Below are 115,343 nucleotides of genomic sequence, written 5' to 3' on the forward strand. Positions count from 1 at the left end.
GCGTTCGTCTCGCAGACGCAGGAGAAACCGCATTAGGATATAACTGTCCTATGGATATTCTCTCTGTCATTGGGCTTCTCCGATATTCTCAATTTTCTTGAGTTTATCCAGAGAGATTTCCGCTCCCTTCACATTGGCATACTGGTTGCCTTCTTTGAACGAGATGGATTCAACAACGCCTGACTTTTCAACCGTTGCTCCTGAAGAGTCGATTTCATCCCAAGTGATCGATTTCCCGATCAAGCCTGAAACAAATCCAAGCGATTGCCGCATCAGCTTCATTTCACCGGCCATATTCGTCAACTGCTCTACGGAGGTGAATTGCGCCATCTGGGCGATAAACTCTTTATCTTGTAAAGGTTGTGTCGGATCTTGATTCTGAAGTTGGGTAATTAATATTTTCAGGAAATCGTCTTTCCCTAATGTATTGTTGTCTTTCTCTTTCGTTTTTGCAGTTTTCCCGGTATTTATTAAATCAGAAACGTTGCCTACAATCGGACTTGCAGCCATACTTTCACCTCCAACCGCTTCGCATAAACTGTTGTTAAGCTGTTACATCAAAGGAATTGCCATGGACAGCCGGTCTTGCTTGTGCTGCAGCAGTATCAACTTGCTGTTCGAAATCAAGCGCGTCCACATCATAACCGCCTGACTCGTTCTTGTTTTGACGTTGCGATTGACCAAATGCTTGCTGTTGGCGTTGTTCCTGGAACATACTGGATTGCATGTCTTGATTCTGAGTAACCTCCAGCTTCTCAACTTGCAAACCTTGTGTTTGAAGAGCTTGTCTCAGCTGCGGCAGCTGATTTTCTAACATTTGCTTTGCTGCTAAGGAATCGGCTGCAAACAGGGCAACCAATTGGCCGTCATGCATCGATATTTTCACATCAACATGCCCCAAATTTTTGGGAAACAGAGACAGCTTGGCTTCTGAGAAACCGTCGGCCAAAGTAATTTTCATGTTCTTCAGCACATGCTCTGTCATCTCTTCAGCAAAATTAGAAGCATTCATCGTCGGAATTGCCGTTTTATCAACGGCGGTCGGAGCTTGCTGTGCTCTCTGCAAATCAGCAATCGTCACAACCGTGTTCGCGGAAGATTCAGCTTCAGTCGGCAAATCGACTAGATTTGGCAATGAATCCGGCGATGCAGAAATGGAATCAACCTTCGGCGTTAGAAGAACATTCCTCATAGCAAGAAGCTCAAGCTTTGACTTGGCAGGTTGTAAAACAGTCACTGCGTTCACGTCAAAGTTCTGTTCAGACGTCTTTTTGCTGCCTGCCTTATGATGGCTCATCAACTTGTCGACCGAAACGGCTTCTTTTTTATTTCCTTTCAGCAGTCCCTCAGCGGCTTCAAGCGCACCAACAACCGTTGATCCTTCTTGAGCTTGATTCTTCAAGTTCGCCATCAATTCTGGCAGTAATGGCTGGATGACATTCTGTAAATCTTGATTTAAGAATTTCACGATCGGATTGTCTGGCTGCTGTTTGGACAAAGAAACGAGCGAAAGCAACGTATTCTGTGCTTGCAAATTCGTAACCTCGGTTGCTTGAAGCTTTAAAGCGTCCGGAAAGGAAGCAGCAGGATTCGATTGAGCTCCACCTAGCGTTTGCAGCAATTGCCCTGCGTCTTCAAACCACTTCTGAACTTTAGGATCTTGCAATAGCTGTTCAGCTAGTGCCGGATTACTGTTCATCGCGTCTAAAACAACTTCAGCGAGCGGTTGCTCCTCCGGTTGAACATCCTGTGCCGCAGTTGCCTGCACGGGTGCTACCAGGCTCTGAAGCATTTGGAGCAGCATGCTTAACGAAAGTGCCGGATCCGATGCGCTCATCCCATCTTTCGATGAATTCGTTGGAGACATCTGACCGTCCAAGACTTGGGTAAAGCCGTCTTTGGAAGTTCCCCCTGTCGCAGCCGCCTTATTGTTTGAAGATGAAGCGGAAACTGCCGCAGGTGCTGTTTGTATTTGTACATCCACCTTTATATTTCACCTCCCTTCGTGACAACCATCTACGTTACTGAACAAGTTTAGCTGAAATCGAAGCAGCTATTTCCTTATTCGCATCCGATAATGCCGACATCACTTTGGAACGGGAAGCATTATCCATGCCGCTTAGGATGGCTAACACTTTGTCAGGATTCGATTTGTTCATCTCGATCAGCACATTAGATGCACTCTTTGGAGTCATATTGGCAAAAGTTTGACCTAAATCGGATTTGCTGACAGCGGTCGTCTCTTTCGCTGTGCTTCCCCCATTCGTTGCTAATCTTTCTTGCAAAGCAGCGATTTCCTTATCCCGGACTGGAACAATATCTTTGAGCCCCATGGAAGCTTCCGCCGCTTTCGCAGCGTTCATTTTTTCAAGAATAGCTCCCCGGTTGTCCGGCTTCATCATGGAAAATATAAGCACCATTTCTTTCGGTGTAAGTGCTTCAATGATTGGAGCTGCTTTACTTGGGGTCATTTTGGCATACATATTGGCCAGCTGTGTAATCTGATTCGCATACTCTTCTTCTGTTTGCGTCTTGTCTTTCAGCTTGTCTTCAAGTTCCGTGATTTTCGCCCCTGCATCTTTGATCGATTGGTCCTTTTGTTCAGCAGACGATTCTGCTTTCTGCAAGGAGGCTTGAAGTTCCGCCACTTTGGCGTTAAGCTTCGTAATCTCATCATCTTTGGTTTTGATGCTTTGTTCAGGAGTCGTCTGCACACCTGAGCTGCTTACAACGCTTTTTTCCTTAGGTGCAGGAACGATTGCCCCGATTACCGGTGTGTTATGCAACGCTTTCTGAATGCTGCTCTTGATGTCATAATCAAAGATTGACAACAACACGAAGAGCAGGACAGCCGTAAACACAAAGGGGATGACAAACCATATCAGAAACCGTTCCAGCGCACTATAAGATGCACCTTCAATGCTTGTATCGGCCATCTCCTTGTTCCTCCTTTACCTTCTCAATACGAGAGTCGTTTGAAACGGTTTGTTGCCATCTCATCCAGAGCGTCTTGCTCTTTTTTTGCAACAAAGGATTGAAATTGGCTGTATGCCTTTTCTCTGGCTTTCGTCCAAACCTTTTCATCGATCATTTTTTCGGAAAGATGCTCCTGCTTTTTGAGCACGACATGTTTCGCTTGCTGCACATCCTGATGCTTGCGGGCGATCTGCCGCTCAACATGATTCATATAAGTCTGCAGCATTAACATCTTGGCAATGGAGACCGAATCTCTGGAGGCAGTCACCATTTCCTGGTGAAGGTTTTCTTTTTGCTCAAACAAGCCACGTAAACTCGTTTCTTCATTCCTTAATTGACCCATTGCCTCAGACAAAATCCATTCTGCCTGTGTTCGTTCATTGTTTTTCAAATCGACAATTTGCTGGAAAGAATAACGAAAATGCATTCAGGACCCTCATCCCTTATAAAATTCGTGAATCAATCGTTCTTGAGCTTCTTCATAGGTTAGCTTTTCACTTGTTTTTTGCTTCGTGAAATCCCAAATAGCATCAATATGATCCATGGCAACATCAATATTCGGATTAGAACCTTTTTGGTACGCCCCAATATTAATTAGATCTTCCGAATCTTTATATATAGAGAGAAGTCGCTTTAGATGATCAGCAGCTTCCATATGTTCAGTAGGAACAATTTCTTTCATAACACGGCTTACACTGGATAAAACATCGATGGCCGGATAATGACCTTTATTTGCGATACTGCGATTCAGGACAATATGTCCATCCAGAATCCCCCGTACCGCATCGGCAATCGGCTCATTCATGTCATCGCCGTCTACAAGCACGGTATAGAATGCCGTAATGGATCCTTTAGGCCCCGTGCCGGAACGCTCCAATAATCGCGGAAGCATGGCAAAAACCGATGGCGTGTAACCACGCGTTGCCGGAGGCTCCCCTACCGCAAGGCCGACTTCACGCTGTGCCATCGCGAACCGGGTGACGGAATCCATCATCATCATGACATTTAAGCCGCGATCTCGAAAATACTCAGCAATACTCGTTGCAATCATGGCACCTTTAATACGTATGAGCGCAGGTTGATCTGACGTGGCCACGATGACGACAGATCTTGCAAGTCCTTCAGGGCCCAGATCTCTTTCGATAAAGTCCAAGACCTCTCTGCCCCGCTCACCGATAAGGGCTATAACGTTAACATCCGCTGATGTATTGCGGGCGATCATTCCCATCAGGGTACTCTTTCCGACACCGGATCCGGCAAAAATGCCCACACGCTGACCTTTGCCAATCGTTAACAAACCATCGATACAGCGAACGCCTACGGAGATCGGATTCAGCACTCTAGGGCGCGTAAGCGGATTGCCCGGTACATTATTGGTTGAATATTGAGCCATCCTGGAAGGCAGGAACGAGCCATCCAACGGTTGTCCTAAACCGTCTAGCACTTTACCAAGCAGTTCGTGTCCAACTTGAACGGTGAGTGGCTTTCCGGTCCCAACAACATCACAGCCAGGTCCGATGGAATCCAAATCGCCAAGAGGCATCAAAATCACTTTATTGCTGCGAAAACCAACGACTTCGGCTTTCAATGGCTTATTGGATTTGTGCGGGTAGATATAACACAGATCGCCAATGCTTACATCCGGACCTTCTGACTCAACAGTCAAACCGATGACTTGCGTCACTTTGCCGTTAACTCGAATCGGGTCAATGGCATTCAAATGCTCTTTGTACTTATCGACTTTTGGCAGCGCACTGTTCATGTTCCTATTCCCTCGCTTTGAGTGGCCAACTGCTGCAGAGCGGATTTGATCTCTTTCAGCTGCGTATCAATTCTGGCATCAATGCTGCCAAAAGAAGAACGAATGACACATCCGCGGTCTTGTACCGTGGAATCCGGAATAATTTGCAGTTCAGCCTGTGAATCTATAGAGGTAAGCAATTCTTCACGAGCATCTTGTATGTATGCGAATTGTGACGGTGCCACGCACAGCGCAATGATTCCTTTTTCCCGTCTGCGTGATAGAACGTTCTGAATTAACTCTATAACCCATTCCGGGTTCAAGGTTAACTGTCTACCGATCACTTTCTCAGCGATTGATGTACTAAGCTCTATCAAGAAAGGCTCCGATTCATGAATGATTTGCTGCTTAAGCTTATAGGCTTGTTCTAAAACACTTTGGGCTTCCGTCAGCATTTCACTATATTCCTGTCTAAGCACCTCTTCAGCTTGAACGGTTCCTTGTTGGTAGCCTTCTTCAAAGCCAGACTGTCTTGATAAGGCGACATGCTCTTCATCTTCTGCACGGCGCGTTGCCCACCAGGCGTTGATTTCTTCATGCGTCTGTTCGCGAAGTGCCGAGCATTCCTGCATAGCCTGATGAATCTGCTCATTAGCAAAAGCTTCAGCGTCTTGAAGAATTTGATCCTTCATATTCGTTGCTTCCGTTAATTCCTGCTGCTGTTCAGGAGTAAGCTGATCACCGGACTCATACTCCTCATGAAGAAGATGAGCAGGCAAAGTCGATTCAACTAACTTCTTATCATCCAAGGCGTAATAAGCGAATGATTTAATGACATTAGACAATAATATCGTCTCCTCCACCACGTGCAATGATGATTTCACCTGATTCCTCTAGGCGGCGGATAGTAGCAACAATTCTGGTTTGAGCTTCCTCAACGTCACGCAAACGAACCGGACCCATAAATTCCATTTCTTCCTTGAACGTTTCTGCCATGCGTTTGGACATATTTTTGAATAGAACATCACGAACTTCCTCGCTCGCAACTTTAAGCGCAAGCTGCAGATCGGCATTCTCGATATCACGAATAATGCGCTGAATGGAGCGATTGTCAATATTGACAATATCCTCGAATACGAACATCCGTTTCTTGATTTCTTCCGCAAGTTCGGGATCTTGAATTTCCAACGAATCGAGAATCGTTCGCTCTGTCCCCCTGTCAACACCATTCAAGATTTGAACGATAGATGCAATACCGCCGGCATTTGTATAATCCTGAGTAACCGTAGACGATAGCTTCTGTTCAAGCACACGTTCCACTTGACTAATGACTTCCGGCGAAGTACTGTCCATCAGTGCGATTCGCTTGGCAACGTCCGCTTGTTTCTCTTGCGGCAATGAAGACAAAATGATTGAAGCCTGATCGGCTTGTAAGTAAGACAAGACGAGCGCAATGGTCTGCGAATTCTCATTTTGAATAAAGTTGAGAATTTGAGCAGGATCTGCTTTTCTCGCAAAGTCGAACGGCCGTACTTGCAGCGTAGCTGTCAAGCGATTTATTATATCGAGCGCTTTCTGTGAACCGAGCGCTTTCTCCAAAATATCTTTGGCGTAAGCAATACCGCCTTGAGAAATGAACTCTTGCGCTAAGCAGATTTGATGAAACTCAGACAGGATCGATTCTTTCTCGTAGGAATCTACTTTCCTTACATTCGCAATCTCTAGTGTTAACTGCTCAATTTCTTCTTCACGCAAGTGCTTGAATATTTGAGCGGACACCTCAGGGCCTAAACTGATCAAAAGAATGGCTGCCTTTTGTCGTCCGGTTAACCCGTTTAGAGCAGCTTTGGCCATACAAGCGCACCTCTATTCGTCTACTAACCAAGTGCGAAGCAGATTAACAAACTCCTCTGGTCGCTTTTTCGCAAGTGTTTCCAGCTGCTTACGTACTTGATTGTCATTTGTTACATTTTCAATATCGATCGTTGGAAGCTCCGCTTTGCTAGCAGCCATGTTCAGATCTTGATCCATCAATTTCTGCTGGGCAGCTTTTCTGCGTCTTCTAATTGCAAATCCTGCAATCGCGCCGATCGCTAACGCCGCAAGCGCCAAACCAGCGTAAGTCAAGTATGTAGTCGTCTTGGAAACGGACAAATCCGCAGGTCTTGCAAAAGAATGAGCAAGAACCGTAACTTTTTTCTGCAGTTCGTCGTCTGTATATGTAACCTTATTATCTGCAAGTGCTGTCCTTACGATATTGACTAAAGCATTTTGCACCGCAGTCTTTGTTTCGGCAGTCAATGAGGTCGGATCATCTTTAACCGGTGGTTCTATGCCAACGTTAATGCTTAAATCTTTCACAACGTATGGCGTAGAAACGATGTCGTTCGTAATCCGATTCACTTCGTAATTTACGGTTTTAGAGTTCTTCTCGGAGTTGGATTTCCCGGAATTGGATGATCCCGGATATCCAGGAACGTCTGTCGTGCCTGTACCAGGCACCCCGCCTGTATCCGCTCCGTTATTTTGATAAGATTCGCTGGCTTCCTGAAGTGAAATCTCCAAACCTTTTTGGTCTACTTGATTTGGCGCAGAGACAAGCTTTTCCTGGCTCTTCTTTTGATCGAAGTTCATGGTTGAGAATACACTCACATTAACTTTATCGCGGCCAAACATTGTACCCAGCATGTTCGTAATATTTTTCTGCAGATCCTTTTGAAACTTATCGTTAATGTCGGACTGGCTTGTCACTAGGCTTGAAGAAGATTGACCGCCCGCTTTGGAAGAAACCAAGCTTTGCCCGTACTGGTCTGAAATGGTGATGTTCTCAACCGGAAGATTCTTAATGCTGTGTGAAACCAAGTTATAGATCGTATCAATTTTCCCTTGATCCAAGCTGTAGCCCTGTTTCATTTGAAGAACAACGGATGCTGTTGCCTTCTCTGCCTGCTGCTGTAAGAAAGGTCCTTCTTCCGGAAGGGAGATCAGAACTTTTGAACCTGCAATCGCCTGATTTGAATTGATCAGTTGTTGCAGCTCACCTTGAATCGCGTTCAAGTACTTCACTTTAAATTCGTTATCCGTAATACCAAATGAACTGCTGCTGCTAAAAGCACCGAAACCAAGGGAACCATTTTTATTTAATCCTTGCGATTCCACGCCCAGTTTCACGTTTGCAACTTCACTTGTCGGTACTTCGATGCTTTTACCATCAGCACTAAGCTTATATGGAATCTTAGCTGTATCCAGATAACCCTTGATTGCTGCCGCATCGCTAGGCTGCAGTTCAGTAAATGCTAAGGAGTACTCCGTTTTAGATAAATTCACACTGATAATTGCTGCAGTAAGAATCAGAAGGACGACCGTTGCGATAAAAGTAATTTTTGTTGCTCTACTATATCGATTCCAATACTGCTTAACTTTTTCCCAGTACTGGAGGAGATTCTCGTTCACTCTGTCACCCCATCGAACCAAAGTTTTAGCAGCACCTAATTAATTACAGCTGCATTCTCATCATTTCTTGGTAAGCTTCAAGGACTTTATTTCTAACTTGTACAGTAAGTTCCAGTCCTAACGACGCTTTCTCCGAGGCAATTGTCAATTGATGGACATCGGAAAGCTCTCCTTTGATGAAACTCTGATTCAATTGATCAACTTGTTGTTGTTGGACATTTAAATTTGTAATGGCTTCATTGAGGAAAGAACCAAACCGTTTACCAAGGTCCGCAGCCCCTTCACCAGAGCTGTCTTTGGGCTGAACCGAACTCATGATATTCAGCGGACTATAACTAATTTTGTCAATCATGCTGCAACCTCCCGTACGGATTATCTACCAATCTCTAATGCTTTCGTTATCATCGCTTTGCTAGCATTCAGTGCAGTAACGTTCGCTTCATAAGATCTTGTCGCTGAAATCATATCAACCATCTCTTTGAGCACATCGACATTGGGCATGTAAACAAATCCATTTGCGTCTGCATCAGGATGCGATGGGTTATATACTTGTTTAAGCGGCGACTGATCCTCAAAAATTTTATTAACACGCACGCCCTCGCCGGTCCCATCCGCCATAGCCGATTGCAAGGACTGCGCAAAACTCGGTTGCGATTTCGTCTCAAAAGAAACTAGCTTTCTCGTATAAGGAACCCACTTGCCATCTACAAACTTAGCACGCGTAGTATCTGCATTCGCAATGTTAGAAGAGACGACATCCATTCTTAAGCGCTGTGCAGTGAGTGCCGATGAACTGATGTCAAAACCGTTTGTAAGCCTCATTAGTTATTACTTCCCTCCTAAGACTGTGCGCATTTTTTTGAATTCGCTGTTCATTTGTTGAATCATCGTATTGTATTTCAATTGATTTTTAGCCATTAGTGACATTTCATAGTCCATATCGACATTGTTCATATTATTGTTAATCGCTGTCGATTCGTCGGTTTTTATTTCTGAATTCGGCACAGTTGTCGATTTACCTATTAAGAAATGCCTAGGGTCTGTCCGATAACCTTCTATAGAGGGCGTTGACGAATTCATCTCTCCTTGCAAAAGCTCTTCAAACAAGACATCTGAACGCTTGAAGTAAGGTGTATCCACATTGGCGACGTTATTCGCTGTTACTTTTTGTCTAAGTGTCGAGGCATCGAGCGAGCGCTCCATCAAGTTCCAACTAGGCTTGTCTAACAAAGACACACACGTTACCCCCTTTCAATAGAGTATTCGAGACTTATACTTCCACATAGTAAGTAAGTATTCCTTCTTGTTTCGACAATATTTTCAAAAAATGATTCGAAATAGTTCCTTATTGTAGAATTTTGTAAACTCCACCCACTTCTAATCATCTAAGATATTGGCTTAAGTTACAATAAGAAAAAAGCCCTATCTTTTAATCAGATAGGACTTTCTAATCGGATCAGCTATAGTTTCGTCTTTTGCTGTTCGATGCTTTGGATCAATTGTTCATTTAAAATTCGGATATAAGTGCCTTTCATGCCAAGCGATCGCGTCTCAATAACTCCGGCACTTTCCAGCTTGCGAAGCGCATTCACAATAACGGAACGAGTGATGCCAACTCTGTCCGCAATTTTGCTCGCGACTAATAGACCTTCTTTGCCATCCAATTCCTCGAATATATGTTCCACTGCTTCCATTTCGCTAAATGACAAGGAACCAATGGCTACTTGAACGACTGCTTTGCTTCTTGCCTCTTCCTCTATTTCTTCAGCGCGCTCCCTTAATATTTCCATGGCGATTACTGTCGAACCGTATTCAGCCAAAATAAGATCGTCATCAATAAAGATGCCTTCATTGCGGCTTAAAATCAGAGTCCCTAACCGGTCGCCACCGCCAATAATCGGAACCAGCGTCGTATGGGTATAAGGGAACATATCTTTCATTTGCTCCGTGTAGTAAAAATACGGGCTGTTCGGTTCCGAAGTTGACGTTGTTTCCTCTATTTTAAGCAGAAGATTATTGGATTCCGATGGAAATCTTCGTTCAAGCAATATCGCCTGGTTCATTTCGGGGGAAATGGGATCGTTCGTTGTGGCATAGCCTAGAATTTTCCCTTTACGACTCACAACATAAATATTCGCAATCACAATATCGCGAAGCACTTCTGCCATATCCATAAAGCTAACCGCGTTTCCTGCTTCTTTTTGCAGCAAGCGATTTAGCCTTCTTGTTTTGTTTAGTAAACTCATTTAACTGCCTCCTACTTACATTACCATGCAATCGTTCGTTATAAAATATATTGACTTAGATCTCTATTTTGAACAATACCGCTCAACTTTTCGCGCACATACTCCGGATTAATAACAAAGTTTTCCAATGTAATTTCAGGTGCTTCAAAGGAAAGATCCTCAAGTAATTTCTCCAAGATGGTATGCAAACGGCGAGCTCCGATATTTTCCGTGTTTTGATTAACTTCAACCGCGATTCGGGCTATTTCATGAATAGCTTCCTCTGCGAACTCAACTGTTATACCTTCGGTTTGCAACAAAGCTGTGTATTGCTTGGTCAGCGCATTTTTGGGTTCTTGCAGGATGGAAACGAAATCTTCCAACGTTAAATCACTCAGCTCAACTCGAATCGGAAAACGTCCTTGAAGCTCTGGGATTAAATCTGACGGCTTAGCGATATGGAATGCCCCTGCACCGATGAATAAGACATAATCCGTCTTCACAGGCCCGTATTTCGTTACAACGGTAGAACCTTCAACGATCGGCAGAATGTCACGTTGTACACCTTCTCTGGAGACATCAGGGCCGCTTCCGCCGCGGGAACTGCTGGCAACTTTGTCGATTTCATCGATAAAAATAATACCGGACTGTTCTGCGCGATGAATGGACTCTTGAATGACATCATCCATATCAATCAATTTTTGCGCTTCTTCCTGTGTCAGAACTTTTCTGGCTTCTTTCACGGGCAGCTTGCGTTTCTTCATCTTCTTCGGCATGAGATTGCCGAACATTTCTTGCATATTCATGCCTGCTTGCTCGTTGCCTTGCCCTGCGAGCATATCCAGCATCGAAGGCGATGAATCTTCCACTTCGATTTCCACGATTTCATTTTCTAATTTACCACTAGTCAATTGATCTGCGATTTGTGTCCGTTTAGACGCGAGATTTGGGTCAGGCGTGCTTTCTTCTTGTTCGGTTTGATTCTGGCCACCAAACAACATTTCAAACGGATTACGCTGCGTTTTGGAGCGTGAAGGACTCGGCGCAAGCAAAGAAACAATTCGCTCGTTAGCCAACTTCTCTGCGCGATCCTTTACCGTTTCCATTCGCTCGGATTTCACCATGCGTATCGAAGTTTCGATTAAATCCCTGACCATCGACTCGACGTCGCGGCCGACATAGCCAACTTCAGTGAATTTGGTTGCTTCTACTTTGATAAACGGCGCTCCGACCAACTTCGCCAATCTGCGGGCAATTTCCGTTTTCCCTACGCCGGTTGGCCCAATCATCAAAATATTTTTGGGAACAATTTCATCCCTCATGGCTTCATCCACTAAATTTCTCCGATAACGATTCCGCAAAGCAATAGCGACTGATTTCTTTGCCTTCTTCTGACCTACAATGTATCGATCCAGTTCCTGGACAATTTGTTTAGGTGTAAGGGAGCTGTTTGCCATTCGGGTACCCTCCTAAAAAAGTGCGAAATGATATTCAACTTACTCAATCTCTTCGACAATAATGTTATGGTTCGTGAAGACGCAAATTTCAGCGGCCGTCGTAAGCGCAGCATGCGCAATTTCTTTGGCGCTTAACGTTGGCGCATGGCGATACAGCGCTCTTCCGGCTGCCAACGCAAAGCTGCCCCCAGAACCAATGGCTAGAATACCATCGTCCGGCTCAATAATTTCCCCATTGCCCGATAGCAGCAATAAACCGGTAGCGTCCATAACGATCATCATAGCTTCCAATCGTCGCAATACACGATCTTGACGCCAATCCTTCGTCAGCTCAACGGCAGCACGCTGTAAATTTCCATGGTGTTCTTCCAACTTGCCTTCAAATTTCTCAAAAAGGGTAATCGCGTCGGCTACGGAACCTGCGAAACCTGCGATGACTTTCCCTCTATGTAAACGCCTTACTTTTTTGGCACTATTTTTCATAATCATACTGTTTCCAAAGGTTACTTGCCCGTCTCCGGCAATTGCCCCTTTACCTTCATGACGAATGGCAAAAATCGTAGTCGCATGGAATTTAGCTTGACTAGCATCCATCTCTTCTCACCCCTCCAATGGAATCATACACCGTAAGAACTTATCTTTGTGTTGGTTTCGGTCTAATAAAAAGAGATAAACCTCTAGCGAGGTCAATATCGAAATAAAGACCGCATCTAGAGGTACATGTATGAGTAAACGATTGAGTAATAATTCAAAACATTATTATAGTAACACAGTGAACACTGTCTTTACAACTATTCTACATTCGTTTTCGAAAAATTCTGAATACTTTCCAACGCTCGGTTAGCCAGCTTCTCGTATTTTTCTTTTTTATTCCTGATTCTTTCCGGCAGTTGCGGAAGTAATCCGAAATTTGCATTCATCGGTTGAAAATGTTTAAAGTCAGCCGTCGTAATGTAATGAGCCATACTGCCTAGCGTCGTTTCTTCAGGAAGCACCAGGCAAGGCTGCCCCTTCGCTAACCGTCCGGCGTTAAGACCTGCAATTAATCCGGAGGCAGCCGATTCCACGTAGCCTTCCACGCCCGTCATTTGTCCTGCAAAAAACAGATTCTCACGGCGTTTGTACTGGTACGTTGGTTCAAGAAGCTTCGGCGAATTAATAAATGTGTTGCGATGCATGACCCCGTAACGGACGAATTCGGCTTGTTCCAATCCTGGAATCAAAGACAGAACCCGTTTTTGCTCGCCCCATTTCAAATGAGTTTGGAAACCAACCAAGTTATACAAGGTTCCCGCGGCATTATCTTGACGAAGCTGTACGACAGCGTGCGGCAGCTTTCCTGTGTGCGGGTTAATCAGTCCTACCGGCTTCATCGGCCCAAACAAGACAGTTTGCCTACCGCGCTTTGCCATTACCTCTAATGGCATACAGCCTTCGAAGTAAATCTCTTTTTCAAAATCCTTAAGTTCTGCCACTTCAGCAGTAATTAAGGCCTCATAGAAAACATTGAACTCCTCTTCCGTCATCGGACAGTTCAGGTAAGCCGCCTCGCCTTTGTCGTAACGGGAAGCCAAGTAAACTTTGTTCATATCGATGGAATCTTTCTCCACGATCGGGGCTGCCGCATCGTAGAAGTATAAGTATTCCTCGCCCATCAGTTCTTTCAATTGGGCGGATAAATCCGGGGAAGTTAACGGTCCTGAAGCGACAACGGTAATGCCTTCCGGCAATACTTGAACTTCCTCGTTAATAACCTCAATGAGCGGATGGTTCCGCAGCGTCTGGGTCACGGCTTGAGAGAAGCCATCCCGGTCAACGGCTAAAGCCCCTCCTGCCGGCACCGCATGCCGGTCAGCGCAGGAGAGAATTAACGAGTCCATGTGTCTCATTTCTTCTTTTAGTACGCCTACGGCATTGGTCAAACCATTTGAACGCAGCGAGTTGCTGCAAACAAGTTCCGCGAATTGATCCGTAATATGAGCAGGCGTTTTACGGACATTTCGCATTTCGTATAAAGTAACAGGCACACCTTGACGCGCAATCTGCCAGGCTGCTTCACTTCCAGCGAGTCCTGCACCGATGACTGTTACTCTTGGGTATTCTGGCAAAATCGGACACCTCTAATCTTTCATATCTTCGTTTTGATCTTCATTTACTTCTTCTTTATGATCGCATTTCGTACATTGCATGCTTAGGCCATTCTTGCTTCTTTTCTCTATCATCATCGAGCTGCAAACAGGACAAGGCTTGTTAACCGGCTTATCCCATGAGACGAAATCACAGGTTGGATATTGATCGCAACCATAGAATACCCTGCCCTTCTTACTTCTGCGCTCTACAATTTTGCCTGTATGGCAGCTTGGGCATGTGACACCGATATCTTTAATAATCGGTTTCGTATTGCGGCAATCCGGGAATCCAGAGCAGGCAAGGAACTTGCCGAAGCGTCCCATTTTATAGACAAGATGTTTCCCGCATTTCTCGCAGATCTCATCGGATACTTCATCCTGAATTTCGATCTCTTTCATTTCCTCTTCGGCGAATTCAAGCCGCTTTTCAAAGGATGTATAGAAAGTATCCAGGACTCTGACCCAATCCTCTTTCCCTTCTTCTACAAAATCAAGTTCCTCTTCCATATGGGCTGTAAACTCAATATCGAGAATTTCAGGGAAGAACTCTTCCATCAATTGGATGACAAGCTCGCCTAACTCGGTAGGGATGAACTTCTTCTCTTCGATTGCCACATAGCCACGCTTCTGAATCGTCTCCAGCGTCGGAGCATACGTACTTGGTCGACCAATACCCATTTCCTCAAGCGCCCTTACTAAACGGGCTTCTGTATACCGCGGAGGCGGTTGAGTAAAGTGCTGCTTAGGGTCAACGCTTTGTTTGTCCAAAGCATCTCCCTTGGACAATGGCGGAAGCAGCTTATCCTCTTCAGTCGTCCCGTCATCATTACTCTCCACATACACCTTCATAAAGCCCGGGAATTTCATCTTTGAGCCGTTTGCCCGGAAAACCGTCTCGCCTGCCGTCAAATCGATGGTCATCGTGTCCAAAACAGCGGAAGACATCTGACTGGCAACAAACCGTTCCCAAACTAGCTTGTAGAGTCGAAATTGATCTCTGCTGAGGAACTCTTTTAGTTGATCTGGCTCACGAAGTACAGATGAAGGCCTGATGCCCTCATGCGCGTCTTGAGCGTTAGCATTTTTCTTCGTGTAAACACGTGGCGTTTCCGGATAGAAAGCTGATCCATATTTCGTTAAAATATATTCTTTCGCTTCTTCTTGGGCAACCGGTGAGATTCGCGTGGAATCCGTACGCATATACGTGATTAGACCAACGGTTCCCTCTTTCCCCAAGTCTATTCCTTCATATAATTGTTGCGCCACAGACATCGTCTTGGATGCCCTGAAATTCAATTTACGGGCAGCTTCCTGCTGCATGGAGCTCGTAATGAAAGGAGGAGACGGGTTACGCCCCCGCTCTTTCTCTTTCACTTCTTTCACCGTAAATTTCCCACTGCCCATCGCGGCTAAAACCTGGTCAACATCATCCTTCGAATGCAGTTCCTTCTTCTCGCCGTTAATGCTGTGATATTTGGCTTCAAATACCGTTTTGCCTGCGTCCAACAGGACCGTTATGGACCAGTACTCTTCAGGCTCAAATGCTTTAATCTCATTTTCGCGGTCTTGAATCAGCTTAACTGCTACGGACTGCACACGGCCTGCCGATAAGCCTTTTTTTACTTTTTTCCAAAGCAGCGGGCTTATCTTATAACCAACAAGCCGATCCAATATCCGCCGAGCTTGCTGTGCGTTAACGAGATCCTGATTAATGCGGCGAGGCGTTTTGAAAGCGTCCTTCACGGCATCTTTCGTAATTTCATTAAATACAACGCGGCACAGCTCATCAGAGCCGACGTCCAAATAATGCGCCAAGTGCCAGGCAATGGCTTCCCCTTCACGATCCGGGTCAGCCGCCAGATATATTTTTTTAACTTTTTTACTCGCATCTTTTAACTCTTTTAATATAGAACCTTTGCCACGGATAGTTATGTATTTAGGCTCGAAGTTACGATCCACTTCTACGCCAATTTGGCTTTTCGGAAGGTCGCGAATATGACCCATCGAGGCTTTTACGATAAATTTGCTGCCTAAATACTTGCCGATGGTTTTGGCTTTTGCTGGTGACTCCACAATGACTAAAGAATCCGCCATGGATCGTCCTTCCTCCCCTCTTGATTTCAAGGTTAAGTCTATTGGCGAGAAGAAAAACTTCTTGAATAGCCTATGCTTGGATGTAGGTAGAACCTGGAAGCTGTTTAATCGCCTTTTTCATTAGTAAAGATAACAGAACTGCATGCAAATGTCCAAACGTAAATTGTCCGCCATCCAATAAGGCGTCAATCGAAACCGGTTCATTCGACAGTTTTCGGAAAATTTCGTCTTCCTCTTTGGTCAATGAAAAGGAGGGCAGAGGCTTCATGATGGCTCGTTTTTCATCTGAACTTACCATATAGTTATAGTCGTCTACAATCTCTTCAACGCGGGTTACCAACTTGGCGCCTTCTTTCAAAAGCTTATGAACTCCGCTGCTCAGACGGGAATCGATCGGTCCCGGAACAGCGAAAACATCCCGTGATTCCTCGAGGGCGAACTCAACTGTAATCAGCGATCCGCTGTCCTCAGCAGCTTCCACGACCGTGACACCCAGCGACAAGCCCGCAATTATGCGGTTTCGCTGCGGAAACATGCCCGGCTTCATCCCTGTACCAATCGGGTATTCCGAAATGATAGCCCCTTCTTGCTCAATATGTCGAAATAATAAAGCATTCTCACGCGGGTAAATTTGATTGATAGCGCAACCAAGCACGGCTACCGTCTTCGATTTCCCCTGCAATGCGCCGATATGGGCTTTGCTGTCAATGCCTCTGGCGAGGCCGCTGACAATACCGAATCCAGCTCTGGAAAGAGCGGCAGCCCATTCCTCCGCAATCTTTTTGCCATACATCGTCGGAGTTCGGGTTCCGACCATACCCAAAAGTCGTCCATTCAAATAAGCCGGGCTTCCCTTCACATACAGGACCCAAGGCGGCTGAGCAATTTCTTTCAATATCTGCGGGTACTCTTCATCCAAAATCGTTACAATTTGAATGGATTGCTTCATATATATTTGCAGCCTTTCCTCGATGAAAACACGTGTAAACCGCGAGGAAATCAGTTCAGCTACGGAGGCTCTTATCCCTTTGGAGGAAATCTCTGCTGCCGAGAGCTCCAACAAGACTTGCGGCTCAGGGAAACGGCTTACGAGCTGAAGTATCGTTTTCCAACCGATCCCTTCAAGCTCGTGGAGACCAAATAGAATGAATCGATTATCCATAAGTATATACACTCCTTACTCGAATGACAAATCTTTGCAGAGCTAGAAAAAGAAAAAACCTCCCAAATCCCTACATGAGGGAAATGGAAGGTTGCTTACCTTCAACAGAAAAGACTATTTTTTTGTGATCACTTTGTCGAGCATTCCTTTTTCTTCAAGGACGCTAACAAGCGTTGAACCCATTTCAGATGGCGTAGCCGCTACGCGGATTCCGCATCTTTCCATCGTTGCAACTTTCTCAGCCGCTGTACCTTTACCACCGGAAATAATCGCACCGGCATGGCCCATACGTTTTCCTGGAGGCGCAGTTTTACCGCCGATAAAGCCAACAACCGGCTTCGTCATGTTTGCAGCAACCCACTCAGCCGCTTCTTCTTCTGCTGTTCCACCGATCTCACCGATCATAATAACAGCATAAGTGTCAGGATCTTCATTGAAACGTTTGAGGATATCGATAAACTCGGAACCTTTAACAGGGTCTCCACCGATACCGACTGCGGAGGATTGTCCAATTCCGCGAGTTGTCAATTGGTGAACCGCTTCGTAAGTCAATGTTCCGGAACGGGAAACAACACCTACGTGACCTGGCGTGTGAATGTAACCAGGCATGATGCCGATTTTGCACTCGCCTGGCGTGATAACGCCCGGGCAGTTTGGTCCGATCAGAACGGTTCTTTTGCCTTCCATGTAACGTTTTACGTTAACCATGTCAAGAACAGGGATACCTTCTGTAATACAGATAACGAGATCAAGATCAGCGTCAACTGCTTCGATAATGGATTCTGCAGCAAATGCAGGTGGAACATAAATAACGGATGCCGTAGCACCAGTTGCATTTTTTGCTTCGATAACTGTGTTAAAAACCGGAAGTTGAACTAATTCGCCATTTTCCAGTGTGATGTCTACTTTCGTTCCGCCTTTACCTGGGGTTACGCCACCAACCATTTGTGTGCCGTATTCAAGACCGCCTTTGGTATGAAACAAACCCGTAGCGCCGGTAATCCCTTGAGTAATGACTTTTGTATGTTTATTGACCAAAATACTCATGATCTTTTGTTCACATCCCCTATATTATTTAAAACCGCACGGGTTTAATTATTTCACAAGTGCAACGATTTTTTGAGCGCCGTCTGCCATGGAATCAGCAGCAACAATGTTCAAGCCGGATTCGTTAAGAATCTTTTTGCCAAGTTCCACGTTTGTTCCTTCAAGACGAACAACAAGCGGACGGGATAGACCCAGTTCTCTAGCCGCGGCAACAACGCCGTCAGCAATAACGTCACAACGCATGATACCGCCGAAGATGTTAACGAAGATCCCTTTAACTTGATCATCGGACAGGATGATTTTGAATGCTTCTGTAACTTTCTCTTTCGTAGCACCGCCCCCTACGTCAAGGAAGTTAGCAGGGTCTCCGCCGTAGTGCTTGATGATGTCCATAGTAGCCATCGCAAGTCCTGCGCCGTTAACCATACAACCGATGTTGCCATCAAGAGCAATATAGCTCAGGTCATACTTGGAAGCTTGGATTTCTTTGGCATCTTCTTCTTCAAGGTCGCGAAGAGCAACGATATCCTTGTGGCGGAAAAGAGCGTTGGAATCAAAGTTCAGTTTGGCATCTAGAGCCATAACATCCCCAGAACCCGTAACAACCAATGGGTTGATTTCGGCAATGGAAGCGTCTTTCTCTACGAATGCTTTATAAAGAGCGAGCATGAACTTAACTGCTTTGTTAACCAGCTCGTTAGGAATGTTAATGGAGTAAGCCAGTCTGCGTGCTTGGAAAGCTTGAAGACCAATTGCAGGATCCACAACTTCTTTGAAAATTTTCTCAGGAGAATGTTCAGCTACTTCTTCAATCTCCGTACCGCCCTCTTCAGACGCCATCAAAACGACGCTGCCTGTTGCACGGTCAACAACAACACCAACATAATATTCTTTTTTAATGTCACAGCCTTCTTCGATCAAAAGACGTTTAACTTCTTTGCCTTCCGGACCTGTTTGGTGAGTGACAAGTACTTTGCCAAGAATTTCGCTAGCATATGTACGAACTTCATCGAGGTTTTTGGCTACCTTAACGCCGCCTGCTTTCCCGCGACCTCCGGCATGAATTTGCGCCTTTACAACAACGACGGATGTTCCAAGTTCTTTCGCTGCTTCAACAGCTTCATCAACGGTGAAAGCAACTTTCCCGTTAGGAACGCTGACTCCGTACTGTCTCAGGACTTCTTTGCCTTGGTACTCATGGATATTCATTTCCTAAAATCCTCCTATCAGTATGGACTTTCTATACGTGCTATACAGGGGAAAAGTGTAATTTCCTATTTGTGTTGTGCACGAAATAAATCTTGCTGCCGGAATTAGTATCACACTTCTTCACAAGCCCTAACCATTGTATCACTAATTTTCGACAGTTTCCTTATTTTTTTCGTTAATTCATTCAAAGTTTCCTTTCACGCTGAAAAACTTTAGCTATCACTTTCAAATCAAAAGCAACCTTAGATTCTTATCCGCACATAGAAACAGTCATTAAAAAAGACGCATTTTCCAAAAAAATGAAAAATACGTCCATCTTTTTACTTATCCATATTGCGGGGTTGTAGGTGTATTTATTCGCGGTTCGCGCTCCGCTTGCTTAATAAATCGCAGCTCATTGCCTGTGAAGCTGCACACCAGACATTGAATCATCGGTTCATCCTCAGGTATGGCGTCAGGATCATTGAACTCTGTAATGTTTCCGGACAGTGCATCCTTAAGAAATGACTGCGCATAGCTGGTTATTACGCTGAATTTAATGCGATTAGAACGGCAGTTTGGACAAAAATACGGCTTCTCCTGCATATCATCACCTCATCTTCCAGTATGTGCATGTTGACTTTTTTTAAAACATTTTTCGATGATTTACGCATTGCGTAAATTTTCCATTTTCTATACAATAGAGGGAAATATGCGGATCAATAAGGAAGCACCTTTTATCCTGATGCACAGCAACAGCATGCTGCTGCTCACGCCAAGGAGAGGAAGGTGTTTTTTCATGTACGGAAAAGTATGGAGTGCCTGCTTGCAGGGTATAGAAGGTCGAACGATTGAAGTTGAAGTCGATGTCTCCAACGGATTACCCCAAATGAATTTGGTCGGGCTGCCCGACTCCGCCATTCGCGAATCGGTGGAAAGAGTTCGCACCTCCATCAAAAATTGCGGATTCACTTTTCCGATGGATCGAATTACCGTGAATCTGGCACCGGCAGACTTGCGCAAAGAGGGCTCCTCTTTCGATTTAGCCATTGCAGTCGCCATTCTGATTACAACCGGTCAAGTAAGCAGCGAGCCCTTGCAAATGACCTTGTTTCTAGGCGAACTTGCGCTGGACGGCTCGCTTAGGCCCGTCCCGGGTGTGCTTTCTATGGCGCATGCGGCGAAACAGTTGGGCATCAAACGAGTATGCGTACCTCGCTTAAATGCCGCCGAAGCCGCACTGATTGATGGCATCGAAGTATGCGGACTAACCAATCTCTCCGATTTTAGAAATTGGAACCAGCAAACCCATCATGAATTTGTTGTGCATGCCGGCAACAATGAAGATTCGACAAATTTCTCGGCAGACCAACGCAATATCGAAGATTACGCTGATGTCAACGGGCAGCACCAAGTCAAACGGGCGATGATGATTGCGGCAGCCGGCATGCATAATATTATTTTAATCGGAGCTCCGGGAACCGGGAAAACGATGTTAGTCAAGCGCATGCCCTCCATTTTACCGCCTATGTCCGATCATGAAGCGCTGGAAGTCACCAAAATATTCAGTGCCTCAGGTAAGCTTGCAGACCGTACATCCCTGATGCGCACCCGATCATTCCGGGCTCCGCACCATACCATTTCTGCTGCCGGGCTGGTGGGAGGAGGCACCATCCCAAAACCTGGCGAGGTCAGCTTAGCGCATAGAGGAATTCTGTTTCTGGACGAGCTGCCGGAATTTACAAGGAATGCGCTCGAAGTGCTCCGACAACCGCTAGAAGATCGTTCCGTTACTATTGCCAGAGCGAGAGCAGTGTACACTTTCCCTTCACAGTTTATTTTAGCTGCTGCCATGAATCCGTGTCCTTGCGGCTTTTATGGAGCTGAAACCGAAGCCAATGCGTGTGTTTGCTCTCCCGCCAAAATCATGCAGTACCGCTCCAAAATATCCGGTCCTCTCCTCGATCGCATCGACCTGCATGTCGAGGTGCCGAAGCCCAGCTATGCTCAGCTAAACGAACATACACACGCTAATCCGCTCTCTTCCAAAGAAATGCTGGCTAAGGTGTTAATTGCCCATCAGCGCCAGCATGAACGATATGCAGGTACCGGCATTCACCATAATAATGAATTAAGCGGTAACCGCATGAGGCAGGTTTGCCAGTTAACCGCCGAAGGAGAGGAACTGCTGCGAGCTTCATTCGAAGCTCTAGGTCTTAGCGCCAGAGCCCATGATCGCATTCTCCGCTTAGCCTTGACGATTGCAGACTTAGAGCAATGCGATCATATTCTTCCTCACCATTTGGCTGAAGCCATTCAATACCGGAACCTCGATAAACGGCAAAAAGAATTCGACGGTTGACGCAAAAAAGAGCCTTTTGCCCAGACCGCCTACACGACGATGGCTCAAAAGGCTCCTTCTATATGTTCAATCTCAAGCGCTTGTCCGTCCGTGGATAGTTCCACCGCAATCACATCAAAACGAACGGGCAGCTCATATTTTTGAAAGCGGTGCAAGTAATATTGGGCGGTTTCTTTCACTTTCATTTGCTTACGAAGGTCTACGGATTCTTTGGCCAGCCCAAACCGGCCCGAAGAACGCCTTGATCTGACCTCAACGAATACGAGAGTGCCTGCTTGCTCTGCAATAATATCCAGCTCTCCCGTGCGGCAGCGCCAGTTCCGCTCCACAATCCGATAGCCCTGTTTGCTCAAGAATGCCTCAGCCGCCTCTTCTCCAAGCTTCCCGAGCTGCTTTTTGTTCTTTGGTCCCCGGTCGTTCATCCTCTGTTCCTCTGCTCACGCATTCGGTTATCCGATCGATAGATAAAGCTCAGCACTTCCGCCACCAACTGGTAAAGCTCAGAAGGTATCTCCTGATCCAGATCCAGCTTGGACAACACTTCTACCAACGAAGAATCCTCTTGAATGGGGATGCCGTTATCTTTCGCTTTCTGCAAAATAGCTTCAGCCATATGGCCCTTGCCTTTCGCGATGAGGGTTGGCGCTTTCTGCGTTTCAGGTGAATAGCGGAGTGCCACGGCCTTCTTGATCGGGGTAGGCTCAGGTGTCCCGGCTGAATTTCTCTGCGTAGTCATGCCCGGAAGTCTACCCCCTTGTACGTTTTGGGAAGAAAGAGCGAACGCAGATCTGCACGCCCGTCTGTAACGGCTTTCGCCTCGTTCTCATGGACGATTGGCTGTGGATATGGCGCACATTTCAATGAAATAAACTGATACCCGGCTTTATTCATCGCCGCCGTAATTTCTTCCTTGGACTCTTCCATCATCGGAGCCAATGCCGGATGATCATTATGAATCGTCAACGAGACGATCTTATTCACGACATGCACATCGACGAGCGTATTTCCCATCACTTTCATTTGCAAATCGAACAGTAACCGGCAGTTGCTCGCATCCACTTCCCCGCGTTTGCCTTTACGGGATTGAATATGGATGGCAGCAGACTGCTGACCGGTTCCATCCATAAAAGGAACAAACAAGGTCATATGGGCAAACATGGCGGATTTGTCCCCTGACAGCATCAGCTGCTGCCCCGTAATCTGCCCAATGGCCTGTTGCGCGGCTTCTTTGAGCGGCGCAGGCGTGTCATCAGAGGCTGTCAGCTGTAGCAGCAGACTCTTTAATGTTTCCGCAGCAGGGGGCTTCGCCGTATCGTCCTGCTGGGAAGGCGCGCCGATCAGACTAGGCATCTGATGATCGTCCGTCCGAGGCCGTCCGCGAAACGGCACCTCTCCGCGCTCATCCAGCTTCGCTGCCAGATGCGCCTCGTGCTCCACGCCAACGGCCTTGAGCATCCGGCTGATCCAGTTAGGCTCTGGATCAGCCTCGGGCGCCTGAGGCGCACTGCTGCGCGCCTCCAAGGGCTCGGCCGCCTTCTGCTTCGCAGGCGGCTGCTGCACCGGCGAACCCGCCACGGGCGGTTCGCCTTCAGGCGGAGGCTCAGCGCTTCGCGCCTGAGCCTCCGGCGCGGCCGCCCTAGCCTGACGGGCGGCCTGCGGTTCCGCCGCCGGCTGCGCCGGGGCGGCGGCGGGCTCAGCGCCCGCTGCAGCGGCAGCGGGCGGAGCCGTTACGGCAGCCGCCGCAGGGGCGCTGCCGGTTGCCGGAGGCGGCGGCCCTGCGGGAGCCGCCGCCGTGCTGGCGCCAGCCTGCGGAGCGGCTGGCGGAGCTGGTGCCGCGGCCGGCGCCTCCGGCGGCCGCGCAGGCCAGGCAGCTGCGGCGGAAGCGCGCAGCTCCTTCAGCAGCGCGACAACCTGCTTCGCGGTGTCCGCGGCCGGATGCTGCGGCTCCTGCTCCAATAGTGTCGCAGCCTGCTGTTCAAGCTGTTCCAGCACCTTCCCTACCGGAGGTCCGGAAGTAACCTGCCTTAAAGCCCCTACCGTTTCCTGCGTAAGGGGCAGTCCTTTTTTATGAGCAAGAACAGCCGCTTGAGCCCATTCTTCCTTATTTGCGCCTTCAGGCAAATTACTCATCAAAGCTTCAAAAGCCTTTACATTTTCCTTCGTTACTGGAACGCCTTCCTGCTGCATCTGCTGGACCATTTGCCGGTTACCCGCTGTATCCTTAACTGTGAAAGCCTTAAGTAGATCGCCAAGCGAATCTTCCGCGATTTGTACATCGGATGCCATCAGCGGCTTTAACAAAATTTGGCCGCCACTGGATTCCGGTTGAACCTGCAGGTACGTCACGTCTCCTTGCTTAAGAGGAGTTTCGAGTTTGGCCCTGACCTGTACGCCGCCAATGTTAAGCATGGCTTCTTGATCGCTAAGCAGCTGAAGAACGACGCCTTTGACAACTTGCCCTACTTTGAGTTCGAGCACCTTGCTGTCCGAAGCCGTTAGCTCGCCAACCAAGCTGCGAATTAATCCGCTTATGTTCATCCCGTTCACCTCAAGTCTTTCTTACGCTTATGTATATTATCGGCTACCTCCAGCCATTTCTTTATAAGATGAAGTCAGATGAAGTCCAGTTCCAATTGTTCCGACTGCGGCCGAGCTTCCTTTTCTTCCAGCTGCGCCATCACTTTGCGTATAAATAATTTACGATGAAGCGGCGTAGGACCATAGCGCAAAAGCATCTCCCTGTGGTGCTTAGTCGCATAACCTTTATGTACGGCAAGTCCATACTCGGGATATTGCTCGTCCCAATCTGCGCACATCCGGTCTCTTGTCACCTTCGCGATAATCGACGCGGCTGCAATCGATTGACTTAACGCATCCCCGTGTATTATGGCGGTTTGCGGAATATCCGTATCCACGCTCTCCGCGTCAACCAGCAAATAGTCAGGCACATGGCTTAGCTGCTGTACTGCCTGCTTCATGGCCAATCTTGCCGCTTGCTTGATATTAAGCGATTCAATCTGCTCCACATCAACGATGCCAACCCCGACCGCAAGTGCCTCATTCATGATCTGTTCATAGAGCGCATCGCGTTTCTTCTCAGAAAGCTTCTTTGAATCGTTTACTCCATCCAGCACAAAGCCTTTAGGAAGAATCACAGCAGCCGCAACGACATCGCCGAATAAACAGCCTCTTCCTACCTCGTCGATCCCGGCAACAAGGCTGAAACCTTGCTCCCATACTTCTTTTTCGTGCTCCAGCAATGATGCTCGCCCCTTTCCATTCCACCATTATAAGGGATTGCCCTTTCGTCAAGCCATACCCATTTTTTTCTTCAAAAAAATAAAACCATCTAGTCTACGACTAGATCCTTGTCTAAACTCGTACGTTGGAGCGTGGGGAAGGAACTCCGTTCCCTTATTTCGGCGAAAAGCGGAATTTCTAGCGCCCTAGGGGAACTACAGGGTCTTATTTCACCTCAATGATCCAAATATCTGCTCACATGTTGGAATAGCGGACCCTGGTTCCCTCCCCCTTGCCAAAAGGGCTGTTTCCAGCAAAATAGCACCCTGTAGTTCCCCTCCCTCTTCTTCCAGTGAGGCATGGAGGCTCGCCGTCCCTGCCTGAAAGCTTCGCTTACCCCAAACCCATAAAATAAAAAAAGCCACCTCCGGCCCGCGTTGTCAGCTGAGTTCGGAAAGTGGTTCTTTTGTTGCTTATGTGTTAAGGCTTTTCCAAAGAAATACGCCCCATTTTACCTGCACGAAGATCGCGTATGATGATTAAGGATGCTTTATCCAAATCGACTTTGCCTCCGCTCACAATAGCTCCGCGCTTACGGCCGATCGCTTCCATAACCTTGACCACTTCATGCACATTATCCATATCCTCCGGAAGCTCGGTAATTCCGAATCGCTCTTGGAGAGCTGCCCCGTAATGCTGAACCATGTAGCGGACAATAAAAAGCGCAATCTCATCCAAATGAAGCAATTCCTCTTTGATCGCTCCGGTAGCTGCAAGACGTTGACCAACCATCTGATCCTCGAATTTCGGCCATAAAATACCCGGCGTGTCCAGCAGGTCCATTTCCGTCCCGACTTTAATCCACTGCTGACCTTTCGTAACACCCGGCTTATCGCCGGTTGCTGCAATCTTCTTACCCGCCAGCTGATTAATGAGCGTGGATTTTCCAACGTTTGGAATACCTACGATGAGCGCTCTTACCGCACGGGGATTAATGCCTTTGCTGAGCTGACGTTCAATTTTGTGTGCCCACAGCTGCTTAACGCGTGGCAAAATTTCTTTGGTTGCGGTTCCGGTTGCCGCATCGATCGGCAAGGCCGGCAGACCCAGATCAGCAAAATACTTAACCCACTGCGACGTCACTTGAGGATCCGCCAAATCGTTTTTATTCAGAAGAACCAAGCGGGGCTTGCCCTTCAAAATTTCATCTACCATCGGGTTCCGGCTGGAGAGCGGTACGCGGGCATCCAAGAGCTCAATGACGACATCGATCAGCTTCAGCTTGTCTTCAATCTGCCTTCGAGCTTTGGTCATATGACCGGGAAACCATTGAATGGTCATTTCTTATTCACCTCAAAAATGTATAAAACTAATTTTGTTCAGCGGCCAAAAAATAACTTCCGCGCGGCCGACGACTTTATTGTACGGAACGAAGCCTACGCTTTTAGCGCGGCTGTCTTTGGAATTCGGACGGTTGTCTCCCATTGCGAAAAGCTCCCCATCCGGCACTTTCGTTTCCGGGAAGTCGGACAATGTGTTATAGGCATGCCCTTCTTTATTGGCTTGTTCAATCGCTTCTTTAATGAAAGACTGATCGATTTCTTGACCATTGATGAATACTTTATCGCCGGTTACTTTAACGGTTTCCCCTGGTAGAGCGATAACACGTTTGATGTAATCTTTCCCTTCCGGTGCGTGGAAAACGATAACTTCTCCGCGTTTCGGCGCGCGTATGTCATACACAATCTTGTTGACGATGAGTCGTTCGCCCGATAAAAAATTCGGACGCATGGAATCGCCGTCGACGATGAAAGGCGAGAACAAGAACCAGCGAATGATAATGACAAGCACTCCCGCGATAACAAGCGCTTTGATCCATTCCCATGTCTCACTTTTTGCTGTTTTTGCCGGTGCTGCTTCCTCGTTCGATATTGAGCTTACTCTAGGCTGATCTTGCTCATTCTGTTCCATCACTGATTGCCTCTTTTCCAGTTTTGGTTTTATGTATAGATTGCCCTACAAAAATGAAAAGGAGACTTGCCTAAACAAGCCCCCCGTTTTCTTATCGAATTTCTTTGATTCTTGCTGCTTTTCCACGAAGACCACGCAGATAATAAAGTTTCGCACGACGAACTTTACCACGGCGAGCCACTTCAATCTTCTCAATCTTCGGAGAATGGAATGGGAAAGTTCTTTCCACACCCACGCCGTAAGAAATTTTACGAACTGTAAACGTTTCGCTGATTCCACCGCCGTGGCGTTTAATAACAACACCTTCGAACAGCTGAATACGCTCACGTGTACCCTCGATAACTTTTACGTGTACTTTAAGTGTGTCTCCTGGACGGAAATTAGGAATATCCGTACGGAGTTGCTCTTTCGTAATCTCTTGAATAAGATTCATAGTTGACTCCCTCCTTCCACACAGGTGTTCATTCCGCTTATCTACTTCGTATGTCTTAGCTGTTACGCGTAGAGGACCACCAGACTCGAACTGTTGAAAAATTCACAACAGAATATATATTATCATAGACCGAGAAGAAATTCAATAGAGAAGTTTATGGGGGGTTACTTCGTCTGTTTCCTCTCTTGCCATTCCATGATCCAAACCTTTTCCTCTTTGGAAAACTCTCTGCCTTCAAGCAAATCAGGCCTGCGTTCTAACGTCCGGAATAAGGATTCCTTGCGGCGCCAACGCTTCACATTTTCATGATGACCTGACAAAAGCATTTCGGGAACTTCCCATTCTCTAAACTTGGCTGGCCTTGTATAGTGGGGATACTCCAGAAGGCCTGTAGAGAAAGAATCCGTCACCGCCGACATCTCATTGCCGAGGACACCGGGCAGCAGCCTCACTACGCTGTCTATAACAACCATAGCAGGCAATTCGCCGCCCGTTAATACATAATCGCCGATGGACAGCTCATCCGTCACCAGATACTGCCTGATACGCTCATCATAACCCTCATAATGACCGCAAATAAACACAAGATGCTCTTCCGAAGAGAGCTCTTCCGCCATCTTCTGTGAAAACGGTTTTCCTTGCGGACACATGAGAATGACCCGCGGTTTAACCGGATCTTGGTCAGCCTCTTGACGCTTAGGCAGATCCTCAACAGCGGCAAATATCGGCTCTGGCTTCAAGACCATTCCGCCTCCGCCGCCATAAGGGTAATCATCGACTGTGTTGTGTTTATTATTGGCGTACTGACGGAAATTTACCGTGTTAAGACTGACAATCCCCTTGTCACGAGCTTTCCCCAAAATGCTCGATGAGAATACGCCATCAAACATTTCTGGAAACAAGGTCAATACATCGATTCTCATTCCATTAATCCTTCCATCAGATGAACCCGTATTGTTTTATCAGCGATGTTGACATCCAGGATCACATCATCAATCACAGGGAGCAGCAGCTGTTTGCCCTTGGGCAAGTCCACAACCCAAACATCATTCGCTCCAGGTGTCAACACTTCAGAAACAAGCCCTAGTTCCTGGCCTTCTTCCGTTATAACCTTGCAGCCAATAATCTCGTGGTAATAATATTCTCCCTCATCCAGAGGCTGTTGATTCTTAGCTTCTATTTTAAGGAGCGAGCCTTTGAATTTCTCAACCTCATTGATGTTGCTGAATTGTGCAAATTGCACGATAAACATATTTTTATGTAAGCGGGAGGTTTGCACCGTCACCGGCGTTTGCTTATTTTGAGAATCCACGATAATTAACGAATTGCCTTTATCAAAACGTTCAGGAAAATCGGTTTCCGGAACGATTTTCAGTTCCCCGCGTATCCCGTGGGTATTTGCGATTTTGCCAACAGTTATTAGTTTTTCTGTCATTTGCGCTTGCCCAACCTCCATATTCATTTACCTACGAGAAAAAGGCTAGGAACTGAATCCTAACCTCGTTTCTTATGAAACGATTTCAACGGCTACCCGCTTCGTTTCTTTCACTGCTGCTGACGTGACAACCGTGCGGAGCGACTTCGCAATCTTGCCCTGCTTGCCGATCACTTTACCGACATCGTCGGGGTGAACAGACAGCCTGTACTCGATTTTGTCCTCTTTCTCCACAACAGCGACACGCACTTCTTCCGGATGATCAACAAGAGCCTTAGCAATAACGGTGATAAGATCCTTCATGAACCCACCCTCCGAAAGATAACAGATTACTTCTGCAATTTCAGCTCGTGAAACTTAGTCATCAAACCTGCTTTGGAGAACAGGCTGCGAACTGTATCGGACGGTTGAGCGCCAGTTTGAAGCCATTTCAGCGCTTTTTCCTCATCAAGGTTTACAGCTGCTGGTTCTGTAATCGGGTTATAAGTTCCGATTTCTTCGATAAAACGACCATCACGCGGGGAACGGGAATCCGATACCACCACACGGTAGAAAGGAGCTTTATGAGCGCCTACACGTTTAAGACGAATACGTACTGCCATGAAAAATCACCTCCTACTTAGAATAAAAAGCTTTATTTAAAAGGGAAATTTAAATCCCTTGCCTAACTTCTTCATACCCTTGGCGCCCTTCGGTCCCATCATGCCCGAAAACTGCTTCATCATTTTGCGCATATCATCGAACTGCTTAATGAAACGGTTGACCTCTTGCACCGAGTTACCGCTGCCGAGCGCAATCCGCTTCCGGCGGCTTGCATTCAAGAGCTCCGGTTTGCGCTTCTCTTCTTTCGTCATCGACTTCACAATCGCCTCAACACGGGCCATCTGCTTGTCGTCCACTTTCATATCTTTCATGCCTTTGATCTTGTTTGCGCCTGGCAGCATCTCCAGAATTTGATCAAGAGGCCCCATCTTCTTCACTTGCTCCATTTGATCAAGGAAATCCTCAAACGTGAACTCGGCGTTGCGCATTTTGCGCTCCATTTCTTTCGCCTTGTCCATATCGATACCGGCTTGCGCCTTCTCAATCAAAGTAAGCATATCGCCCATGCCAAGAATTCTTGACGCCATGCGATCCGGGAAGAACGGTTCTAACGCATCCATCTTCTCGCCGCTTGCTACGAACTTGATCGGACAGCCTGTAACCGCCTTGACTGACAACGCCGCGCCACCGCGCGTATCGCCATCCAGCTTGGTAAGTACCACGCCCGTAAGTTCCAACTGCTGATGGAAACTCTCTGCGACATTAACGGCATCTTGTCCTGTCATCGCATCGACTACAAGCAAGATTTCGTCGGGCTCAACTGCGGAACGAACATTTTTCAGTTCATCCATCAGGTTCTCATCAATATGCAGGCGACCCGCGGTATCAATGATGACATAATCATTGCCGTTATCTTTCGCATGTTGAAGACCGGCTTTGGCAATGTCAACAGGGTTCACTTTATCCCCTAGTGCAAAAACGGGAACTTTCAACTGCTCGCCAAGCACCTCTAACTGTTTAATTGCCGCAGGACGATAAATGTCGCACGCAACCAGCAGCGGTCTATGGTTTTGTTTCTGGAGCATTTTTGCCAGCTTGCCGGACGTCGTTGTCTTACCTGCCCCTTGCAAGCCTGCCATCATAATGACGGTCGGCGGTCGATTGGAACGGGCCAGCTTGCTTTGCGTGCCGCCCATAAGCGCAGTTAGCTCTTTGTTAACGATATCGATAACGACCATGCCCGGCGTAAAGGACTTCAGCACATCTTGTCCAACAGCTTGCTCCTTCACTTTGGCAATAAAGTCTTTCACCACTTTAAAGTTAACGTCCGCTTCAAGCAGAGCGAGCCTGACCTCGCGAAGCGCTTCGCCTACATCTTCTTCCGTCAGCTTACCTTTGCTTCTCAGCTTGCCGAACACGTTCTGTAACCGGTTTGCTAATCCTTCAAATGCCATGCGCTTCACCTCCTGCTTGGACTTTTTAATCGATCCCTACTATTGTATCAAAAAGCTCTGCGGTTTTCCTCTTTAGCTCCGGGTCGCAGCTTTCCAGCATGTGATCCAGCTCTGTGCGAAGCTTCATACGTTGTTCGTGCTTATGTAACAAGTGCAGTTTAGCTTCATATTCCTGTAAAGTTACTTCTGCGCGTTTTATATGTTCATATACCGCTTGGCGGCTTATTTCGAAATTCTCGGCAATCTCTCCGAGCGAGTAATCGTCATGAAAATACAATTGAAGAAATGTTCTCTGCTTCTCGGTTAAAAGCGGTTCATAGAAGTCAAATAGCAGATTGATGCGATTCGTTTTCGCAAGCATTTGATCGACAGTCATGAATCCACCTCCGTAAAGGTTGCACCCTTGACAGCAGCACAACAGAACCTATCATACTGAATTCCGCGATGAATGTCAAGCGTTTTACCTTGTCAGTTCGCAAACAAAAAATTCTCCTCTTACCGACACTCGGCAGAGGAGAATTTCTACAGAATTATCCTTCTTTTTGCTCGCCTATCCATTTGCCGAATAGGGCATGGACGAACTGCTCGGAATCGAATGGCTGAAGATCGTCCATTTTTTCGCCGAGGCCGACGAATTTCACCGGCAGCGATAATTCTTGACGAATCGCCACGACGATTCCGCCCTTTGCTGTTCCGTCAAGCTTGGAGAGCACCAGCCCGGTCAGACCGGTTTTGTCACCGAAAAGCTTCGCCTGGCTGAGCGCGTTTTGCCCTGTCGTTGCGTCAAGAACAAGAATGACCTCATGGGGAGCGTCCGGCACTTCACGCTGAATGACGCGGTAAATTTTATTCAGCTCTTCCATGAGATTGACTTTGTTTTGCAAACGGCCAGCCGTATCGCACAGCAAAATATCGACACCGCGGGTTTTGGCCGCCTGCACAGCATCGAACATGACCGCGGCAGGGTCTGCCCCTGACTGCTGCTTAATCACGTCAACGCCTACGCGTTCTCCCCAAGTTTCCAACTGTTCGATCGCACCGGCACGGAACGTATCCCCAGCGGCCATGAGAACCTTTTTGCCCTGCGATTTGAACATATGGGCCATTTTACCGATGGTTGTCGTTTTCCCTACGCCATTGACACCAACGAACAAAATAACCGTCAAACCATTCGGATTCATATTTAAGCCCGCATCTGCGTCACCTTTGAGCAGTTCAATCAACTTTTCAGAAAGAATGGGCTGCAGCTCTGCAGGATCTTCGATTTTACGTTTCTTCACTTCCGCACGAAGCTGATCAATGAGCTTAAGAACCGTATTGACGCCTACGTCGGCGCCAATCAGAATTTCTTCCAATTCCTCATAGAAATCTTCGTCAATCTTTTTGCGGCGGCTAAATAGGTCATCGACCCGTTCAACGAACACGTCTCTTGTTTTCGTTAGTCCCTCTTTAAACTTATTCGTTACCGCTTCAGCCTTACTGGAAATGCTCTCTTTTAACCGTTTAAAAAAACTCATAGTTCCTCCTAAAAATAACTTGAACTTATTAGGATGCGGACATTGCCGCTTCCTCATCTTCCAATCGAACAGAAACGAGCTTGGAAACGCCGCCTTCCTGCATCGTTACGCCATATAGCACATCGGCTTCTTCCATCGTTCCTTTACGGTGCGTAACGACGATAAATTGCGTCATTTCCGAGAACTCGCGCAAATATTCCGCAAAACGGGATACGTTCGCCTCGTCCAAAGCAGCCTCAACTTCATCCAGTACGCAGAAAGGTACCGGTTTAACTCGAATGATCGAGAATAGCAGCGCGATGGCTGTAAGCGCACGTTCTCCCCCGGATAGAAGCTGTAGATTTTGCAGTTTTTTGCCTGGGGGCTGGGCCACGATCTCAATTCCGGTATCCAGCATATTGTCTGGTTCCGATAAAATCAAATCCGCACGGCCGCCGCCGAATAATTTGGAGAAAACAACGCCGAAATGCGATCGGATGGCGTCAAACGTTGTCTTAAAACGCTTGGACATCTCCTGATCCATTTCCCGAATGACTTGATAAAGCGTCGTTTTGGCTTCGATCAAATCATTTTTCTGCGCATCCAAAAACTCATAACGCTCCGAAACCCTTGCATACTCCTCGATAGCGCCAAGATTGACGTCGCCGAGCGAAGCAATTTCGCGTTTAAGCTCCCGCACTCTGCTTTGCGTACCTTGGATATCCTCCGGAACCGGATAACGTTCTTTGGCCAGCTCATAGCTGAGCTCATATTCTTCGCCGAGCTTTTTCAGCATGTTTTCCAGCTCAACATCGAGCCTTGTTACACGCACTTCGGTTTGGTGCAAGCTCTCTTCTACCTGCTTTAACTGAAGCCGCTGCGTACGCGTCTCATTCTCTCCCTGTTCAAGCTTTTGCAACCATTCGGTTCGCTCCGCACGCTTGAAATCGATGCTCTCTGTGCACTCCTGCTTCTTCAGTTTGAGATCATTAAGCAGCTCGACTTGCAGGACGGTTTCCTGCTCAAGCGTACTCATATCCTGTTCCAGCTGCTGCAGGAGCCCCCGGTTCGTCTCCATCTCCCGATCTGACTCCCCAAGATCCTGCTGCAACCGCCTCTGCTGATCTTGAAGGGACTGCTTCTCTTGGGAAATGGAGGCCACTTTCACCTTAAGATCCGTCAGTTGGCTCTGCAGCTCTTCTTTCTCCGATTCGCTGGCTTTCCGCGAATGTTCAGCATCGCGAATCGCTTGCTGCAAGGAAGCTTCTTCTTGCTGCAGCTCCGCCAGAGCCTCTTCGGACTCGGTTTTCCGGCGTGCCAGATCCGCTTGCTCTTCGAGCAAAGTTCCCCTGTCTTGACTATCCAAGGACAGCTGTTCTTCCACCGTGCGGCTCTCCGCTTCAAGCGGATTCAACTCCGCGCGGACTTGCTGTTCCTCGATACGTTTTTGCTCGCCTTTCTGACGAAGCTGCTCGATGGTCATCATTTCTTCCGTGATCTCACGCTTCATTGCGCTGGTTTGGTTGCGCAAGCCGCTGAGCTGACCCTCGGAATGTTTGATCTCGCTATCCAGCTCTTCGATTTGGCGTTGGCGGCCAAGCAGATTCGTTGATTTCTTCTGCAAGCTCCCCCCCGTCATGGATCCGCCGGGATTGACAACATCCCCTTCCAGCGTTACAACCCGGTAGCGGTATTGCGCTTTTGCCGCAATATGGTTGGCATCTTCTAAGGTTTGTGCGACAACCACATTGCCAAGGAGACTTGAGAAAATATTATGATACGTGCTATCAAACGAGACGAGATCGACTGCAATGCCAATAAAGCCTTTCGCAGACCGCAGTGAGCTGATCTCGTTGTCCGAAATCGACCGTCCCCGGATTACATTCATCGGCAGGAACGTAGCGCGTCCCATCTGACGGCGCTTCAAGAAGGCAATCGCCTCGCGCCCATCCGCTTCGGTTTCGACCACGATATTTTGCAAAGCCCCGCCGAGTGCGGTCTCAATCGCAACCTCAACATCAGCTGGCACGTTCACAAGCTCGGCTACGGCACCGCGAATTCCCCGCAAATCCTTGCGGCTTTTCGCTTTGAGCACTTCTTTAACGCCCTGCATGAAGCCATCGTAATCGTTGGCCATCTCTTTCATCGTGTCGCGGCGGGATGTCAGTGCATCGAGCTTCTGCTCCCATTTTCGAACCATGCCTTGAGCGTCATCGAGCAAGCCCTGCTTGGTTTTCAAGCTCTGCGTCAGTTGGACATACTTCTGTCTGTCATCTTCAATTTCTTTGACCGTTTGTTCGAGTTTTACCGTTAACTCTTGCTTACGGGCAGCAATTTTCTCACGCTGTTCAGCCCATTTCTGGCGCTCATCATCAAGTCGCTCTAACCTGCGCCCGATGCTTTCCGTTTGCTGCTCGGCGTAGCGAATTTCGTTGCGCGCCTGCGCCATCCGGTTCAGCGTCTCTAATAGCTCTCCTTTTAATTGATCCTCCGGCGAAGAGCTGATTCCTCCGTTAACCCCAAGCAACCGCTGTTCTTCCGCCGTCAGCTTAGCTTGAAACTCAAAGAGCTGAGCGCCAATTTGAATGATTTTCTCGCGCTGCTCGCTAAGTTCCGCTTCTTTGTCAATTTTCCGCTGCTCTTGCATGGCAATTGTACTGCTCAGTTGCTGATGATTTGCCACGTAATTCTTTTTGCGCTCTTTGAGAACTTCTCCATGTCCTTCGCACTTCTCGAACTCTTCGCTTAGTCCAAGGAGGCTCTCCTGGAGTCTTTCCAATTCCTCTTCCAGCCTGCGCGTCTCCCAGCGGTGCTTCTCCAGATGAGCATCATGCTGATTCACGATGGTGGAAAGCTCCGTTTGCTCCTTCACCAACTTCTCCAGCTTTTGCGTCGCTTCATTCCAAGAGAGATAAATCTGATCAATTTGATGGACATACATCGCGATTTCACTGCTTTTGAGCGTTTCACGCAGCTCTTTGTAACGAATCGCTTTCTCTGACTGCTCCCTGAGAGGTTCAATCTGATCTTCAAGTTCGGAAACCAAGTCATGAATCCTGAGCAGATTTTGCTCGGTATCATTTAATTTCTTCTCAGCTTCCCGTTTACGCGATTTATATTTAACGATCCCCGAAGCCTCTTCAAAGATGCCTCGGCGATCTTCCGATTTCGTACTTAAAATTTCTTCAATACGTCCTTGTCCGATAATGGAATAGGCCTCTTTCCCGATTCCCGTATCCATGAACAATTCCGTAATATCTTTCAAGCGGCAGGGCTGCTTATTGATTAAATATTCGCTCTCCCCGCTCCTATGTACTCGGCGAGTAACCGTTACTTCATTGAAATCCAGCGGAAGCGATTGCGAAGTGTTGTCGAGTGTCAGCGATACTTCACCGTAGTTGACCGCCCGGCGTGCGTCGCTGCCCGCAAAAATAACATCTTCCATTTTACCGCCACGCAAAGACTTCGCGCTTTGCTCCCCCAGCACCCAGCGGATGCCGTCGGAAATATTGCTTTTTCCGCTGCCGTTCGGACCTACAACCGCGGTAATCCCGCGCACAAATTCCAGTTCCGTTCGATCAGCGAAAGACTTAAACCCGGATAATTCAATCCGTTTTAAAAACATGGTCTCACCTCAGCAATTATTGTAACATATCCCTTTTAAAAATAAGAGAAAAAAACAAAAAAGGCAGCCGCAGCTGCCTCTTTATGCTATATGACTTACCGCTGTACGGTCACATTCAATTTCAACAAAGCCTGAGCAGCAGCCTGCTGCTCAGCTTCTTTCTTGGAACGTCCTGCTCCTGTTCCTAAAAGGTCGGCATCCATGTGTACTTCAGCAACAAACTCACGCTCATGAGCAGGTCCCCGCTCATTCACGATGCGGTATTCCAGAGAACCCATGCCGTGGTGCTGAGTATGCTCTTGGAGTTGAGTCTTGTAATCAATAACGAGCAGCTTGCCTTCACTGGAAATATTCGCAAATACATGCTTCTTCAGAAAGCCTTTGACAACATCAATACCTTGATCCAGATACAGGGCTCCAACGAACGATTCAAAAACGTCCGCAAGGAGCGCAGGCCGATGACGACCTCCGGTCAATTCTTCTCCTTTTCCAAGCAAGACGAATGCGCCGAAATCCAAATCTTCAGCAAACGTAACGAGTGACGGTTCACAAACAATCGATGCTCGCAGCTTCGTCAGCTCGCCTTCCGAACGCCCGGGATATGTATCATATAAAAATTCCGAAACCGTCAGCTCCAGCACGGCATCTCCGAGAAATTCCAGACGCTCGTTATCTTTATGCCCCGCTATACGGTGTTCATTGACATAAGAAGAATGGGTAAAAGCTTGCTTCAACAGCTCTGATTTCCGAAACGTAATCCCTATTCGCTGCTGCAGTTCCTTAATATTGCGGTTCATTGCTTGATTCACCACCCAGAGAGAATGCTATTTCGTTATCTTTCTTCCCAGGCAGGCAAATTATGCTTGGAACCTTTTCATAATAATCGTTGCATTGTGACCGCCAAATCCAAATGAATTGGACATCGCGATGTCTACCGATGCTTGACGGGCAACGTTAGGCACATAATCCAAATCGCATTCCGGATCTTGATTAACCAGGTTAATCGTTGGCGCAATCAAACTATTGGAGATTGTCAGACCGCAGATGACAGCTTCAACGCCGCCCGCAGCGCCGAGCAAATGCCCTGTCATCGATTTCGTGGAAGAGACGGCTACTTTATAGGCATGGTCGCCCAACGCCTTCTTAATCGCTGTCGTTTCCGACTTATCGCCAACTGGCGTCGATGTTCCGTGCGCATTGATATAGGAAATAGTTTCCGGCGCAATGCCAGCATCTTTGATCGCTTTGACCATACAACGTGCTGCTCCATCCGGATCCGGATCTGTCATGTGGTAGGCGTCACCGCTCATCCCGTAACCGATCACTTCCGCATAGATGCGTGCCCCACGCTGCTCCGCATGCTCAAGCGACTCCAAAATCAGAACGCCTGCGCCTTCGCCCATAACGAAGCCATCACGGTCCGTATCAAATGGACGGCTGGCCAGTTGAGGCTCGTCATTGCGTGTGGACATCGCGCGCAGCGCGCAGAACCCAGCCACGCCAATCGGCGTAATCGTCGCTTCTGCTCCGCCACAGATCATGACGTCCGCATCGCCGCGTTGAATCATTTTAAAGGAATCTCCGATCGAATGCGTCCCTGTCGCACAAGCCGTAACTGCCGTGGAATTAGGACCTTTAGCCCCGGTAACCATCGAGATATGGCCGGAAGCCATGTTCGCGATCATCATCGGAATAAAGAACGGAGAAACGCGTTTTGGACCTTTTTCCAAAAGAATTCTATGCTGTTCTTCCCATGTGTTCAAACCGCCGATTCCAGAACCGACCGAGACGCCCACGCGTTCTGGATCCGTATCTTCCTTCAAGTTCAAATTCGCGTCTTTCAGAGCGTTCAGCGCCCCTGCTACTGCGAATTGTACGAAACGGTCCATCCGACGGGATTCCTTGCGGTCCACATAATCCTCGATATTAAAATCTTTCACTTCTGCTGCAATGCGCGTTGGGTATTCGCTTACATCGAAATTCTCGATCAAGCTGACACCAGATTTGCCTGACGTCAAGTTGCCCCAAAACGTATCCAAATCTTGACCAAGGGCAGTAACTACGCCCATACCTGTAATTACAACTCTTTTCATTTGTACCACCTTCTATGTAGTGAATCTTCATTTTGATTTGATTTGAGAATGGAGAGAAGTCCCGTCTTGATTAGAAACGGGACTCTGTAGACTATTACGTATGAGATTTTATGTAATTCGTAACTTCTCCTACTGTCGTAATCTTCTCAGCATCTTCATCGGAAATTTCTAAATCGAACTCATCTTCTAATTCCATTACTAATTCAACTACATCGAGAGAATCAGCACCAAGATCTTCTTTGAAAGATGCTTCGAGGGTGACTTCAGCTTCATCAACCCCTAGACGATCGACTACAATTCGTTTAACACGATCCAATACGTCGGACATCCGGTTCACCTCCTCTTTGGTATTATACGAGAATCTTTGACAGATTGCCAGTAGGCAATTTTGAGATTCTCTTTTTGGCGAATCTTACATGTACATACCGCCATCCACATGGAGTGTTTGGCCTGTCATGTAGGATGCATCGTCGGATGCCAGGAAGCGAACAACCTTCGCGATTTCCTCCGGTTGTCCAAGGCGTTCCAATGGGATTTGCTTCAGCATTTGCTCCCGCGTCTCGCCTGACAATTTGTCGGTCATATCGGTTTCGATAAAACCAGGCGCCACCGCATTCACGGTAATGCCCCGAGAGGAAAGCTCCTTCGCCGTTGCCTTGGTTAACCCAATAACACCGGCTTTTGCTGCTACATAGTTGGCTTGACCCGGGTTTCCGAGCACGCCGACTACAGAAGATATATTAATTATTCGACCGGATCTTTGCTTCATCATAGGACGGGTAACAGCTTTGACACAGTTAAACACACCCTTTAGATTCGTTGCAATGACTTGATCGAACTCTTCTTCCTTCATTCGCATGATTAGATTGTCTCTTGTGATACCTGCGTTATTCACAAGAATATCAATCTTACCAAATTTTTCAATGGTTTGCTTGACTAATTCTTCAGATTCCTGATAGCTGCTTACATCGGCACGCAGTTTGATGGCTTTGCGCCCCATTGCTTCAATCGCTGCTACTACTTCTCCGGCAGCCGCTTCACTTCCTGCATAGTTCACCGCAACATCGGCGCCATGCTCAGCCAAATGCAAAGCAATCGCCCGGCCGATCCCGCGGGACGCCCCGGTTACCAGTGCCACTTTACCTGTTAGCATGATCGTCATCAGTCTCCTTCAAGTACTTATTCAAAGCTTCCTCGCTGCCGATCGACACGGTTTTCACCGTTTTGTCGACCTTTTTGATAAGGCCGGCAAGCACCGTTCCTGATCCCAGCTCAATGAACGTATCCACGCCTTCGCTGATCAAGTAGGCAATCGTGTCCTCCCACAGTACCGGGGAGTAAACCTGCTCTACAAGCAAGCCGCGGATATCGGCTGGCGCTGTGACAGGGCGAGCCGTTACGTTGGCAACAACGGGCACGGCCGCCTCGCTCATCTCGACGGACGCGAGCACCTCTGCGAGGCGCTCCGAAGCCGGCTTCATGAGCGAAGAGTGAAAGGGCCCGCTCACCTCGAGCGGTATGGCACGCTTCGCGCCGGCTTCCTTGCAGCGCTCAACAGCAGCTGCAACGCCTTCTTTACTGCCCGATACGACGATCTGTCCCGGGCAGTTCACATTGGCGAGCTCCACGACGGAGCCGCCGCTTGTGATGGCCTTGCACAGCTCCGCAAGCGCTTCGCGCTCGGCTCCGAGCACGGCCGCCATCGCCCCCAGACCGCCAGGGACGGCCTGTTCCATGAACTCGCCGCGGGCCCGCACCGTGCGGACCGCGTCTTCGAACGCGAGCACGCCGGCTGCGACGAGCGCGCTGTATTCACCGAGACTATGTCCAGCGACATAGTCCGGGGTGATGCCTGCAGCCTTGAAAGCTTCCAGACAGGCGATGCTTGTTGTCAGCAGCGCAGGCTGCGTGTGGTACGTGATCTTCAATTGGTCCTCCGGACCTTGGAAGATCAGATCGGACAAGGAAAAGCCCAGCGCCTCGTCCGCGCGGTCAAAATAGGCTTTGGCAGCCGGATGATTCGCGTATAAATCATGACCCATCCCCACAGTCTGTGAGCCTTGGCCAGGAAAAACAAAAGCAATTTTACCCATACGAGAATAGGTTCCCCTTTGGCAATAGATTTTAAATCAAAGAATGGACTACCACACCATCGCGGTCGCGCCCCAAGTCAGACCTCCGCCGAAGCCGACAAGCACTAAGCGGTCGCCTTCCGTCAATCTGCCTTGCTCGGCAGCTTCTGCAAGCGCTACTGGGATGGAAGCGGCAGACATATTCCCATATTTGTCAAGATTAATCATGCATTTATCTTCTGTCAATTCCAGACGGTTTAAGGAGGCTTGAATAATCCTCATATTGGCTTGATGCGGAACCAGCAAGTCGATATCCGTTTTGTCCCAACCCGCTTTGCGCAAAGCTTCATCCGCTGCATTTCCCATAATCCGTACGGCGAATTTGAAAACTTCGGCGCCAGCCATGTAGATGTAGTGCAAACGTTGATCGATGGATGTCTGTGATGCAGGATTGCGCGAGCCTCCGCCTTCAATTTTGAGCAGCGGACCGCCTGTACCGTCAGCACCAAGCTCGAAGGATTTGAATCCTCTTTCTTCCGGAACTTCGCCAATCACGACAGCTCCCGCGCCATCGCCAAACAGAATGCATGTATTGCGGTCTGTATAGTCTGTTATCTTGGATAAACAATCTGCACCTATGACAAGAGCGTATTTATAAGTTCCGGTTGCAATGAAATTAGAAGCATTAGCCAGTCCATAAACGAATCCTGAGCAGGCTGCGGATAGATCAAATGCTGCTGCCTTCTTCGCTCCTAACTTCTCTTGGAGTATGCATGCCGTTGATGGGAATGCCATATCCGGAGTGATCGTGGACACAATAATGAGATCCAGTTGGTCCGCTGTAATGCCAGCGTTGGCCAGCGCGATCAAAGAAGCTTCGTAACAAAGATCAGAAGTTGCTTGTGCCTCTGCCGCAATCCTTCTTTCACGGATGCCCGTTCTCGTTACGATCCACTCATCGTTCGTCTCAACCATTGTTTCCAATTCTTGATTCGTCAATATACGATCAGGTACATATTTACCTGTACCAAGTACCCCAACAGGTATTAGGTTCATGTTGTTATATCTCTCTTCCCATGGCTTATTTCGGCAGATATCGTGCCAACCAAATCATTTTGCAAAGCTATTCTAGCTTGCCGAACCGCATTTTTAATGGCATTTGCGTCAGAGGAACCATGACTCTTCAGAACCAATCCATCTATACCCAAGAATGGCGCCGCCCCATGCTCGTTATAATCCAGCTTTTTGCGGAATTGGGTGAGACCCGGCTTCAAGACGGCCGCAGCAAGCTTGGTGAATATTGATTTCGTAAACTCTTGTTTCAATGCTGAAAAAATGGTTGACGCAGCTCCCTCGAGCGATTTCAGCATAATATTGCCGGCAAATCCGTCACATACGATAACATCGCATTTGGCGCGGAGCACCTGGGATGATTCCACATTCCCTACAAAATGTATCGGTGCTTGCTCCATTAAAGGATATGCCGTTTTCGTTAATTCATTCCCTTTGGCCGCCTCGGTTCCAACGTTCAAAAGGCCTACGCGAGGCTTCGAAATACCGTGTACTTTGGAGCGGTAAATACTGCCCATAATCGCGTATTGAAGCAATTGCTCCGGCGTAGCATCCATGTTCGCTCCCAAGTCGAGCGCCAACACTCCGTTGCCATCCATGGTTGGAATCATAGGCGCCAGCGCAGGCCGCTCAATACCCGGAATTCGACCAACGACGAGCAAGCCTGTCGTCATCAAAGCCCCTGTGTTCCCCGCGGAAATCATCGCTTCCGCTTCTTTCTCTCGCACTAATTTACCCGCCACTACCATGGAGGCGTCTTTCTTGCGTCGGACTGCTTTCACAGGCTCGTCTTCCGCTTCAATGACTTCCTCCGTATGACGGATACTTATATTTGCCGGCCTCTCTGTGAGGTGGGCTTCAATCGCGGCGCTGTTGCCGACCAAAATGATATGTACGTCTTTCCACTCTTTGGCCGCTGCAAGTGCACCTTCCACTACGATCTTAGGGGCATTATCGCCGCCCATGGCATCAATCGCGATCCGCATGCATCTTGTCCTCCCTCTCTAGATGTTGCTCTTTCTTCGAATGAAAGATCACGAAATTACCTCGGAACACAGCCTCATCGCCAACATAGGAAGACACTTCAACTCTTGCTTTCCCTTTGGAAACGGAACGCACATACGCTTTGGCGATACATTTCTCTCCTAGCTTTACAGAACGTATAAACCGGATATCTGCTGAGGCTGTCAAGGCGATCGGATCGTCGATAACGGCAACGGCGAGGGAGTTTGCTTGTGAGAATATATGATGTCCTCTTGCAATTTTGGTTCTTGAGAAAACATGATCTTCTTTAATTTCAAAAATCGAAATACCGCTTTGATCCAGTTGTAAATCGATCACTTCTCCAATGACTTCTTCAATGGACAGTGAACGCACTTGATCGTACGTTTTGACCGCCATGTGCTTCATGCGTTCCCGCAGTTCAGGAATACCTAACTCCAATCGGTCTAACCGGACGGTTTGGATGCTAACCTGAAACGTTCGCATCAGTTCCTCGTCAGTCATAAAAGGATTTGCTTCAATGGCTTGGAGCAATTGCTGCTGCCTTTGTCGTTTAGGAAGGCGTTCGATGGCTAGCACCACCTTATCTCGTGAGATCTCATCTTATTACCAGATACTAAACTGTAGTATATTAAATTTAGAACCAAAAAGAAAGCAAAAAAAATAGCACCTCACACTAGGATGAAGTACTATGTTTAATCTTATGCTTTTACGATCTCTCTACCTTTGTAAGTTCCGCAAGACTTGCACACGCGGTGTGCCAGCTTCAGCTCTCCACATTGTTCACATTTCACCATGCCTGGAACTTCCAATTTAAAGTGAGTACGGCGCTTGTCGCGACGAGTTTTGGATGTTCTCCGTTGAGGTACTGCCATATTCAAAACACCTCCTTCATTGAATTTCGGAAATTGCCTTATTCTTTGTTAAAAAAGTCCGCGAGACCTGCAAGTCTAGGATCAATCTTCTCCTGCTTACAGCCGCAATCCTTGAGATTGCGATTTTCTCCACACACGGGACAGAGACCTTTGCACGCTTCGTCACAAAGTGGTATGTACGGTAAACCGACCACTACATTTTCTACAACGTAAGGCTCTAAATCGACTTTATCTCCAACGACCAAATGAATGTCCTCGTCAAGATCTGGATCTTCTTCTTCTGGCTTTTGCATGAAGACTTCCTCAAAAGGAAGTTCGATTGTTTGATTAGTGTGCGTTAAGCATCGTGAACAGCTTAACTCCAAGTCTAGCGTTAACGTTCCGTTAACTTTTGCTACTCCATCTTCATGCGTGGCAAGAAGATCGACACGTATGGGACCATGACTAAGAACATCTTGACGTCCTTCAAATGGAGACGTCAGATTCATTTCTTCCGTCATATGGACCGCGTGCCCTTTAAGAGCTAGCTCTCTAAAACGAATTTGCATGTTTTTCACCCCAAACAAACAAAGATTATTATATCCATTTTGATGACCTTTTGTCAATTATAAATCTATTTACTCTCTTCCTAAGCATCTTACTTCGGAGGCAGTGCCGCTAGAAACTTCAGGGCATCATCCATGGAGCCGATCTCAATAATTTTCATCTTCGTCTTAATTTGATTGGCTCTTTGAACAGCGTCTGAATAATTCGTAATTTGGGTCCCGTCCTTGTATGTCACATCTTTGGGGGCAAAGAAAAAGTCCGCTTTCTCCCGATCCGCGGCAATGATCTTATGTTGAATGCCTCCGATCGGACCCACGGTGCCATCTGCGTCTATAGTCCCTGTTCCAGCGATACGATACCCCTTCGTAATATCTTCTGGTACAAGTTGATTATAGATTTCTAATGAAAACATTAGACCGGCTGAAGGTCCTCCGATCTCGCCCGCCTTAATGGAGACCTGCTGATCGGTCTGATCTGCTTTGACCGACTGCATGTCAGCCGGAACGACGCCAATTCCTGCACGAGGCTCGCCTTTCGCTCCTTCCTGCTGAGGAAGGGTTCCAAGCGTCAGTGTCGCTTCCTGCTCCACTTTTTTCCTGGCATAGGTAATGGTAATGGAATCCCCGGCTTTCTTCCCTTTGAGCGCGCTAAACAAATCCTGAGATACTTTCACATCCTTGGCATCCGCCTTAAGCAGCACATCGCCGGGCTTGAGCACCTTCTCTCCCGATAGACCAGGAACGGTTTGCAGCACCATAACTCCCTCATGATTGATATGAAAAGGAATCTTCGCATGCGTATACGCGGCTTGAATCGCACTCGCTTGGGAGGTAAGCATAACATATTCTTGACGCTGTGAATATTCTTGCTCGGATTCGCCTTTGCGCAAAACACTCGTTTTGGGCTGAATCTCTTCATAGGGATGAACAAGACCAATGAGATAATTGACCATATTGGCATCGGCCACACGCACCGTTGTGAGCATCAGCGTTCCTTTTTCCGGATCCGAGCCTTTGGGTATCGTTACCATCGGTTTAATTTCTTCCGCCGTTCCCGGCATGAAAATAAAGAAAGGCAAACGTACAAAAAACAACAAATATACAATAACTATTCCGACAAGCGCTGATGCTAAATAACGCCTGGTTGACGATCTCCTCGGGTATTGATAAGAATCATTGGACCACGAACGTATCCGATTCTCTTCTTCATTTTCCATATAGGCTCCCCTTCCCGATGCCTGCCTACTGCAAGTGATGACGATCTTACCGCCGAACCAACGAAGGCTTGGTCTAAACCTTTGCCCTTTTGCGTACAAATGTAGCATGCTAAAGGATGAGGTGAAACCATGCAGCCTTCACAAGCAAGCGCTAAGCTCAAACTGATGACGCTGGTACTGGGGGCTCTGACCGCCCTTGTAGTCGTGTCTATCATCCTATTCCCAGACAAAGCATTTCAGTCTTCTCTTGAGGGACTTACGATTTGGTGGAAACTCGTATTTCCGGCGCTGCTGCCTTTTCTGATTATGACCGAGCTGTTGATCGGATTTGGCGTCATCCAAGGAACGGGCGTTCTGCTGGACCCATTGATGAGAATTATATTCCGTTTGCCCGGAGTAAGCGGTTGGGCGTTAGCCTCAGGCCTTATTGTAGGATTTCCTAGCGGGGCCAAAATTACAGCCACTCTCCGTGAAAAAAAACTCATCTCAGGACTTGAGACTGAACGGTTAACAGCTCTTTCCCATCTGTGCAGTCCTTTATTTTTGGTTATGGTTGTAGGGATCGGATTTCTGCACAGCGCAAAGCTAGGCATTATTCTCGCCATTGTCCATTACGTCACAGCCGCCATCACCGGGATTTTGATGAGATTTTCCAAAACGACCGGCCATCCTTCCGATGCTTCTCCCGAATCTGCAGCTCCTAAATTATCAGGCTCCATTTGGAAGCTTGCTCTCTCAACCATGCGGCAAGCCTACCTGCACGATGGCCGCGCATTTGGCAAGCTCCTCGGCGACGCCGTCATTTCCTCCGTTCAAACCTTAATGGTGATCGGCGGATATATGATGATTTTTTCCGTATTGATTAATGTCATTACCATTACCCGTTTTACGGATACGCTTAAACCGCTGACTTCCTTCCTACTCAGCTTCATCAATGTCCATACGGATACCTCCCCACAATGGATTATGGGGTTGATGGAGATTCATCTCGGAGCCTATTCCTGGAGTCAAGCCCAAGGGCTCTCCCTGCTTCCGCAAATGGCGCTCATTAGCGCGTTTCTCGGCTGGGGAGGCTTGTCCGCTCATGCACAGGTTATTGGATTTCATCAGAAAACAGAGGCGCGATACCGCTTTTTCTTCCAGTCCCGCTTACTGCACGCCGTGCTCTCCTTCGTTTGTACCATTGTGTTCTGGAAACCTATGCAGTACCTTCTAATGGATACGGAACCAAGCTTTCTTCGGACGGACCAAACATCAAACGCAAACTCGCTATTCGCATCTCCGATGAACGGCGGTTCGGTTTGGGGGCTATGGGGAGTTACCCTTGTTCAATTCCTGCTTCTCCTTTTCGCCCTGCTGATCGTCTCAAGCTTCGTAAGCATTTTCCGAAAAAGAGCTCATTAGGCGGTTTCAAAGGCGGTTTCAAAGCCGGCTTCTAAGTTAACGGATATTTTTTTTGCAGCGCTTCTTCCACTTCAGGAGGAACTAAATCCACAACAGGCCCATGAAAGCGAGCGATTTCTTTGACGATGCTGGAGCTCAAGTAGGAATACTGGGGCTTCGATGTCATGAAGAAAGTCTCCACATCCGAGTTAAGTTTGTGATTCGTGGACGCCATCTGCAGTTCATATTCAAAATCAGAAACGGCCCGAAGACCGCGCACAATGAGGCGCACATTTCGGGATTTCATATAATTTACCATTAAGTCTCGAAACCCGTCTACTTCTACATTCGGCAGATCCTTCGTGACTTTGCGGATAAGCTCTATTCTTTCTTCCAAAGTGAACAGAGGGTTTTTGGACGTGTTATTAAGTACTGCAACAATGAGCTTATCGAACACCTTCGCTGCTCTATGTATAATATCAAGGTGGCCATATGTCACCGGGTCAAAGCTTCCCGGGTATACGGCTACGGTACTGCCGTGTTCTTGTTTCATCCTGATGTCCTCTCCTTCAATCGCCTATTCATCCACGGACTGCTTATAAATCGTTACAGCGGTATCTCCGTAGTCGGCTCTTCTCTGTTGTCTAAATCCGCCAATAACATCTTCCAGAACATCCTTCGCATCGTGTTCCACAACAATCGTGGTATTCGCATCGACGATGGTGTGCGCTTCCATACTGCTTATCAGCTCCACAATCACTTTCAATTTATATGGAGGGTCTAGAAAAACAAGTTGGAACTGCTGCTGCCTCTTAGCCAATGCTTTCAGTGCCCGAGCGGCATCTGTCCTGTAAATCTCAGCCTGATCTTTGAGACCGGCCGCTTGCAAATTATGCTGGATCGTGTCGATGCTTTTCTTCTCGATATCAATGAAGACCGCTTTATCCATTCCGCGGCTCAGAGCCTCGATGCCCAGTCCGCCGGTTCCTGCGAAAAGATCGAGTACCTGTCCTCCGTCAAAATACGGGCCGATCATACTGAAGATCGCTTCTTTCACTTTATCCGTTGTCGGTCGCGTGCTGATACCGGGTACCGCCCTTAGCGACCTGCCTTTGGCAGTGCCTGAAATCACTCTCATCTTGCGTTATTTCCCTTCTGGCTGGCTCATTCTTTTGCTATCGTACCACAAGCACTATTCTGACACAAAAATTTTGTGTCTGCCATGTATAATTTTCCTGTAAAACGGTCATCCTTGAACTATCGACATCAGAGAATGTCGTAGACAACCGCGGAGAAGACTTACGTTTCCCCATAAGCTCTTCGTCCGGTTTCTCCTCTCCCATGAGACGGCCTGTAAAAGGGCCGTCGTATTAATTTTATAGGACGGTTTTCTGAAACCCTTATGGTATAAGGGTTTATTTGTGTATAACAGGGGTGTTTTTAACTATAGCACAGCTACATATTTTCCTTATTGGGGACGGTTTGGAGACGAAAACTTTCTGATTGAAGTAAACATTATCTTCTTCAAGCCAAAACAATCGTAGTAGGTCATAATGTTTTTCTGTACTAAAAAGATCCTGTCGAGGACAGGATGAAAGATGTTTATTTAGCTAGTTCAACTTTGAGATCTAGAATAAAGTCATTCAGCTGTGGTTGAGCTACTTCCAAAGCAAAAATGAGCTCATTATTTTGATCATAGCTTTCCTTGTAACGCCCATTAACTACAACATATCCCCGCTTGTTAAAAGAAAAAACTATATCTAAATTAGACTCAGAGTCAGTCAGTTTTGCTGTTCCCTTCATTTCATCATACATGTTACTGACTTGCTCAAGAAAAAAATGAATCTCGCCGAAAGTAAACCACACTAAGCCTCTACAAAAGTAACCCCCAACTTTTACTTCTACTAATAACTTACCAAATTTACGGAACTCCTCATCCAAACATAGTTTTAAATAATTGCTAGAGTCTCTTCTAAGAATTATTTCATTCATAATTCAATCCCTACTTTTAGTTTTTCTACAAAAGAAACATCCACTTGGCAAAATCATAATTGATCATTTCTGCAATTGTATCGTCACGCTCTACTGGTATCATTACTCCAGAGGTCCAAGTACACCAGAATGCGTAGAAAAAAATTCTTCGACTTTCACTCCAATCCCAAACTCTTCATTCGTTTTTCGTTTTAAGCATTCTTCTAAGGATTCGCCTAGCTCCAACTTTTCTCCTGGAAATTCCCATTTCCCTGCGAGTTTATCTGATGATTTTCTTTGAGCTATTAAAATTTTCCTTTCATTAATAAATACAGCCTCGGCATCGATCATTGTTTCATTTTAACAAGCTGATGAATTTACTATATTTTTTGCTGCGTTTCTCAATCAGCTCTTCAGATCCTCAACCGATCTCGATCCGACCATCCTGAAAATCTTTAATCGAGCGAGCAATGCCAGCTTGAATGATCTTTCGATACTTTGATTTGGATTCCAGGATACCTTCTATCTATGCAAGTTCATGTTTAAGCAACAACTCTTCATTAACTTTGTAATAGATATAGGATCGTGTGTTCGCATAATCCTGGCCACGGCAAACATGATCTCACCAGAGTGTTCCGGGATCTTAGGAGGACGTTCGCGCGTCCTTCTTTTTATTCAGCATTTCTTCCATACATTAATCTATAAAACCTTTGAATTTAATTCCTCCTCGATGACCGTTATATTGTTCAACTTTGGTAATTTGAACTTTTTCATAATAAGATGGCACATGTATGACAAAATCGTTCGAAATGTTCTCAGTTAAACAAAGTCTTCAATCACTTCGTTGAAGGCAAGCATTTTGAGAATATTATAATTTTTTTGAGAAATGTTAACTCCATATTCGGGTTTGCTTGTTTTCAGCGTATTTCCCAAGCTGTAGCAGATTAAGTTTTGACCCATCTGTATTTGGCATCTTAGAGCCCCCAAAAAAAATAGTAGCTACTTTATTGCGTTTTCTGAGCACTAGCAAACGGAGCGAGTCTGCCGTTAAGAAATAAAACAGTTACTTTTTCTCCAAGTTACTTTCCCTTCAATGTATACCTCAACTCTACATCCTTGAATCATTTTACAATCCTCATCAGACTTTCCTAAATATGTATAGGATTGCTTAGTATCAAATTCCTTCATATAATTCAAAGCTCTGTGCTCATAACTTTGTTGTTGATTTAAATAATAAAAATAACTAATCACCAAAAATATCAATATAAACGCAAAAGCTATTATCATTCTTGTTTTCGACCTACCTGTAAAATTCATATTTCTATTTCTGCTTTCGGAAAGTAGAAATAACTTTATCAAAAGCATCTTTATTGGCATCACTATATTTATTTTTTGAAATAAATACTTCTACTGTGAAATATTCTTTCGAATTATTGCTTTCTAAGAAAATCACCTTACTGCGAGAATCCGGTTCTTCATAATCAATAAAAGTCCCTTTTAAATCTCCTACATTCATCTCCTTAATTTCAATAATTTTTGAATGCTTTTTAATTTCTTGGGTTTTCATTGAGATAATATCCTTGAAATTTTTATTGTCAGTTGGAGATGTCTCAAATAAAACGCCCATATATGAGTTACTATATATTTTCTTAACATCAGTTATGTAAGAAGGACGCCATTCACCACTAATATTAATATCAACAAAACTTGTATCCGTGTAATTATTAAGTTGTCTTGATTCAATTCCTAAAGAAGCTGTCCTATTATCCTCATCCCACTTCACAGGCATACCAGCAGCTTCTGCCACTGATCTTAGTGGTAAATATGTGCTTCCATTATAGTTTATTGCCTCTAATTTATTTCCTTCTGAATCCTTCAATACAAAATCTATTCCATACAATTTTATTTTGACACTGTGATCTAGATATGCTGAAATCGACTCTAATACTGAGTCTGCCTTTGCACCCAGCGAACCTCCAAGAATAAAAGCTAAAGTAATTGAGGATATAAAAGTAGTTTTCAAAAATTTCAAATTAATCTTCCTATTCTATCTTAATTTTTTAATTCTATAATTTTCTTAATCCCTTTAGTTCTGTCTATACTCCTGATTTACCTTATTATTATTGTCCTTAAGATTTAGCGGAGGATTGTATTGGTCTATTAATTTTTTTTCAATTTCATCTGGATTCTCTAGAGTACAATAATATAAGTATAAGTTTTCCTTCATCCAAGAAGACAGATTATCCTCGTCAGACTTAATAAATTTATATTTATTGTCGTCTTTTTCTTCTCTCATTTTTGTAAATAACATCAGTGATCCTAAGCTCTTTCTTAAAGTGGATCCTCGTGTATTCCCGTTAAAATGATTCCGAAAATCTCTAGCTCTAAGCTTCTTGTTTGAAATACCAATATAAATAATTGGTCTGCTGCACAAATAATCAAATTCAAGTGTTTTCATGTTTTCTGGAAGACACTCCAAGGAATTTACTGTTATTAAATAAAGTCCTTTAGTGTTCGGTAATAGTTTGGGATCATCAATTCGAGGATTAAATATGTTACATGTTAGATGGTTAATAGTGTTTTGTATCATTTTGGATTTCACTCTTTTCTTCATAATTTTTAAGCGATTTCCAATTAACCTCAAATCTAAGAATTCATAGTCGAACACGCAATATTATCGTACCACATATTGGTAATTTATTTGATGAAATTTACACAAAAAACCTATCCCACTAGGAACAGGCTCACGCCACTCAATGTCTTCTTATTCAATCGTTTCCCCGCAACGCTTCTTGTGGAAGTTTCATACGACATCGATTATAATAAAAACACTTCCAAATTCATACATAGGAGACTGAATTCCACCATGAACGAACGAATAGAAAATTATAAACCAGAGTTAATCAAAAACATTGATCTTACTCTCAATTTAATTCAGCAAATGACAGACCTAGATAACAAAGTACATAAGGTTTTAAGGAAGCCAATACAAATTGGTTGCGGCGGAAATATTACTTTGATTATTATTTTGTCTATGTTAACTTTTGCAGCATCACTTGAATTCACTTTAGAAATTGAAGAATCAAATTTCTATAAAATCCCTGGGGTACTATATATTTTGTGTTTATTATTAATATTTATTGTAAATCGAACAAGTCTATCTATGAAAAAAGCTGATAACGCACAATTCCTTAAGGAATATCCGAATAAAAGAAAAAATTTATTTTTAAGATTAGAAGCAGAATCAGTAATCCCAAAAACTTATTGGGTCCCAGTTTATTTAAACTGGATGAAGACAGCATTAAGCAATAAACGTGCCGATAATCTAAAGGAAGCAATTAATCTTTTAGAGAATGAGATAAAACATACTCAAACGTTACAGCAAATTTCAGCCATACAAGATCAGTTAGCTCAACCCCAATTCTTCGTTGGTGTGACTTTCTAACAAAGAAATTGTGCAAAGGTATAAGGAAGTTTATAATACGTCTTTTTCAGTTTAGCCGTGCAAATAGTGCATCGGCTTTTTTATTTAATCTGTTTACAGAGTAAGACTAAATAAACTTATCCCAAACGGAATAGGTCTGCTGTATTAATGTTTGAATTTATATCTTACAGTTCTCACTATATCCATGATTAGTCCAATAATGCTATTCTTTTATCTAATAAAATTTCAGGTACTAACCGCAAATAATTCTGTTAATCTCTTAACCTAATTTCTAAATCAGTAATTATCTTCGTAAAGCATGCCACGACATGGAAGCACCGACCTATTTTGTATTAGATGATCCTACTAAATTCGACCTCTAAAGTAATATTTTGTATCTCTAGACCTAGGTACGATGGTATAATATGCTCATCCTACTTAGTAAAGATTTTTCTAACTTTTTCCACAAAATATTGATAGAACCATTTAATTATATTATTTCATAATTATCATTAATAAAATAACGGAGGGTTAGTTTATGGGGTTTGGTTTTAGAAAGAGTATTAAAATTGCACCTGGAGTCCGTTTTAACTTAGGTAGCAGAAGCATGGGATTGAGTTTTGGTGGCCGAGGATTAAGATATAGTATTAATTCCAGGACAGGTAGTAGAGCAACGGTCAGTCTCCCGGGTACTGGATTATCATACTCTGTCGGTGGTGGAAGCAGGCGTAGTTACAGATCCCACGCATATAAAAGAAAAAATGACTTGGTTCGTTTACAGAAAGAAATGAAAAAATCAGAAGAACTTCAACAAGCCAAACATGAGGTTGAACTATTTGAAAACCAAATTGAAATGATTAAATCAATTCATAAAGAGTGTGACGATAGTATTAACTGGGAAGAAATCAGGCAATCTACTCCACCATTTAATCAAGGGGAAAAAGGACCAAAAGAAAAAGCAAAGATACTCGAATTAGAAAATTTCAAGCCAAACTTCTTTCAAAAGTTAATCAAATCTGACGAGAAAAAACGTACTCAGCTTCAGGAAAAGATTGTTCAAGCTGCTAAGGAAGACCAAGATGACTATACAAGTTGGAAAGAACTCGTAGCCCTGGCTAGTAAAATCACTTCAGGAGATACTGATGAATTTTTAAATGTTATTGAAGAAATGTCCCCTTTAGATGATTTAAGCGATTTCGGAAGTGGATTTGAGTTCATCATTCACAACCCCTCCATTTTAGAAGTTGAATTCGATGTTCAATCAGAAAATGTAATCCCAAAGGAATCAAAGAGTCTTACACAAACTGGAAAGCTTTCCGTAAAACAAATGACAAAAACCAGCTATTTTGACATATATCAAGATTATGTATGTAGCTGTGTACTACGAATATCACGGGATATGTTTGCAATCTTACCATTTGATCACATATACATACATGCAATGGACACACAGTTGAACACCACCACTGGCCATACTGATCAAGTAACTATTCTTTCTGTTAAAATTGAGCGCACATCGTTGAATAGACTCAATTTTGAAACCATTGATTGTTCGGACTCCATGCAAAATTTTAAACACAACATGAAGTTCTTAAAAACAGCAGGCTTTAAACCTGTTGAAAAGATTCAAATGAACTAATAATCTTTTGTTAATAATCAAGTTTTTATGAACTTGTTGTACTACAAAAGACCCTCAAGCTGCCTACAGATAGTTGGCAGCTTTTATTTCACCCCGTAAAATATACCACTTTCCTCGATAACCCGACACCCTCCGAATTATTCTTCTTTTTTCGGCTACTTCACTCTCTTAATCCAGTAAAAACATAATGCAAAATTGCCCGAAAGCAGAAAGCATAATAATTGGTGCGATTTGGAAAATGGTGATTTTACCAAAGTCATCTGCATATTTTTCAGATAAAACATTTAGTATCGGGCATAAAAGTACTAAATTTGCAATTAACATCACTGTAGCAGCCACTAGTGCACCCATGCCTGCTAAGAATCCATGACTATAATAATCCGGAAACCATTTCTCATAAAGGTTAAATAGTAAGATTGGAAGGCCAACCGAAACAATGAGTTCAGCGGACACAATAACTACTTTGTTTCGTCTTCTTGTTACTGTTTTACTTATTCCAGCAACAACTAAAACAAATACAATCAGAATGACAACAATAAATACAAACATATACCATCACCTGTCCCTGAATAATCACTCATCATTAGGCTTTAGTTTAGGATACATTCGTGAAAATTCACAGTCATATCTTTTTATAGTACCTGTTCTGGGAAATTAACTTGATCCATTTTCCCGTATCAACCGTAATCGAGGTCAGGACTGCGTGCTCCTGGCATTAAATATCACCCACCTCCTAATTGTAAATTTGGCATAAAAAAAACACTGAGATAGTCCTCAGTGCTTGTAACTCTACTTTCTAAGTTCCTTAAATGTACTCGCTATTTTAGTTAAATCAGCCTGTATATCTTCTATGCTTTTTGCACCTGTCCAAAAATTCAATTGATAAAAACTAGTCTTCGTTTCTACAAAAGTAAGAAGATAAACAGCATTAATTTTACCTATTAATCCTGTTATTTGAACCTCTCTGGCTGGATGGCCATCGATAGTTAGTTCCTTTTGAGAAATTACTTTAAGATTTTCAATTACTTCAGCTTCATTCATTTGTTCAATTATTAATTCTGTATAATCACTTACATTAAAACCATCTGAGTAACTGCCTTTAGGCTCACTAATTACACCAAAAAACTGCATAGGTACCTTTGAATTATTAACTGCACCTACTATAAATAATGGATTAATTTTAGTTATAAAGTTATCATTTCTAACCCATGTTGATGGAAGCGTAACTTGGAAACTTTTATCTCAATCCGCCCATCCCGGAAATCCTTACTTCCATTTCGATTTTGTCAGAAACAAGACCAAATCATCATCTACACGAACTTGACTTCCAGGCTCGACAGGCATGTTATTGTATATTATTCCTCTACCATCGGGGATGAACCCCCGCTTTATGTAAAGCCTTTGTGCAGTTCCATAGTCAGCATATAGCCCAAATCCAATCCCAATAGTATTCGAGTTAGAGAAAGCATTTTCTTCAAGAGCCTCAATTAATATACTTCCGATACCACGTTTCCTATAAGGCGGGATGACATCAAAGTTTTGAATTTCAGGTATGCCGTTTTCAACAAAATGAGGATATTTTGATTTATACACTACATGTCCCCATCCAGAAAACTCACTCCCATAAAACGCTAATAGTGTAGCTCTTTCTATACTTTGGTTCTCTTCCCAGCATCTCGTAACATAATCACGAGGTTTGCTGATGTCATGACCAGACAACCCCAAATATATTAAATCAATATCATTCTTTGTCATCGGACGGATTTGAATAGGTATACTCATAACGTGTTTCCTCCCAAGTATTAAGATGAACCCAAATAATTGCCTAACTATCTAACATGATAACAAACTATTTAGGATTAGGCTGGTAGAGAACAACTATTGTTAAACTCTCCTATTCGTTAGTTCAATGATTAGCGGATTCAACATTGACACAAGTAAGTTCAGCCCAGCCTCTTTAACAGCACGCCAGTGCTTCTGAGTTCTTATAAATGATCCTTTCAATCATTGGTGGCAAATGTACGACAAAAAGAGCCGCATTTTCGGCAGCTCCATTTAAATTTAATTACTTGCATTAATTTGCTATTCAGTTCCGATTAATTTTTTAATTAAATCATCCGCATTTTTAAAATTAATATCCTCTGTTACTGCTAAGATTGTGCCATCTTTTCGAACAAAATAATTCGTAGGTATCCCCATAACACGATATTGAGATGAAACCGTACCCTTGTCATCATACAAAACAGGGAAACCTATATGATATTTTCTAATGAATTTCTGAGCGTCTTCTACATTATCACTAGTTGTTACATTTACTGATACAAAATCAATTTCGCTACTATATTTTGAATATAGCTTATTTAGCTCTTCCGCTTCTTCTTTACAGTATTTACACCATGAAGTCCAAAAATTAATTAATTTAGGTTTACCACTGTTTCCAGTTATATCGTGTGATTGACCGTCTACATCCTTTAAACTAAAATCAATCATGTTTCGGTCGTACCTATCCGACAGTATATAATCAACGGGTTTAACTGAAAAATAATTAATCAATGTGTAAGATACGATAATAATAAAACCAACTAAAATAACTAACGACACTACTTTTTTACTCAAATGTTCCCCCTGAAAAGCCTCTATTTGAATTGTTGAAAATCGTAATACCTGAACATCGTAACATATTTTGGTAAACAATTGAATATATCGGATGAAAGATAACGAAACAAAAACCTATCCTACAAGAAATAGGCTATTCTGCAAATCCTCTGATATTTTTCTGGTTAGGATGGTTTAATGAATGAAATAAAAAAAGCCGCTAAAGTGCGGCTTTTAATTTATTCAGAACCAGTAAATTCTATACCATTCTTTTTAATTGAAATATCTATGAATGTCTTATTCTTCTTCGTTGTTCCACTGTTACTAAGCATCATATTAACAGTGGAATCATCTTTCTCCCAATCTGCCCCTATAAACATATCACCATTAGTGATTCCATTATAAATGATTTCATCGGCTTCATCCTCACTCTTCCCTTTTAATTGTTCAATGATTGTCTTGCTTGCTTTCTCACTCGTATATGCTGATCCTTCTGACTTAGGATTGCCATAAGCTCGTCCTAATTCCTGTCTTAATTTTGTGAAGTACTCAAAAGATGATTCCTTGTCAGGAATCCTATAGGCAATCTGCCACAGTTTCCCTTCTTTAAAGTGAAAGTACACGGTTGCAGATAAGCCAAACAATGAATAATTCTCATAGGCTACTACATAATCAAAATCAACTAGCAATTCTAAATTACTGTTTTTGGATTTTATTGTTTCAATTGAAGTGCCCCAGGAATATTCTTTAAAGGGGTTTGCGGGAGTAATTATTTTATCCATGGCAATGTTTACACGATTTGTTTTCTCGTCCCACGTTACAACCCCATCGCAACTTTCACCTATAAATCGAAGTGGAACAAAAGTATCTCCATTGATAATTCTTGCAGCCTTTTCTAATACAGTATTTTTCTCATTAACAATTGCATTGGTGTCACCGATCTTTAAAACAATCTTTTTCCCTTGAGCCGTTCCAGTAATTGTTTGTGTGTTTTCATCCCATCCAATTATGAGTCCTATCGCCTCAAATATTGGGCGTAATTGGACAAGTGTCGTTCCTTCATCAACTATTGGCATTTGATTGAAATTCATTTGAACTCCATTGATGAAAACACTTACTGGCTCCTCAGATGCAAAAGACTTAGAAGGAGATACTAGCAAGGTTGCAATGATTAAGCTCAATAAAAATTTCGAAGATTTTCTCATACAAAATATTCCCCTTTTATGTTTCTTTCCCATTCATGAATCCACCTACCGGTTACATCACGAACCAAACGACAGCCAGCACCACGAACGCCGGAACCGCCTGCACAAAAAGGATCGAACGTTTAGCCGTCAAGCTTCCGTATAGTCCGGCGACCAGCACGCATAACAAGAAGAAAATCAAAATATGCTTGCTCACGGTCTGATCGGGATACAAAAGCCCCCAGAAAATCCCCGCAGCTAGAAACCCGTTGTATAAGCCTTGATTGCCGGCCAATGAGCGGGAAGCATTCGCGAATTCCTGCGTCAAGCCGAATGCCTTAAGCCCTCTTGGTGTGGTCCACAGAAACATCTCCAGGCACAAAATATACACGTGCAGCAACCCAATTAAACCAGCCCCTATATAAACAGCGATCATCAGATGTCCACCTTTCCCGATTCACAATTATCGTTATGAAATTTTATGGTAATAACCATCCTATTGTACTATTTCCAAGGACTACGATCAAACCAATTTTAGGCGATCCAGCGGAGTCTTCAGAACGGTTTGCCAGCTAGAGCTTGGAATAACCCAGTCTGCAAGAAAATCAATGTGACTGCCGGTATTCGAGGAATTCATTGTATAGGTGCCCCCTTTAATTGCACACAATATTAGTGCTTCAAAATGACTCTAAAAGGTGGGCTAATAGGATGTCAACAAACAACCAACAGCAAGAAAATCACTTAAAAGATCAAAAAGATAACAAACCGAATCATAGCAGCAGAAAAAAGAAGAAACAGAATTAATCGCATTGATGATGTAATTTCAAACGGTTAACAAACGATAACAAAAGCCCCGCGGGATTTTTCCCAACGAGGCTTTTTGTTTTTTATATGGGTCCTATCTCGGATGTTATTCTATGTATTACCCGAGTGGGAACTATGATCCCCTATTTTTCAAAAAGTCGACACTTTCGCAAGTTAGTGGGAACTATGATCCCTTATTTTACGCATTCTGGCAGAATGGGAGTTTTTCGGGGCGAATAAGACCCTGCTGTTCCGTTTGCAGCCAACAAGCAGCCCATTTAGCTCAAATAGAGCCCTGTAGTTCCCACAACTTTGCCTGTCAATGAAGCTGAGGGAAGCTAATCCTCCACGGGCTCGTTCGGGATCTGCCCCGCAGCTTCATCATGGTTACTTTTGAAACCAGTCTCTTCTTCATTCAATCATATCACGGCAATAAACAAACACTCTTTCCATGACTTCCCTTTCAAAATCATCTTTCACATAAAAGCAATGCCGTTTCCAATCCAACAGACGCAATGCTCCATCAACGCCCCCGGCCTTCGCTTCCCGGTACGCTTCCTCCACCTGCTGCATGGAAGGCACTCGCTGATGTTTACGGTGGAATCCAATAATCCTTGATAACTCACTACTCTTGTACATCATCTAGTAAATAGTACGCCTCCATATTGGTATCGAACACTAGGATACGGTCAGCAGCGTCATAGGCCATGTCATTAACTTCCTTATGGGTCAGTGTCCTCTCTTCACCTGTCTCCTTATGTACTACACGATATTCCATGATGTCATCCCCTCGTCAATGGGTTCATTAATTTTACTGTATTGAAAGTTACATTGGAGGAATAAACATTTTCCTCATCTCCCATAATAATGGTACACCTTAGATCTTAAGCTGGCTATTGGGATTTGAAGGGAAGGGACTCCTCTCTCTTTCCCTTCAAACTATACTGTAAAGGATGTGTAGATATATGGATGAGAAAAACGAAACTTACGAATCTGACTATAAACCAGACATTACGAATTACGATTATGTTTGGGGGAGCGACCAAAGTGAGTATGTGAAAGAAGCTGCGACAAAGGCGGACACGGACACATCAGATGTGAACACAGCTGATTAGCGTTTGATCCACATAACAAAGCCTGGACAAACTTCCGGGCTTTTGCTTTTGCACCTTTAAAAATATCCCTGCTCATACCAGTTCAACTATCCAACCCTTTTCCACTCCATCTGAATCTAATATTAGAAGAGCCGGTGGAGGGTGATTTGCATGAACTTACAAGAACTCAATAAAACAACCTTTGATTTAATTGCTAGCTTGGGTCAAAATTGTGATCCGGCCGGTCATCTCAGGAGATACCATTTAAGAAAATTTTCAATGCCCTTGGATTGGGTCGTTTCTAACTCTCTGACCGATGTAAATAGGCTCTTAGCTAATAAATTCAGGGGATTTATGGATCTGTCCAATATGCAACAAATTGAAGGCAGTTCACAGTATGTCGATGAATTTACAGTCGTTGTTCAGAAAATGCCAACCTATTTTATTAAAGACATGCTCTATAATGTAACTTCAGTTCATGACTTTCCTGTAATTCCCAATCAATATTGGCATTCAACCTATCACTCTTATAAAGAAAAATTGAATATGCGTATTCATCGGTTTTTAGAAGAATCAGAGAAATCTAAATCCGCACTTTTCGTCAGACTCCTTGCAACTTACGACCAAACCGTCGAATTGCAATCTGTTTTGAAAAAATGTATGCATGGTGATTTCAGAGTACTTATCATCAACCCTGTTGCAAACTTGCCACGGGTCATTGAAATAGATTGGGGTTTAGATCATGTCTGTTCTGTTCAAATCCCTAGTACAAATAATACGAATGCGTGGGATTATATTTTAAATGGCATTAGAATACGTTAAAAGGTCATTTCAAGCCCATTTATGAATAGGCAAGCATCCATTGGTTTCAATGGCACATACAGTATGGTATCAACTTGAACTTTGGAGGAGATTCTTAAATGGCATATACCAATTATCCTTATCCTCAATATCCTGTTGCAACGCCATATCCCGTAGTAACACCATATTCAGTTGCTACTCCTTACCCGATTCCAGTGCCGACACCTTACCACCCTTACTATCACCATGGTTGGCAGGGCGGTCATTGGCATGGGGGATGGCACGGAGGACATGGCGGTCATGGCGGTCCCCCTCATTGGCATCACCGCATCATTGATGAGCCGTGTGAATAGCAATCTTCACAGTGAAGAGGATGTCATCCTTTCTCAAAAAAAAACGCCCAGATGTGGCGTTTTTTTATTTCGGTTCAGCCTGTAATTCTACTATTGAGCTCCTCGTTTTCGCCACTCATCCAAAGTTACATTGTCACCCGTGATTACATCATCAACAAGAATTTCTTTCATATCCTCACTTACATAAAAAGTGTGCCACCTAACAATATGATCGGTAAGACTCTCGCCAATATATATATCATAGTACTTTCCCGTTCTCTCAGGGATAATTAATAAACCATCGTTAAAGAATACGACTTTGGATTTATTGGACTCTATCATTTGTTTGTATTTCTCTACTTCAGCTACATTCTTTGTGAGAAAATCCATTAGTTCCTCTACGGACTTGCGTTTCTCAACAATTAAATTCTGTGGTGTGGAGCTGGGCTGGGCCGGGGCTTCAGTAACAGAAGTTCCGTTAGTTTTATCTTCAACCAGGCTGCTTGATGGATTGCATGCTGTCAGTCCCATTATAGCAACAATTGATATGAAAAAAAGATATGACCTTGTCAAGTTTATCACCTTATTCTGTTCTAATGATGCTAATTAGGAGTATATAATTAGTTCCATTTGAAACAAGCCTAAATATGCCAATCCAAGTCAAGTCGCTGAGCTACCTGCTTACTTAAAAAAATAACCACCTCACGGTGGTTGAAATTAGTCCAAAACTAGTCCATAACTTAATGATTACGCTGCAATAACACTACGCCGGTAAGGCTGGACGTATTTTTCTGAAATACAACCTTAAAACCGATATCCGCATCCAACAGGCAGTTAAACGCATTAATCAGCAATCTGCCAGGAGCTAGCGTAAACGTACAAGGCGAAGCATTTCCGATCACACGAGAGGCGGTAATTCTGCGCGCAGCACCTGGACGCACTCTTCTCCAAGTAATCAAAATGAAATCAGGCTGACGAGCTGCTTTTACTTGAGCCATTGTCATCACCTCTTTTTTGTAAGTTTCTCTACATTTAATGCGATGATCGGAGACTTGGCTCTAAACGCTTACCTAAAAAAGGAAATTTCCATTGAAATAAAAAAGCGCCGCGAGAAGTTTTCTCATCGGAGCCGTTTGACTTAAATCGCTAAAATTCATATACTATAAAAAAGAAAATAAGAACGTATATTCTCTTTTTTTCGCATTTATCTTACAGTCAGAAAAGAAGGTATCCCATCCCATGCAAGATCCTACGATTTTTGAACGTCTGCGGGGCAAATATGCCGATGAAGACAGGGCGAAGCTTGTCATGCTGCAGCTAAAAACGTTACTGGAACAAAAGAAAAAGAAAAAATGGTACCAGAAGCTAAAATCGCCAACGAAAACACAGCCAGCAAGCTGGAACAAGTAATCTCCATAAAAAAGAGACTTTCCTTCAGTAGCCCAAACTACTTAGGAAAGCCTCACCTCGCTTTTTATTTGCCTCTTTTTTTCGAATAATACAGCACACCCAGGTAGTGCGCGCCTGTAAATAGCGTAAGAATGCCAAAGAACAGCAGGAACCCGCCTTGACGATCGCGGAAGAACAACTGCAGAACGAAAAGCGCCAACGATATTTCGCTCCAGAGAAGCGTTCTTTTTTTGAGTTGGGTCAAGTCCGCTGTGGATCTGCTAATTTTGCGAAGATTCATGAATGTAAGACCTGCAAGTACGATGATTCCAACGACGATCACGAGAATGTAGCCTGAATTGCCCGACATGTGACTCCCCCTATTTTGCGATGTTTCAACTTTATCTTCTATCAAAAGTAAGCTATTATATCTAAGATACATGGAATAATGCTAGATGTCTATGTAAAAAGAAGATAAGGAGTCAGGAAATCTAACATGTCTACAATTATGTTTAAGCCATTAGAAGCGTCCGATATCCCTTCATTAATGGAAATATACAACCATTTCGTAATGAATTCGACTGCTTCTTTTCATACTGAGCCTGTTGAAATCGCTGAGTTCACAGAAAGTGTCGTTCATCAGAATCCGCGGTTCCGGACTTATGTGATAACACTTGATGGAGAAATCCAAGGCTATGTCCAAGTCATGCCGCATAAGAAAAAGCAGGCCTATGCCACTACAGGAGAAGTGACGATCTATTTGCATCCGAAATGCGTTGGCAAAGGTGTTGGTTCGGCGGCCATTCAGTATATTGAGGCGTTCGCGAAGGAAAACGGCTTTCACGCCTTAATTTCCACAATTTGCGCAGATAACAAGCCTAGTATTCATATGTTTTCCAAAAATGGTTACACACAGTGCGCTCATTTCCGCGAAGTCGGCTTCAAATGGGGCAAGTTTCTCGATATTGTAACCTATCAGAAAATCATTTAACCGCCTGCGGCAAGAGCAGCTTCCAGTTCAGACCTCCGTCTTTCGTTTTCCACACATTTCGGGCATCCCAGAGCCAGCCGCTGCTTGATGTAAGGAAACTGAGCTGTAAGCTCGCATCCAGCGGCTGAAATGCGGTTGGAAACGTATGCTGGCTCCATGTTTTGCCCCCATCACTGGTCCGAAGAAGCTGTCTCCCCTGCTCTTGTTCAGGATTTTGCCGATTGGACTGTAGAAGCGCGAACCCATGGCTCGCATCGGCAAACGTTAGGGCCTGCGGCATAAGGGAAGTGGCGATCTTCCCTGCTTCTTCCCACGTTCCCCCATCTGTCATGTGATAGAGCACCACCGTCTCCTTCCCCTTTTCATTCGAACCCGAGCTTGAGGATGCGCCTGCTCCCATAAACCAGCCCTCTTTGGATGAGAGGAATGTAATGACGCCCGCACCTGGCATGGGGATCCGATTTGACGCTAACCAAGTGATGCCTCCATCCTGCGTACGAATCAGTATCAAATCCTTGTCGCTTCGAACGGCAATCAATCCGGTCTGTCTATTAAAAAACCGAAAAAAAGCAACTTCATTCTTTCCCTCAAGCCCCGGCAAATCCTGCGCAATGACTTCCCACGTTTGACCGCCGTCCGCGGTTAGGCGAAGTTCCGATTTTTGGCCATTTGTTTCTTTGGTCAACACCCAACCTGTTCGATAATCAAGAAATGAAAGCGAGCTAGGTGCCGTTAGTGGCGCCAATCCTTTTTGAACCTTCCAAGTGATGCCGCCATCACCGGTTTGCATGAGCGTAGTTTCTCCGTTGCCGGAAGTAAATCCGTAACCATGAAGCTCATCTACAAATGTGATCCCTTTGGTAGGTATATTGCGTTTAGGCGCACTTTCATCCTGAACTTGGATATTGTCCCCTTGAACCATAGAAAGCACCGCATTCCGCTTTTCTTTTACCGTTGAGCGAGTAATGTGTGGTGATGGAGTCGGGGCTTTTTCATGAAAGCAGCCTGCACATAACACAAAAATAATCAAAATCACTAATTTTTTGTTGTTCATCAAGGCGATCATGTCCTCCTCACTCCTTTCACGATTTCCGGTTAGGTATATGTTATGACGGTCTGCGGCTGTAAATAGTTCATGTCCATCGTTTCCATTGCACGTTATTCCTTTATTTCACAGGATAGGATGCCCCTTCTTTACAAAAGCTAGAGCATATTCATAATGCTCGGAGGGATTGCCATGACAACAAAGTGGGTTTGGTCCACTGCCATCGTTTGCTTGCTAGCCGCAGGCTGCGGTGTGCCCAAAAGCAAGCCATACCATGATCAGAGATCCGCGCAAATTGCGCATGTCGATGAGCAAGAATCAGCAACAGAGGCTAGTCTTGATAATGGCGTATTTGATTTTGAACCTTTGCCAAGCCCAAGGAGTGTGGCTGCACCAACACCAACGCCAACGCCTGCTCTTACTCCGCTGGCACCCCTGCAGCCTAAATCAGCACCGACAGCCGTAACGCCTAGCCCGTCACCCAAAACAAATTCAAAGAAAGCCGCGCATCCGGAAGGATCCGGGTCTAGAAAACCATCTGTACCCGTTCAAAAAAACCAAGGCCAAGTTCGGATTTCCCAGAAAAAGCTTACGCTTTCCCAGTTGGCTGTGAAATACCCTGACACCTTCAAGCTGCGCGGATCTAGTCAAGAGAAGAAAGTGGCGTTAACCTTCGATGATGGACCTGACACGCGCTTTACTCCTAAGGTGCTTGATGCTCTCAAAGCGAACCAAGTGAAGGCAACCTTCTTCGTGCTTGGCTCTCAGGCCAGCTCTCATCCTGATATCATTAGACGGATCGTTCGTGAAGGCCATGTCATTGGCAATCATTCCTACAGTCATGCCAATTTACCAACGCTAACGGTAGACAAGTTTCAAAACCAGATTATGAACACGGAAAATGTGCTTCAAGGTTTAATCGGCTACGCGCCTAAGCTCATCCGCCCGCCTTACGGCGCAATTAATGAGGAACAAGTCCGCTGGGTTGCTGATCACCATTATTTGATCGTGAACTGGAACGTCGATTCCCTTGACTGGAAATCGCTCACTTCGGAACAGGTGCTGAACAATATCATGCAGCAAACGAAGCCGGGTTCCATCATCCTGCAGCACTCCGGAGGAGCTGCAAGCCAGGATTTGTCAGGGACGGTGCAGGCTATCGGACCGTTGATCGCGAAGCTCAAAGCCGCAGGCTACACCTTTGTCACCGTTCCCGAGCTGCTTCACGTTGCAAAAAGCAAATAGGGGCTGTCCCAAAAGTAACTATGATAGATATGGGGGACAGATCCCAAACGGTAGAAAAAAGCGAATAGTTGCCTGTCAAAGGAGCTAAGCGGCTATATGTGCTTTGCTCCTTTGCTTTGGGATCATAGTTCCCACTCGCTTGCCGAAGTTCTCCTTTTCTATTCCCCAAATTAAAAAGCCACGGAACAAAGTTCCATGACTTTTTAATGCTCAATGGGCTTAACCGGCGACGCCGCCGATTTGCAGTCGGAGCAATATCCAAATATTTCAAACCGGTGACTCTGCACTTCAAAGCTCTCCGGCAAATCTTTCACTAGCTTCATCGGGCAAAATTCGAACGTCACCGTCTTCTCGCAGCTCACGCAGATCATATGATGATGATGGTGGGACAAACAGCTCGCCTTGAACTTCAAACCATCTGCCAAATGAAACTGCTCCAACACGCCCATCTCGCTTAGCAAGCGCAGATTACGATAAACCGTATCAAAACTCACGCCAGGATATTTGACTTTCATGTATTCATAAACGTCTTTCGGCGATAAATAACTGCCTGATTCCGCAAATAATGTTGCCAAACTCCTGCGCTGCTCTGTAATTCTCCAGCCTTGCCGGGACATGGCCTTTAGCATCTCGTCAATCGTGTGTGTATGAGTGCCCACCTGCATTACCCCTCTGTCATGAAATGTTCTACTAACATAGTGCAGCAAATTGACCTCCTACGTCAAGTAGCTGATCGGCTCTCGACTTATGATTCGGCAGCTATGTCGGACATCGCTTCCAGCTTCAGCAGCGCAGAACGAACGGCGTCTTTGGAGAAATTTTCACCAATAAAGACGGCAACGTCGGGCACCTCGCCTTTTGGCGTTATTTTGACGAAATCCATTTCCCTATAGGCATATTGAAATAAGAACCGGCTAGAAGTATCTGAGAAACTGAGAATTCCTTTAGCGCGGTACACTTCTTGCGGAAGCTTGCTGACCAATTCTTCAAAAGCGTTGCTGTCAACTGCCCGCTCAAAAAAGTGCGTATAGGCCATCACATGACTATGTGAATGATGGTGATGACTGTCCTGCTCGTGCTGAGCATGATCGTGACCGGCCTCATGGTGTGAGGCATGAGCGTGCTCCGCGTTGGGATGCCCTGTAGAATGTCCGGCATCTGCAAACGGCGTTTGCCCCTCCTCCTCCAACATTTCAATGAGTCTCATGTCAATTTGACTAAAGACTGTAAAATGTACGGAGGCATGCGGATTCCACTCTCGCACAAGAGCATCCACTTCCTGCAGCGCCATTGCCTCCAATAGGTCTGTTTTGTTCAACAGCAGCAAGTTGGCACACCTGATTTGTTCCTTCATGAGTCGGTACGTTTTGCCCCGGCTTGTCCGGTTTAGCTCCAGCAATTGTGGAGCATCCACCACCGTAATGACCGCTTTGAGCTCTACGGGAATAACAAGCGAGGCATCTGTTACTTCATCGATAATTTCCAGCGGATTCGCGATCCCCGTCGATTCAATGAAAATCACATCAGGCTGCTCTCCGGTTACTAACTCATGAAGAGCTGTCGCCAGATCGCCCCGGCTCGAACAACAGATGCAGCCGCCCAGCAGCTGGGACATGGGCACTTCACTGGCTACCAGCTGCCCATCCAAATTCACTTCGCCAATCTCGTTCATGATGACGGCTGGTTTGTGCCCCGCTTCGGTAAAATGATCAATCGCTTTGGTTAGTAAAGTTGTTTTACCGCTCCCAAGGAAACCGGATAACACATAAACGGTAACTCTTTTCTGTGCCATACCCTTCTTACCTCCGTTCCGGTATAACTTCGAAGTTCGTGGATAAAATCGGCCATTTCCCTACGTGCTGAACGAGAAACGGAAATAGCTTGACCCATAACAAACTGTTCGTAGGGTCAGTTGGCTTGAGCGGAAGCTCTAAGCGGTCATATAGGATACTCGCAGCCTCTTGGGCAAGCGCCAAGGCCAGATCCGAGGGAGTAGCTGAGTCTACAGTTCCCAACCGAGGGAGGTAGTGCTGGCTAATCGTTTCCGACAGCCGGTGTTCGGACAAACTGCTTGAAGCCATCATTTCCCCCATGCCGGAGCTGACAAGGCGAGCAATTTCCGCATCGAAAGCGTAAGGAATACAGTAAATTTCCAGCGCCAGGGCCGCTATGTAAAATTCTTTGATTAATTCATCTTCTTTCTCTTGGGTTAATACAGGGTCTGTTAAATAAGCGGCAACGGCCGGCTTCATGGCTTCCCAACCGTTTTCAATACTTTTCATTGTAAACTGCAGCATAGCCGCAGCCAATTCTGCGGGTGTAATTTGTTTCTTTTCTGCATCTTGCATGTTAAACTACTCCTCTTCTCTCTCGTTGCTTTTAAAATGAATGATGAGCTCGATAATTTCCGAACGGCTCCCTATGCGAATCGGGGGCCCCCATGTACCGAAACCTGAAGAAACGATCGCGTGAAGATTTCCCTTCCGCAAGTACCCCCAATCAAGCTCAAAGAGCCTTCTTGTAATCAGGTGGTTCGGGCTGATTTGACCTCTGTGCGTATGTCCCGAAAGCATGACATCCGCTCCCGCCTCTTCGGCTTTATCTAAGTGATACGGTTGATGGTCCAGAACGATAACAGGCTGAGCACGATCTGTTCCTTCCATCAGGGCTGCAAGTGATTTCCGTCCCTCGGCCGTCCGTTCAGCTGCCTTGTCTTTGCGGCCTACGATATACAACCGATCTTGGATATGCACGGTTTCGTCCATGAGTACGCGAATACCGATTTTGTTCATCTGTTCCACGAAGGCAGGAATATGACCGCCGATGTATTCATGGTTGCCAAGTACAGCATAAACCCCTAGCGGAGCCTGCAATTCTCGCATTGTCGTACCCATATCATAGCGGATAAACGGTTTAATATCATCATCAATAACGTCTCCTGGCAAAAGAATCAAATCCGGCTTTAATTCATGAACATGCCGAACCAGCTTTCGCAGATGACGGTTACCCACAATGGATCCCAAGTGAATGTCAGAGGCAACAGCGATGCGCAGCTGCTCCCAGTCACCCGCTTTTTTCGGAATCGAAATCTCATACTTTCTTATAATAGGGCTTTGTGCATTGTAGGCACCGCGAATCATGGCAATAGCGAGGATCCCGGCATCTATCCATCCCAGAATCGGAATGTATGTATCCGCGGGTACGGATGCCAAATGTAAAATTCCTGCGATCAGGTCTGTCGGCGGCAGCAGCAGAAAACCGAACTGCATGACGGCCAGCCAGTAAGAACCGATGATTTTTAATACTCTGGACATACCTGCCGGCAGCACTTTGGAACCGGCCCATGCCAATAAATACGATAAGGCGACAATCCAGAAGACAACCCAGTATATGCCTGGATGAAACGACGAACCTAGCTGGTTTGACAGAAAAACATGACCGTGCCAGCCAATGTAACCGTTCAGACCAAAAATAATGGCAAATATGAGGGCAATGCTTAAAACCGTGCGTGTTTTCATTGTAGCTCTCCTATTCTTTAGGCCCGCCTACAGCAGCAGGCTTAGCGGCTCTATACATAACTCATCATCATTGCGCACATTGCCTACCCGGCTGGACACGGGGTATGCGTACATGCTCTCCGACGGGTACGGCTTCAGCAGCGGGCGGAGCACTTTCGTGTTCGTTATGCTGCGATTGAGCCAAACCGCTTCCGCTTCCCGCTGTAAAATGACCGGCATGCGCTCATGAATATCGGCCATCATTTCGTTCGCTTCTGTGGTAATTACGGTGCAGGTAGATAGGCGAGTGCCATCCGGAGCTGTCCATGTGTCATACAGCCCCGCCATGCTAAAGATCTCTTTGCTGCGAAGCATAATTCGCATAGGCTGCTTCTGTTTGCCCTCCCCCTTCCAGTCGTAGAAGGAATCCGCCGGAATCAGGCAGCGTTTGCGCTCGAACGGCTTGCGGAAAGCAGGCTTGTCCGCCAGCGTTTCCGCCCGTGCATTGAGCATCTGATAGCCTAGCTTCTCGTCCTTCGCCCATTCCGGAACGAGTCCCCAACGCAGTTCGCCAAGCTTATTTTTCTCACCGTCATGCACGATCGCCATAACTTGTTGCCCAGGGGCCACATTGTATTTGGGACTGTATCTCGCAGGATATTTGTAGTAGGTATCATACCGCAGCATCAGTTCCTCTAACGTGACGGTAATCGTATAGCGTCCGCACATGGCTGCACATCCTTTGCCTCATATGTCCTAAAGAGCATTTCCCGCTGTCCGGGTTGCTATTCCTCTTCTCCATTATGTGAAAAAGAGATACTCACGTCAATTCGTACAGCCCGAGGAGTCGTTCTCCAGCGGGCTGCGGTTATGCGTTATCTTCTTTTGGTATGTCGTGATCTACGTTTTGTGTTCATCCGTTTTCTTGTACATGCCCGTGAGCAATTGATCAATGTATCTGGCTGTTCGCACGCTCATTTCAGCACGCATGTAGTCTTTCGCAATTATCAGCGTGTCTTCATGTCCGCGGCAAACATAGCGGTAATGAATAGCCCGGTCATTCTTTTCTTCTTCCATCAATTGAATGCTTCTGTTCATCATTTTCGTTTTCGTTTCACTTACGTCGGCTTGAATTTGGGCGGCAAGCGCGTGGGCGACGCGTGCATAGAGCTGTCTCAACGTTTCGGCGGATTTTTCGATTTCAACGGCCTTTCTTTTGATCATCCCATGCATCAGGGGCAACAGCACGTAATCTCTCATAATCCCAATGTCCTCCGCTGTTGGCCGACTTGCCGGGGCAGGCCTGCCGCTGCGTAGATTTTGCAGCGCTTCCCGGTGCTGGGGCAGCATCATTCTGCTGGATTCCCACAGACCGTTCTTTTCCAGTTTCTTGCTCATTTATAATGCCCCCCGATTTTGAGCGCTCTGTGCTGTGCTTGACCGGCTGTCGTCAGCGAGGAAGCCCGCACAATCGCTGCGTTGCCGAATCGGTCCTTGATACTGTCCGTTACTTTCTCCAGCGTCCTCGCCTTAATCTGATCCTCAAACAGCGTAAGCTGATACGTATCATCGTCGACAAACTGGCTTAGCATCACGCCGGCGCGGCGGACAGGCATTGTGTCCCAAAACTTGTAGAAAAGCTTTTTGACGGCTTGAAATACGGTTCCAGTATGATTCGTAGGGTCGGGCATCTTCATCTGACGCGAGAAGCCTGTCGGCGCGTCAAACGGACTGCACATGCAGCTGACAGTAACGATAGACGCCATATATCCCTTGCGACGGCAATCACGGCACACCTCCTCGGTAAGCTCGAGCAGAATCGTATCCACCTCAGAGGATTCCGCATAGTCCCTTGGAAGAGTCATCATATGGCCAATCGATTTCGGAGGCGTATCGAACGTACCGGGTGTGACCGGACTATCATCCAGCCCGTTCGCCGTTCGCCACATTACTTCCGCGTGGATGTCCGATTGCTTGCCAAAACGTGCGCGGAATTTGTCCTTGAGCAGCGGCAGCGGCGTTCTTGCCACATCCCCGATCGTATACATGCCCAGCCTAGCGAAATGTGCGGTCATGCGCGAGCCGACACCAAACATTTTGCTAATAGGCTGCTTCCATAAGTTTTCCTCTACGGCGGACGGGCGCAGTGTGAAGATGCCGCTGTCACTCTTTTTAGCCCAAATGTCGGTTGCGATCTTCGCCAGTATTTTATTCGAACTGATGCCGATGCGCACCTTCACTCCCGTTTGCTGCAGCACCTTTCGCTGGATGGTCATCGCAATCGTATCCGGGTCGCCGAAAATAGGCAAGCTTGCCGTAACGTCCAGAAACTGTTCGTCAATACTGAAAACCTCAACAAGATCGGTAAATTCTTCGTATATTTTGGTAATCATCAGCGAAACATCAATGTAATGCTGCATCCGCGGACGCATAACGACCAGATCGGGACATTTCTTGAGCGCTTCACCCAGCCGCTCGGCCGTGGAAACGCCAAATTTTTTGGCAATGGGACAAGCCGCTAGAACAATGCCGGATCTCATAGCAGGGTCGCCTGCGACCGCTACCGGTTTATCCCTGCAACCCGGATGATCCGCTTTCTCTACGCTTGCGTAGAAGCTCTGACAATCCGCTAGGAATATCGTCCGCTCCTTTCCTTTGCTCACCGTAATCCCCCCCGCATATTCATCAGCGTAGTCATCAGTTCTGCCTTGACTAAGCTGCGCAGCATCGTGAAATGATGGATGTAGCCCCTAACTTTGTACTCTACGTTAATACCTAATGAATTCATTTCGGTATGGATCACTTTAATATCCCTTTTCTTCATAACGCTCTTAATGCTTTGTAATTGAGGATAAATGGCGGTCTCCACCTCTCTGAGGTAAAAAAGAATATGATTGTACACAATTTTATCCTTATAGACCTTAAGTTCCTCCATGTCCCTTGCCAACATATCGAGCAAAATGGGCAGCAGCGTATACTCCTTAATAATTTGAACATCCTCTTCTGTCTCAATTCTTGCATGAACACTCATATTTTTCACCACCATATGCGAACATATATTCGTGTTACTTATTATATACCGAACACGTATTCGTTATGCAAGTGGTTTTTTTAGGAAGCAAGGATAAACGACTTCGTCGTCCTTTGAGGACGAGCGCGTTTGTCAAGGTAGATGCGAAGCAAAAGTATAAAAAAATACCGCCTGACCAGGTCGTTGAGACCCTGCAGGCGGTATTTTTATCTGGCTTATCGAAACATGGCCCATAGTCTGATCAGGTGAAAAGCGTTGGAGGGATCGATTTTTTGGCTAAGAACGAACTCCAGCACTTGATTCGCTTGGCTTCCGGTCAGCTTCTCGCCGAGAATTCCGGCGGCAAGCCCGATCAGGCGCGTGACCTTCGTGCGATTTTGCAAATCGGCTTTCGTAACGCCTTGAAGCAGCATGGTTATGCGTTCCTTGACCTCTGGGTTTTTCAATTTGAATTTGACCCGCTCAATCAACGCAGGCTCGATGCCGTACTGCTGGTAGCTCATGCTCATGTTCGTACCTCCGATATCCCGTCATGCTTCTATATCTATGAGGGAACGAACACAAACTTGACTACATATAAATGGCGATCAGAATGACACACAGGCAATTTAACGCAACAAGCAGCGGGATGCCGATAACGAATGAGGTATGCTTGGTCTTATGCCGCCAGACCCGCATGCCGAGCCAGCCGCCGATTCCGCCGCCAAGCGCAGCTAGCAGAAAAAGCCGCTTCTCTGGGACTCTGCGGCCGCCTTTCTTGGCTTGTCCCTTGTCGTGTCCCATTTCTATAAAAGTAATGATATTCATCAGCAGTAAATATACAAGAAAATAAGTCAAATTCAGTGCACCTTCGTTTCCAAAATAATAATCATGAGACTACTATTATCTTAAAATCGAATGCGGGCGCGGTCAAATGTTTATTTATAACTTACAGTAACTTACAATAACTCCAACTCCACAACCGTTGCTCTCTTATCCGGCAGCGGATAGCTGAAGTGCTCCGGTCTGGCTAAACTAACGAACGCGTCGTCCGGATACTGGGCGGCGCTCCAAGGACGGTTTAGGAAGAGCTCGGAACCGTCGGAGAGCAGCCTTGCTTTCTTCACCTTGCCGGCCAAGCCATTCAGGTTAATGGGGCCGACGCTTTCCTCGAACAAGTGGGCATACAGCAGATTGCCCTTTTGCGTATATCTGCCCCATTCCGGCTTAGGCCAATCGGCTTGCCCGCAGCCGTAAATGCTGTTCCCATTTTTCTGAATCCAGTCGCCGATCTCCGCCAAAATGTCCAATGTCTCCTTCGGAATTTCGCCAAGCGCATTAGGACCCACATTCAAGAGCAAATTGCCGTTTTTACTGACGCATTCCACCAGTTTCCTGATGACCGTAGTCGGGGATTTATATTGGAAATCCTGGGCGGCGTACCCCCAGTTGTTATTCAGCGTGATGCAAGCTTCCCATGGAATCGGATTGCCCTCGTGATCCGTTACGCCTTGCGGCGGAATGATTTGTTCCGGTGAAGCGAAGTCGCCCGAATAGCTCAGCGGATTGTTCGTGAAAATACTGCCGCCTTCTTCGCCGCTTGCATCCAACCGGTTGTCGACGATGATATGGGGCTGCAGGGATCGAATCATCGCCATCAGCTCCGTCGCTTTCCAGGTCTCCCCCTTCATGTTATCGTAGGAGAAATCAAACCACATCACATCCAGCTTGCCATAGTTCGTCAGCAGTTCTTTCACTTGCCCGTGCATATACTGCAGATATCGATCGAACGTCTCCGGATTTCTTACGAAGCTCTCCTCATTCCGCATCGGATGAATGCGATCGCCGTAAGCCGGATAATCCTCATGATGCCAATCGATTAACGAGTAATAGAGCCCCACTTTCAAGCCTTCCGCACGGAACGCTTCAAGAAACTCGCGAACCAAGTCTCGACCGGCCCGTGTATTCGTTGATTTATACGTTGTGAGAGCGCTATCAAATAAACAAAAACCGTCATGATGCTTGGCCGTCAATACCGCATATTTCATACCCGCTTGCTTTGCGGCGCGCGCCCATGCCTTAGGATCATAACGGACAGGATCAAATTCATCATAGTACGTCTGATAGTCCTCTACCGAAATGCGCTCAACGCTTCGCACCCACTCGCCTCTAGCCGGAATCGCGTACAGTCCCCAATGAATAAACATCCCGAATCGATCTTGCAGAAACCACTGCGTGCGCTCTGTTCGTTCTTGAATAATCGGATCCTGGTTAGTCATTTCCTACACACCTTTCGCCATTAAAATGAAATAGGTGCTCCAAGTCCTTTGAAGAACTGTGAGTCCACTTAACCTCTACGCTTAATTCTACTAAGGCTGCGCTCCAATAAACAGATACGAAACTAACCTCAATTAGCATATAATTAACATTCTGCCTGCCGCATAGGGGATAAAGCTGTGTGCGGATAAAAGGATGCAGGCAGCAAAAAAACGCTAGGATCAACGACTGACAGTTATCTGCAGTCCATCCTAGCGTTCTTATAAGTCGTCCTCTTCGATTAATCTAACACTTCGCTATCGAAAATATGAGCACGCTCCAAGTAAGCCCTCAGCGGCATGAAGGACGCCCCGGTCCAGAACGAGGAATCACCGACGAGCTCTGCGGCATCATCGCGCGCCTGCTCCATGACCTCGAAGTCGGCCATCATATCCGCGACGCGGAACTCCGGAAGCCCGCTCTGCTTCGTGCCGAAGAAGTCCCCCGGCCCGCGCAGCTCGAGATCGCGCCGGGCGATCTCAAAGCCGTCGGCGGTGTCGGTCATCGCCTTCATGCGCTCTTTGCCGACCTCGGTCTTCGGGTCGGCGATGAGCACGCAGAAGGACTGGTGCTCGCCGCGTCCCACCCGCCCGCGCAGCTGGTGCAGCTGCGACAGGCCGAAGCGGTCGGCGTCGTAGATGACCATCAGCGTGGCGTTCGGCACATCCACGCCAACCTCGATGACCGTGGTCGACACCAGCGTCTCCACGGCCCCTTCCTTGAACGCGCGCATGATGGCTTCCTTCTCCTGCGCGCTCATCCGCCCGTGCAGCAGTCCGATCCGCATATGCGGGAAGTGCTGCTGCAGCTGAATCTGGACGTCGATGGCATTCTGCACGTCCAGCTTGTCCGACTCTTCGATGAGCGGACAAATGACATACGCCTGCCGTCCTGCCGCCACCTCGCGCTGGATGAACCCAAGCACGCGCTCCAGCATGCTATGCTGGACGGCATAAGTCTTGATCGGCTTGCGGCCTTTCGGCAGCTCGCGCAGCGTCGACACATCCATGTCGCCGAAAGCTGTAATCGCCAGCGTGCGCGGAATCGGCGTCGCCGTCATCGTCAGTACGTCGGGGTTCATCCCCTTGCGCCGCAAAATACTGCGCTGGTTCACCCCGAAGCGGTGCTGCTCGTCCGTCACGACCAGCCCCAGCTGGCGGAAGTAGACGTCCTCTTGAATAAGTGCATGCGTACCCACCAGCACGTTGATCATGCCCATCTGCAAGGACGCGAGCAGATCCCGCCGCTGGCGGTCCGTCGAGCTGCCTGTCAGCAGCGCCACCTGCAGCCCGTAGGGCTCGAACAAGCGGTCGAGCGAGCTCTTGTGCTGCTCGGCAAGAATCTCCGTCGGCACCATCAGCGCGCCTTGGTAGCCGGCTTTGACCGTCGCGTAGAGGCCTATGGCCGCGACGATCGTCTTCCCGGCGCCGACATCGCCTTGCAGCAGCCGGTTCATGCTGTAAGGCTCCTGCATATCGTGCAGGATTTCGCCAACGACCTTCTTCTGCGACTCCGTCAACTGGAAGGGCAGCGCGCGCACGAAGGCGCGAACAGCAGGCAGATCCACCTGCTGCTGCACCCCGTCCGCGCGGCTGCGCGTCACGGCGCGGTAAGCCTGCAGCTTGAGCTGGAACAGGAACAGCTCCTCATACACCATGCGCCTGCGCGCCTGCTTGCCTTCCTCCACACCGCTCGGCGTGTGGATGACAGCCAGCGCCTTGCTGCGCGGCATAAACCCGTACTTGCCGGTAAGTCCGGCCGGCAGCACTTCACTGACCATGGCGCTGTACTGCGTCAGCGCCTGCTGAATGACCTTACGCATCCACTTTTGCGTAAGGGAGCCTGCAACCGAATAGACCGGCTGAATGGTGCCGGTATTCGAATCGCCTTGTCCGGGAAACTCGGAATCGGACACGCTCATTTGCCTGCGCTTGCCATCCCATTTGCCGGTCAGGATAATCTCCTGCTGCGGCCGCAAGCGGTCCTTCAAAAAGTGGCGGTTAAACCACACCGCCGTCAAGAGAAAATCATCGACCATCACCTTGCAGGATAGTCGGGATTTGCCGCTGTAGCGCTGGAGCACCGGCTCCCCGATGATATACCCTTTCACCGTGACGCGGTCGCCGTCCTTCACGCTCGCGATATCGCGCACCGTATAATCCTCATACCGGAACGGCACATACTCCAGTAAATCCATAACCGTAAAAATGCCCATGGCGTTCAGCTCAAGTGCCTTTTGAGCGCCGACTCCATGGACTTCGCGTACTGCAATTTGATTTAAATCCATCGCTTACACCGTGCTGACGAACGCTGCGATCGTACCGGGTCCGGCGTGTGCGCCAATGACAGGCCCCAGTGTGATGTAGTCCACTTGCTGCACCTCAAATTGCTGCATAATGGCTTCCCGCAGCAGCTCCGCGCCTTCCAAATTGTTTGCATGGGCAATATGTAACCGGGGAATGCTGCGATCAGGCACGTCTGCCGCGAGCAGCTCCAGAATGCGTGCGATCGCTTTCTTTTGACCCCGGACTTTATCAATAGCCGCCACTTCCCCCTCGCGATCTATGGAGAGAATGGGCTTAATATTCAGCAAAGAACCGAACAGCGCGGACGCTTTGCCGATTCTTCCGCCTTTTTGCAGAAATTCAAGCGTATCTACGAGGAAGTATATGTAAAAGTTCTCTCTTACCTTTTGTACGAGCTCAATAATTTCAGCAGCGCTTTTCCCTGCCTTAGCCGCTTTCGCAGCAGTGATAACAAGCGCGCCAATGCCGTAGGAAGCGGAGCGGGAATCGTACACATGAACCTTGCCCTCATGCTCCTCCAGCATCGTGGAGGCCAGCAAAGCCGACTGGTATGTCCCGCTCAGCGCAGAAGATAAATGAATCGAAATGATTTCCGTATCCGGCTCTTCCAGCAAACTCTGATATAAGTCCAGAAACTCCGCAGGAGACGGTTGTGAAGTTCTGGGAAAATGAGGTGACGAGATCAGCTTCGGATAAAACTCCTCGGAGCGCAGCGTCACCGTATCTAAAAATTGTTCATCTCCAAAATGAATCTTGAGCGGCACCATCTCAATGTTAAGCTCTTGCCTAAGCGAAAGCGGTATATCGGCCGTGCTGTCCGTTACAATACGTATAGTTGTCAACAGGGCTCACTCCATTTCCCGAAATTCATCCACCGCGGGGATGATCGTTTACTCTACAGAGAACAGGTACGCGTACAATGGCTGTCCGCCGGGATGAAGCTCGACTTCAATCTCGGGATAGAGCGCCTGAATGAAAGCTTCCAGCTCTTCCGTTTCTGCTTCTACGGCGTCTTCTCCGGTAAGGATCGTCACGATCTCGCTGCCTTCGTCAATCATTTCTTCCAGCAGCTTCTTGCAAGCATCCATCAGACTCGGCTGCGAAGACACAATCCGGCCATCTTGGATACCGATAAAATGCCCCTGTTTAATGTCGATGCCGTCCATATTCGTGTCACGAACGGCGTAAGTCACTTGGCCGGACTTTACGCGGCGAAGTGATTCCTGCATCGCTTCCGTGTTCGTCTTGGCATCGGCTTTCTCTTGAAACGCCAGAATAGCGGCAAGACCTTGGGGAATCGACTTCGACGGAATTACAATCAAGGTTTTGTCGACCAAATCAGCAGCTTGCTGCGCGGCCAAAATAATGTTCGAGTTGTTCGGCAGAACAAAGATCGTTTCGGCCTCAATGCTGTTCACCGCGTTCACGATATCCTCCGTGCTTGGATTCATCGTTTGTCCGCCGGACAAAACGACATCAACGCCTACGCTCGAGAAAATCTCCGTAATGCCCTCACCTAAAGCGACCGCAACGAAACCATACGGTTTATTTGGTGCTGGCGCGGCAACGGCAGCCGGAGCAGAGGCTTCGTACCCTTCCGTGGCCATATCTCCTAATATATGTGAATGCTGATCGCGCATATTTTCAATTTTGATGCGGCTGAGTGCGCCGTAATTCATCGCTTGATTCATGACTTCACCGGGATATTCCGCATGAATATGCACCTTCACCAGTTCGTCATCGGCGACGACGAGCAATGAATCCCCTAGTTTGCCAAGCTGCTCGCGAAATTTGCTTTCGTCGAAAACAAGCCCTTTCACCTTGCCAGGTGCAATCGTCAGCATAAATTCCGTACAATAGCCGAATTCAATATCTTCTGTAGCAAGATGTGCTTGAGCCGGAAGATGCGCGTGTACTTCTTTCGCTAGATTCATGCCCGGAACGACGGAAACCGTATCCAGCCTTGTATCCATCGTCGCATAGTCTTCCTCCACTTGAACCAGACCGCCGTTTAACGCCGTCACAAAGCCCTCATACACGCAGACAAGCCCTTGACCGCCTGCATCTACCACCCCAACCTGCTTGAGCACAGCGAGCTGCTCAGGCGTTCTGGCGAGGGCTTCCTTCGCCTTGCTCAAAACCTCCTGCATAAGATCGAGCAAGTCGCCTCCGCGTCTATACTGCGTGGCATGTTTAGCCGCTTCTTTGGATACTGTCAAAATTGTGCCTTCAACCGGCTTCACGACAGCCTTGTAAGCTGTCTCTACCCCTTGCTGCAGCGCAGCCGCGAATTGCTGTGTATTCACATTCTCCAGATCGTGCACATGCTTCGCGAATCCGCGAAACAGCTGTGACAGAATAACCCCTGAGTTGCCTCTGGCGCCCATCAGTAACCCTTTGGACAATGCATCAGCTGCTTTCCCAATATGAGAGGATGGCTTCTTTTTCAGTTCCTCACAACCTGCAGTGAGTGTTAAATTCATGTTGGTGCCGGTATCTCCGTCGGGTACAGGGAAAACATTCAATCCATTAACCTTGTCTACATTTCGGCGAAGGTTATCCGCACCCGCCAAGACCATGGCAGTGAAGTCATTTCCATTTATTGAAATAAAGCGCTTACTCAAAGTGATTCCCCTTCCTGGTTATCGGGCTTTTATTTGGCTACACGAACGCCTTGAACAAAAATGTTCACATCGTCCACATGCAGCCCTACGACATCGTTCAAAATATATTTGACTTTCGTTTGGACATTGCCGGCAACGACGGATATTTTGGTTCCATAGCTGACAATAATATAAAGATCAATCTCGAGTCGCCCGTTCTCCCGACGAACTTCGACACCGCGGCTCAAATTGTCCCGTCCCAGCAGTTCTGCTATGCCGTCTTTCAATTGCTTTCTGGTCGCCATCCCAACAAGTCCATAACAATCTAACGCAGCGGATCCCGCCAGAGTTGAAATCACTTCATTGGTAATATACACTTTTCCATACTCGGTTGTGAGTTCAATTGGCATTATCTAACAACTCCTTCATGTTTCACTTAAACAAGACAACTTTATAAGTATTCCCGTTCCTGCTTTGCTCTAGCAAAATCGGCTTCAATCGTCAACTGCTATGTATTCGGAAAGGTTGACTAATCTTCATTGTACTATAACATACTTCATAAATAAACGGCAAAAATGAAGGTAATTCGTTGACTCCCCTCCTTTTGCTATGCTATTATGTTTAAGTATGTTTTTGCTGGTTATTATAAGGATCGCAACAAGCAAAGTCTAAATTTGAGGAAAGCTGTCATGTCAAGCTTAGGCTTGCCACCCAGGCTGCTTTGTATACTGCCGAAGGAGGTGTCAAACATGTCCCGCAAATGTTTCGTTACAGGTAAAAGTCCTAAATCAGGAAACCACGTGTCCCACGCTAACAATAAAAACAAGCGTACTTGGGGAGTTAACGTTCAAAAGGTTCGCATCCTCGTTGATGGTAAACCAAAACGGGTTTACGTAAGTGCTCGTGCGTTGAAATCCGGTAAAGTGGCTCGCGTTTAATTTTCGGATACTTATACTTATGTAAAAGACAAAAAGCACCTTACCGGTGCTTTTTTTGCATTTCTGGGAAATGGCATTCGTATGTGTTGGCTTACTTAGTTTTTGCTAAACGTATTAAGCACAGCTTTCACGAATCCACCCAAAAATTTCGGTAGTTTGATTGTGTAGAACTTCATTCTCTACCCCTCCTTAGAGTTTTCGCCAGTAAACGGACGCATGCCCGAAGACCGACTTCGACTTCGTGAGCACTAACATCATTACAACAGTATATGCCCCAGCCGTGAAAAAGTACCTTGTATTTTACTTTCTCCGATCTATTCGCTTCCAGAAAGCAAAAAAAGCTACAAGAGCGCATCGCTCTTGTAACTATATGTATGCGGCTAGGGTGCAGTTATACCCATCTGCGTGTATAGCGCATAAATTAAGCTGAACATGAAATATAAGACCACAGCGATCACAATAAACCAAATCCGAAACCCAAGCCCCTCAAACCGGCGGAAGAAACGCATCCCTAAATACAAGGCTCCGAGTGAAAAGATATACTTCGTGACATCGTGTATGTTGGAAAAGCACGTGAGAAGCACGGCACAAACCAGACTGTACAGAAACAGCCAGAGAAATCTCATTTGTCCGGCTCCCCTCTACCCGCGAATTCGTCGGATGGCGTCAGCGCGGTCCGTCTGCCCGAATACGGCATTGCCGGCAACAAGCACGTCGGCTCCCGCTTCGGTCACCTGACGGGCCGTTGCTTCGTTGATACCGCCGTCAACCTCGATGTGAAGCCCGCTCAGCCCCTTGGCGTTCGCTTGCTCGCGCAGCGCGCGAATTTTGCTCAGCATGCCAGGAATGAACGCTTGCCCGCCGAAGCCTGGATTTACGGTCATAATGAGAACAAGATCCAGATGCTCGTCAAGCACATGTTCAATAAGCGAAATCGGCGTTGCCGGATTAAGAACAACCCCCGCTTTGACGCCGCTTTGCTTGATCAGATGCAGCGTCCGGTGCAGATGCGTACAAGCCTCCACATGGACGGAAATCAGATCTGCGCCCGCTTTAATAAAGTCAGGAATATAGCGGTCAGGCTGCTCAATCATCAAATGGACGTCCAGCGGCAGCTTCGTCACCGGACGTATAGCTTCAACAACAAGCGGACCAATCGTAATATTCGGCACGAAATGGCCGTCCATGACATCCACATGGATCCAATCTGCTCCGCCAAGCTCGGCTTCTTTAATCTCTTCACCGAGCTTAGCGAAGTTGGCTGATAAAATAGAAGGTGCTACATGTACCATCCGTTCCTAATACCTCCTTTTGCGATCCTTGATTTCCCCTAAAAACAACAAATAATGATCATAGCGCGAAGCAGCAATCGTTCCTTCGGCCACCGCATCCCGAACCTTGCAATCCGGCTCATGAAGATGCAGACAGCCCCTGAACCTGCAGCCCTCCGCTGCTTCCGCGAACTCCTTGAAGCAGCTGCCCAAACTTTCGGCATCGACTTCCATGAAATCCAACTGGCTGAACCCCGGCGTGTCCGCGACCAGGCCTCCATTGTTCAAAGGAAGCAGTTCAACATGCCGGGTGGTATGTTTCCCCCTGCCCAGTCGCTGGGAAATCTCATTCGTCTCCAGATTGCGGCCGCTAATCATTTCATTCAGCAAGGATGACTTGCCGACGCCGGATTGCCCCGCGAAAACGCCGACCGCGCCTTCCAGATAATGCAGAATCGCTTCCACACCTTCCTTCAGCCTGGAGCTCGTTTTCAGCACGGTATAGCCGATTCCCTCATACAGCTTCGTGATCCGCTCCAACTCTGCAATCGTCATTTCCTTCGGAGCGGAGGCATCGCTATTTCCTGACAGCAGATCGCTTTTGGTGAAGCAGAGGACAACTTCAATGCCCGTATGTTCAATATGAACAAGAAATTTATCTAACAGCTGTAAATTCAGGACAGGCTCCGTGACCGAAAAGACAAGTACGACCACATTCACATTGGCAATCGGAGGACGAATAAGTTCCGAGGTTCGGGGCAGGATTTCGGTCACCGTGCCTTCCCCATTCTCCGTCTCCTCGAACATCACCCGGTCCCCGACAAGGGGGGTTATCTTCCTGTTCTTAAACACGCCTCTGCCGCGGCAGGTAATCATATTGATTTCCTGAAGCTCCACGCCTTCGGGCAGCACATAGTAATAGCCGCTCAAAGCTTTAACAATCGTTCCTGGCGGCATTAATTTGTGCCTCCGGCAGGTGGTTTAGACGCAGTGCCGCCTGTTTGGCCTTGACCTTGACCTTGACCGTTACCGTTGCCATTGCCGCCAACCGGAATAGCCGGCCCGTTATTTTGCTGTTTGGGCGATGCTCCAGGCGATGGGGAAGGGCTCGGCGATACGGTCTTGCCGCTCTTTTGATCCAAATAATCTTGATACGTACGCGTAATCGAGTTAACCAAGTTGTCCCCTTCTTTAATCAAAATGACGGCTTTCTTATCCGGAGAAACAATCACTTTCACATCCAAATTTTGAGGCTTCGACACTTTTTCCGTTTTGTATTCGAAATTCTCGTACTGCGCATCGCTAACGATAATTTTGAACTCGGAATCCTTGCCCTCCGTCGTCGGCTTCACAGGGATGCTAACCGTCACTTGCCCGGCATCCTCCGGCAACCCGTCGCTGATGATCAGCGAGATTTCGAAACCGACAGAAACGTCCGTGTCTTTATCATACGGAAACTGCTTGATGACCTTCCCTTTGGCCACCTTGTAGCTTTTCTCGCGCGTAATGCCGTTCGCAGCAAGCTTAAGGTTCAGCTTGGCGATTTGCGCCTTCGCTTCAGCTTCCGTCATGCCGACGAGATCCGGCATTTTGAACGTTTCCTTTGCTTTGCTTACGACGAAGGTAATCGCTGCTTTATCAAGCTCAAATTCCTCGCCGACTAGAGGCGTTTGCTTCAGGATTGTGTCGGGCGGATCATCCGTCGTCGTTTGCGTGAACGTAATCTGATCATCGTTAATCCCGAGCGCTTCCAGCTTCAGCTTGGCGTCTTTGAGCTGCTGGCCGATGTAGCTTTCCATCTTGATTTTGGGAGCGCCTTTACTGACGTACAGCGTCACCTTCGTGCCTACGTTCATTCGCATGCCGCTGGGATTTTGACGGATAACCGTATCCTTAGGCGCTTTGCTCTCCGCATCGATCTCCACGGTGAAGCCAAGCTTGGCAGCCGTTAATTCGGCTTGCGCCTGTGTCAGCGTCTTGTTCACCACGTCCGGAACCTCCACCGTCTCAACGGCGAACATCCCTTTCACATACCCGACCGCATACCACATAGCCCCAAGAATCATCAACAAAATGACGATCCACACGATCGGCTTCACCCAGCCCTTCCCTTTCGCAGGAGCGGGCTCCTCGCGCAAAGCGGGCTTCTCTGGCTCATCGTCGTCGTCGTCGAACTTCACAAGCTGATCCGCGCGGATGGCCGGCATCACCAAGGTACGCTCCTCGTCCATGCCGTCGGCATCCCAGAAAGCGACCTTAGCTTCATTCCGGCGATCCGGGTGCAAGCACGTATCCAGATCGGCCATCATTTGCTTCGCAGACTGGTAGCGTTCTTCGGGCTTTTTGCGCATGGCCTTCAAAATGATATTTTCCACGCTCTGCGGAATGAGAGGGTTTACTTTGCGAGGATCTTCCACATCTTCCTGCAAATGTTTCAAAGCCACGGAAATCGGGCTTTCGCCAAGGAAAGGCAGCCGAGCCGTCAGCATTTGATACATCACGATACCGAGGGAATACAAATCGGATTTCTCGCCGGTATTCGTGCCTTTCGCGTGCTCCGGTGAGAAATAATGCACGGAACCTACAACCGCCCCCGTTTGGGTAATCGTAGAAGACGTAGCCGCCCGGGCGATACCGAAATCCGTTACTTTGACGCGGCCGTTTTTGCCGATCAAAATATTGTGCGGCTTAATATCCCGGTGAATAATTTCATTATGGTGGGCGTGATCGAGCGCATCTGCAATTTGGCTGGCATAGTGAACGGCATCTTCCACCTGCAGCGGCGCCCTCTCCTTGATTAAATCATTCAAGGTCGTACCTTCTATGTACTCCATGACAATGTAATGCACATCTTCTTCTTGTCCCACGTCATAAATACTGACGACATTAGGATGAGAAAGGGAAGCGGCCGCTTGAGCTTCCCTGCGGAAGCGACGAATAAACTCTTCGTCATGCACATACTGCTGACGCAGTACTTTTACAGCCACTTTACGATTTAATAGAAGATCATGCCCTTTGTAGACTAAAGCCATTCCGCCTCCGCCAATGCGATCTAAAATTTCATAGCGGCCTCCAAGCTTTCTACCGATCAATTCCCATCACCCCTTTTTTCGTCCGAATCTGGATCGTGCGCAAGTAAAACCACCGTTACGTTATCGTCCCCACCTTCATCCAGTGCGCTTTGAATTAATTGCTCGGCAGCAGCCTCCAACTGACCCTGCGTTTTGACAATGCGTAGAATGTCGCCTGAATCAACTAAACCGCTTAAACCATCGGTGCAGATCAGAATCGTATCTCCGGGACGCCACGAGTACTCGTATAAATCCACCTCTACGCCCGGTTCTGTGCCCAGCGCGCGCGTAATCCAATTGCGCCGGGGGTGATGATCGGCTTCTTGGGCGGTAATCTGGCCCGACTTCAGAAGCTCATACACCAAAGAATGGTCTTCCGTTAGCTGAGTGATCGACTCGCCGGAAATTTTGTAAGCACGGCTGTCACCGATATGACCGATAATCAGCAGCTCTTGCGAAGCAATCACGGCAACGACCGTCGTCCCCATGCCATGATAATTTTCTTGTCCGGAGGCAAATGCATAAATTTGCTCGTTCGCCTTCTCGATCGCTTCCTTCAACACTTGCCTGCAAGCTTCAACGGGCATTCCCCAATGAATGGATTGCAGTTCATTTCTGATCAAATCAATTGCCATTTGGCTGGCGATATCACCAGCCTGGTGCCCCCCCATACCATCAGCGACAATAGCCAAAGAAAGGCCATTCAGCTCATGCTGTACGGCGGCGCGGTCCTCATTCACTAGACGGACTTTACCGATATCTGTACGGCTTACCATCTTCATCCGGATTTCACCTCATGACTTGCTCTCCATATGCTTCGCGCGCAGTTGTCCGCAAGCAGCTGCGATGTCACTGCCTTGTTCACGACGTATGGTGGCATTGATTTTGGCCTTCTCAAGAATTCGTTGGAAGGTGAAGATATCGTCTCTGGGCGTACGTTTGAAATCCCGTTCGGCCACGAAATTCACAGGAATCAGATTCACGTGGCTAAGCGGCATATCCTTTAGCACTTGCGCCAGCTCTTCTGCATGTTCAGCCTGGTCATTCACTTCCCCCATGAGGGCATATTCAAACGTAATACGTCTGCCGGTTTTGGCAATGTAATATTTACAAGCTTCGATCAAGTCCACGAAAGGAAACCTGCGATTGACAGGCATCAGCTTAGAACGGAGCGCATCATTCGGAGCATGGATGGATATCGCCAAGTTGACTTGCAGATTCTCATCCGCAAACTTATAAATGTTCGGCACAATTCCGCTCGTCGATACCGTAATGTGACGCTGGCCGATGTTCAGACCTTTCGGGTGAATCATCACGCGCAGGAAATTCATCGTCGATTCATAATTCTCAAAAGGCTCGCCAATTCCCATAATGACGATAGAAGAAATGCGCTCTCCCGTTTCGTCCAGCAGCTTCTGGGCTTTAACAACCTGAGCGACAATTTCTCCGGGTCTCAAATCCCGTTTAAGACCGCCAAGCGTAGATGCGCAAAACGTACAACCGACCCGGCAGCCCACCTGCGTGGTAACGCAAATGCTGTTGCCGTAATTGTGCTTCATGACGACCGTTTCGATCGCATTCTTATCTTCCAGTTCAAATAAGAACTTGACCGTGCCATCCTGCGACTGGTACTTCGCGATTTCGGACAACGTAACAAATTCAAACTGATTTTTCAGTTTGTCACGCAGCGTCTTCGGCAAGTTGGACATCTCATCAAAGCTGAATACACGCTTGATATAAAGCCAGTCAAAAATTTGCCCGGCCCGAAACGAGGACTCGCCGTTTTCTTTCACCCAGCTCTGCCACTCATCCCAATTTAAATCATATACAAATGGTTTTTCTTTCAAATACGGTTTAATGGACACTATTTATCACAACCTGTTGTTATTTGTTCAGCTCTATTGCTAATCTTGTCTATTTTATCACAAAGCGGGGACGAACACACATCCCCCTCTTGAAGGTGTTCAGGGAAACGATATGGCTCTTGATCGGACTCAGAAGCCGTTATTTTTGATATTGGCTTCATGATCCGGCGTTAACGGACTGGGTGACTGCTATTTGTCCATTTTATAGGTGTTTGGATCCATTTCAGTGAAATAGCGGCACTTGAGTCCGTAGATCCGTATTTTCATCCTTAAAATAACAAATAGCGGCATCTCAGTCCAATAGACTCAGAAGTGCGGCTGCCAGTAGCAGACACTTGCTAAGCACTAACTAAGCACGCTTGCGCAGACGCGCGATGAAAAAGCCGTCGGAATGAAACTGCTGCGGCAAAATTTGCACCATCCCTGCGGCAGCCGCCGCAGGATCAACGCTCGCAAAAGCGTCCGCCGGAAGCGGTTCGAGCTCAAAGTCGCGGTGCTCCGCGAGGAAGCGCTCGACCATGCCGGCGTTCTCCGCATGCTCAATCGTGCACGTGCTGTAGACCAGCACGCCGCCCGGCTTCAGCAGCCGGTGTACCCGGCTTAAGATCGCGTACTGCAGCTCGCTGATCGCCTCGATCTCAGCCTCCTGCTTCGCCCACTTCAGGTCGGGCTTGCGGCGAATAACGCCTAAGCCCGAGCATGGCGCATCGAGCAGGATGCGGTCGAACGACTCCGCCGCAAAATGCTCGTCCAGCTTCGCAGCATCCATCACGAGCGTCTGAATGGACGACAATCCCAGACGCTCCGCCTGATCTGCGATCAGCTTCTGCTTGTGCTCGTGCAGATCACAAGCCCAAATCTTGCCGCTATCCGCCATCTTCTCGGCGATATGGGCGGTCTTGCCGCCCGGGGCGGCGCAGCAGTCCAGCACCGTCATGCCTGGACGCGGCTCCAGAGCTTCGGCGACGAGCATCGAGCTCTCGTCTTGAATCGAGAAGTCCCCTTGCAGGAAGCCGGGGGACAAAGCCATGTTCCCGGCCCCCTGTACAAGTATCCCGGCCGGGGCCAGCTTGGACGCTTCCGCGCTGAGCCCGCTGCCCTGAAGCTGCTCCAGCAGCTCCTGACGGCTGCGGTGCCTCGCGTTCGCGCGAATGCTCACGTGCGGCGGCTCGTTGTTCGCCGCACAGATCTGTTCCGTCAGCTCAGGGCCCAGCTGGCGAATCCATCTGCGCACGAGCCACTCCGGATGGGAGTGGCCCAGCGCGATGCGCTTCACGTCGCCGAGCGCAGCCGGAAGCAGCAGTTCCGCTTTGCTGCGGATAATCGCGCGCAGCACGCCGTTGATCATACCCGAGATGCCCTGATGCCCCCGGCGCTTCGCGATATTGACCGCTTCGCTCACGACCGCATGGTCGGGAATGCGGTCCAAGTAATACAGCTGATAGAAGCTCAGCCGCAACAAGCATCTAACCCAGGGCTCCAGCTTCGCGAGCCCTTTGCTGACAAAACGCTCCAAGAAAAAATCAATCGTATTTTTACGTCCGATGGTCCCGTACACAAGCTCTGTCGCCAGCCCCGCATCCGCGCGTTCAAGCGCATGCTTCTGCAAAACCTGATTAAGCAGAAGGTTGCTGTACGATTGATTCTCTTCAACACGAATCAATACATCCAGCGCTGCATCGCGGGCAGAACGCTTAACAGCGCTGCTCTTCGCAGCGCCGCCGGATCGTTTTGACGACGAGGGCTTGCCAGCCCCCTGTGATTGGGTAGGTCCATGGTGCGGACGGTTAGGTTTTTGCGTTGACAAATCGAATACCTCATTTTTGTTAAGTAATGGCCGGTCCTAGCTCACACTGCCGAATATCGTGCCGGGTGCGATTTGCACGCCGCGAATGAACTCAGACACGGGCATCGCCTTCTTGCCGGCCGGTTGAATGTCTGTCAGCCACAGCGTGCCTTCGCCGGTCATCACTTCGATGCCGTGCTCGCTGCTGCCCAGAACCGTACCCGGAACAGGTACCTCTGCGGCACTAGAGCTCTTAGTTCCCTTCGGATTCGCGCTGCCCCAAACCTTCATAACTTCCCCATTCCAAAGCGTGTACGCGCCTGGGAAAGGGTTCAAGCCGCGCACTTGATTCCAAATATCCACAGCCGAGCGCGACCAGTCAATCAGCTCGTCCTCCCTGCGGATATTCGGAGAATAGATCGCATCGGCTTCATTTTGCGGGACAGCCGTAATACGTCCTGCGAGCAAATCCGGCAAGATGCGCTTCAGAAGCTCACTGCCCGCGATGCTCAGCTTTTCAAACAAAGTACCCGTCGTGTCGGTATCCTCAATGGGAAGCTCTACGCTCGCAATCATGTCACCCGTATCCAGCCCGACGGCCATATACATAATGGTGACGCCTGTAGTCGCTTCACCGCGGATTACTGCATGATGAATTGGCGCCCCGCCGCGGTACTTAGGCAGCAAAGACGCATGAATGTTAATACATCCGTGCTTCGGCAGATCCAGAACAGCCTTGGGCAGTATTTGACCGTATGCGGCCGTCACAATCAGATCAGGCTTCAATTCGCGCAAAAGCTCCACCGAATCCGCTTGGCGCAGCTTCTCGGGCTGCAGCACCGGAATGCCGTGCTTCTCTGCTTCCACCTTCACCGGCGGTGGCGTTAGGACGCGTTTGCGTCCTTTCGGCCGATCCGGCTGCGTGACAACCGTCGTCACGTTATAGCCTTCCTCCAGGAGAGCCTGTAGGGAAGGTACTGCAAAATCCGGTGTACCCATGAAAATGATGTTCACTCAGAATCTTCCTCTTCGTCGCTAGTGTATGTTTTGGTTGCCAGGTCCGTAAACAGAATCCCGTTCAAATGATCGATTTCATGAAAAATACAACGGGCAAGCAGTTCTGTACCACTGACTTCAATCGGATTGCCATTGCGATCCTGCCCTTTGGCTGTTACGTTCATGGCACGCGTGACATCCCCGCGAAGCCCGGGAATACTTAAGCAGCCTTCCGGTCCGATTTGTTCGCCGCTCGACGAAACGATTTCCGGATTGACCATTTCGATCAGTCCGCCATGTTCTTCTCCACAATCCATGACAATCACGCGTTTGAGAATGCCGATTTGCGGAGCAGCAAGGCCTACGCCCTCTGCCTCATACATCGTGTCTGCCATATCGTCAAGCAATTTATGCAGATTGGAATTAAATTTGGTAACTGTGATCGCTTTTTCTCGCAGCACAGGATCTGGATCTTTGACAATAATACGAATAGCCATAACGTGCACCTACCTTTAAGTCTTCTCTATTTGGGGTTCCTTACATCAAATATTGCGGATCAACATCCACGCTGATCATCAGCTTTTCCTTCGATGAGCGCTCTTCAAACCAAGCCACCGTCTGGCCGACAATCTCTGCTGCCTGATCTTCCCCACGATATTTTACCACGCATTGGAACCGATATCTATCTTTGATTCGGGAAATAGGCGATGCAACCGGGCCCAGCACGTCCATTTGGAACGTCTGATCTTGGGACACCGCTTCTGAAAACAAGTCAATTTGTTTCGTAGAATGCTGCGCAGCGATTTCTTTAAGCCTCATAACAAAAGCTTCCGCGAAGCGCACCAAGAGCGGCACCTGCTCATGTGAAAAAGTGACCAAAATCAATCGTTGATAAGGCGGATAGCCTAAATTTGCGCGTACATCCAGCTCATGGTTGGCAAACGCGATAAAGTCATGCTGACTTGCGTATTGCACGCTGTAATGCTCGGGAGTGTAGGTCTGGACGAACACTTCCCCTTGCTTTTCATGACGTCCGGCCCGCCCGGCAACTTGCGTCAAAAGCTGAAACGTCCGCTCCGCCGAACGAAAATCCGGAATATTCAGCACGGTATCCGCTGCGATAACCCCGACTAAGGTCACATCGGGAAAATCAAGCCCTTTGGCCACCATCTGCGTACCGAGCAGCACATCGGCCTGCTTTTCGCGGAACATCGTCAGCCACTTTTCATGCGATCCCTTCTCCGTCGTCGTATCGACATCCATCCGGATGACGCGGATGCCCGGGAAGATTTTGCCAAGCTCCTCTTCCACGCGCTGTGTGCCCGTGCCGAAATGGCGAATATGCTTAGACTGACAGCTGGGACACTCCGTAACCTCGCGTTCGGCATAACCGCAATAGTGACAGCGCAGCATGCGCGAGCTCTGATGGTACGTAAGGGAAATGTCGCAATGCGGACATGACGAAACGTACCCGCATGTGCGGCACATGACGAAAGTCGCATACCCTCTCCGGTTCAGCAGCAAAACAATCTGTTCTTTCTTGTGTAACCGATCTTCAATCGCTTTATACAAGGCCGTGCTGAACATCGAGCGATTTCCGCTTTTCAGCTCTTCCCGCATATCGATAATCGCGACAGGCGGCATCGGCCTGTTGGCTACCCGCTCTTTCATCGTCAGCAGTCTGTAAGGAGGCCGATCCCGATCCCGGCGCCGCCTCGTCTTCTCCAAACTTTCCAGCGAAGGTGTCGCTGAGCCGAGCACAACCGCAGCTCCCTGCATGCTCGCTCGCTTAACGGCCACATCCCGGGTGTGATACTTGGGGCTCTCCTCCTGCTTGTAGGAGGACTCATGCTCCTCATCAATAATGATAAGTCCAATTTTCGTAAAAGGAGCAAAAATCGCGGAACGGGCGCCGATGACGACTTTCACTTGCTTGCGGGTGATTTTACGCCATTCGTCGTACCTTTCGCCGTTCGATAACCGGCTGTGCAGGACGGCAACCAAATCGCCGAACCGCCCTTTAAAGCGTTCGACCATTTGCGGCGTCAGCGAAATCTCGGGAACGAGTACGATCGCTTCTTTGCCCATATCCAAGCATTGCTGGATGGATTGCAAATAGACTTCGGTTTTACCGCTGCCCGTAACGCCATGGAGAAGAAAGACCTCATGGCGCTCCTCAGCGACAGCATCCCGAATTTCCGTGAAAACACGGCTCTGCTCCTCCGTTAACGAGAGCGGCTTCGTCCTCGCAAAAGCACGACCCGCATAGGGGTCGCGCATCACTTCGACTTCGCGCAGCTCGATCCATCCGCGATCGGCCAAGCTTTTGACCGTAGAAGCTCCCACCTCCACCGTTTCCATCAGCTCGGTTAGCCGAATGGCATAAGGATGCTCTATCAAATAGCGCAGCACTTCCTGCTGCTTGTTCGCTCTCGCCGGAAGCTCCGATAAGGCTTGCTCCAGTCCGTTGCCGCCGGCCGGAGGGAAGACCGTCAGCGCCTTCTTGGTGCTCATGCGGTCTTTAACCATCTGGACTTCGGTCAAAATGCCTGCGCCCAGCAATTGCTTGATGAGGGCGCCATCCGCAGCGAAGCGTTCCATCAAAGCGTCCATCGGAACGGAGCCTTTGGATGCAACAAAGGCAACGATCGCCTGCAAATCCGGCATGTCCAGCAGCGACTGCTCGCCGGATTCCCTGCCTACTTCAATCGCCCGCTCATACTTCGCTTTGAGTGCGGCGGGCAGCATCGCTTGAAGCGCTGTGACTTCATGGCACAAATACATGCGGCTGATCCATCTGCCAAGCAAGACAAGCTCGTCCGTCAAAGGAGGCACCAGGTCCAGGACGTTCTGTATAGGCTTAATCCGCTTCGCATCCAGCTGCGTTTCCTCATGCAATTCAACGACAAAGCCCTGAAGCACCCGGGGCCCGAAAGGCACGCCAACGCGGCTGCCTACCTCAACCCACTTCCGCAAAGAGGAAGGGACTTCATAGTCGAACGCCCGGTTCGTTTGTTTCGCAGGGACATCGACAATGACCTTGGCGTACATCAGGATTCCCTCGCTTTATCCGGCAGACGATCGGCGGCCAGCTCCAGCAGTCTGCGCGCCACATCTTTCTTGCTCTGTATAGGCAGAGCTTCTACGAGTCCGTCACGGTCGAAAATCCGCACGACGTTCGTATCTCCGCTAAAGCCTGCCCCTTCCTGGGACACGTCGTTCCCGACGATGAGGTCGCAATTTTTGCGGCTCAGCTTGTCCATCGCATGCTCGTCCAAACGCTCCGTTTCCGCAGCAAAGCCGATGACGAACTGATGCTTTTTCAGCGTACCCAGCTCCTGCAAAATATCCGGATTTTTCACCAATTCCAGCGTGAGCGAGTCGGACTTTTTCTTGATCTTTTGATCGGCGATAACCGCAGAGCGGTAGTCAGCGACCGCAGCCGCTTTGATCACCACATGACTTTCCTCAAAACGGGACAAAACCGCTTCGCGCATATCCAGCGCGGATTGAATAGGAACAAGCTCTGCGCCGGCAGGCACGGGCAAAGCGCTTGGCCCTGATACCAAGGTCACCTTAGCACCCATACGCACAGCTTCTTCTGCGATGGCATAGCCCATTTTGCCTGAAGAATCGTTCGTAATATAACGAACCGGGTCAATGCGCTCTACGGTGCCTCCGGCTGTCACGAGCACCCGCTTTCCTTCGAGAAGGCGAACTTCCCCCTGGAAATGCCGCTCGAGCGCGGCAAAAATTTCCTCCGGCTCCGCAAGCCGGCCTTTTCCGACATACCCGCACGCAAGCTGCCCTTCGCCCGGCTCAATGAAACGCACGCCACGGCTGAGCAAAGTCTGCATGTTCGTCTGCACAGCCGGATTTGCGTACATATGCACGTTCATCGCTGGCGCAACCCAGATCGGCGCGGTTGTGGCGAGCAGCGTAGTGCTAAGCATATCGTCGCCAAGTCCCAGCGCCAGTTTGCCGATCGTATTGGCTGTTGCCGGCGCAATCAGCACAAGATCGGCGCTATCCGCCAAGTTGATATGGGAAACAACGGAGGGATCTTTCTCATCGAAGGTATCCACAAATACATGATGACGAGACAGCGTTTGGAACGTCAGCGGAGCTACGAACTGAACGGCAGAAGCTGTCATAATGACGCGCACCGATGCACCCGCCTGTGTGAGCTTGCTTGTAAGCGCAGCGGCTTTATAGGCGGCAATGCCTCCGCAAACGCCAAGTACAATCGTTTTACCTTGCAAAGCACTCATGGGTATCCCCCTTCTATCCGCTATTCTGAGAAAAAAATAACAACCACGAAGGGTTGTTGGGTAAGCGATTTATTTCTCTTTCTCATTCTCTGTCGGCTCGATTTTCTCATAGCCAATGTAGTGGCCGTAAAGCTCTTCAAGCGCCAGACCAACATGCTTATGGGCTTTGTGGCCTTTCAAGTCTGATTTTGCGCCGTCACGAAGGGATCTCGCTCTTTTGGAAGCAGCGACAACGAGCGAATACTTGCTGTCGACAATGTCAAGCAGTTTATCAATTGAAGGATATAACATTTATTTCACCTCATCTATCCATTGTACGATTTTGGGATACATGCGCTCTTTTTTGCAATGTTCAGCCGTAAGAATCGCATGTATTTTGGAGCAAGCTGTTTCCACGTGATCATTTACGATAGCATAATCGTAGTGTTCCATCAAGCGGATTTCGTCAACGGCCACCGACATGCGGCTGCGGATCACCTCATCGGTTTCCGTACCACGGGTTACGATCCGGTTCTCAAGCTCATCCAGCGAAGGCGGCAGCAAGAAAATAAACACGCCTTCGGAAAACTTTTGTTTGACTTGCAAAGCACCCTGCACTTCAATCTCCAAGATGACATCTTGGCCGGAGCGCAGCGTTTCTTCAACAAAACGTCTCGGCGTACCGTAGAAATTGCCTACATATTCCGCCCATTCCAACACTTCATCCGAATCAATCATCTGTTGGAATTGCTCCCGTGTTTTGAAGAAATAGTTGACACCGTCGACTTCCCCTTGTCTTGGAGAACGGGTTGTCGCCGATACGGAATACACGATATCCGGCGAGCACTTGCGCAGCGCGGCGCACACCGTTCCTTTGCCGACACCGGATGGGCCGGATAAAACAATCAGAATACCTCTCTCACGGTCAAGAGTGTTCGTATTACTCGTCATGATCATCGTCCTTGTTGGAAAGTCTATGTGCTACCGTCTCTGGTTGTACTGCCGATAAGATCACATGATCGCTGTCCGTGATAATAACGGCACGGGTTCTTCTGCCGTATGTAGCGTCAATCAGCATGTGACGATCACGCGCCTCTTGAATGATCCTCTTGATCGGAGCCGATTCCGGACTCACAATCGAGATAATACGGTTCGCCGATACAATGTTGCCGAACCCGATATTGATTAATTTGATAGCCATTTAGGGCTTCCTCCTCGCGAAGCTCCATGCCGCTTCACTCGATATTCTGTATTTGTTCGCGCATCTTTTCAAGCTCTGCTTTCATCGAAATGACTCTAGCCGTAGGCTCCGAGTGATTCGATTTGGACCCGATCGTGTTCACTTCCCGATTCATTTCTTGAATCAGAAAGTCCAATTTTCGTCCGACAGGCTCTTTCTCTGTAAGCAATTGATCGCATTGCCCGAAATGACTCTTCAGACGAGTCAATTCCTCATCCACATTTGAGCGATCTGCGAAAATCGCAATTTCTGTCGCCAGCCGCTGCTCATCGACAGGTGTCTGTTCCTGAAGGAGCGACTGAATTCTGCTCGTAAGCTTAGCCGCATAATCCTGCACGACCCCTGGCGCTAAAGCTTCCAGCTCCGTATGGATCCGTTTCAGCTCAGCCAAGCGCTCGCGAATATCCTGCTCCAGAAATGCGCCTTCGCGCATCCGCATATCGGATAATTGGGCAACGGCCTCCTGCAAGCAGGCGCACAATTCCCGTTCGATCTCTTCGTCAGGCTCCTTGCGCAATTCTTTCATCTGAACGAGATCAGGAAGTCTTAATAAATCTTTGAGCCCGACCTGCTCGGCGTACCCATAGCGCCCTTTCAACTGCTCGGCAGCCTGTAAATAAGCATCTGCCAGTGCGAAGTCAACCGTTACGCTCTTGGTGGAAGCCGCTTCACGTTCCGCTGTGATGAAGACGTCGACGCGTCCTCTCCTCACAGCTTGCAGCACCGTTTTCTTCAAAGCGTCTTCAAAGACAGCCCATTCCTTGGGCATTCGAATCGACACTTCACTATACCTATGATTGACCGATTTCACATCGATAAACACGTTGTATCCCGCAAAAGAACGATTCGCTTGTCCGAATCCGGTCATACTGCAAATCATCCTCATCACATCCATTACCCTATTTTAATTCATTTTGAAAGTGGGTACAAGTGGAAATCATGACGATTCGACTTTTCCCATACATACTTTGTCAAGTCTACGCACATCTCGTACGCCAGAAACGGGGTCATAAGGTAGATGCCGTTGAAGTAAGGCATTGCCGCATCCAGCAGCTCTTTGGCAATTTCCACGCCCATCGCCCGGCCTTCCGGACCCTTGAGTCCGCTCATCCGCGCCCTAACGTCGTCGGACAACCGGATGCCCGGCACTTCATTGTGCAAATATTCCGCATTCCCTCCGCTGGCGAGCGGCGCAATCCCGATGAAGACCGGTATATTCAGATGCTTGGTCGCTTCATAAATTTGTTCGATGAGCTTAGCGTCGTAAACCGGCTGCGTCATGATGTAATCGGCGCCGGCCTCGATTTTGCGTTCCAAGCGCTGAACCGCTTTGTCCAAATGCTTGACATTCGGGTTAAAAGCAGCTCCTACCACGAAGTTAGCCTTCTGCTTCAGCGGCTTGCCGGAGAATGCGATCCCTTCGTTCAGCTGTTTGATCATCCGAATGATCTCGAAGGAGGTCAGATCGTAAACCGAGCTGGACCCGGGGAGATCGCCGAATTTGGCGGGATCGCCGGTCACGGCCAGCACATGGTCGATGCCCAGCGCGTGAAGCCCCATGAGATGGGACTGCGTCCCGATCATGTTGCGGTCGCGGCACGCGATATGAATCAGCGGACGCGCGCCAAGCTTATCCTGCACGAGGTAACCCAGTGCCAGATTGCTCATGCGTGTCACCGCGAGCGAATTGTCGGCCATTGTAATGGCGTCGACGTGCGCATCCTGCAGGGCCCTGGAGCCCTGCATAAATTTCTCGATGTCGAGATCCCGCGGGGGATCCAGCTCGACAATGACGGTTTTGCGCTGCTTCACGATTTCCAGCAGCGAGGGCTTGCCTGCCGGCGGCGCAGGCATCGCCGGCGCGGGCTCGAGCACGCGCACGCCCTGCGCGGGGGCCGCCGTGCCCGGCGCTGCCGGCACGTAGCCCTGCAGCGCCTTCGCGACTGCGGCGATATGCTCCGGCGTGGTGCCGCAGCAGCCGCCGATGATGCGCGCGCCAAGGTCGGCGAAGCGCAACGCGCTTTCGGCGAAGTACTGCGGCGTCGCCGCGTACGTGTACTGGCCGTCGACGTAGTCGGGCAGCCCCGCGTTCGGGAACGCGGAGAACGGCACGCCGGCCAGCGGGGTCAGTTTCTCCATCGAGCGGAGAATCCCGTTCGGGCCGACGCGGCAGTTGAAGCCGATGACGTCGGCGCCCTCGTCACGCAGCCGCAGGAAAGCTTCCTGCAGCGGAACGCCGTCCTGCGTGCTGCCCGTTCCTTCGTTCGCAAACTGGCAAATAACCGGCAGTTCGCTCATACTGCGGATGATGCGCAGCGCCAGCTGCAGCTCTTCCAGATCATAGAAGGTTTCCAGCAGCAAACCGTCGACAGGCGAATCCAGCAGAATGGAAATCTGCTCGCGCAGCGCTTCTTCGACATCAGCCGTGCGCACATTTTTGCGCTTGCCGGCACGGATCGAACCAATGGCTCCGACGACATAAGCGTCCTCTCCGACAGCTTTCCTCGCAAGCTCTACGCCGGCGCGATTAATCGCTTCAACGTCGCCTTCCAACCCGTATTTGGATAGTTTTTCTCTGTTGGCCGAGAACGTATTCGTTTCAATAAGACGAGCACCTGCCTCAAAATAACGGCGGTGCACATCAGCGACCGTTTCCGGTCTGAGCAAATTCAGTTCTTCATAAGAAATGCCCACAGGAAATCCCATTTGATATAAATAAGTCCCCATAGCGCCGTCACCGGTCAAAATTTCCCGCTGCAGCGCCGCTCGAAGATCCAGTTTCATCATAATCTCCCCGCTTACTAAAAAAATGTAGTTATACTGTATCACAAATGATGGGAGATATTAAGATAAACGTTTATCAATAATTCTGATAGATGGCTACTCCAACGTCCCCTGATACACTTCTTCGGCAGGTCCCGTCATATAAACGTGATTATCTTCTTCATTCCACTCGATGAACAGCTCTCCGCCTTTTAGCGAAACCGTAGCCTGACGGTCGGTAAGCCCGTTTAACACGGAAGACACAAGCGTCGCACAAGCACCGGTCCCGCAAGCAAGCGTAGGACCTGCGCCCCGCTCCCAAACGCGCATATCGGTGTAAGCGCGATTTCTTACGCTAACGAATTCAACATTGACTTTGCGCGGAAACATCGGGTGAACTTCCAGCTTCGGCCCCCACGTTGCAAGGTCAAAGTTGACCGCATCCTCCACGTAAATCACACAATGCGGATTCCCCATTGAAACAGCCGTAAACCGAAACTCTCTGCCGTCCACTTCGATCGGATGATCGATGACTTTGGCCTCGTCTACGGTCGTAGGCACTTCAAGTCCTTGCAAAATCGGCTGCCCCATATCCACCCGGACCGTAGCGACTTTCCCCTCTTGCACATTCAGTTGGACCTTCTGTACTCCTGCTCCCAATGTTTCTACCGTAATCTCCGTCGATTCGGTAAGTTTGTGATCGTAAACATATTTAGACACACAACGAATCGCATTGCCGCATTGCTCGGGCTCAGTCCCGTCGGAGTTAATAATACGCATTTTAAAATCCGCCTTCTCGGAAGGAAGAATATATACTAAGCCGTCGGCGCCAATTCCAAAAAATCGGTTGCACAACCGGATCGCAAGCTGATCCACACCGGCAGGAAGTTCTTTTTCACCAGCTATGACAATAAAGTCGTTGCCTAAACCATGCAATTTTGTAAATTTCATTGTGTTCAGCACTCCAAATGTGTGTTTTAGCCAATATCATAGCGTAAATAGGCTTGAATGCATAGCCCTTTCTCCCGTTTTTTTGCGTCGATCTTCGATTTTGGCCTCGGTTCCCAAACAACAAAAAACTGCCCCACAGGTCCATAAGACCATGTGAGACAGCTCCAAATCCAAGCTTATCGGAAGCTTGCTTTCGATGATGGGCGATAAGCAGTCGGACGCGCCCCTTTCGTACGCTTCGGCGACAGCACGCTGCCCAGACCCATGAGAAAGGTCGGGATACCGGCCGCGATCAGAACGAGAATCCACTCCTTCCAGCCGAGAGGAACGGTTTTGAAAATAGGTTGAAGAGCTTCCACATACATAACGGCCAGCATCAGCACGAGCGAGGAAAGCACAGCAAGCACAAGGTAACGGTTTTGCAGCGGATTGCGGTGAAAAATCGAACGCGAGCTGCGGCAATCGAACACGTGGATCAGTTGAGCCATTACCAGCGTAGCGAATGCGACGCTTTGCGCTTTCAACAACGTGGCGGCATCCGATGGATCCGTCCGCAGCACGAGCCAGAAAGCCGCCAGCGTACAAACGCCGATCAGGATCCCGCGGGAAATAATTTTCCAGCCGAGCCGTCTTGCGAAAATATTTTCCTTCGCCGAGCGCGGCTTATGCTGCATCAAATCTTTCTCTGCTTGGTCAACGCCAAGCGCCATAGCAGGAAGTCCGTCCGTCACCAGGTTCACCCACAGAATTTGAATCGGGACAAGCGGCAATGGCAGACCCGCCATCATCGCGATGAACATCGTCATAATCTCGCCTACGTTGGAGGCAAGCAAATACCGGATAAATTTGCGAATGTTTTCGTAAATCCCCCGCCCCTCTTCGATCGCTGCAACGATCGTGGAGAAATTGTCGTCGCTGAGAATCAAAGAAGAAGCTTCTTTGGAAACATCCGTCCCCGTAATCCCCATGGCAATGCCGATATCCGCAGCTTTAATCGCCGGCGCATCGTTCACCCCGTCCCCCGTCATGGCGACAACATGTCCTTTGCGCTGCAAGGCTTTGACGATGCGCAGCTTATGCTCCGGGGATACTCTCGCGTACACGTAAGTATCATTCACCTTGGCTTCGAGATCCTCGTCCGACATGGACGCAAGCTGCTGCCCGCTCAAGCTCACTCCATTGCCTTGAATCATGCCGAGCTGTTTGGCAATCGCTTCTGCCGTCGTTTGATGGTCGCCGGTAATCATGACCGTTTTGATGCCCGCTTTGCGGCATTTGGAAATGGCTTCGCGCACTTCTTTGCGAGGCGGATCGATCATGCCGGTTAACCCGATGAAAATCAAACCATTTTCCACTGTTTCATAATCATCGTAGCGGTCCGTGCTTTTCAGCTCTTTATAGGCGATGCCGAGCACCCGAAGGGCCGATCTGGCCATGCCTTCATTGGCAGCCATTACTTTTTGCTTAAGCGTAGACGTAAACGGAATCACTTTGCCGTCCCACAGAATGTAGCTGCAATGCTGGAGCAGGACGTCGGGAGCTCCCTTCGTGCAGGCCATGCGCCCGCTATCCGAAGCGACGAGAACAGACATCCGTTTGCGTTCAGAGTCAAAAGGAAATTCAGCGATCCGCTTGTACTTATCATGAAGCGATTCGTGTGTAATGCCGCTCTTCGCGCTCAAAACAACTAACGCCCCTTCGGTTGGATCCCCCTTAATATTCCAAACGGAGACACTGCTCTCTTTGGCGTCCTTGCCTTTCTTCCGCTTCTGCTCCTGCTTTTCCTCATATAATGTTGCATTGTTGCAAAGCACGGACACATGAAGCAGCCTGCTTAGAGAAGGGTTTTTGACCAAGTCGGCGTTGTGCCCGCCAATGTGAATATCTCCGACCGGCGCATACCCGTCTCCCGTCACTTCCAGCACATCGCCGCTAATCCATAAGTGGGTGACTGTCATTTTGTTCTGTGTGAGCGTTCCTGTCTTATCGGAGCAAATGACCGAAGCGCATCCTAATGTTTCAACGGAAGGCAGCTTTCTGACAATCGCTTTGCGTTTGATCATCCGCTGGACGCCAAGCGCGAGGGCAATCGTCACAATGGCCGGCAGCCCTTCGGGGATCGCAGCGACCGCTAAGCTGACTCCTGCGAGGAACATCGCATAAGGCGGTTGTCCATGCATAATGCCTGCAACGACGACGAGAACGGTCAGCGCGATGGCGACGATAATCAAAATCTTCCCAAGCTGCTCCAAACGGTGCTGAAGCGGCGTTTCCATCGATTCCGTGTTTTGAATCAAATCGGCAATTTTGCCCATTTCGGTGTTCATTCCGATTCGGACGACAACAGCTTTGGCTGTGCCTCGCGAAACCATCGTTCCCATGAAGCCCAAATTTCGCTGATCCCCGAGCGGTACTTCCTCCTGCGGAATAGCTGTCGTTTGCTTGCCGACTGCGACAGACTCGCCTGTCAGCGCGGATTCCTCGATATAGACCCCGTTCGTCTCAAGGAAACGTACGTCTGCCGGAATCCGGTCACCGCTTTCAACTAAAATAATATCGCCCGGCACCAGATCGCGAGCCGGTATTTGATGAACGGCCCCCTCTCTCCAGACATTGGCATTAGGAGCAGATAATTCTTTCAGTGCGCGCAGCGAACGCTCGGCGCGAAACTCTTGGGTAAAGCCGAGAATGGCGTTCATCACAATGATGACAACGATCGTAATGGCATCCAAATATTCGCCGAGCAAGCCGGATATCAGGGTCGCCCCCAATAAAACCAGCACCATGAAATCTTTAAATTGATTCAAAAGCAGCGTAATCGGAGAGACGCGATTCCCTTCAGAGAGCTCATTGCGACCCGCTTCTCCCTGCCGCTTCCAAGCCTCTTCCCAGGGCAATCCTTGCTGCATGTCCACCTGCTGTAGCTGCAGGACTTCTTCCGATGTCAACTGGTACCACATTTTCTGACTCATTCGCCCTTCTCCCTCCCACTTCCCACTTGATCTTGGCTCTCGCTCATACGTAAATGTATTCAGACAAGCCGGAAAATATCCCTGAAATCATCTTTCCCGGCGACTAATGCTTAAGTTTTTGTTAAAAGTATGGCATCATAGAGATTAGCAAAGTTTTCAACCTAGAATGGAGTTGTATGTATCATGGCTTTAGACGGACTAGTCTTGCACGCGATTGTTCATGAATTACAAACGTGTGTAGGAGGCCGCATTAATAAAATTCACCAGCCCAGCGAGAATGACATCATCCTGCAAATCCGGGCGCAAGGGCAAAATGTAAAGCTTCTGCTTTCAGCGAATCCCACCTATCCCAGAGTCCAGCTCACGGAAGGAACGTCTTTGAATCCTCTGGATGCCCCTATGTTCTGCATGCTGCTTCGCAAACATTGCGAGAACGGGGTTATTGAAGCTGTGGAACAAATCGGCATGGAACGCGTCATCCGGTTGCAAATTCGACACCGTGATGAATTAGGCGATATGAGCACCAAACAAATCCTCGTGGAGATTATGGGCCGGCACAGCAATATCATTCTGCTGGATCCGGCGACAGACACGATTCTGGACGGCATTCACCACGTAACCCCTGCCATCTCCTCCTATCGGATTGTGATGCCGGGGAGCAAATATGTCTCGCCGCCTGCGCAGAATAAGCAAAATCCGCTTGAAGCGGATGAGACAGCCTTCCGGCAAGCGATGGATCAGACGGTTGGAGAGGAAACTGCGAACTCGGATAAACCCGAACAGAGGCTAGTCGCTGCATTCAGCGGATTAAGTCCTCTGATTGCCAAGGAGATCGTGTATCGCAGCCGCCAAGGCGGGGAAAGCGGGCAAGAGGTTGACTTGGGGGCTCTGTGGCAAGCCTTTGACAGCGTCATGACGGCTGCGCGCGAGCATCGCGACGAACCCGTCATTATCGAGCAGCAAAGCACCGACAAATTGTTCTTTGCCATGACGCCGCTCACTCATATTGACGGCGAGTCCACGACATACATGGCGCCAAGCGCTTGCATAGAGGCATTTTACGGGGACAAAGCAGAGAGAGATACGGTCAAGCAGCGCGTGGCGGATTTGCTCCGTTTTTTGCATAATGAATCCAATAAAAATGTAAAAAAACTGGAGAAACTGCAGGAAACCGTCGATGATTCCAAAGATGCCGATAAATATCGGATTCTGGGCGAGCTGCTGACTGCCTCCTTGCATGCCATTAAAAAGGGAGATCGGGAGATTGAAACGGTCAACTACTATGATGAAGATCAAGCTCTGATCCGAATTCCTTTGGACCCGCTGCTGAGCCCGTCGGAAAATGCGCAGCGCTATTTTAAAAAGTACACAAAAATGAAAAACAGTACGGCCATCGTCGAGGAGCAGATTGAACAAACCCACCAAGAGATTACGTACTTGAACTCCCTGCTGCAGCAGCTAAGCGTAGCTTCGTTAAGCGATATTGAGGAAATCCGCGACGAGCTTATGGAACAGGGCTATATCCGCGACCGCAACAAAAAACAGCGTAAAATGAAGAAGAAAAAGGATAAACCCGCTCTGGCCTGCTATATGTCCAGCGAACAAATTCCGATCTATGTCGGCAAGAACAATACACAGAACGAATTTTTAACGAACCGGCTCGCCGCTTCTTCTGATACTTGGCTGCATACGAAAGATATTCCAGGCTCTCACGTCGTGATCCGGGGCGACAGCTATTCCGAGACTACGCTGCGGGAAGCTGCGCAGCTAGCCGCTTATTTCAGTCAAGCGAAGCACTCCAGCCAAGTCCCTGTCGACTACACAACGATCAAACACGTTCATAAGCCGAATGGCTCCAAACCCGGATTCGTCATCTATGTCAATCAGAAAACGCTGTTTGTAACACCGGACGAACATGAAATCAAGCAGATGAAAGTAACGATTAAATAAAAAGAGGCTGTCCCCAGTTTAGTAGATTCTACTTGGGGGACAGCCTTTTGTTTTAGTTATACTTCTGTGGGCAAAATAAGGGAAAATTCCCTTTAATTTGAGTGCAGAAGGTTATCATATCCAATTAACTGGAAAAACCCCCTCTATTAGCGCTGATCTCGTAAGAATCTGCTAAATCCAGTCAAATTAACGGGAGGTTTTCCTTCTATACTCCCTGCGAGGTCCTTTTTCGAGCCATTTAGAGGAGATTTTCCAGTTATTCCAGTTAGCTTCCTTCACTTATGGAATATCCTCTTTTTAGGGCCGCAGCTATTCCGATTCCAATTTCCGAATCAGAGATAAAAGGTATGATTTCACTTGCTTCTGCAAATCCGGACGCTGCAGGGCAAGCTCGATGGTAGCTTCGATGTACCCCATCTTATCGCCAACGTCGTAGCGGTTCGCTTGCATCAAATAAGCGGCCATCTGCTGCTCTTTATTGAGCACCCGGAGGGCGTCCGTCAACTGAATTTCCCCGCCGCGGCCAGGCTCCTGACGCTCCAGAATCCCGAATATTTCCGGCATGATAATATAGCGGCCAATCACCGCCAAGTTCGAAGGCGCTTGGTCGCGGTCAGGCTTCTCCACCAAATCATCAATTAAGCGGTAGCTGCCGCCGCTCGTTGATGGGGAGACGATCCCATACTTGCTCACATCTTCCCAAGGCACTTCTTGTACAGCGATAACGGACGATTCGGTCTGTTCGTAAATGTCCATCATTTGCTTGAGTCCCGGCGGCGAAGACTGGAGAATGTCATCGCCGAGCAGAACCGCGAAGGGCTCATCGCCAATAAATTTGCGCGCGCACAAGATAGCATGTCCGAGCCCCAGGGGCTGCTTTTGCCGGATATAATGGACATCGGCCAGGTTGGAGACGGACTGCACAATGTTCAGCAATTGTGTGCTGCCTTTTTCCTCCAGCATCATTTCCAGCTCAAAAGATTTGTCAAAATGATCCTCAATAGCACGCTTGTTGCGGCCTGTTACGATAATGATATCCTCGATCCCGGATTCAATCGCTTCTTCCACGATATATTGAATAGCGGGCTTATCTACGATCGGCAGCATTTCTTTCGGCTGAGCTTTGGTAGCCGGCAGGAATCGCGTCCCTAAACCGGCTGCAGGAATAATGGCTTTGCGAATCTTCTTCAAGGGCGCTGCTCCTTCTCTTTTTGTAGGTTTCGCAACACGTCGATCCCTATTCGCTTCGAACCGATAGGCGCATGAAACACAACGCCGCCCCGTTCGCCATGGAAATCGGAACCTGCCGTGATGAGAAGTCCTGTACGCTGAGCAAGTACAAGATATTTGGCCTCGTCTTCCGGCGTGTGGTCGGAATGATACACCTCAATACCGTCCAGTCCCTGCAATGTAATCGCCTCTACGAGCGCATCGTCATGGTAAATGCCGGGATGAGCGAGCACGGCCTTTCCGCCTGCCTCATGAATCCACTGAATGGCCGTTTCCGGCGTGATGCGCGGCGGATTAGCGTAGGCGGCAGCTCCCGTGCCCAAATACTTGTCAAATGCCTCGCTGATCGACGAAACATAACCTTTATTAAGAAGTACGGCCGCAATATGAGGTCTTCCGACGGTATCGCCTTTACGTTTAACGTTCGCCACTTCCTTGAGAACGTCGTCCATCGTAATTTCCATGCCGAGCTGCTGCAAACGTTCAATGATCATGTCATTACGAATATTTCGAGTGTCGCGCAAAGAGGCCAATCTCTGAAGAAACAGCTCGTCATCAATTTGTATATAGTAACCGAGCACATGGATATCCTGCCCGCCTTGGACCGTTGAAATCTCGACCCCAGGCACGACTTCAATCCCCAGTTTGAGACCTTCCTCAAGCGCCTCGGCCACCCCTGAAACGGTATCATGATCGGTGATGGCAATTGCCCCCAGCCCTGCGTCGCAGGCCATTTGAACGTTAGCAGCAGGCCGCTGCGTTCCATCTGAAGCTGTCGTATGCGTGTGCAAGTCCGCTTCCCGTTTTTCTGTCATTTCTGCTCCCCCTTGTTTTCACCGGAAATCATACTTTTTAAAGGAAACGGCTCAAATCTTCTTGCCGCAAAAAGGTCATAAAGCTTACAGCGGATATAGGAAGCAGCGTAGAATTCAAATAAATCGCATAGAAGCTGCGTTCGAATCTAATGTTCTCAATCGCCTTCACTTTAAACAAACCTAACGTCACTTCATGCTTAACGGAAGACTGCGACAGGATGGATATGCCCAGCCCGGCTTCAACGGCCGATTTGATGGCCCCTGTGCTGCCAAGCTCCATGACAATCTTCATCGAGGAACAATCCATGTTGCAGCGGGCAAACTCCTCTTCCATCACTCTTCTTGTCCCGGAACCTTGCTCACGGAGAACGAACGGATATTTCAGCACCTCTTCGAGCGTAACGACGTCCATGTCCGCAAGCGGATGATCGGCAGGCACGATAAGCATAAGTTCATCGCTCAGAATAGCTTCCGTATGAACATCCGGATGATGAATCGGCGCCTCAACCAGCCCGAAGTTTAGCTGATGCCCCAGCACTTCATCGAGGATCTGCGTCGTGTTCATCACCTTCATGGAAACCGAAATGTTCGGGTAATCCTTGCTGAAAGGACCCAGCAGACGGGGCAATATATATTCGCCCATCGTTAAGCTTGCGCCCAGCTGCAGCCGCCCTTCAATCATTTTGGTAAATTTGGACATCGCAACGTCCGTTTCGCGGATAAGCTCAATGCTGTTCTTAGCAAACGGCATCAATGCCCGTCCCGCTTCGGAAAGCTCAATCTTCTTCGTACTGCGGTGAAACAGCTTCACGCCGAAATAATCCTCAAGGGATTGAACCTGCATCGTTACGGCAGGCTGTGTCATATGCAGAGCTCCGGCTGCATGAGAGAAACTGCCTTTCTCCGCAACGGTATAAAAAATATGGAGTTGATGAAAATTAAGTGCCATGAAAACCCGCCTCTCTTTGCTACCATTATATGAAATTGAACGCAGACAGTCCATTCAGGGCATAAAAAAGAGCATGCCGCGATCGACACACTCTTTACCTAGCCCATTATTCGATTAACGACGCTTACGGCTGTTCTTGATCAACGTCATGCGACGCGAGTGTCTAAGCCAAGAATAATATGATTTCAAATCGCGGAGTTCCATCGTTTCGGACATTCGCCCGAGGAAGGTGACGATGATCATCTTGTGCAGCGGGTTGCCGACCAGATCCGTTTCATGCTCCAATTGAGAAAACTCGGCAACGACAACAAGGTCGTCATCAATCAGATAAACGTCTTCTTCATTGCGATAATACGAGACGACGCTATCATTTTTAAGCTTTTCCCATAGAAAAGCACAGATTTCCTCGAGTGAATTGTTTTCGCTGGAAACACGATCAGTCCATCTCAGCTTGGCATGATTCGTGATCACGACATCCGCCACTTTCTTATCGCCCAGCTGTACGAAGAATGGTTCATAAGTACTCCATCTCCCCATTACCTTGTCTTTCATGATCACAACCCCTTTCCTACTAAAATGAGACCGTGTACCTATTCCCTAACTGTATGTAAGTTATACTTTACTTGATTATAACTTTTTTTCCCATGGAAGAATATATAAAATTATTAATAAATATTTGTGAAATCATGAAAAAATGCTTATTATCTAAAAATTCAAAAAAATAAAAAAAGCTTCTTTCGAAGCTTTCGTTTTGCACTGCAGCCTCAAAGGGTGTAAAATCTAGTTTTGTCCGGCACATCACTACTGTATTCGGTTTTGATTTCGTTGCGGTAAGACTTCTCGACTTTTTTGACGTAGGGCAGCTTGAGTAAGCTTCGAGTCGTCTCCTCTACTTTGCTTGCATGTATATAAAGAACTGCATAATTCATTTTCTTGGATATGTAATGAAGTGATCCGAACCGTTCCAAGTTTCTGGCGGCTTTGATATCGTTGACCCAAATGATCAACCCGCTACGCTCAATCATCATGATTGCTACCTCTTTTCAATAATACTAGTTATGGAGTGATATCTCTACATGAAGCCTTCCAACACCATTGTCCGCGTGTACCGCGGAAACATAACGGAAAGTATTCACCGCGTCCATCTCGCGCTCGTTAACGCCCAAGGGGCGCTGCTGCACGGGGCAGGCGACCCGCAATTCCTTACCTTCGCCCGTTCGACGGCGAAGCTTATACAAGCGCTGCCGGTCATTGAATCCGGCGCAGCTGACCGTTTCGGTCTCGGAGATGCCGAAATTGCTCTGTGCTGCGCTTCCCATAACGGGGAAGCCGAGCACGTGAACGCCGCCCGAAGCATCTTGGGCAAGCTTGGTTTCGATCGCGGGCACCTGCAGTGCGGTGCTCATGAGCCCTATCACGCGCCTACCGCGCAGGCGATGCGCGAACGGGGCGAAACCCCGACCACCCTGCATAACAATTGCTCGGGCAAGCACTCAGGCATGCTGGCGCTATGTGCGCACCTCGGCGCTTCGCCGGATACGTACATGAGACTTCAGCATCCTGTGCAGCAGCTCATGCTGGAAGCGGTGTCCGCGATGTCCGACATCCCTAAGTCGCAGATGGAGCTCGGGATCGACGGCTGCGGAGTGCCAGTGTTCGGCATGCCGATACCTAATCTGGCTCTTGCTTTCGCCAGATTGGGAAGCCCGGAAGGACTGCCCGCGGCCCGTGCAAACGCTTGCCAGAGAATCGTTGCCGCGGTGCGAAAATATCCTCAATTCCTCGCAGGGCACGATCGCTTCGATACGCACTTAATTAAAGTGACGCAAGGCCGAATCGTCGGCAAAATGGGAGCTGAGGGCATCTTCGCACTAGCGGTTCCGGAACAGGGATTGGGCTTTGTGCTGAAGGTTGAAGACGGTAATCAGCGTGCGCTGTATCCCGCTGTTATTGAAGCGCTGAAGCAGTTGAACCTGCTTTCGGCACCCGAAGTCAGCGAGCTCGCCGCTTTCCATACGCCAACCGTTCATAACTGGCAAGGAACCGAGGTCGGAATCATCCGCCCCGATTTCCAGTTATAGCAGGAGTTAACCGCAATTTCCGCTGCAGCTTCCGCCGGATGAACATCCTTTGCCGGTTGGAAGCGGGTTATTGCTGGGAACTTTAATAGATTCAGAAACGGCGTGAGCGATCGTCGTGGACACCGTGAACAGCAGGTCGTCCAACCGATCCTCCGCCTCTTTAAATCTGCGAACAGCCTCAACGCCGTGCAGCTTGTCCTGAATGTCATTAACAGCAGCCAACGCTTCATGATAGCTTGGGTGATAATGACCGAAGCGCTCGCATTCCTCGAATGCGTCTTTCTTTCGAGCGAAGACAGCCTGCAGCTCTTTCACTTCCGCGCTGTTCTCAACAGCGTTCTTCCAATATAAATAATCTGCCACTTCAGCAGAGGAATTAATCATGTCACCCATGTCATAGGCCTGCATAAGAACGGCCGACATATCGATCGTTTCTGCTTCCATTGTCTGTAACATACCTATGTTCAACTTCCTTCCTCTTAAAGAGTATCCAACATCTCTACTATACCACAGTTCCTGCAGAGTTTCTTCCTTTTCTCTTAGAGCTTATTTATAAACACCTTCGTCATTAATGCCCGGTAAAATCAGTTTCATTTCCTCCCAATCGTCACCGGACAAGGCAATTTCCTTATGCTCTTCCAATCCTTCCAGTATCCAACCTGACCGTTCTTCCCGCAAAATGCGAGGAATAATAACGCGGCTCTGCCCTTCTTTGCGCAGCTGCAGGCAGCTTTTCCACTCAATCGCCTTGCGAATCATGTCTTTGCGCGTAGAACCGTGGTAAGACCGGAAATCTTGAAGCCAGCTTACCGGAATACTCTCCATGTCCGGGTACAAATCGCCTTGCTCCGGCAGCTCGGAATCCATCTCATACAGCTGGATAGAATCCCTGGAATAGCATAAACCCTGTGTCTGATTCCCCAAAAAATTGTCCGATTCGGCAGCGGGATCGTCAGCCTCCTTGCGGCTGCTTTTAGGGTTATAGCCCATATTCTCCAAACACTTCGCAAGCTGAGACAACTGATCTTTGGGCACGATAAAATCAGCACCGCCGACACGTTCCTTAAGAAACGGCTGGCATTTCTCGTTTCTGAGCAGGGCATCCGCAATTTCATTCGAACGGCAGCGAAGCAGCGTTACTTCTTCAATATGCACCTTGCCTGCCTGCTCGCCCCATTGCCGCATCGTTTGAATAACAGGCTCCGGAACTTCATAATAAGCCTTCTCTTGCAGTATCCGGATGATCTCTTCACTGCTTTGCCCCTGTTCCCAGGCACGATAAAAGCTTTCTTTCGTCAAGCAGTAGGTGCGCACATGATCCGTCTGCTGAAGGTCAGCGAACGCAGCGATGTCCCATTCCGTACGAAGACCTGCATCCGGAAGCAAAAGTATTTCAAAATCAGGCTGCACATAAAAAGAAGGCGCTTTTGCTTGCGATTCCACTGAGCTTGCACGACTTGCGCCAAATTCGTCTTCTCCGCCCGGTGAAAACAACCATCGAAACCAGACACCGCCATTGGCATCTGCAGCGAGCTCTACAAAACGGAAGAGCGACAGCGGGAGAATCCAGCTGTTCAGGAACGCCTGGCGGAGCGACTCCGCTTCATTTGCCTGGGCTCCCCGGGAGCAGCATGCCAAGATGCCTCTCAAAATATCGTCGATGCCATACCACTGCCCGGCCTCCGTCTTCTCCATCCACGTGATGCCATGCTGCAGCCAGACAGGTGCGGGAAGCAGCAGCTGGCGCCAAACGCTGTAAAGCTGCGCCTGCTGCCTCTCATAGGCGCCTTCAAGCCAATTCATGCAGGCTTTCTTCTTGAAGAAGAGCTGCTCGCCGTTCCCTGTAAGAAAGCCCATCCGAATGGCCAATTCGAGCATGAGCACCGTCCCGTCATCATACTGATCTCTGAAAGCATACGTAATCCCCGAGGAGCGAAGCAGATCATTAGGCAGTGAAATGTGCTGGGTAAGCTTGGCAAGCTGCTTTTTATGCAAAGTTCCCTTGTTCGTTAACGGGAGAGAAAGCTGCTGAGAACACGCGGCAAGAAAGTGAAATAGCTGCTGTGCAAGACCTCTCGGATGAACCGGAGCGGCATCCTGTTCGTCGCCGCTCACATGGATGGCCCCCGCCGGCAGCAGTGCCAGAGCGCTTTCGTCTTCAACAGTCGCCAGTTGGACCGAGGGGAACAGAAGCTCCTGCCAAGAGGCAAAAGCATCCTCCGGCAGTACAAAAAGCTGCTCCCCCCATGCTTTGCGAAAGGCGGCAATAACGCCTGTCCGTCTAAGGCCTAGGAGGCCTATAGCAACTTGTGCGCCGGCCATTCGAAGGCCCGCTTGCTTCTCAAGTGCCTCGCGCGTGAACGATTCACAGCCGAACGCAGCAAGAATTAGGCGGAGTGTATTTTTTTCATCCACGGACAGATGGGAAAGCAGTCTTATCAGATATTTTCGATCCGTCAGCAAATCAGACAATGAAACCCCATCCTTCATGTAAGAAGCGCACCAAGTCTGGCTGGAAATAAGCTTTTTCAAGTCTTCAGGCATTCTATGTACGACTGTTTCATACCTCATGCTTTTCTCCTTTTTGTGCTCTCTTTTCAGGACTCCACCTTGTGATGCAGTATTCATAGCCTTGCTCAACCAAAAACAGCTGACGCTTCATGGCAAAATCCTGTTCCTTCGTATCCGTGCTGATGATCGAATAAAATACGGCAGCGTTGGAGCCGCTGCTCTTCGGGCGAAGAATACGCCCAAGCCGCTGCGCTTCCTCTTGACGTGAGCCATAGCTGCCCGACACTTGAATAGCGACCGCGGCATCCGGCAAATCCACCGCAAAATTAGCCACTTTGGAGACGATAAGCAGCGGCAGCGCCCCCTTTTTAAATTGTTCGTACAACTCCTCCCGTCGTTCATACGACATCGAGCCGCTGATCATCGGGGCACCGGTATGGGCCGCAATCTGTTCCAATTGATCGATATATTGTCCGATAATAAGGGTTTGTTCATTGGAATGAAGCTGCAGCAAATGGTCAATCACTTTTTGCTTGGCCATATTTTCGCCGGCAATCCGGAACTGCTGTCTGGCCCCAGAGGCTCCGTAAAGATCGCGATCGCCCTCAGACAGATCAACGCGCACTTCCTGACAGGTGACCTTCGCAATCCAGCCTTGCGACTCCAGCTCCTTCCAAGCCATATCAAACTTTTTCGGCCCTACCAGAGAGAAAACTTCTCCCTCTCTACCGTCCTCCCTTATTAAAGTGGCAGTTAAACCGAGTCGGCGAGTCGCTTGAATGTCCGCAGTGGCTCGAAAGACGGGAGCAGGGAGAAGATGCACCTCATCATAGATGATCAGTCCCCATTCTCTCTCGCTGAACAATCGCATATGAGCGAAGTCGTCCCCCTTTCTCCCGCGATGCGTCAAGATTTGATACGTTGCGATTGTAATCGGCCGTACATCCTTCGTTGTCCCGTTATATTCGCCTACCTGATCTTCTCCAAGACCTGTTTTGCTCAAAATTTCCCGCTTCCACTGCTTCACGGATGTGACATTCGAGGTAAGAATCAACGTTGCACAGGAGCATCTCGCCATCGCGGCGATGCCGATCACGGTTTTCCCGGCTCCGCACGGGAGCACAAGCACACCGCTCCCTCCTTCTCCGATGCGGTGAAAAGCATCAACGGCACTCTTTTGATAGTCACGCAATTGAAAAGGGGCTTCCGCCGTCTCCTCAGTCCGCAGCCTAATAGGAAGAAATTCGCCGCTCCGGCAGGCTGCTAAATCTTCAACCGGATATCCCAGCTTGATCAGTTCCTGCTTCAACAAGCCGCGAAATGCCGGTGAAACGGCAATAGCCCGCTCGCCGCGGGTGTCTTCCAAATATGTTTTCAGTGACTCACACGCACGAATTTCTTTCAATATGACCGTGTCATCACTGACCAGATAAAGCTCGTTTCCGACGTTTTCCATGCGCAAAATCCCATATCGGTTCGCATATTTCCGAATGCCACTGAGCACGGAGGAAGGTACACCGAATTTGGCATTTTGCTGCAAGCACGCGGACATCTGTTCGACGGGCATGCCCGCGGCGGCTGCATTCCAAAGCGATAGCGGCGTAATCCTGTACGTGTGGAGATGCTCCGGGCTTTTGACGAGATCGGCAAACCGGGACAAGGTCCCGCGAACGGATTCAAACTCAGGATGATTCGTTTCCAGCAGGATCGACAAATCGCTCTGAACGATCAGAGGACGGGTAGAATCTCCATGCATGGGGTGCCACCTCCTTTTCCTCTAGTATGAAAGGAAAGCACCGGATTTAAACCTATCGGGCACGTCCGTTTTAACGGCGAAAATGCAAAACGGGCAGCCCGGCGACGACCGCCGGACTACCCGAATAAAGAAATTTATGCCATAAAATTTTATTCAACACGAATGGCTTTTTCCTGAGCAAGCAAGCAGAGCTCTGCCGCTTTAAACGTATGTGCCTGCGTCATGGCATTCTCAGTCCGATGAATACAATCAAGGATCAACTGACCGAAGAAAGGAAAGCCTACTTGTCCATGAAGACTGTAGTGTTTCTCGCCTTGCTGATTGACCAGATACAGCTGATCTCCTTGCGGATCGCGTGCAATGTCAATGTATTTGCGGAGTTCGATATACCCTTCTGTTCCAAGGATCAGCGTGCGTCCGTCGCCCCATGTTCCCAGACCGCTCGGTGTCAGCCAGTCCACACGGAAGTAGTTTGTTGCTCCATTGTCTCCAACCAAGGTAGCGTCCCCGAAATCCTCCAGCTCAGGATAATCCTTCGCATGGTAGTTCGCCACTTTACTGCTTACAACGGTAGCGTCTTTACATCCCGCGTAATGCAGAAATTGTTCAATTTGGTGAGAACCGATATCACACAGAATACCGCCATACTTATCTTTTTTGAAAAACCAATCCGGACGGCTTGCGGCACTCAATCTGTGCGGTCCGAGCCCCATAACCTGAACCACCCGGCCGATAGCCCCCTCTTCAATCAACTGCCCGGCAAATACAGCGCTTTCTACATGCAGACGTTCGCTGTAGTAAACGGCATATTTGCGGCCAGTCTCTTCCACCTTCGCTTTGGCAGCGGCAAGCTGATCCAGCGACGTGAAGGGAGTTTTGTCCGTAAAGTAGTCTTTGCCGTGTTCCATCGCCCGGATGCCCAACGGTCCGCGCTCTGACGGAACAGCGGCTGCGGCAATAAGCTTGACTTCCGCGTCGTCAAAAATTTCTTGCTCCGAAGAAGCCGCTTTCGCCTGCGGATATTTCTCAATGAAAGCCGCGACCTTCGCAGGATCTTGGTCGTAGACCCATTTCAGCTCCGCTCCAGCTTCCAGCAGCCCGTTGCACATGCCATAGATATGACCATGATCCAGTGCAATAGCAGCGAAAACGAACTCTCCTTTTTGCACGACGATGTTCGGCTTTCCTTTTGGTGCGTAATTCATTCCATCGCTTTTTTGCATATCCGAATTCCTCCGCGATCTCTCCATGTAATGGAAGGGTCAATTAGTCTTATGGATCAATAGTGATTTATCTTGAAGCCGAAACATCAAATGTCTTGAACCCAGCTTCCTTCTGAACGGTGGAATTCTTGATTTTATCCTGCAAATGCTGTTCGAAAAGCTCCTCGTCAATCGGCAGATCAACCCAGTTGTCCGTCCATGTGGATAACAGCATCGCATTGGAAAGCATTAATCCTTTGATGCCTTCTTCCCCTGGAGCAACGAGCGGCGTGCCGTGCAGAATCGCATCTACGAAGTTTTGCGTAATCCCCATGTGGCTTGTCTCCTTGCCTTCGATCGGGATATCGATTTTCCAGCACTCCGGTTGACCGAATCCGCCTTTGAACGTTGCGTTGAATTCTCTTTCGGAAACGCGCAAACGCCAGAATGTCAGCTTGCCGTCCTCAATAACAATTTTGCCGCGGTCCCCGGAAATCTCGAAGCGGTTCGTTCCCGGAGCTTCCCCCGTCGTTGTAACGAACAGCCCTGTCGCACCGTTCTCATACTCGACGAATGCCGTTACATCGTCTTCAACTTCGATATTGCGGTGTTTGCCGAAATAACAGAACGCGCGAACGCGTTTCGGCATCATATCGATCGTCCACTGCCACAAGTCGAGTTGATGCGGATCTTGGTTAATGAGAACGCCTCCGCCTTCACCGGACCAAGTTGCACGCCAGCCGCCTGAATCGTAGTAGCTTTGGGATCTGTACCAGTTTGTAATAATCCAGTTCGTTCTGCGGATTTCTCCAAGCTCACCGGAGGAAACCAGATCTTTCAACTTTGTATATAAAGGGTTCGTACGCTGATTGTACATCATGCTGAATACTTTTCCTGAAGCTTGTGCGGCTTCGTTCATTTGACGAACTTGTTTCGTGTAAACGCCCGCAGGCTTCTCGCACAATACGTGGAGCCCGGCTTTAAATGCTTTGATTGCTGTTTCAGGGTGATCGTAGTGTGGAGTCGCAATCAGTACACTATCAATGACGCCTGAGTTCAGGAATGTATCGAGATTGTCGAATAATTGAACACCTTCACCCAAGTTTTCTTTTGCCCATTCCAAACGATCCGTTCTAAACTCGCAAATAGCCGTTAACTCGGCGCCTTTTACTTCGTTGTTCACCAAATATTTGGCATGTCCGGTTCCCATATTGCCCAGACCGACAATACCAATCCTAACTTTCTCCATGCATACTCACCTTTTTCCTATCAGATTCACAATGATTGAACACGTTACCAATGTAGCATATTTTAGCTCCCCGCATCTTGTCGCAGATTGACTACCTTATTGCGAACTTTGACAGATACCAAGGATAAACGACTTCGTCGTCCTTTTATACTTTCTTATCTACAAATAAAAAGAAATCCTTTCCCTTCTATTAGGAAAAGATTTCACTATGCCTCTTTATCTAGCGCCGACCGGCGATCTATCCGAAGAAATTTTGCTGAGCGCTTGACCGGCTTCATCTTCAAATATGCCGCGCACCGCCAAATCACCAATAGCTACAATGCCGACCAGCTCGCCATTTTCGACCACCGGCAGCCGCCTGATCTGATTTTTCGCCATGATTTTGGCTGCTTCATCAATTGAAGTATTGGGATCTATGGTAGCAACATCCTTCGATATCACCTGCTCAACAGCCGTAGAGCCGGAATGCTTTTCGGCGTAGCCGCGGACAACCAGGTCCCGGTCGGTTACAACGCCGATGAGCTTCTTGCCGTCAACAACCGCAACGAATCCGATATCGTGTTGTTTCATTTTCAGCGCGATTTCGTATACATTATCCTGCAAAGTAACCGTCACACAGTCTTTGCTCATAATCTCTCTAACTGTTTTGTCTGCCATGTCCACTATCCCTCCTCAGAGTTGTCTTACAGACATAGCATTCTCCAAAGGATGGACGGCATTCATGCCATATAATCCAAAGCCATGCCCAGCAGCAAATTAGCCGCATTCAGCATCGATTTCTCGTCGATATCAAATTTGGGATGGTGATGCGGATAAATTATGCCGGCCTCCGCATTGCCTGCTCCTACGAACATGTAACAACCTGGCCGTTGATGCAAATAATAAGAGAAGTCTTCTCCGGCCATAATAAGTGGAGATTCATGCGTAGCTTCCGCCCCGAAAAGGGAGGCTCCTACTTTAAA

124 protein-coding genes (2 of these 124 cut by a window edge) are annotated in these 115,343 nt (G+C 47.9%); 13 read left to right on the plus strand and 111 right to left on the minus strand.

Translation table 11 applies throughout. The features are described 5' to 3' along the window. From GC097_RS24850 to GC097_RS24950, 21 genes are all read right to left on the minus strand, one after another. On the minus strand, window positions 1-70 hold the 5' end (the start) of the coding sequence (locus GC097_RS24850) for a TIGR02530 family flagellar biosynthesis protein (RefSeq protein WP_171685986.1). It extends 320 nt beyond the left edge of the window; only the first 70 of its 390 coding nucleotides appear in the window; its start codon is at window positions 68-70; the stop codon falls past the left edge of the window. Then, complete coding sequence (locus tag GC097_RS24855) at window positions 67-510, minus strand: flagellar hook capping FlgD N-terminal domain-containing protein (RefSeq protein WP_171685987.1); 444 nt, start codon at window positions 508-510, stop codon at window positions 67-69. Before GC097_RS24855 ends, GC097_RS24850 begins: the two co-directional genes overlap by 4 nt. Window positions 511-544: 34 nt before the next feature. Next, window positions 545-1,984, minus strand: a complete 1,440-nt coding sequence (locus GC097_RS35075; RefSeq protein WP_171685988.1) for a flagellar hook-length control protein FliK — start codon at window positions 1,982-1,984, stop codon at window positions 545-547. Between the two features lie 37 nt (window positions 1,985-2,021). Continuing rightward, window positions 2,022-2,936 carry a MotE family protein gene (locus GC097_RS24865; protein WP_171685989.1) on the minus strand — a complete coding sequence of 305 codons (915 nt, stop codon included), beginning with the start codon at window positions 2,934-2,936 and terminating at the stop codon, window positions 2,022-2,024. A gap of 23 nt (window positions 2,937-2,959) precedes the next feature. Continuing rightward, the gene (gene fliJ / locus GC097_RS24870) at window positions 2,960-3,403 is read right to left on the minus strand and encodes a flagellar export protein FliJ (RefSeq protein ID WP_171685990.1); all 444 of its coding nucleotides are present in this window, start codon (window positions 3,401-3,403) and stop codon (window positions 2,960-2,962) included. 9 nt (window positions 3,404-3,412) lie between these two features. After that, window positions 3,413-4,738, minus strand: coding sequence for a flagellar protein export ATPase FliI (fliI, locus tag GC097_RS24875; RefSeq protein ID WP_171685991.1), 1,326 nt, complete (start codon window positions 4,736-4,738; stop codon window positions 3,413-3,415). Then, on the minus strand, window positions 4,735-5,562 hold the full coding sequence (locus GC097_RS24880) for a FliH/SctL family protein (RefSeq protein WP_171685992.1): 828 nt from the start codon (window positions 5,560-5,562) through the stop codon (window positions 4,735-4,737). The genes fliI and GC097_RS24880 overlap by 4 nt, the downstream gene beginning before the upstream one ends. After that, window positions 5,555-6,571 carry a flagellar motor switch protein FliG gene (gene fliG / locus GC097_RS24885; RefSeq protein ID WP_167056160.1) on the minus strand — a complete coding sequence of 339 codons (1,017 nt, stop codon included), beginning with the start codon at window positions 6,569-6,571 and terminating at the stop codon, window positions 5,555-5,557. Before fliG ends, GC097_RS24880 begins: the two co-directional genes overlap by 8 nt. A gap of 12 nt (window positions 6,572-6,583) precedes the next feature. Then, window positions 6,584-8,170: a flagellar basal-body MS-ring/collar protein FliF gene (gene fliF, locus GC097_RS24890; RefSeq protein ID WP_171685993.1), complete on the minus strand. Its 1,587-nt coding sequence runs from the start codon at window positions 8,168-8,170 to the stop codon at window positions 6,584-6,586. Between the two features lie 43 nt (window positions 8,171-8,213). After that, window positions 8,214-8,522: a flagellar hook-basal body complex protein FliE gene (fliE, locus tag GC097_RS24895; protein WP_171685994.1), complete on the minus strand. Its 309-nt coding sequence runs from the start codon at window positions 8,520-8,522 to the stop codon at window positions 8,214-8,216. Between the two features lie 20 nt (window positions 8,523-8,542). After that, the gene (gene flgC, locus GC097_RS24900) at window positions 8,543-8,992 is read right to left on the minus strand and encodes a flagellar basal body rod protein FlgC (protein WP_171685995.1); all 450 of its coding nucleotides are present in this window, start codon (window positions 8,990-8,992) and stop codon (window positions 8,543-8,545) included. Window positions 8,993-8,998: 6 nt separating this feature from the next. Further along, on the minus strand, window positions 8,999-9,406 hold the full coding sequence (gene flgB / locus GC097_RS24905; protein ID WP_171685996.1) for a flagellar basal body rod protein FlgB: 408 nt from the start codon (window positions 9,404-9,406) through the stop codon (window positions 8,999-9,001). 224 nt (window positions 9,407-9,630) lie between these two features. Continuing rightward, window positions 9,631-10,416 carry a GTP-sensing pleiotropic transcriptional regulator CodY gene (gene codY, locus GC097_RS24910; RefSeq protein ID WP_171685997.1) on the minus strand — a complete coding sequence of 262 codons (786 nt, stop codon included), beginning with the start codon at window positions 10,414-10,416 and terminating at the stop codon, window positions 9,631-9,633. A 38-nt stretch (window positions 10,417-10,454) separates the two neighbouring features. Then, complete coding sequence (hslU, locus tag GC097_RS24915) at window positions 10,455-11,852, minus strand: ATP-dependent protease ATPase subunit HslU (protein ID WP_171685998.1); 1,398 nt, start codon at window positions 11,850-11,852, stop codon at window positions 10,455-10,457. 39 nt (window positions 11,853-11,891) lie between these two features. Next, entirely contained in the window at window positions 11,892-12,446 is a 555-nt protein-coding gene (hslV, locus tag GC097_RS24920) for an ATP-dependent protease subunit HslV (RefSeq protein WP_171685999.1), read from the minus strand. Window positions 12,447-12,643: 197 nt separating this feature from the next. After that, window positions 12,644-13,960, minus strand: coding sequence for an FADH(2)-oxidizing methylenetetrahydrofolate--tRNA-(uracil(54)-C(5))-methyltransferase TrmFO (gene trmFO, locus GC097_RS24925; RefSeq protein WP_171686000.1), 1,317 nt, complete (start codon window positions 13,958-13,960; stop codon window positions 12,644-12,646). Window positions 13,961-13,972: 12 nt separating this feature from the next. Continuing rightward, window positions 13,973-16,075 carry a type I DNA topoisomerase gene (gene topA / locus GC097_RS24930; protein WP_171686001.1) on the minus strand — a complete coding sequence of 701 codons (2,103 nt, stop codon included), beginning with the start codon at window positions 16,073-16,075 and terminating at the stop codon, window positions 13,973-13,975. Window positions 16,076-16,145: 70 nt separating this feature from the next. Then, the gene (gene dprA / locus GC097_RS24935; RefSeq protein WP_171686002.1) at window positions 16,146-17,237 is read right to left on the minus strand and encodes a DNA-processing protein DprA; all 1,092 of its coding nucleotides are present in this window, start codon (window positions 17,235-17,237) and stop codon (window positions 16,146-16,148) included. 114 nt (window positions 17,238-17,351) lie between these two features. Then, entirely contained in the window at window positions 17,352-18,284 is a 933-nt protein-coding gene (gene sucD / locus GC097_RS24940; protein ID WP_127451108.1) for a succinate--CoA ligase subunit alpha, read from the minus strand. Between the two features lie 48 nt (window positions 18,285-18,332). Continuing rightward, window positions 18,333-19,493 (minus strand): ADP-forming succinate--CoA ligase subunit beta, encoded by a 1,161-nt coding sequence (sucC, locus tag GC097_RS24945; RefSeq protein ID WP_171686003.1) that lies wholly within the window; start codon window positions 19,491-19,493, stop codon window positions 18,333-18,335. A 324-nt stretch (window positions 19,494-19,817) separates the two neighbouring features. After that, window positions 19,818-20,078 (minus strand): hypothetical protein, encoded by a 261-nt coding sequence (locus tag GC097_RS24950; RefSeq protein WP_171686004.1) that lies wholly within the window; start codon window positions 20,076-20,078, stop codon window positions 19,818-19,820. A 193-nt stretch (window positions 20,079-20,271) separates the two neighbouring features. Here GC097_RS24950 and GC097_RS24955 point away from each other — a divergent pair, with 193 nt between their 5' ends. Continuing rightward, window positions 20,272-21,834, plus strand: a complete 1,563-nt coding sequence (locus tag GC097_RS24955) for a YifB family Mg chelatase-like AAA ATPase (protein ID WP_171686005.1) — start codon at window positions 20,272-20,274, stop codon at window positions 21,832-21,834. Between the two features lie 44 nt (window positions 21,835-21,878). Here GC097_RS24955 and GC097_RS24960 read toward each other — a convergent pair whose 3' ends face one another. From GC097_RS24960 to GC097_RS25085, 26 genes are all read right to left on the minus strand, one after another. Then, window positions 21,879-22,256, minus strand: a complete 378-nt coding sequence (locus GC097_RS24960; protein ID WP_171686006.1) for a YraN family protein — start codon at window positions 22,254-22,256, stop codon at window positions 21,879-21,881. After that, window positions 22,253-22,570 carry an EscU/YscU/HrcU family type III secretion system export apparatus switch protein gene (locus GC097_RS24965; RefSeq protein WP_171686007.1) on the minus strand — a complete coding sequence of 106 codons (318 nt, stop codon included), beginning with the start codon at window positions 22,568-22,570 and terminating at the stop codon, window positions 22,253-22,255. The genes GC097_RS24960 and GC097_RS24965 overlap by 4 nt, the downstream gene beginning before the upstream one ends. Beyond that, window positions 22,567-24,372, minus strand: a complete 1,806-nt coding sequence (locus GC097_RS24970; RefSeq protein ID WP_171686008.1) for a TP0910 N-terminal domain-containing protein — start codon at window positions 24,370-24,372, stop codon at window positions 22,567-22,569. Before GC097_RS24970 ends, GC097_RS24965 begins: the two co-directional genes overlap by 4 nt. A gap of 74 nt (window positions 24,373-24,446) precedes the next feature. Next, window positions 24,447-25,094 carry a ribonuclease HII gene (gene rnhB / locus GC097_RS24975; protein WP_171686009.1) on the minus strand — a complete coding sequence of 216 codons (648 nt, stop codon included), beginning with the start codon at window positions 25,092-25,094 and terminating at the stop codon, window positions 24,447-24,449. Window positions 25,095-25,554: 460 nt separating this feature from the next. Further along, window positions 25,555-26,415 (minus strand): ribosome biogenesis GTPase YlqF, encoded by an 861-nt coding sequence (gene ylqF, locus GC097_RS24980; protein ID WP_171686010.1) that lies wholly within the window; start codon window positions 26,413-26,415, stop codon window positions 25,555-25,557. 12 nt (window positions 26,416-26,427) lie between these two features. Then, the gene (gene lepB, locus GC097_RS24985; RefSeq protein WP_171686011.1) at window positions 26,428-27,045 is read right to left on the minus strand and encodes a signal peptidase I; all 618 of its coding nucleotides are present in this window, start codon (window positions 27,043-27,045) and stop codon (window positions 26,428-26,430) included. A gap of 91 nt (window positions 27,046-27,136) precedes the next feature. Further along, window positions 27,137-27,478 carry a 50S ribosomal protein L19 gene (gene rplS, locus GC097_RS24990; protein WP_127458434.1) on the minus strand — a complete coding sequence of 114 codons (342 nt, stop codon included), beginning with the start codon at window positions 27,476-27,478 and terminating at the stop codon, window positions 27,137-27,139. 164 nt (window positions 27,479-27,642) lie between these two features. Further along, window positions 27,643-28,401: a tRNA (guanosine(37)-N1)-methyltransferase TrmD gene (trmD, locus tag GC097_RS24995; protein WP_171686012.1), complete on the minus strand. Its 759-nt coding sequence runs from the start codon at window positions 28,399-28,401 to the stop codon at window positions 27,643-27,645. Then, on the minus strand, window positions 28,398-28,913 hold the full coding sequence (gene rimM / locus GC097_RS25000; RefSeq protein ID WP_171686367.1) for a ribosome maturation factor RimM: 516 nt from the start codon (window positions 28,911-28,913) through the stop codon (window positions 28,398-28,400). Before rimM ends, trmD begins: the two co-directional genes overlap by 4 nt. A gap of 72 nt (window positions 28,914-28,985) precedes the next feature. Then, a complete protein-coding gene (locus tag GC097_RS25005) occupies window positions 28,986-29,216 on the minus strand; it encodes a KH domain-containing protein (protein ID WP_028558246.1) in 231 nt (76 codons plus the stop codon). Window positions 29,217-29,242: 26 nt separating this feature from the next. After that, complete coding sequence (gene rpsP, locus GC097_RS25010; protein WP_171686013.1) at window positions 29,243-29,515, minus strand: 30S ribosomal protein S16; 273 nt, start codon at window positions 29,513-29,515, stop codon at window positions 29,243-29,245. A 36-nt stretch (window positions 29,516-29,551) separates the two neighbouring features. Further along, the gene (ffh, locus tag GC097_RS25015; RefSeq protein WP_171686014.1) at window positions 29,552-30,910 is read right to left on the minus strand and encodes a signal recognition particle protein; all 1,359 of its coding nucleotides are present in this window, start codon (window positions 30,908-30,910) and stop codon (window positions 29,552-29,554) included. A gap of 25 nt (window positions 30,911-30,935) precedes the next feature. Continuing rightward, window positions 30,936-31,286 carry a putative DNA-binding protein gene (locus tag GC097_RS25020; protein ID WP_171686015.1) on the minus strand — a complete coding sequence of 117 codons (351 nt, stop codon included), beginning with the start codon at window positions 31,284-31,286 and terminating at the stop codon, window positions 30,936-30,938. A gap of 154 nt (window positions 31,287-31,440) precedes the next feature. Beyond that, entirely contained in the window at window positions 31,441-32,427 is a 987-nt protein-coding gene (gene ftsY / locus GC097_RS25025) for a signal recognition particle-docking protein FtsY (RefSeq protein WP_171686016.1), read from the minus strand. Window positions 32,428-32,455: 28 nt separating this feature from the next. Then, window positions 32,456-36,031: a chromosome segregation protein SMC gene (smc, locus tag GC097_RS25030; protein WP_171686017.1), complete on the minus strand. Its 3,576-nt coding sequence runs from the start codon at window positions 36,029-36,031 to the stop codon at window positions 32,456-32,458. 95 nt (window positions 36,032-36,126) lie between these two features. Further along, complete coding sequence (gene rnc / locus GC097_RS25035; protein ID WP_171686368.1) at window positions 36,127-36,828, minus strand: ribonuclease III; 702 nt, start codon at window positions 36,826-36,828, stop codon at window positions 36,127-36,129. A gap of 60 nt (window positions 36,829-36,888) precedes the next feature. After that, the gene (gene fabF / locus GC097_RS25040; protein ID WP_171686018.1) at window positions 36,889-38,124 is read right to left on the minus strand and encodes a beta-ketoacyl-ACP synthase II; all 1,236 of its coding nucleotides are present in this window, start codon (window positions 38,122-38,124) and stop codon (window positions 36,889-36,891) included. Between the two features lie 94 nt (window positions 38,125-38,218). Further along, the gene (gene acpP, locus GC097_RS25045; RefSeq protein WP_028558238.1) at window positions 38,219-38,452 is read right to left on the minus strand and encodes an acyl carrier protein; all 234 of its coding nucleotides are present in this window, start codon (window positions 38,450-38,452) and stop codon (window positions 38,219-38,221) included. Window positions 38,453-38,536: 84 nt separating this feature from the next. After that, on the minus strand, window positions 38,537-39,277 hold the full coding sequence (gene fabG, locus GC097_RS25050) for a 3-oxoacyl-[acyl-carrier-protein] reductase (protein ID WP_171686369.1): 741 nt from the start codon (window positions 39,275-39,277) through the stop codon (window positions 38,537-38,539). Beyond that, window positions 39,264-40,217: an ACP S-malonyltransferase gene (gene fabD / locus GC097_RS25055; RefSeq protein WP_171686019.1), complete on the minus strand. Its 954-nt coding sequence runs from the start codon at window positions 40,215-40,217 to the stop codon at window positions 39,264-39,266. The genes fabG and fabD overlap by 14 nt, the downstream gene beginning before the upstream one ends. A gap of 48 nt (window positions 40,218-40,265) precedes the next feature. Then, window positions 40,266-41,252: a beta-ketoacyl-ACP synthase III gene (locus GC097_RS25060; RefSeq protein ID WP_216625882.1), complete on the minus strand. Its 987-nt coding sequence runs from the start codon at window positions 41,250-41,252 to the stop codon at window positions 40,266-40,268. Beyond that, a complete protein-coding gene (plsX, locus tag GC097_RS25065) occupies window positions 41,249-42,253 on the minus strand; it encodes a phosphate acyltransferase PlsX (RefSeq protein ID WP_171686020.1) in 1,005 nt (334 codons plus the stop codon). The genes GC097_RS25060 and plsX overlap by 4 nt, the downstream gene beginning before the upstream one ends. Beyond that, complete coding sequence (gene fapR, locus GC097_RS25070) at window positions 42,237-42,851, minus strand: transcription factor FapR (RefSeq protein WP_171686021.1); 615 nt, start codon at window positions 42,849-42,851, stop codon at window positions 42,237-42,239. The genes plsX and fapR overlap by 17 nt, the downstream gene beginning before the upstream one ends. 119 nt (window positions 42,852-42,970) lie before the next feature. Further along, entirely contained in the window at window positions 42,971-43,144 is a 174-nt protein-coding gene (gene rpmF, locus GC097_RS25075) for a 50S ribosomal protein L32 (protein WP_029195321.1), read from the minus strand. Window positions 43,145-43,182: 38 nt separating this feature from the next. Then, window positions 43,183-43,749 carry a YceD family protein gene (locus GC097_RS25080; RefSeq protein WP_246294443.1) on the minus strand — a complete coding sequence of 189 codons (567 nt, stop codon included), beginning with the start codon at window positions 43,747-43,749 and terminating at the stop codon, window positions 43,183-43,185. Window positions 43,750-43,781: 32 nt separating this feature from the next. Beyond that, the gene (locus GC097_RS25085; RefSeq protein WP_171686022.1) at window positions 43,782-44,906 is read right to left on the minus strand and encodes a SepM family pheromone-processing serine protease; all 1,125 of its coding nucleotides are present in this window, start codon (window positions 44,904-44,906) and stop codon (window positions 43,782-43,784) included. 129 nt (window positions 44,907-45,035) lie between these two features. On the opposite strand from GC097_RS25085, the gene GC097_RS25090 reads away from it, so the two are divergent. After that, the gene (locus tag GC097_RS25090) at window positions 45,036-46,310 is read left to right on the plus strand and encodes a nucleoside recognition domain-containing protein (RefSeq protein WP_171686023.1); all 1,275 of its coding nucleotides are present in this window, start codon (window positions 45,036-45,038) and stop codon (window positions 46,308-46,310) included. 31 nt (window positions 46,311-46,341) lie between these two features. On the opposite strand, the gene coaD is transcribed toward GC097_RS25090, so the two are convergent. The 6 genes from coaD to GC097_RS25120 all read right to left on the minus strand — a co-directional run bounded on the left by coaD (window position 46,342) and on the right by GC097_RS25120 (window position 50,874). Then, entirely contained in the window at window positions 46,342-46,842 is a 501-nt protein-coding gene (gene coaD, locus GC097_RS25095; protein WP_171686024.1) for a pantetheine-phosphate adenylyltransferase, read from the minus strand. Window positions 46,843-46,866: 24 nt separating this feature from the next. Beyond that, complete coding sequence (gene rsmD / locus GC097_RS25100) at window positions 46,867-47,427, minus strand: 16S rRNA (guanine(966)-N(2))-methyltransferase RsmD (RefSeq protein WP_171686025.1); 561 nt, start codon at window positions 47,425-47,427, stop codon at window positions 46,867-46,869. A 464-nt stretch (window positions 47,428-47,891) separates the two neighbouring features. Further along, window positions 47,892-48,281, minus strand: coding sequence for a WapI family immunity protein (locus tag GC097_RS25105; RefSeq protein ID WP_171686026.1), 390 nt, complete (start codon window positions 48,279-48,281; stop codon window positions 47,892-47,894). A gap of 102 nt (window positions 48,282-48,383) precedes the next feature. Continuing rightward, on the minus strand, window positions 48,384-48,611 hold the full coding sequence (locus GC097_RS25110; protein WP_171686027.1) for an NUDIX domain-containing protein: 228 nt from the start codon (window positions 48,609-48,611) through the stop codon (window positions 48,384-48,386). Between the two features lie 970 nt (window positions 48,612-49,581). After that, window positions 49,582-50,292, minus strand: a complete 711-nt coding sequence (locus GC097_RS25115) for a stalk domain-containing protein (protein ID WP_171686028.1) — start codon at window positions 50,290-50,292, stop codon at window positions 49,582-49,584. Between the two features lie 54 nt (window positions 50,293-50,346). Continuing rightward, window positions 50,347-50,874 carry a GIY-YIG nuclease family protein gene (locus GC097_RS25120; RefSeq protein WP_376768422.1) on the minus strand — a complete coding sequence of 176 codons (528 nt, stop codon included), beginning with the start codon at window positions 50,872-50,874 and terminating at the stop codon, window positions 50,347-50,349. A 252-nt stretch (window positions 50,875-51,126) separates the two neighbouring features. On the opposite strand from GC097_RS25120, the gene GC097_RS25125 reads away from it, so the two are divergent. Both GC097_RS25125 and GC097_RS25130 read left to right on the plus strand, forming a co-directional pair. Continuing rightward, window positions 51,127-51,705, plus strand: a complete 579-nt coding sequence (locus GC097_RS25125) for a hypothetical protein (protein WP_171686030.1) — start codon at window positions 51,127-51,129, stop codon at window positions 51,703-51,705. A 517-nt stretch (window positions 51,706-52,222) separates the two neighbouring features. Further along, complete coding sequence (locus GC097_RS25130) at window positions 52,223-53,323, plus strand: DUF4236 domain-containing protein (protein ID WP_171686031.1); 1,101 nt, start codon at window positions 52,223-52,225, stop codon at window positions 53,321-53,323. 168 nt (window positions 53,324-53,491) lie between these two features. Here the strand turns inward: GC097_RS25130 and GC097_RS25135 are convergent, their stop codons facing one another. From GC097_RS25135 to GC097_RS25170, 8 genes are all read right to left on the minus strand, one after another. Further along, window positions 53,492-53,872, minus strand: coding sequence for a hypothetical protein (locus GC097_RS25135; RefSeq protein WP_171686032.1), 381 nt, complete (start codon window positions 53,870-53,872; stop codon window positions 53,492-53,494). Window positions 53,873-54,112: 240 nt separating this feature from the next. Further along, window positions 54,113-54,454, minus strand: coding sequence for a PsbP-related protein (locus tag GC097_RS25140; RefSeq protein ID WP_171686033.1), 342 nt, complete (start codon window positions 54,452-54,454; stop codon window positions 54,113-54,115). A gap of 135 nt (window positions 54,455-54,589) precedes the next feature. After that, window positions 54,590-55,105, minus strand: a complete 516-nt coding sequence (locus tag GC097_RS25145; RefSeq protein WP_246294444.1) for a GNAT family N-acetyltransferase — start codon at window positions 55,103-55,105, stop codon at window positions 54,590-54,592. A gap of 300 nt (window positions 55,106-55,405) precedes the next feature. Then, window positions 55,406-55,939, minus strand: a complete 534-nt coding sequence (locus GC097_RS25150) for a TlpA disulfide reductase family protein (RefSeq protein ID WP_171686034.1) — start codon at window positions 55,937-55,939, stop codon at window positions 55,406-55,408. Between the two features lie 218 nt (window positions 55,940-56,157). Continuing rightward, window positions 56,158-57,156 (minus strand): copper amine oxidase N-terminal domain-containing protein, encoded by a 999-nt coding sequence (locus GC097_RS25155; RefSeq protein WP_171686035.1) that lies wholly within the window; start codon window positions 57,154-57,156, stop codon window positions 56,158-56,160. A 19-nt stretch (window positions 57,157-57,175) separates the two neighbouring features. Beyond that, window positions 57,176-57,541 (minus strand): DUF1304 domain-containing protein, encoded by a 366-nt coding sequence (locus GC097_RS25160; RefSeq protein WP_376768429.1) that lies wholly within the window; start codon window positions 57,539-57,541, stop codon window positions 57,176-57,178. A gap of 776 nt (window positions 57,542-58,317) precedes the next feature. Beyond that, entirely contained in the window at window positions 58,318-58,548 is a 231-nt protein-coding gene (locus tag GC097_RS25165; protein WP_171686037.1) for a hypothetical protein, read from the minus strand. Continuing rightward, window positions 58,532-58,684 carry a hypothetical protein gene (locus GC097_RS25170; RefSeq protein ID WP_171686038.1) on the minus strand — a complete coding sequence of 51 codons (153 nt, stop codon included), beginning with the start codon at window positions 58,682-58,684 and terminating at the stop codon, window positions 58,532-58,534. The genes GC097_RS25165 and GC097_RS25170 overlap by 17 nt, the downstream gene beginning before the upstream one ends. A 187-nt stretch (window positions 58,685-58,871) precedes the next feature. On the opposite strand from GC097_RS25170, the gene GC097_RS25175 reads away from it, so the two are divergent. The 3 genes from GC097_RS25175 (at window position 58,872) to GC097_RS25185 (ending at window position 60,154) form a co-directional block, all read left to right on the plus strand. Continuing rightward, window positions 58,872-59,021, plus strand: coding sequence for a hypothetical protein (locus GC097_RS25175; protein ID WP_171686039.1), 150 nt, complete (start codon window positions 58,872-58,874; stop codon window positions 59,019-59,021). A 150-nt stretch (window positions 59,022-59,171) separates the two neighbouring features. Beyond that, entirely contained in the window at window positions 59,172-59,822 is a 651-nt protein-coding gene (locus GC097_RS25180) for a DUF1796 family putative cysteine peptidase (RefSeq protein WP_171686040.1), read from the plus strand. 98 nt (window positions 59,823-59,920) lie between these two features. After that, the gene (locus GC097_RS25185; protein WP_171686041.1) at window positions 59,921-60,154 is read left to right on the plus strand and encodes a hypothetical protein; all 234 of its coding nucleotides are present in this window, start codon (window positions 59,921-59,923) and stop codon (window positions 60,152-60,154) included. Window positions 60,155-60,244: 90 nt separating this feature from the next. Here the strand turns inward: GC097_RS25185 and GC097_RS25190 are convergent, their stop codons facing one another. Both GC097_RS25190 and GC097_RS25195 read right to left on the minus strand, forming a co-directional pair. Beyond that, entirely contained in the window at window positions 60,245-60,664 is a 420-nt protein-coding gene (locus tag GC097_RS25190; RefSeq protein WP_171686042.1) for a hypothetical protein, read from the minus strand. Between the two features lie 209 nt (window positions 60,665-60,873). After that, a complete protein-coding gene (locus tag GC097_RS25195) occupies window positions 60,874-61,131 on the minus strand; it encodes a hypothetical protein (RefSeq protein WP_171686043.1) in 258 nt (85 codons plus the stop codon). Window positions 61,132-61,372: 241 nt separating this feature from the next. Between GC097_RS25195 and GC097_RS25200 the strand changes: the two genes are divergently transcribed. Beyond that, window positions 61,373-61,543 (plus strand): hypothetical protein, encoded by a 171-nt coding sequence (locus tag GC097_RS25200; protein ID WP_171686044.1) that lies wholly within the window; start codon window positions 61,373-61,375, stop codon window positions 61,541-61,543. 64 nt (window positions 61,544-61,607) lie between these two features. Here the strand turns inward: GC097_RS25200 and GC097_RS25205 are convergent, their stop codons facing one another. Beyond that, entirely contained in the window at window positions 61,608-61,892 is a 285-nt protein-coding gene (locus tag GC097_RS25205) for a hypothetical protein (protein ID WP_171686045.1), read from the minus strand. A 126-nt stretch (window positions 61,893-62,018) separates the two neighbouring features. Between GC097_RS25205 and GC097_RS25210 the strand changes: the two genes are divergently transcribed. Beyond that, window positions 62,019-62,513 (plus strand): GNAT family N-acetyltransferase, encoded by a 495-nt coding sequence (locus GC097_RS25210; RefSeq protein WP_171686046.1) that lies wholly within the window; start codon window positions 62,019-62,021, stop codon window positions 62,511-62,513. On the opposite strand, the gene GC097_RS25215 is transcribed toward GC097_RS25210, so the two are convergent. Next, complete coding sequence (locus tag GC097_RS25215) at window positions 62,506-63,579, minus strand: WD40/YVTN/BNR-like repeat-containing protein (protein ID WP_171686047.1); 1,074 nt, start codon at window positions 63,577-63,579, stop codon at window positions 62,506-62,508. The genes GC097_RS25210 and GC097_RS25215 overlap by 8 nt on opposite strands. A 171-nt stretch (window positions 63,580-63,750) precedes the next feature. On the opposite strand from GC097_RS25215, the gene GC097_RS25220 reads away from it, so the two are divergent. Next, window positions 63,751-64,803 (plus strand): polysaccharide deacetylase family protein, encoded by a 1,053-nt coding sequence (locus GC097_RS25220; RefSeq protein ID WP_171686048.1) that lies wholly within the window; start codon window positions 63,751-63,753, stop codon window positions 64,801-64,803. A gap of 203 nt (window positions 64,804-65,006) precedes the next feature. Here GC097_RS25220 and GC097_RS25225 read toward each other — a convergent pair whose 3' ends face one another. From GC097_RS25225 to GC097_RS25295, 15 genes are all read right to left on the minus strand, one after another. Further along, entirely contained in the window at window positions 65,007-65,468 is a 462-nt protein-coding gene (locus GC097_RS25225) for a Fur family transcriptional regulator (RefSeq protein WP_171686373.1), read from the minus strand. Window positions 65,469-65,548: 80 nt separating this feature from the next. Further along, a complete protein-coding gene (locus GC097_RS25230) occupies window positions 65,549-66,595 on the minus strand; it encodes a CobW family GTP-binding protein (protein WP_171686049.1) in 1,047 nt (348 codons plus the stop codon). A 7-nt stretch (window positions 66,596-66,602) separates the two neighbouring features. Beyond that, entirely contained in the window at window positions 66,603-67,151 is a 549-nt protein-coding gene (locus GC097_RS25235; RefSeq protein WP_171686050.1) for a hypothetical protein, read from the minus strand. A 6-nt stretch (window positions 67,152-67,157) separates the two neighbouring features. Next, the gene (locus GC097_RS25240) at window positions 67,158-68,321 is read right to left on the minus strand and encodes a metallophosphoesterase (protein ID WP_171686051.1); all 1,164 of its coding nucleotides are present in this window, start codon (window positions 68,319-68,321) and stop codon (window positions 67,158-67,160) included. A gap of 27 nt (window positions 68,322-68,348) precedes the next feature. Continuing rightward, the gene (locus tag GC097_RS25245) at window positions 68,349-69,029 is read right to left on the minus strand and encodes an SOS response-associated peptidase (RefSeq protein WP_171686052.1); all 681 of its coding nucleotides are present in this window, start codon (window positions 69,027-69,029) and stop codon (window positions 68,349-68,351) included. Between the two features lie 171 nt (window positions 69,030-69,200). Beyond that, the gene (locus tag GC097_RS25250) at window positions 69,201-69,698 is read right to left on the minus strand and encodes a YhjD family protein (RefSeq protein WP_171686053.1); all 498 of its coding nucleotides are present in this window, start codon (window positions 69,696-69,698) and stop codon (window positions 69,201-69,203) included. Beyond that, entirely contained in the window at window positions 69,695-70,963 is a 1,269-nt protein-coding gene (locus GC097_RS25255) for a DNA polymerase IV (protein ID WP_171686054.1), read from the minus strand. Before GC097_RS25255 ends, GC097_RS25250 begins: the two co-directional genes overlap by 4 nt. Beyond that, window positions 70,960-71,331, minus strand: a complete 372-nt coding sequence (locus tag GC097_RS25260) for a YhjD family protein (RefSeq protein ID WP_171686055.1) — start codon at window positions 71,329-71,331, stop codon at window positions 70,960-70,962. The genes GC097_RS25255 and GC097_RS25260 overlap by 4 nt, the downstream gene beginning before the upstream one ends. Before the next feature lie 215 nt (window positions 71,332-71,546). Continuing rightward, window positions 71,547-71,834: a stage VI sporulation protein F gene (locus tag GC097_RS25265; RefSeq protein ID WP_171686374.1), complete on the minus strand. Its 288-nt coding sequence runs from the start codon at window positions 71,832-71,834 to the stop codon at window positions 71,547-71,549. Between the two features lie 67 nt (window positions 71,835-71,901). Next, window positions 71,902-72,138, minus strand: coding sequence for a DUF1294 domain-containing protein (locus tag GC097_RS25270; RefSeq protein WP_171686056.1), 237 nt, complete (start codon window positions 72,136-72,138; stop codon window positions 71,902-71,904). Window positions 72,139-72,269: 131 nt separating this feature from the next. Next, window positions 72,270-73,589, minus strand: a complete 1,320-nt coding sequence (locus tag GC097_RS25275; protein WP_171686057.1) for an alpha-L-fucosidase — start codon at window positions 73,587-73,589, stop codon at window positions 72,270-72,272. A gap of 278 nt (window positions 73,590-73,867) precedes the next feature. After that, complete coding sequence (recG, locus tag GC097_RS25280) at window positions 73,868-75,913, minus strand: ATP-dependent DNA helicase RecG (RefSeq protein WP_171686058.1); 2,046 nt, start codon at window positions 75,911-75,913, stop codon at window positions 73,868-73,870. A gap of 3 nt (window positions 75,914-75,916) precedes the next feature. Then, on the minus strand, window positions 75,917-76,774 hold the full coding sequence (locus GC097_RS25285; RefSeq protein ID WP_171686059.1) for a fatty acid kinase binding subunit FakB: 858 nt from the start codon (window positions 76,772-76,774) through the stop codon (window positions 75,917-75,919). Between the two features lie 48 nt (window positions 76,775-76,822). Continuing rightward, on the minus strand, window positions 76,823-78,556 hold the full coding sequence (locus GC097_RS25290) for a fatty acid kinase ATP-binding subunit FakA (RefSeq protein ID WP_171686060.1): 1,734 nt from the start codon (window positions 78,554-78,556) through the stop codon (window positions 76,823-76,825). Window positions 78,557-78,585: 29 nt separating this feature from the next. After that, on the minus strand, window positions 78,586-78,945 hold the full coding sequence (locus GC097_RS25295; protein ID WP_171686061.1) for an Asp23/Gls24 family envelope stress response protein: 360 nt from the start codon (window positions 78,943-78,945) through the stop codon (window positions 78,586-78,588). A gap of 339 nt (window positions 78,946-79,284) precedes the next feature. Between GC097_RS25295 and rpmB the strand changes: the two genes are divergently transcribed. Further along, a complete protein-coding gene (rpmB, locus tag GC097_RS25300; RefSeq protein ID WP_127452218.1) occupies window positions 79,285-79,473 on the plus strand; it encodes a 50S ribosomal protein L28 in 189 nt (62 codons plus the stop codon). 95 nt (window positions 79,474-79,568) lie between these two features. Here rpmB and spoVM read toward each other — a convergent pair whose 3' ends face one another. From spoVM to GC097_RS25395, 19 genes are all read right to left on the minus strand, one after another. Beyond that, the gene (gene spoVM / locus GC097_RS25305; protein ID WP_014652194.1) at window positions 79,569-79,649 is read right to left on the minus strand and encodes a stage V sporulation protein SpoVM; all 81 of its coding nucleotides are present in this window, start codon (window positions 79,647-79,649) and stop codon (window positions 79,569-79,571) included. A 204-nt stretch (window positions 79,650-79,853) separates the two neighbouring features. Then, entirely contained in the window at window positions 79,854-80,099 is a 246-nt protein-coding gene (locus tag GC097_RS25310; protein WP_171686062.1) for a hypothetical protein, read from the minus strand. A gap of 15 nt (window positions 80,100-80,114) precedes the next feature. Then, window positions 80,115-80,765 (minus strand): ribulose-phosphate 3-epimerase, encoded by a 651-nt coding sequence (gene rpe, locus GC097_RS25315; protein WP_171686063.1) that lies wholly within the window; start codon window positions 80,763-80,765, stop codon window positions 80,115-80,117. A gap of 6 nt (window positions 80,766-80,771) precedes the next feature. Next, entirely contained in the window at window positions 80,772-81,701 is a 930-nt protein-coding gene (rsgA, locus tag GC097_RS25320; RefSeq protein WP_171686064.1) for a ribosome small subunit-dependent GTPase A, read from the minus strand. Further along, window positions 81,701-83,836 (minus strand): Stk1 family PASTA domain-containing Ser/Thr kinase, encoded by a 2,136-nt coding sequence (pknB, locus tag GC097_RS25325; RefSeq protein WP_171686065.1) that lies wholly within the window; start codon window positions 83,834-83,836, stop codon window positions 81,701-81,703. The genes rsgA and pknB overlap by 1 nt, the downstream gene beginning before the upstream one ends. After that, window positions 83,833-84,597, minus strand: coding sequence for a Stp1/IreP family PP2C-type Ser/Thr phosphatase (locus tag GC097_RS25330; protein ID WP_171686066.1), 765 nt, complete (start codon window positions 84,595-84,597; stop codon window positions 83,833-83,835). Before GC097_RS25330 ends, pknB begins: the two co-directional genes overlap by 4 nt. Window positions 84,598-84,609: 12 nt before the next feature. Next, a complete protein-coding gene (gene rlmN, locus GC097_RS25335; RefSeq protein ID WP_376768423.1) occupies window positions 84,610-85,680 on the minus strand; it encodes a dual-specificity RNA methyltransferase RlmN in 1,071 nt (356 codons plus the stop codon). A 349-nt stretch (window positions 85,681-86,029) separates the two neighbouring features. After that, entirely contained in the window at window positions 86,030-87,343 is a 1,314-nt protein-coding gene (gene rsmB, locus GC097_RS25340) for a 16S rRNA (cytosine(967)-C(5))-methyltransferase RsmB (protein ID WP_312875727.1), read from the minus strand. Window positions 87,344-87,523: 180 nt separating this feature from the next. After that, the gene (gene fmt, locus GC097_RS25345; RefSeq protein WP_312875728.1) at window positions 87,524-88,480 is read right to left on the minus strand and encodes a methionyl-tRNA formyltransferase; all 957 of its coding nucleotides are present in this window, start codon (window positions 88,478-88,480) and stop codon (window positions 87,524-87,526) included. Beyond that, a complete protein-coding gene (gene def, locus GC097_RS25350) occupies window positions 88,477-88,959 on the minus strand; it encodes a peptide deformylase (protein ID WP_171686068.1) in 483 nt (160 codons plus the stop codon). Before def ends, fmt begins: the two co-directional genes overlap by 4 nt. A 40-nt stretch (window positions 88,960-88,999) precedes the next feature. Then, window positions 89,000-91,513, minus strand: coding sequence for a primosomal protein N' (gene priA, locus GC097_RS25355; RefSeq protein ID WP_171686069.1), 2,514 nt, complete (start codon window positions 91,511-91,513; stop codon window positions 89,000-89,002). Then, entirely contained in the window at window positions 91,513-92,733 is a 1,221-nt protein-coding gene (gene coaBC, locus GC097_RS25360) for a bifunctional phosphopantothenoylcysteine decarboxylase/phosphopantothenate--cysteine ligase CoaBC (RefSeq protein ID WP_171686070.1), read from the minus strand. The genes priA and coaBC overlap by 1 nt, the downstream gene beginning before the upstream one ends. A 69-nt stretch (window positions 92,734-92,802) precedes the next feature. Further along, complete coding sequence (gene rpoZ, locus GC097_RS25365; protein ID WP_167064132.1) at window positions 92,803-93,024, minus strand: DNA-directed RNA polymerase subunit omega; 222 nt, start codon at window positions 93,022-93,024, stop codon at window positions 92,803-92,805. Next, a complete protein-coding gene (gmk, locus tag GC097_RS25370; RefSeq protein ID WP_171686071.1) occupies window positions 93,025-93,663 on the minus strand; it encodes a guanylate kinase in 639 nt (212 codons plus the stop codon). Next, window positions 93,653-93,913 carry an extracellular matrix/biofilm regulator RemA gene (gene remA / locus GC097_RS25375; RefSeq protein WP_009672664.1) on the minus strand — a complete coding sequence of 87 codons (261 nt, stop codon included), beginning with the start codon at window positions 93,911-93,913 and terminating at the stop codon, window positions 93,653-93,655. The genes gmk and remA overlap by 11 nt, the downstream gene beginning before the upstream one ends. Window positions 93,914-93,947: 34 nt before the next feature. Next, window positions 93,948-94,820 carry a YicC/YloC family endoribonuclease gene (locus GC097_RS25380; RefSeq protein ID WP_312875729.1) on the minus strand — a complete coding sequence of 291 codons (873 nt, stop codon included), beginning with the start codon at window positions 94,818-94,820 and terminating at the stop codon, window positions 93,948-93,950. Window positions 94,821-94,861: 41 nt separating this feature from the next. Continuing rightward, the gene (locus tag GC097_RS25385; RefSeq protein WP_171686377.1) at window positions 94,862-96,736 is read right to left on the minus strand and encodes a bifunctional homocysteine S-methyltransferase/methylenetetrahydrofolate reductase; all 1,875 of its coding nucleotides are present in this window, start codon (window positions 96,734-96,736) and stop codon (window positions 94,862-94,864) included. Window positions 96,737-96,832: 96 nt separating this feature from the next. Further along, window positions 96,833-97,666: a diaminopimelate epimerase gene (gene dapF, locus GC097_RS25390; protein ID WP_171686073.1), complete on the minus strand. Its 834-nt coding sequence runs from the start codon at window positions 97,664-97,666 to the stop codon at window positions 96,833-96,835. A 176-nt stretch (window positions 97,667-97,842) separates the two neighbouring features. Beyond that, window positions 97,843-100,638 carry a calcium-translocating P-type ATPase, SERCA-type gene (locus GC097_RS25395; RefSeq protein ID WP_171686074.1) on the minus strand — a complete coding sequence of 932 codons (2,796 nt, stop codon included), beginning with the start codon at window positions 100,636-100,638 and terminating at the stop codon, window positions 97,843-97,845. A 183-nt stretch (window positions 100,639-100,821) separates the two neighbouring features. On the opposite strand from GC097_RS25395, the gene GC097_RS25400 reads away from it, so the two are divergent. Further along, entirely contained in the window at window positions 100,822-102,588 is a 1,767-nt protein-coding gene (locus tag GC097_RS25400; RefSeq protein WP_171686075.1) for an Rqc2 family fibronectin-binding protein, read from the plus strand. 309 nt (window positions 102,589-102,897) lie between these two features. Here the strand turns inward: GC097_RS25400 and galU are convergent, their stop codons facing one another. From galU to GC097_RS25425, 5 genes are all read right to left on the minus strand, one after another. Beyond that, on the minus strand, window positions 102,898-103,779 hold the full coding sequence (gene galU, locus GC097_RS25405) for a UTP--glucose-1-phosphate uridylyltransferase GalU (protein ID WP_171686076.1): 882 nt from the start codon (window positions 103,777-103,779) through the stop codon (window positions 102,898-102,900). Then, window positions 103,776-104,633, minus strand: coding sequence for a PHP domain-containing protein (locus GC097_RS25410; RefSeq protein WP_171686077.1), 858 nt, complete (start codon window positions 104,631-104,633; stop codon window positions 103,776-103,778). Before GC097_RS25410 ends, galU begins: the two co-directional genes overlap by 4 nt. A 37-nt stretch (window positions 104,634-104,670) precedes the next feature. Then, window positions 104,671-105,582, minus strand: a complete 912-nt coding sequence (locus tag GC097_RS25415; protein ID WP_171686078.1) for a selenium metabolism-associated LysR family transcriptional regulator — start codon at window positions 105,580-105,582, stop codon at window positions 104,671-104,673. A 114-nt stretch (window positions 105,583-105,696) separates the two neighbouring features. Continuing rightward, entirely contained in the window at window positions 105,697-106,134 is a 438-nt protein-coding gene (locus tag GC097_RS25420) for a hypothetical protein (protein WP_171686079.1), read from the minus strand. Window positions 106,135-106,346: 212 nt separating this feature from the next. Next, window positions 106,347-106,610, minus strand: a complete 264-nt coding sequence (locus GC097_RS25425) for a YlbG family protein (RefSeq protein ID WP_028558190.1) — start codon at window positions 106,608-106,610, stop codon at window positions 106,347-106,349. Between the two features lie 48 nt (window positions 106,611-106,658). On the opposite strand from GC097_RS25425, the gene GC097_RS25430 reads away from it, so the two are divergent. Then, a complete protein-coding gene (locus GC097_RS25430; RefSeq protein WP_171686080.1) occupies window positions 106,659-107,663 on the plus strand; it encodes an asparaginase in 1,005 nt (334 codons plus the stop codon). 6 nt (window positions 107,664-107,669) lie between these two features. On the opposite strand, the gene GC097_RS25435 is transcribed toward GC097_RS25430, so the two are convergent. The 7 genes from GC097_RS25435 to GC097_RS25465 all read right to left on the minus strand — a co-directional run. Continuing rightward, window positions 107,670-108,119 carry a YlbF/YmcA family competence regulator gene (locus GC097_RS25435; RefSeq protein ID WP_171686081.1) on the minus strand — a complete coding sequence of 150 codons (450 nt, stop codon included), beginning with the start codon at window positions 108,117-108,119 and terminating at the stop codon, window positions 107,670-107,672. A gap of 90 nt (window positions 108,120-108,209) precedes the next feature. After that, window positions 108,210-110,234 (minus strand): helicase-associated domain-containing protein, encoded by a 2,025-nt coding sequence (locus GC097_RS25440; protein ID WP_171686082.1) that lies wholly within the window; start codon window positions 110,232-110,234, stop codon window positions 108,210-108,212. After that, on the minus strand, window positions 110,224-111,930 hold the full coding sequence (locus GC097_RS25445) for a DNA repair helicase XPB (protein ID WP_171686083.1): 1,707 nt from the start codon (window positions 111,928-111,930) through the stop codon (window positions 110,224-110,226). Before GC097_RS25445 ends, GC097_RS25440 begins: the two co-directional genes overlap by 11 nt. Window positions 111,931-112,079: 149 nt before the next feature. Next, window positions 112,080-113,153, minus strand: a complete 1,074-nt coding sequence (locus GC097_RS25450; protein ID WP_171686084.1) for a Gfo/Idh/MocA family protein — start codon at window positions 113,151-113,153, stop codon at window positions 112,080-112,082. Window positions 113,154-113,220: 67 nt separating this feature from the next. Further along, window positions 113,221-114,381: a Gfo/Idh/MocA family protein gene (locus tag GC097_RS25455; protein WP_171686085.1), complete on the minus strand. Its 1,161-nt coding sequence runs from the start codon at window positions 114,379-114,381 to the stop codon at window positions 113,221-113,223. Between the two features lie 216 nt (window positions 114,382-114,597). Further along, window positions 114,598-115,038 (minus strand): CBS domain-containing protein, encoded by a 441-nt coding sequence (locus tag GC097_RS25460; protein ID WP_171686086.1) that lies wholly within the window; start codon window positions 115,036-115,038, stop codon window positions 114,598-114,600. Between the two features lie 62 nt (window positions 115,039-115,100). Next, window positions 115,101-115,343: the end of a M20 family metallopeptidase gene (locus GC097_RS25465; RefSeq protein WP_171686087.1), read on the minus strand. 927 nt of this gene lie beyond the right edge of the window; the window shows 243 of its 1,170 coding nt (coding positions 928-1,170); its start codon lies off the right edge, out of view — the gene reads right to left on this strand; the stop codon is at window positions 115,101-115,103.

The organism is Paenibacillus planticolens (assembly GCF_013141725.1).
Taxonomy (GTDB): domain Bacteria; phylum Bacillota; class Bacilli; order Paenibacillales; family NBRC-103111; genus Paenibacillus_E; species Paenibacillus_E planticolens.

Coding starts and splice junctions, on each gene's coding strand:
- GC097_RS24855 (WP_171685987.1), bottom strand. CDS start 510: ATGGCTGCAAGTCCGATTGTAGGCAACGTTTCTGATTTAATAAATACC.
- GC097_RS24865 (WP_171685989.1), bottom strand. CDS start 2,936: ATGGCCGATACAAGCATTGAAGGTGCATCTTATAGTGCGCTGGAACGG.
- fliJ (WP_171685990.1), bottom strand. CDS start 3,403: ATGCATTTTCGTTATTCTTTCCAGCAAATTGTCGATTTGAAAAACAAT.
- fliI (WP_171685991.1), bottom strand. CDS start 4,738: ATGAACAGTGCGCTGCCAAAAGTCGATAAGTACAAAGAGCATTTGAAT.
- fliG (WP_167056160.1), bottom strand. CDS start 6,571: ATGGCCAAAGCTGCTCTAAACGGGTTAACCGGACGACAAAAGGCAGCC.
- fliE (WP_171685994.1), bottom strand. CDS start 8,522: ATGATTGACAAAATTAGTTATAGTCCGCTGAATATCATGAGTTCGGTT.
- flgC (WP_171685995.1), bottom strand. CDS start 8,992: ATGAGGCTTACAAACGGTTTTGACATCAGTTCATCGGCACTCACTGCA.
- codY (WP_171685997.1), bottom strand. CDS start 10,416: ATGAGTTTACTAAACAAAACAAGAAGGCTAAATCGCTTGCTGCAAAAA.
- hslU (WP_171685998.1), bottom strand. CDS start 11,852: ATGGCAAACAGCTCCCTTACACCTAAACAAATTGTCCAGGAACTGGAT.
- hslV (WP_171685999.1), bottom strand. CDS start 12,446: ATGGATGCTAGTCAAGCTAAATTCCATGCGACTACGATTTTTGCCATT.
- topA (WP_171686001.1), bottom strand. CDS start 16,075: ATGGCGGATTCTTTAGTCATTGTGGAGTCACCAGCAAAAGCCAAAACC.
- dprA (WP_171686002.1), bottom strand. CDS start 17,237: ATGGATAATCGATTCATTCTATTTGGTCTCCACGAGCTTGAAGGGATC.
- sucD (WP_127451108.1), bottom strand. CDS start 18,284: ATGAGTATTTTGGTCAATAAACATACAAAAGTCATTACTCAAGGGATT.
- sucC (WP_171686003.1), bottom strand. CDS start 19,493: ATGAATATCCATGAGTACCAAGGCAAAGAAGTCCTGAGACAGTACGGA.
- GC097_RS24950 (WP_171686004.1), bottom strand. CDS start 20,078: ATGCAGGAGAAGCCGTATTTTTGTCCAAACTGCCGTTCTAATCGCATT.
- GC097_RS24955 (WP_171686005.1), top strand. CDS start 20,272: ATGTACGGAAAAGTATGGAGTGCCTGCTTGCAGGGTATAGAAGGTCGA.
- GC097_RS24960 (WP_171686006.1), bottom strand. CDS start 22,256: ATGAACGACCGGGGACCAAAGAACAAAAAGCAGCTCGGGAAGCTTGGA.
- GC097_RS24965 (WP_171686007.1), bottom strand. CDS start 22,570: ATGACTACGCAGAGAAATTCAGCCGGGACACCTGAGCCTACCCCGATC.
- GC097_RS24970 (WP_171686008.1), bottom strand. CDS start 24,372: ATGAACATAAGCGGATTAATTCGCAGCTTGGTTGGCGAGCTAACGGCT.
- ylqF (WP_171686010.1), bottom strand. CDS start 26,415: ATGACCATTCAATGGTTTCCCGGTCATATGACCAAAGCTCGAAGGCAG.
- lepB (WP_171686011.1), bottom strand. CDS start 27,045: ATGGAACAGAATGAGCAAGATCAGCCTAGAGTAAGCTCAATATCGAAC.
- rplS (WP_127458434.1), bottom strand. CDS start 27,478: ATGAATCTTATTCAAGAGATTACGAAAGAGCAACTCCGTACGGATATT.
- trmD (WP_171686012.1), bottom strand. CDS start 28,401: ATGAGAATCGATGTATTGACCTTGTTTCCAGAAATGTTTGATGGCGTA.
- rimM (WP_171686367.1), bottom strand. CDS start 28,913: ATGACAGAAAAACTAATAACTGTTGGCAAAATCGCAAATACCCACGGG.
- GC097_RS25005 (WP_028558246.1), bottom strand. CDS start 29,216: ATGAAGGATCTTATCACCGTTATTGCTAAGGCTCTTGTTGATCATCCG.
- rpsP (WP_171686013.1), bottom strand. CDS start 29,515: ATGGCAGTACGTATTCGTCTTAAACGTGTAGGCGCTCATAAAGCTCCT.
- ffh (WP_171686014.1), bottom strand. CDS start 30,910: ATGGCATTTGAAGGATTAGCAAACCGGTTACAGAACGTGTTCGGCAAG.
- GC097_RS25020 (WP_171686015.1), bottom strand. CDS start 31,286: ATGACTGTCGATCAAATGCTTGCGAAAACGAATCGCATCAATCTGCTA.
- ftsY (WP_171686016.1), bottom strand. CDS start 32,427: ATGAGTTTTTTTAAACGGTTAAAAGAGAGCATTTCCAGTAAGGCTGAA.
- smc (WP_171686017.1), bottom strand. CDS start 36,031: ATGTTTTTAAAACGGATTGAATTATCCGGGTTTAAGTCTTTCGCTGAT.
- rnc (WP_171686368.1), bottom strand. CDS start 36,828: ATGAACCGCAATATTAAGGAACTGCAGCAGCGAATAGGGATTACGTTT.
- fabF (WP_171686018.1), bottom strand. CDS start 38,124: ATGAAAAGAGTTGTAATTACAGGTATGGGCGTAGTTACTGCCCTTGGT.
- acpP (WP_028558238.1), bottom strand. CDS start 38,452: ATGTCCGACGTATTGGATCGTGTTAAACGAATTGTAGTCGATCGTCTA.
- fabG (WP_171686369.1), bottom strand. CDS start 39,277: ATGCTAACAGGTAAAGTGGCACTGGTAACCGGGGCGTCCCGCGGGATC.
- fabD (WP_171686019.1), bottom strand. CDS start 40,217: ATGGGTAAAATTGCTTTTGTTTTTCCTGGCCAAGGCTCACAGACTGTG.
- GC097_RS25060 (WP_216625882.1), bottom strand. CDS start 41,252: ATGAACCTAATACCTGTTGGGGTACTTGGTACAGGTAAATATGTACCT.
- plsX (WP_171686020.1), bottom strand. CDS start 42,253: ATGCGGATCGCGATTGATGCCATGGGCGGCGATAATGCCCCTAAGATC.
- rpmF (WP_029195321.1), bottom strand. CDS start 43,144: ATGGCAGTACCTCAACGGAGAACATCCAAAACTCGTCGCGACAAGCGC.
- GC097_RS25085 (WP_171686022.1), bottom strand. CDS start 44,906: ATGGAAAATGAAGAAGAGAATCGGATACGTTCGTGGTCCAATGATTCT.
- GC097_RS25090 (WP_171686023.1), top strand. CDS start 45,036: ATGCAGCCTTCACAAGCAAGCGCTAAGCTCAAACTGATGACGCTGGTA.
- coaD (WP_171686024.1), bottom strand. CDS start 46,842: ATGAAACAAGAACACGGCAGTACCGTAGCCGTATACCCGGGAAGCTTT.
- rsmD (WP_171686025.1), bottom strand. CDS start 47,427: ATGAGAGTGATTTCAGGCACTGCCAAAGGCAGGTCGCTAAGGGCGGTA.
- GC097_RS25105 (WP_171686026.1), bottom strand. CDS start 48,281: ATGAATGAAATAATTCTTAGAAGAGACTCTAGCAATTATTTAAAACTA.
- GC097_RS25110 (WP_171686027.1), bottom strand. CDS start 48,611: ATGATCGATGCCGAGGCTGTATTTATTAATGAAAGGAAAATTTTAATA.
- GC097_RS25120 (WP_376768422.1), bottom strand. CDS start 50,874: ATGAAGAAAAGAGTGAAATCCAAAATGATACAAAACACTATTAACCAT.
- GC097_RS25125 (WP_171686030.1), top strand. CDS start 51,127: ATGAACGAACGAATAGAAAATTATAAACCAGAGTTAATCAAAAACATT.
- GC097_RS25130 (WP_171686031.1), top strand. CDS start 52,223: ATGGGGTTTGGTTTTAGAAAGAGTATTAAAATTGCACCTGGAGTCCGT.
- GC097_RS25135 (WP_171686032.1), bottom strand. CDS start 53,872: ATGTTTGTATTTATTGTTGTCATTCTGATTGTATTTGTTTTAGTTGTT.
- GC097_RS25140 (WP_171686033.1), bottom strand. CDS start 54,454: ATGCAGTTTTTTGGTGTAATTAGTGAGCCTAAAGGCAGTTACTCAGAT.
- GC097_RS25145 (WP_246294444.1), bottom strand. CDS start 55,105: ATGAGTATACCTATTCAAATCCGTCCGATGACAAAGAATGATATTGAT.
- GC097_RS25155 (WP_171686035.1), bottom strand. CDS start 57,156: ATGGGAAAGAAACATAAAAGGGGAATATTTTGTATGAGAAAATCTTCG.
- GC097_RS25165 (WP_171686037.1), bottom strand. CDS start 58,548: ATGATGTACAAGAGTAGTGAGTTATCAAGGATTATTGGATTCCACCGT.
- GC097_RS25170 (WP_171686038.1), bottom strand. CDS start 58,684: ATGGAATATCGTGTAGTACATAAGGAGACAGGTGAAGAGAGGACACTG.
- GC097_RS25175 (WP_171686039.1), top strand. CDS start 58,872: ATGGATGAGAAAAACGAAACTTACGAATCTGACTATAAACCAGACATT.
- GC097_RS25180 (WP_171686040.1), top strand. CDS start 59,172: ATGAACTTACAAGAACTCAATAAAACAACCTTTGATTTAATTGCTAGC.
- GC097_RS25185 (WP_171686041.1), top strand. CDS start 59,921: ATGGCATATACCAATTATCCTTATCCTCAATATCCTGTTGCAACGCCA.
- GC097_RS25190 (WP_171686042.1), bottom strand. CDS start 60,664: ATGGGACTGACAGCATGCAATCCATCAAGCAGCCTGGTTGAAGATAAA.
- GC097_RS25195 (WP_171686043.1), bottom strand. CDS start 61,131: ATGGCTCAAGTAAAAGCAGCTCGTCAGCCTGATTTCATTTTGATTACT.
- GC097_RS25200 (WP_171686044.1), top strand. CDS start 61,373: ATGCAAGATCCTACGATTTTTGAACGTCTGCGGGGCAAATATGCCGAT.
- GC097_RS25205 (WP_171686045.1), bottom strand. CDS start 61,892: ATGTCGGGCAATTCAGGCTACATTCTCGTGATCGTCGTTGGAATCATC.
- GC097_RS25210 (WP_171686046.1), top strand. CDS start 62,019: ATGTCTACAATTATGTTTAAGCCATTAGAAGCGTCCGATATCCCTTCA.
- GC097_RS25215 (WP_171686047.1), bottom strand. CDS start 63,579: ATGATCGCCTTGATGAACAACAAAAAATTAGTGATTTTGATTATTTTT.
- GC097_RS25220 (WP_171686048.1), top strand. CDS start 63,751: ATGACAACAAAGTGGGTTTGGTCCACTGCCATCGTTTGCTTGCTAGCC.
- GC097_RS25225 (WP_171686373.1), bottom strand. CDS start 65,468: ATGCAGGTGGGCACTCATACACACACGATTGACGAGATGCTAAAGGCC.
- GC097_RS25230 (WP_171686049.1), bottom strand. CDS start 66,595: ATGGCACAGAAAAGAGTTACCGTTTATGTGTTATCCGGTTTCCTTGGG.
- GC097_RS25235 (WP_171686050.1), bottom strand. CDS start 67,151: ATGCAAGATGCAGAAAAGAAACAAATTACACCCGCAGAATTGGCTGCG.
- GC097_RS25240 (WP_171686051.1), bottom strand. CDS start 68,321: ATGAAAACACGCACGGTTTTAAGCATTGCCCTCATATTTGCCATTATT.
- GC097_RS25245 (WP_171686052.1), bottom strand. CDS start 69,029: ATGTGCGGACGCTATACGATTACCGTCACGTTAGAGGAACTGATGCTG.
- GC097_RS25250 (WP_171686053.1), bottom strand. CDS start 69,698: ATGAGCAAGAAACTGGAAAAGAACGGTCTGTGGGAATCCAGCAGAATG.
- GC097_RS25260 (WP_171686055.1), bottom strand. CDS start 71,331: ATGAGTGTTCATGCAAGAATTGAGACAGAAGAGGATGTTCAAATTATT.
- GC097_RS25265 (WP_171686374.1), bottom strand. CDS start 71,834: ATGAGCTACCAGCAGTACGGCATCGAGCCTGCGTTGATTGAGCGGGTC.
- GC097_RS25270 (WP_171686056.1), bottom strand. CDS start 72,138: ATGAATATCATTACTTTTATAGAAATGGGACACGACAAGGGACAAGCC.
- GC097_RS25275 (WP_171686057.1), bottom strand. CDS start 73,589: ATGACTAACCAGGATCCGATTATTCAAGAACGAACAGAGCGCACGCAG.
- recG (WP_171686058.1), bottom strand. CDS start 75,913: ATGGATTTAAATCAAATTGCAGTACGCGAAGTCCATGGAGTCGGCGCT.
- GC097_RS25295 (WP_171686061.1), bottom strand. CDS start 78,945: ATGCCAATTGAACTCACAACCGAGTATGGAAAAGTGTATATTACCAAT.
- rpmB (WP_127452218.1), top strand. CDS start 79,285: ATGTCCCGCAAATGTTTCGTTACAGGTAAAAGTCCTAAATCAGGAAAC.
- spoVM (WP_014652194.1), bottom strand. CDS start 79,649: ATGAAGTTCTACACAATCAAACTACCGAAATTTTTGGGTGGATTCGTG.
- GC097_RS25310 (WP_171686062.1), bottom strand. CDS start 80,099: ATGAGATTTCTCTGGCTGTTTCTGTACAGTCTGGTTTGTGCCGTGCTT.
- rpe (WP_171686063.1), bottom strand. CDS start 80,765: ATGGTACATGTAGCACCTTCTATTTTATCAGCCAACTTCGCTAAGCTC.
- rsgA (WP_171686064.1), bottom strand. CDS start 81,701: ATGCCGCCAGGAACGATTGTTAAAGCTTTGAGCGGCTATTACTATGTG.
- GC097_RS25330 (WP_171686066.1), bottom strand. CDS start 84,597: ATGAAGATGGTAAGCCGTACAGATATCGGTAAAGTCCGTCTAGTGAAT.
- def (WP_171686068.1), bottom strand. CDS start 88,959: ATGGCTATTCGTATTATTGTCAAAGATCCAGATCCTGTGCTGCGAGAA.
- priA (WP_171686069.1), bottom strand. CDS start 91,513: ATGTACGCCAAGGTCATTGTCGATGTCCCTGCGAAACAAACGAACCGG.
- coaBC (WP_171686070.1), bottom strand. CDS start 92,733: ATGAGTGCTTTGCAAGGTAAAACGATTGTACTTGGCGTTTGCGGAGGC.
- rpoZ (WP_167064132.1), bottom strand. CDS start 93,024: ATGTTATATCCTTCAATTGATAAACTGCTTGACATTGTCGACAGCAAG.
- gmk (WP_171686071.1), bottom strand. CDS start 93,663: ATGACGAGTAATACGAACACTCTTGACCGTGAGAGAGGTATTCTGATT.
- remA (WP_009672664.1), bottom strand. CDS start 93,913: ATGGCTATCAAATTAATCAATATCGGGTTCGGCAACATTGTATCGGCG.
- GC097_RS25380 (WP_312875729.1), bottom strand. CDS start 94,820: ATGACCGGATTCGGACAAGCGAATCGTTCTTTTGCGGGATACAACGTG.
- GC097_RS25385 (WP_171686377.1), bottom strand. CDS start 96,736: ATGAAACTGGATCTTCGAGCGGCGCTGCAGCGGGAAATTTTGACCGGT.
- dapF (WP_171686073.1), bottom strand. CDS start 97,666: ATGAAATTTACAAAATTGCATGGTTTAGGCAACGACTTTATTGTCATA.
- GC097_RS25395 (WP_171686074.1), bottom strand. CDS start 100,638: ATGAGTCAGAAAATGTGGTACCAGTTGACATCGGAAGAAGTCCTGCAG.
- GC097_RS25400 (WP_171686075.1), top strand. CDS start 100,822: ATGGCTTTAGACGGACTAGTCTTGCACGCGATTGTTCATGAATTACAA.
- GC097_RS25410 (WP_171686077.1), bottom strand. CDS start 104,633: ATGACAGAAAAACGGGAAGCGGACTTGCACACGCATACGACAGCTTCA.
- GC097_RS25415 (WP_171686078.1), bottom strand. CDS start 105,582: ATGGCACTTAATTTTCATCAACTCCATATTTTTTATACCGTTGCGGAG.
- GC097_RS25420 (WP_171686079.1), bottom strand. CDS start 106,134: ATGAAAGACAAGGTAATGGGGAGATGGAGTACTTATGAACCATTCTTC.
- GC097_RS25425 (WP_028558190.1), bottom strand. CDS start 106,610: ATGATGATTGAGCGTAGCGGGTTGATCATTTGGGTCAACGATATCAAA.
- GC097_RS25430 (WP_171686080.1), top strand. CDS start 106,659: ATGAAGCCTTCCAACACCATTGTCCGCGTGTACCGCGGAAACATAACG.
- GC097_RS25435 (WP_171686081.1), bottom strand. CDS start 108,119: ATGTTACAGACAATGGAAGCAGAAACGATCGATATGTCGGCCGTTCTT.
- GC097_RS25440 (WP_171686082.1), bottom strand. CDS start 110,234: ATGAGGTATGAAACAGTCGTACATAGAATGCCTGAAGACTTGAAAAAG.
- GC097_RS25445 (WP_171686083.1), bottom strand. CDS start 111,930: ATGCATGGAGATTCTACCCGTCCTCTGATCGTTCAGAGCGATTTGTCG.
- GC097_RS25450 (WP_171686084.1), bottom strand. CDS start 113,153: ATGCAAAAAAGCGATGGAATGAATTACGCACCAAAAGGAAAGCCGAAC.
- GC097_RS25455 (WP_171686085.1), bottom strand. CDS start 114,381: ATGGAGAAAGTTAGGATTGGTATTGTCGGTCTGGGCAATATGGGAACC.
- GC097_RS25460 (WP_171686086.1), bottom strand. CDS start 115,038: ATGGCAGACAAAACAGTTAGAGAGATTATGAGCAAAGACTGTGTGACG.